The organism is Pseudomonas sp. FBCC-B1667 (assembly GCF_059133255.1).
The window spans coordinates 4592464-4707806 of the sequence record NZ_CP101437.1 but is presented as its reverse complement, the minus strand read 5'-3'; the positions used below and the strand labels follow the sequence as shown (position 1 = coordinate 4707806).

General features: G+C 59.1%; 93 protein-coding genes, 2 tRNA genes, 3 rRNA genes and 1 pseudogene (2 of these 99 only partly in view). 47 read left to right on the top strand and 52 right to left on the bottom strand.

The features are described 5' to 3' along the window. A protein-coding gene (locus NL116_RS21625; RefSeq protein WP_494373959.1) for a winged helix-turn-helix domain-containing protein crosses the window boundary here: on the top strand, positions 1 to 1004 show its 3' portion. Its footprint begins 226 nt before the window's first position; only the last 1004 of its 1230 coding nucleotides appear in the window; its start codon lies off the left edge, out of view; its stop codon occupies positions 1002 to 1004. An 88-nt stretch (positions 1005 to 1092) separates the two neighbouring features. On the opposite strand, the gene NL116_RS21620 is transcribed toward NL116_RS21625, so the two are convergent. After that, positions 1093 to 2439, bottom strand: a complete 1347-nt coding sequence (locus NL116_RS21620) for a class II 3-deoxy-7-phosphoheptulonate synthase (protein ID WP_494373958.1) — start codon at positions 2437 to 2439, stop codon at positions 1093 to 1095. 162 nt (positions 2440 to 2601) lie between these two features. On the opposite strand from NL116_RS21620, the gene NL116_RS21615 reads away from it, so the two are divergent. Further along, positions 2602 to 3357 (top strand): spermidine synthase, encoded by a 756-nt coding sequence (locus NL116_RS21615; RefSeq protein ID WP_123432631.1) that lies wholly within the window; start codon positions 2602 to 2604, stop codon positions 3355 to 3357. Between the two features lie 136 nt (positions 3358 to 3493). Here NL116_RS21615 and NL116_RS21610 read toward each other — a convergent pair whose 3' ends face one another. Then, complete coding sequence (locus NL116_RS21610; RefSeq protein WP_494373957.1) at positions 3494 to 4285, bottom strand: crotonase/enoyl-CoA hydratase family protein; 792 nt, start codon at positions 4283 to 4285, stop codon at positions 3494 to 3496. Positions 4286 to 4706: 421 nt separating this feature from the next. On the opposite strand from NL116_RS21610, the gene NL116_RS21605 reads away from it, so the two are divergent. Then, positions 4707 to 6380 carry a DEAD/DEAH box helicase gene (locus tag NL116_RS21605; RefSeq protein ID WP_007943712.1) on the top strand — a complete coding sequence of 558 codons (1674 nt, stop codon included), beginning with the start codon at positions 4707 to 4709 and terminating at the stop codon, positions 6378 to 6380. 93 nt (positions 6381 to 6473) lie between these two features. Here NL116_RS21605 and NL116_RS21600 read toward each other — a convergent pair whose 3' ends face one another. Then, the gene (locus tag NL116_RS21600; protein WP_494373956.1) at positions 6474 to 7241 is read right to left on the bottom strand and encodes a DODA-type extradiol aromatic ring-opening family dioxygenase; all 768 of its coding nucleotides are present in this window, start codon (positions 7239 to 7241) and stop codon (positions 6474 to 6476) included. A 103-nt stretch (positions 7242 to 7344) separates the two neighbouring features. Between NL116_RS21600 and NL116_RS21595 the strand changes: the two genes are divergently transcribed. Beyond that, entirely contained in the window at positions 7345 to 8001 is a 657-nt protein-coding gene (locus NL116_RS21595; RefSeq protein WP_494373955.1) for a thiopurine S-methyltransferase, read from the top strand. 101 nt (positions 8002 to 8102) lie between these two features. Here NL116_RS21595 and htpX read toward each other — a convergent pair whose 3' ends face one another. Both htpX and NL116_RS21585 read right to left on the bottom strand, forming a co-directional pair. After that, complete coding sequence (gene htpX, locus NL116_RS21590; RefSeq protein WP_027925729.1) at positions 8103 to 8993, bottom strand: protease HtpX; 891 nt, start codon at positions 8991 to 8993, stop codon at positions 8103 to 8105. Between the two features lie 319 nt (positions 8994 to 9312). Continuing rightward, positions 9313 to 10524 carry a pyridoxal phosphate-dependent aminotransferase gene (locus tag NL116_RS21585; protein ID WP_027925730.1) on the bottom strand — a complete coding sequence of 404 codons (1212 nt, stop codon included), beginning with the start codon at positions 10522 to 10524 and terminating at the stop codon, positions 9313 to 9315. A gap of 226 nt (positions 10525 to 10750) precedes the next feature. Here NL116_RS21585 and msrB point away from each other — a divergent pair, with 226 nt between their 5' ends. The 3 genes from msrB (at position 10751) to NL116_RS21570 (ending at position 12210) form a co-directional block, all read left to right on the top strand. Beyond that, positions 10751 to 11146, top strand: coding sequence for a peptide-methionine (R)-S-oxide reductase MsrB (gene msrB / locus NL116_RS21580; RefSeq protein ID WP_494373954.1), 396 nt, complete (start codon positions 10751 to 10753; stop codon positions 11144 to 11146). Positions 11147 to 11266: 120 nt separating this feature from the next. Continuing rightward, on the top strand, positions 11267 to 11752 hold the full coding sequence (locus NL116_RS21575) for a glutathione peroxidase (protein ID WP_494373953.1): 486 nt from the start codon (positions 11267 to 11269) through the stop codon (positions 11750 to 11752). Further along, a complete protein-coding gene (locus NL116_RS21570) occupies positions 11749 to 12210 on the top strand; it encodes a MarR family winged helix-turn-helix transcriptional regulator (protein ID WP_494373952.1) in 462 nt (153 codons plus the stop codon). Before NL116_RS21575 ends, NL116_RS21570 begins: the two co-directional genes overlap by 4 nt. Here the strand turns inward: NL116_RS21570 and NL116_RS21565 are convergent. Then, positions 12194 to 14515, bottom strand: coding sequence for a hybrid sensor histidine kinase/response regulator (locus NL116_RS21565; RefSeq protein ID WP_494378110.1), 2322 nt, complete (start codon positions 14513 to 14515; stop codon positions 12194 to 12196). The two genes, NL116_RS21570 and NL116_RS21565, sit on opposite strands and share 17 nt — an antisense overlap. 165 nt (positions 14516 to 14680) lie before the next feature. Here NL116_RS21565 and NL116_RS21560 point away from each other — a divergent pair, with 165 nt between their 5' ends. Both NL116_RS21560 and NL116_RS21555 read left to right on the top strand, forming a co-directional pair. Then, positions 14681 to 15571 (top strand): ATP-binding protein, encoded by an 891-nt coding sequence (locus NL116_RS21560; protein ID WP_494373951.1) that lies wholly within the window; start codon positions 14681 to 14683, stop codon positions 15569 to 15571. Next, positions 15568 to 16050 carry a GAF domain-containing protein gene (locus NL116_RS21555; protein ID WP_494373950.1) on the top strand — a complete coding sequence of 161 codons (483 nt, stop codon included), beginning with the start codon at positions 15568 to 15570 and terminating at the stop codon, positions 16048 to 16050. The genes NL116_RS21560 and NL116_RS21555 overlap by 4 nt, the downstream gene beginning before the upstream one ends. Here the strand turns inward: NL116_RS21555 and NL116_RS21550 are convergent, their stop codons facing one another. The 8 genes from NL116_RS21550 to NL116_RS21515 all read right to left on the bottom strand — a co-directional run bounded on the left by NL116_RS21550 (position 16051) and on the right by NL116_RS21515 (position 27427). After that, positions 16051 to 18999 (bottom strand): HD domain-containing phosphohydrolase, encoded by a 2949-nt coding sequence (locus NL116_RS21550; RefSeq protein WP_494373949.1) that lies wholly within the window; start codon positions 18997 to 18999, stop codon positions 16051 to 16053. Between the two features lie 49 nt (positions 19000 to 19048). After that, positions 19049 to 22684, bottom strand: coding sequence for a transporter substrate-binding domain-containing protein (locus NL116_RS21545; protein WP_494373948.1), 3636 nt, complete (start codon positions 22682 to 22684; stop codon positions 19049 to 19051). Between the two features lie 8 nt (positions 22685 to 22692). Then, positions 22693 to 23319: a response regulator transcription factor gene (locus NL116_RS21540; protein ID WP_027925739.1), complete on the bottom strand. Its 627-nt coding sequence runs from the start codon at positions 23317 to 23319 to the stop codon at positions 22693 to 22695. A gap of 408 nt (positions 23320 to 23727) precedes the next feature. Further along, positions 23728 to 25056 (bottom strand): deoxyguanosinetriphosphate triphosphohydrolase, encoded by a 1329-nt coding sequence (locus NL116_RS21535; protein ID WP_027925740.1) that lies wholly within the window; start codon positions 25054 to 25056, stop codon positions 23728 to 23730. A gap of 35 nt (positions 25057 to 25091) precedes the next feature. Continuing rightward, complete coding sequence (locus NL116_RS21530) at positions 25092 to 26255, bottom strand: EAL domain-containing protein (RefSeq protein WP_494373947.1); 1164 nt, start codon at positions 26253 to 26255, stop codon at positions 25092 to 25094. A gap of 128 nt (positions 26256 to 26383) precedes the next feature. Then, positions 26384 to 26725 (bottom strand): hypothetical protein, encoded by a 342-nt coding sequence (locus tag NL116_RS21525; RefSeq protein ID WP_494373946.1) that lies wholly within the window; start codon positions 26723 to 26725, stop codon positions 26384 to 26386. After that, entirely contained in the window at positions 26722 to 27111 is a 390-nt protein-coding gene (locus tag NL116_RS21520; protein ID WP_027925743.1) for a phage holin family protein, read from the bottom strand. The genes NL116_RS21525 and NL116_RS21520 overlap by 4 nt, the downstream gene beginning before the upstream one ends. 1 nt (position 27112) lies before the next feature. Then, positions 27113 to 27427 (bottom strand): ElaB/YgaM/YqjD family protein, encoded by a 315-nt coding sequence (locus NL116_RS21515; protein WP_494373945.1) that lies wholly within the window; start codon positions 27425 to 27427, stop codon positions 27113 to 27115. A gap of 307 nt (positions 27428 to 27734) precedes the next feature. Here NL116_RS21515 and NL116_RS21510 point away from each other — a divergent pair, with 307 nt between their 5' ends. Continuing rightward, positions 27735 to 28943, top strand: coding sequence for an ammonium transporter (locus NL116_RS21510; RefSeq protein ID WP_494373944.1), 1209 nt, complete (start codon positions 27735 to 27737; stop codon positions 28941 to 28943). 1 nt (position 28944) lies between these two features. Here the strand turns inward: NL116_RS21510 and NL116_RS21505 are convergent, their stop codons facing one another. Continuing rightward, positions 28945 to 30657, bottom strand: coding sequence for a cation:proton antiporter (locus NL116_RS21505; protein WP_494373943.1), 1713 nt, complete (start codon positions 30655 to 30657; stop codon positions 28945 to 28947). Positions 30658 to 30866: 209 nt separating this feature from the next. Here NL116_RS21505 and NL116_RS21500 point away from each other — a divergent pair, with 209 nt between their 5' ends. From NL116_RS21500 to NL116_RS21490, 3 genes are all read left to right on the top strand, one after another. Further along, positions 30867 to 31103: a glutaredoxin family protein gene (locus tag NL116_RS21500; RefSeq protein ID WP_494373942.1), complete on the top strand. Its 237-nt coding sequence runs from the start codon at positions 30867 to 30869 to the stop codon at positions 31101 to 31103. Positions 31104 to 31272: 169 nt separating this feature from the next. Next, complete coding sequence (locus tag NL116_RS21495; RefSeq protein WP_027925747.1) at positions 31273 to 31590, top strand: transcriptional regulator; 318 nt, start codon at positions 31273 to 31275, stop codon at positions 31588 to 31590. Between the two features lie 71 nt (positions 31591 to 31661). Further along, on the top strand, positions 31662 to 32552 hold the full coding sequence (locus tag NL116_RS21490; protein ID WP_494373941.1) for a pseudouridine synthase: 891 nt from the start codon (positions 31662 to 31664) through the stop codon (positions 32550 to 32552). Between the two features lie 67 nt (positions 32553 to 32619). Here NL116_RS21490 and NL116_RS21485 read toward each other — a convergent pair whose 3' ends face one another. Together NL116_RS21485 and mobA are read right to left on the bottom strand one after the other, a co-directional pair. Further along, positions 32620 to 32841 (bottom strand): YgdI/YgdR family lipoprotein, encoded by a 222-nt coding sequence (locus NL116_RS21485; protein WP_027925749.1) that lies wholly within the window; start codon positions 32839 to 32841, stop codon positions 32620 to 32622. Between the two features lie 79 nt (positions 32842 to 32920). Beyond that, positions 32921 to 33520 carry a molybdenum cofactor guanylyltransferase MobA gene (gene mobA / locus NL116_RS21480; protein WP_494373940.1) on the bottom strand — a complete coding sequence of 200 codons (600 nt, stop codon included), beginning with the start codon at positions 33518 to 33520 and terminating at the stop codon, positions 32921 to 32923. An 81-nt stretch (positions 33521 to 33601) separates the two neighbouring features. Here mobA and moaB point away from each other — a divergent pair, with 81 nt between their 5' ends. Together moaB and NL116_RS21470 are read left to right on the top strand one after the other, a co-directional pair. Beyond that, positions 33602 to 34141 (top strand): molybdenum cofactor biosynthesis protein B, encoded by a 540-nt coding sequence (moaB, locus tag NL116_RS21475; protein WP_494373939.1) that lies wholly within the window; start codon positions 33602 to 33604, stop codon positions 34139 to 34141. Beyond that, positions 34125 to 35351, top strand: a complete 1227-nt coding sequence (locus NL116_RS21470; protein WP_494373938.1) for a molybdopterin molybdotransferase MoeA — start codon at positions 34125 to 34127, stop codon at positions 35349 to 35351. The genes moaB and NL116_RS21470 overlap by 17 nt, the downstream gene beginning before the upstream one ends. A 62-nt stretch (positions 35352 to 35413) precedes the next feature. On the opposite strand, the gene NL116_RS21465 is transcribed toward NL116_RS21470, so the two are convergent. Further along, the gene (locus tag NL116_RS21465; protein WP_494373937.1) at positions 35414 to 35722 is read right to left on the bottom strand and encodes a hypothetical protein; all 309 of its coding nucleotides are present in this window, start codon (positions 35720 to 35722) and stop codon (positions 35414 to 35416) included. 318 nt (positions 35723 to 36040) lie between these two features. On the opposite strand from NL116_RS21465, the gene yegS reads away from it, so the two are divergent. Next, the gene (gene yegS / locus NL116_RS21460) at positions 36041 to 36958 is read left to right on the top strand and encodes a lipid kinase YegS (RefSeq protein ID WP_494373936.1); all 918 of its coding nucleotides are present in this window, start codon (positions 36041 to 36043) and stop codon (positions 36956 to 36958) included. Here yegS and NL116_RS21455 read toward each other — a convergent pair. The 3 genes from NL116_RS21455 to NL116_RS21445 form a co-directional block, all read right to left on the bottom strand. Then, positions 36942 to 37601, bottom strand: coding sequence for a response regulator (locus tag NL116_RS21455; RefSeq protein WP_494373935.1), 660 nt, complete (start codon positions 37599 to 37601; stop codon positions 36942 to 36944). The two genes, yegS and NL116_RS21455, sit on opposite strands and share 17 nt — an antisense overlap. After that, complete coding sequence (locus tag NL116_RS21450) at positions 37598 to 38491, bottom strand: sensor histidine kinase (RefSeq protein ID WP_494378109.1); 894 nt, start codon at positions 38489 to 38491, stop codon at positions 37598 to 37600. The genes NL116_RS21455 and NL116_RS21450 overlap by 4 nt, the downstream gene beginning before the upstream one ends. A gap of 414 nt (positions 38492 to 38905) precedes the next feature. Continuing rightward, complete coding sequence (locus NL116_RS21445; RefSeq protein WP_494373934.1) at positions 38906 to 39376, bottom strand: hypothetical protein; 471 nt, start codon at positions 39374 to 39376, stop codon at positions 38906 to 38908. Positions 39377 to 39837: 461 nt separating this feature from the next. Here NL116_RS21445 and NL116_RS21440 point away from each other — a divergent pair, with 461 nt between their 5' ends. Continuing rightward, positions 39838 to 40773 (top strand): chemotaxis protein CheV, encoded by a 936-nt coding sequence (locus NL116_RS21440; protein ID WP_494373933.1) that lies wholly within the window; start codon positions 39838 to 39840, stop codon positions 40771 to 40773. A 92-nt stretch (positions 40774 to 40865) separates the two neighbouring features. After that, complete coding sequence (locus tag NL116_RS21435; RefSeq protein WP_494373932.1) at positions 40866 to 41672, top strand: MOSC domain-containing protein; 807 nt, start codon at positions 40866 to 40868, stop codon at positions 41670 to 41672. A gap of 70 nt (positions 41673 to 41742) precedes the next feature. Here NL116_RS21435 and ppnP read toward each other — a convergent pair whose 3' ends face one another. The 8 genes from ppnP to NL116_RS21395 form a co-directional block, all read right to left on the bottom strand. Next, entirely contained in the window at positions 41743 to 42027 is a 285-nt protein-coding gene (ppnP, locus tag NL116_RS21430) for a pyrimidine/purine nucleoside phosphorylase (protein ID WP_494373931.1), read from the bottom strand. Positions 42028 to 42096: 69 nt separating this feature from the next. Then, positions 42097 to 42639 (bottom strand): 3'-5' exonuclease, encoded by a 543-nt coding sequence (locus tag NL116_RS21425; protein ID WP_494373930.1) that lies wholly within the window; start codon positions 42637 to 42639, stop codon positions 42097 to 42099. Positions 42640 to 42710: 71 nt separating this feature from the next. Beyond that, on the bottom strand, positions 42711 to 44672 hold the full coding sequence (locus NL116_RS21420) for an acetyl/propionyl/methylcrotonyl-CoA carboxylase subunit alpha (RefSeq protein ID WP_494373929.1): 1962 nt from the start codon (positions 44670 to 44672) through the stop codon (positions 42711 to 42713). A gap of 109 nt (positions 44673 to 44781) precedes the next feature. After that, a complete protein-coding gene (locus NL116_RS21415) occupies positions 44782 to 45579 on the bottom strand; it encodes an enoyl-CoA hydratase/isomerase family protein (RefSeq protein WP_494373928.1) in 798 nt (265 codons plus the stop codon). Continuing rightward, positions 45576 to 46733, bottom strand: a complete 1158-nt coding sequence (gene atuD, locus NL116_RS21410) for a citronellyl-CoA dehydrogenase (RefSeq protein ID WP_483841231.1) — start codon at positions 46731 to 46733, stop codon at positions 45576 to 45578. The genes NL116_RS21415 and atuD overlap by 4 nt, the downstream gene beginning before the upstream one ends. 25 nt (positions 46734 to 46758) lie before the next feature. Beyond that, complete coding sequence (gene atuC / locus NL116_RS21405) at positions 46759 to 48375, bottom strand: geranyl-CoA carboxylase subunit beta (RefSeq protein WP_494373927.1); 1617 nt, start codon at positions 48373 to 48375, stop codon at positions 46759 to 46761. A gap of 3 nt (positions 48376 to 48378) precedes the next feature. Continuing rightward, positions 48379 to 49248 (bottom strand): SDR family oxidoreductase, encoded by an 870-nt coding sequence (locus NL116_RS21400; RefSeq protein WP_494373926.1) that lies wholly within the window; start codon positions 49246 to 49248, stop codon positions 48379 to 48381. Between the two features lie 12 nt (positions 49249 to 49260). Then, positions 49261 to 51051 carry an acyclic terpene utilization AtuA family protein gene (locus tag NL116_RS21395; RefSeq protein ID WP_494378108.1) on the bottom strand — a complete coding sequence of 597 codons (1791 nt, stop codon included), beginning with the start codon at positions 51049 to 51051 and terminating at the stop codon, positions 49261 to 49263. Between the two features lie 191 nt (positions 51052 to 51242). Here NL116_RS21395 and NL116_RS21390 point away from each other — a divergent pair, with 191 nt between their 5' ends. From NL116_RS21390 to NL116_RS21380, 3 genes are all read left to right on the top strand, one after another. Further along, positions 51243 to 51869, top strand: a complete 627-nt coding sequence (locus NL116_RS21390) for a TetR/AcrR family transcriptional regulator (protein WP_494373925.1) — start codon at positions 51243 to 51245, stop codon at positions 51867 to 51869. A gap of 92 nt (positions 51870 to 51961) precedes the next feature. Continuing rightward, on the top strand, positions 51962 to 52756 hold the full coding sequence (locus tag NL116_RS21385) for a substrate-binding periplasmic protein (protein WP_494373924.1): 795 nt from the start codon (positions 51962 to 51964) through the stop codon (positions 52754 to 52756). Between the two features lie 94 nt (positions 52757 to 52850). Continuing rightward, entirely contained in the window at positions 52851 to 53864 is a 1014-nt protein-coding gene (locus NL116_RS21380; protein WP_494373923.1) for a GNAT family N-acetyltransferase, read from the top strand. Between the two features lie 155 nt (positions 53865 to 54019). Here the strand turns inward: NL116_RS21380 and NL116_RS21375 are convergent, their stop codons facing one another. After that, positions 54020 to 54568: an RNA polymerase factor sigma-70 gene (locus tag NL116_RS21375; protein ID WP_494373922.1), complete on the bottom strand. Its 549-nt coding sequence runs from the start codon at positions 54566 to 54568 to the stop codon at positions 54020 to 54022. Between the two features lie 381 nt (positions 54569 to 54949). Here NL116_RS21375 and NL116_RS21370 point away from each other — a divergent pair, with 381 nt between their 5' ends. Both NL116_RS21370 and NL116_RS21365 read left to right on the top strand, forming a co-directional pair. Then, positions 54950 to 67933, top strand: a complete 12984-nt coding sequence (locus NL116_RS21370) for a non-ribosomal peptide synthetase (protein ID WP_494373921.1) — start codon at positions 54950 to 54952, stop codon at positions 67931 to 67933. A gap of 129 nt (positions 67934 to 68062) precedes the next feature. Continuing rightward, positions 68063 to 68887 carry an alpha/beta fold hydrolase gene (locus NL116_RS21365; RefSeq protein ID WP_494373920.1) on the top strand — a complete coding sequence of 275 codons (825 nt, stop codon included), beginning with the start codon at positions 68063 to 68065 and terminating at the stop codon, positions 68885 to 68887. Between the two features lie 116 nt (positions 68888 to 69003). Here the strand turns inward: NL116_RS21365 and dsbG are convergent, their stop codons facing one another. The 5 genes from dsbG to NL116_RS21340 all read right to left on the bottom strand — a co-directional run bounded on the left by dsbG (position 69004) and on the right by NL116_RS21340 (position 74072). Further along, complete coding sequence (dsbG, locus tag NL116_RS21360) at positions 69004 to 69774, bottom strand: thiol:disulfide interchange protein DsbG (protein WP_494373919.1); 771 nt, start codon at positions 69772 to 69774, stop codon at positions 69004 to 69006. After that, positions 69750 to 70616 carry a prolipoprotein diacylglyceryl transferase family protein gene (locus NL116_RS21355; RefSeq protein ID WP_494373918.1) on the bottom strand — a complete coding sequence of 289 codons (867 nt, stop codon included), beginning with the start codon at positions 70614 to 70616 and terminating at the stop codon, positions 69750 to 69752. Before NL116_RS21355 ends, dsbG begins: the two co-directional genes overlap by 25 nt. Then, the gene (gene dsbD, locus NL116_RS21350) at positions 70616 to 72352 is read right to left on the bottom strand and encodes a protein-disulfide reductase DsbD (protein ID WP_494373917.1); all 1737 of its coding nucleotides are present in this window, start codon (positions 72350 to 72352) and stop codon (positions 70616 to 70618) included. The genes NL116_RS21355 and dsbD overlap by 1 nt, the downstream gene beginning before the upstream one ends. A gap of 117 nt (positions 72353 to 72469) precedes the next feature. After that, positions 72470 to 73246, bottom strand: coding sequence for a hypothetical protein (locus NL116_RS21345; RefSeq protein WP_494373916.1), 777 nt, complete (start codon positions 73244 to 73246; stop codon positions 72470 to 72472). 130 nt (positions 73247 to 73376) lie between these two features. Next, positions 73377 to 74072: a hypothetical protein gene (locus NL116_RS21340; RefSeq protein ID WP_494373915.1), complete on the bottom strand. Its 696-nt coding sequence runs from the start codon at positions 74070 to 74072 to the stop codon at positions 73377 to 73379. Between the two features lie 266 nt (positions 74073 to 74338). On the opposite strand from NL116_RS21340, the gene NL116_RS21335 reads away from it, so the two are divergent. The 5 genes from NL116_RS21335 (at position 74339) to NL116_RS21315 (ending at position 78717) form a co-directional block, all read left to right on the top strand. Continuing rightward, positions 74339 to 75019, top strand: coding sequence for a response regulator (locus tag NL116_RS21335; RefSeq protein ID WP_494373914.1), 681 nt, complete (start codon positions 74339 to 74341; stop codon positions 75017 to 75019). Next, complete coding sequence (locus NL116_RS21330; protein WP_123432585.1) at positions 75016 to 76341, top strand: ATP-binding protein; 1326 nt, start codon at positions 75016 to 75018, stop codon at positions 76339 to 76341. Before NL116_RS21335 ends, NL116_RS21330 begins: the two co-directional genes overlap by 4 nt. Before the next feature lie 114 nt (positions 76342 to 76455). Next, positions 76456 to 76938, top strand: a complete 483-nt coding sequence (locus NL116_RS21325; RefSeq protein ID WP_494373913.1) for a GNAT family N-acetyltransferase — start codon at positions 76456 to 76458, stop codon at positions 76936 to 76938. Between the two features lie 56 nt (positions 76939 to 76994). Beyond that, entirely contained in the window at positions 76995 to 78407 is a 1413-nt protein-coding gene (locus tag NL116_RS21320; protein WP_494373912.1) for an aspartate aminotransferase family protein, read from the top strand. A gap of 82 nt (positions 78408 to 78489) precedes the next feature. Beyond that, complete coding sequence (locus NL116_RS21315; protein WP_494373911.1) at positions 78490 to 78717, top strand: MbtH family protein; 228 nt, start codon at positions 78490 to 78492, stop codon at positions 78715 to 78717. 62 nt (positions 78718 to 78779) lie between these two features. On the opposite strand, the gene NL116_RS21310 is transcribed toward NL116_RS21315, so the two are convergent. The 11 genes and pseudogenes from NL116_RS21310 to NL116_RS21260 form a co-directional block, all read right to left on the bottom strand. Then, a complete protein-coding gene (locus NL116_RS21310; RefSeq protein ID WP_494373910.1) occupies positions 78780 to 79682 on the bottom strand; it encodes a metal ABC transporter substrate-binding protein in 903 nt (300 codons plus the stop codon). After that, positions 79683 to 80582: a metal ABC transporter permease gene (locus NL116_RS21305; protein ID WP_494373909.1), complete on the bottom strand. Its 900-nt coding sequence runs from the start codon at positions 80580 to 80582 to the stop codon at positions 79683 to 79685. Beyond that, a complete protein-coding gene (locus tag NL116_RS21300; protein ID WP_494373908.1) occupies positions 80582 to 81325 on the bottom strand; it encodes a metal ABC transporter ATP-binding protein in 744 nt (247 codons plus the stop codon). Before NL116_RS21300 ends, NL116_RS21305 begins: the two co-directional genes overlap by 1 nt. Then, entirely contained in the window at positions 81322 to 82239 is a 918-nt protein-coding gene (locus tag NL116_RS21295; protein WP_494373907.1) for a metal ABC transporter substrate-binding protein, read from the bottom strand. Before NL116_RS21295 ends, NL116_RS21300 begins: the two co-directional genes overlap by 4 nt. Before the next feature lie 35 nt (positions 82240 to 82274). Then, positions 82275 to 82847 (bottom strand): DUF6162 family protein, encoded by a 573-nt coding sequence (locus NL116_RS21290; protein WP_494373906.1) that lies wholly within the window; start codon positions 82845 to 82847, stop codon positions 82275 to 82277. Continuing rightward, a complete protein-coding gene (locus NL116_RS21285) occupies positions 82844 to 83173 on the bottom strand; it encodes a hypothetical protein (RefSeq protein ID WP_494373905.1) in 330 nt (109 codons plus the stop codon). The genes NL116_RS21290 and NL116_RS21285 overlap by 4 nt, the downstream gene beginning before the upstream one ends. Then, entirely contained in the window at positions 83170 to 83712 is a 543-nt protein-coding gene (locus NL116_RS21280) for a PA2404 family protein (protein ID WP_494373904.1), read from the bottom strand. Before NL116_RS21280 ends, NL116_RS21285 begins: the two co-directional genes overlap by 4 nt. Further along, positions 83709 to 84887 carry a PepSY-associated TM helix domain-containing protein gene (locus NL116_RS21275; RefSeq protein ID WP_494373903.1) on the bottom strand — a complete coding sequence of 393 codons (1179 nt, stop codon included), beginning with the start codon at positions 84885 to 84887 and terminating at the stop codon, positions 83709 to 83711. Before NL116_RS21275 ends, NL116_RS21280 begins: the two co-directional genes overlap by 4 nt. A gap of 255 nt (positions 84888 to 85142) precedes the next feature. Further along, complete coding sequence (locus tag NL116_RS21270) at positions 85143 to 85601, bottom strand: VOC family protein (protein WP_494373902.1); 459 nt, start codon at positions 85599 to 85601, stop codon at positions 85143 to 85145. Positions 85602 to 85859: 258 nt separating this feature from the next. Then, a complete protein-coding gene (locus NL116_RS21265) occupies positions 85860 to 86963 on the bottom strand; it encodes a sigma-54 interaction domain-containing protein (protein ID WP_494373901.1) in 1104 nt (367 codons plus the stop codon). Between the two features lie 24 nt (positions 86964 to 86987). Continuing rightward, positions 86988 to 87098, bottom strand: a pseudogene (locus NL116_RS21260) (acyl-CoA dehydrogenase family protein); the annotation flags it as partial. A 401-nt stretch (positions 87099 to 87499) separates the two neighbouring features. Between NL116_RS21260 and NL116_RS21255 the strand changes: the two are divergent. The 4 genes from NL116_RS21255 (at position 87500) to NL116_RS21240 (ending at position 91721) form a co-directional block, all read left to right on the top strand. Continuing rightward, positions 87500 to 87769 (top strand): hypothetical protein, encoded by a 270-nt coding sequence (locus tag NL116_RS21255; protein WP_027925793.1) that lies wholly within the window; start codon positions 87500 to 87502, stop codon positions 87767 to 87769. A gap of 102 nt (positions 87770 to 87871) precedes the next feature. Further along, complete coding sequence (locus NL116_RS21250; RefSeq protein ID WP_494373900.1) at positions 87872 to 88486, top strand: LysE family translocator; 615 nt, start codon at positions 87872 to 87874, stop codon at positions 88484 to 88486. A gap of 204 nt (positions 88487 to 88690) precedes the next feature. Next, positions 88691 to 89848 carry a cysteine desulfurase family protein gene (locus tag NL116_RS21245; RefSeq protein ID WP_494373899.1) on the top strand — a complete coding sequence of 386 codons (1158 nt, stop codon included), beginning with the start codon at positions 88691 to 88693 and terminating at the stop codon, positions 89846 to 89848. 64 nt (positions 89849 to 89912) lie between these two features. After that, the gene (locus NL116_RS21240) at positions 89913 to 91721 is read left to right on the top strand and encodes an aminopeptidase P family protein (protein WP_494373898.1); all 1809 of its coding nucleotides are present in this window, start codon (positions 89913 to 89915) and stop codon (positions 91719 to 91721) included. Here the strand turns inward: NL116_RS21240 and NL116_RS21235 are convergent. Next, positions 91714 to 92622, bottom strand: coding sequence for a LysR family transcriptional regulator (locus tag NL116_RS21235; RefSeq protein WP_494373897.1), 909 nt, complete (start codon positions 92620 to 92622; stop codon positions 91714 to 91716). The two genes, NL116_RS21240 and NL116_RS21235, sit on opposite strands and share 8 nt — an antisense overlap. A gap of 117 nt (positions 92623 to 92739) precedes the next feature. Between NL116_RS21235 and NL116_RS21230 the strand changes: the two genes are divergently transcribed. Next, positions 92740 to 93738 carry a zinc-dependent alcohol dehydrogenase family protein gene (locus NL116_RS21230; RefSeq protein WP_494373896.1) on the top strand — a complete coding sequence of 333 codons (999 nt, stop codon included), beginning with the start codon at positions 92740 to 92742 and terminating at the stop codon, positions 93736 to 93738. Here NL116_RS21230 and NL116_RS21225 read toward each other — a convergent pair. After that, the gene (locus NL116_RS21225; protein WP_494373895.1) at positions 93735 to 94325 is read right to left on the bottom strand and encodes a 2-hydroxychromene-2-carboxylate isomerase; all 591 of its coding nucleotides are present in this window, start codon (positions 94323 to 94325) and stop codon (positions 93735 to 93737) included. The genes NL116_RS21230 and NL116_RS21225 overlap by 4 nt on opposite strands. A gap of 36 nt (positions 94326 to 94361) precedes the next feature. Continuing rightward, positions 94362 to 95090 (bottom strand): SDR family oxidoreductase, encoded by a 729-nt coding sequence (locus NL116_RS21220; RefSeq protein WP_494373894.1) that lies wholly within the window; start codon positions 95088 to 95090, stop codon positions 94362 to 94364. Positions 95091 to 95182: 92 nt separating this feature from the next. Here NL116_RS21220 and NL116_RS21215 point away from each other — a divergent pair, with 92 nt between their 5' ends. After that, positions 95183 to 95755, top strand: a complete 573-nt coding sequence (locus NL116_RS21215; protein ID WP_494373893.1) for a TetR/AcrR family transcriptional regulator — start codon at positions 95183 to 95185, stop codon at positions 95753 to 95755. On the opposite strand, the gene NL116_RS21210 is transcribed toward NL116_RS21215, so the two are convergent. Both NL116_RS21210 and rhtA read right to left on the bottom strand, forming a co-directional pair. Then, complete coding sequence (locus tag NL116_RS21210) at positions 95742 to 96023, bottom strand: hypothetical protein (protein ID WP_494373892.1); 282 nt, start codon at positions 96021 to 96023, stop codon at positions 95742 to 95744. The genes NL116_RS21215 and NL116_RS21210 overlap by 14 nt on opposite strands. Before the next feature lie 168 nt (positions 96024 to 96191). Continuing rightward, positions 96192 to 97079 carry a threonine/homoserine exporter RhtA gene (rhtA, locus tag NL116_RS21205; protein ID WP_494378107.1) on the bottom strand — a complete coding sequence of 296 codons (888 nt, stop codon included), beginning with the start codon at positions 97077 to 97079 and terminating at the stop codon, positions 96192 to 96194. 625 nt (positions 97080 to 97704) lie between these two features. Here rhtA and NL116_RS21200 point away from each other — a divergent pair. The 10 genes from NL116_RS21200 to qhpG all read left to right on the top strand — a co-directional run bounded on the left by NL116_RS21200 (position 97705) and on the right by qhpG (position 110816). Next, a 16S ribosomal RNA gene (locus tag NL116_RS21200) occupies positions 97705 to 99241 on the top strand. Positions 99242 to 99403: 162 nt separating this feature from the next. Then, a tRNA-Ile gene (locus NL116_RS21195) sits at positions 99404 to 99480 on the top strand. Between the two features lie 30 nt (positions 99481 to 99510). Continuing rightward, positions 99511 to 99586: transfer RNA gene (locus NL116_RS21190), tRNA-Ala, on the top strand. Between the two features lie 249 nt (positions 99587 to 99835). Continuing rightward, positions 99836 to 102727 (top strand): 23S ribosomal RNA (locus tag NL116_RS21185). Positions 102728 to 102884: 157 nt separating this feature from the next. Further along, a 5S ribosomal RNA gene (gene rrf / locus NL116_RS21180) occupies positions 102885 to 103000 on the top strand. The 16S, 23S and 5S rRNA genes sit together here with 2 tRNA genes alongside, the layout of an rRNA operon. 228 nt (positions 103001 to 103228) lie before the next feature. Then, positions 103229 to 105121 (top strand): penicillin-binding protein 2, encoded by a 1893-nt coding sequence (mrdA, locus tag NL116_RS21175; protein WP_123432507.1) that lies wholly within the window; start codon positions 103229 to 103231, stop codon positions 105119 to 105121. Between the two features lie 119 nt (positions 105122 to 105240). Continuing rightward, complete coding sequence (locus NL116_RS21170) at positions 105241 to 107145, top strand: sigma-54-dependent Fis family transcriptional regulator (RefSeq protein ID WP_494373891.1); 1905 nt, start codon at positions 105241 to 105243, stop codon at positions 107143 to 107145. Then, positions 107145 to 108863 (top strand): ABC transporter ATP-binding protein, encoded by a 1719-nt coding sequence (locus NL116_RS21165; protein WP_494373890.1) that lies wholly within the window; start codon positions 107145 to 107147, stop codon positions 108861 to 108863. Before NL116_RS21170 ends, NL116_RS21165 begins: the two co-directional genes overlap by 1 nt. After that, positions 108853 to 109530, top strand: a complete 678-nt coding sequence (qhpE, locus tag NL116_RS21160) for a subtilisin-like serine protease QhpE (RefSeq protein ID WP_494373889.1) — start codon at positions 108853 to 108855, stop codon at positions 109528 to 109530. The genes NL116_RS21165 and qhpE overlap by 11 nt, the downstream gene beginning before the upstream one ends. Further along, complete coding sequence (gene qhpG / locus NL116_RS21155) at positions 109527 to 110816, top strand: flavin-dependent monooxygenase QhpG (protein WP_494373888.1); 1290 nt, start codon at positions 109527 to 109529, stop codon at positions 110814 to 110816. The genes qhpE and qhpG overlap by 4 nt, the downstream gene beginning before the upstream one ends. A gap of 122 nt (positions 110817 to 110938) precedes the next feature. On the opposite strand, the gene NL116_RS21150 is transcribed toward qhpG, so the two are convergent. After that, complete coding sequence (locus NL116_RS21150; protein ID WP_494373887.1) at positions 110939 to 112429, bottom strand: aldehyde dehydrogenase family protein; 1491 nt, start codon at positions 112427 to 112429, stop codon at positions 110939 to 110941. A 274-nt stretch (positions 112430 to 112703) separates the two neighbouring features. Between NL116_RS21150 and NL116_RS21145 the strand changes: the two genes are divergently transcribed. The 3 genes from NL116_RS21145 to peaB form a co-directional block, all read left to right on the top strand. Next, positions 112704 to 112958, top strand: coding sequence for a DUF1652 domain-containing protein (locus tag NL116_RS21145; protein WP_494373886.1), 255 nt, complete (start codon positions 112704 to 112706; stop codon positions 112956 to 112958). Positions 112959 to 113237: 279 nt separating this feature from the next. Next, positions 113238 to 114818, top strand: coding sequence for a quinohemoprotein amine dehydrogenase subunit alpha (peaA, locus tag NL116_RS21140; protein WP_494373885.1), 1581 nt, complete (start codon positions 113238 to 113240; stop codon positions 114816 to 114818). A gap of 81 nt (positions 114819 to 114899) precedes the next feature. Next, positions 114900 to 115343 carry the beginning of a quinohemoprotein amine dehydrogenase maturation protein gene (gene peaB / locus NL116_RS21135; RefSeq protein WP_494373884.1) on the top strand. The gene runs 987 nt beyond the window's last position, so the window shows 444 of its 1431 coding nt (coding positions 1-444); the start codon lies at positions 114900 to 114902; its stop codon lies off the right edge, out of view.

The window sequence follows — 115343 nt, the reverse complement described above, 5'->3', positions numbered from 1 at the left end:
AGGCTGCCTGGAGTCAGGGCCGACGTCGCACGCTATTTGAATATTGGGGGCACGAAGCCTCGTTGTTGCCATTGTCGATGTATCCCCTGATGCGTTGGCGCATGCAGCGCGCTACGCGTGGCGAAGGCATTTATCAGCAACTGGCGCGTTTCGGACGTGAACAACAGGACACGATTCGCCGGGTGCTGGCCTCGGTCGAAGCACTCGGCGCGCTGGGTGCCGGAAGCCTGTCGACCCGTGAGGAGCGTGCCGGGCCGTGGTGGGACTGGAGCGCGGAAAAGCATGCGCTGGAATGGTTGTTTGCCGCCGGTGAAGTGACGGTGGCGGGGCGTCGTGGGTTTGAACGACTTTATGATTTGCCGGAGCGGGTGATTCCTTCGGCCATTTTGCAGCATCCGGAACTCAGTGAAGCCGAGGCTCAGCGCGGGCTGTTATTGCATGCGGCGACGGCGTTGGGTGTCGGCACGGAAAAGGATCTGCGAGATTATTTTCGCTTGAACCCGGCAGACAGTCGTCCGCGTCTGGCGGAACTGGTCGAGGCCGGCGAGTTGCTGAGCTGCGAAGTGCAGGGCTGGCGGCAACCGGCGTATTGCCTGCCCGAGCCGAAAGTGCCGCGCAAGGTCGAGGCCAGTGCGCTGCTTTCACCGTTTGATTCGCTGATCTGGGAACGCAGCCGTACCGAGCGGTTGTTTGATTTCCGCTATCGGCTGGAGATTTACACGCCGCAGGACAAGCGGGTTTATGGGTATTACGTGTTGCCGTTTTTGCACAACGAACGGATTGCCGCGCGAGTGGATCTGCGGGCGGAACGGGCGCTGGGGCGGTTGGCGGTGCACGCCGTGCATGAAGAACAGCCGGGGCTGGATGATCAAGGGGTGCAGGCGTTGGCGGTCAATTTGCGGCGGATGGCGGACTGGCTGGGGCTTGAGCGGGTGCAGTTGAATTGTCAGCGGGTGAGTGCCGGCAGGTTGAGAGTGGCATTGGCACAGATCGATGGTTTCTGAGCGGGCCCCTTCGCGAGCAGCCTCGTTCCCACTTTGGATCACCTAAACCCTGTGGGAGCGAGCCTGCTCGCCAATGAAGCGGCGCGGTTTAGCGCCGAACTTGCTTCAGCGTCTCAGCAATCAAAAACGCCAACTCCAGCGACTGATCAGCATTCATCCGCGGATCGCAATGGGTGTGATACCGATCCGACAACCCATCTTCCGTAATTGGCCGCGCCCCACCAATGCATTCGGTCACGTTCTGCCCGGTCATCTCGATATGGATACCGCCGGCATAACTGCCCTCCGCCTGATGAACCTGGAAGAACTGCTTCACCTCGCCAAGGATCTGCGCGAAGTCGCGGGTCTTGTAGCCGCTGCTGGCCTTGATGGTGTTGCCGTGCATCGGGTCGGAACTCCACAGCACCTGCTTGCCTTCGCGCTGCACGGCGCGGATCAGCGCCGGCAAATGATCGCCGACCTTGTTCGCGCCCATCCGCGCGATCAGGTTCAGGCGACCGGGATCGTTGTCCGGGTTCAGCACGTCTATCAGGCGAATCAAATCTTCAGGGTTCATGCTCGGGCCGACTTTGACCCCGATCGGGTTGTTCACGCCACGCAGGAATTCGACGTGTGCGCCGTCGAGTTGGCGGGTACGGTCGCCGATCCACAGCATGTGCGCCGAGCAATCGTAGTAATCGTTGGTCAGGCTGTCGCGACGTACGAAGGCTTCTTCGTAGTTCAGCAGCAGCGCTTCGTGGGCGGTGAAGAAACTGGTTTCGCGCAACTGCGGTGAGGTGTCCATGCCGCAGGCGCGCATGAACGCCAGAGTTTCATCGATGCGGTCGGCCAGGTGGCTGTATTTTTCCGCCAGCGCCGAGTTGGCGATGAAGTCCAGATTCCACTTGTGTACTTGATGCAGGTCGGCAAACCCGCCTTGGGCGAATGCGCGCAGCAAGTTCAGGGTGGCGGTGGACTGGTGGTAAGACTGGAGCAGGCGTTCCGGGTCCGGCACGCGGCTTTTCTCGTCGAAACCGATGCCGTTGACGATGTCGCCACGGTAGGCGGGCAGGGTTACGCCCTCGATGGTTTCGTCGTTGGCCGAGCGCGGCTTGGCAAACTGACCGGCCATGCGCCCGACCTTGACCACCGGGCAACCGGCGGCAAAGGTCATGACGATCGCCATTTGCAGCAAAACTTTGAAAGTGTCGCGGATCTTCGCGGCGGAGAACTCGGCAAAGCTCTCGGCGCAATCGCCACCTTGCAACAGGAACGCGCGCCCCTGGGTCACTTCGGCAAACTGACGTCGCAACTCCCGGGCCTCACCGGCAAACACCAGCGGCGGATAGCTGGCCAGGGTTTGCTCGACCTGCCGCAAATGCGCGGCGTCGGGGTATTGAGGTTGTTGCTGGATCGGCAAGGCGCGCCAGCTGTCAGGGCTCCAGGGTTGGCTCATCACGTTCTCTAGTGTTTTACGCTCGGACGGTCATGTTATCAGCAATTAGTGCGTGACCTGTTCCCGTTGCTTCGCGGACAATCGCGCCTTTGCCGCGCCCCCTCGCGGTTTTATTGCGCTGCTGTTTATCACAGGCCGGCGCGGCAGCAATCAGGAGACGAAATGACTGAGGAGCGCGTCGAGCATCTGCTCGCCGAGGTACAGGATGAGTTCGGCGTGATACGCGTGCTGGAAGTCGCCGACTACCGTTTTCTGGAGTTCGGCGATGCTATCGAGCAGAGCTGCGTCTTCACCGCTGATCCAAGCTGGCTCGAGTACGACTACACCCGGGCGATGCTGATCGGTGCGCTGTGCCACGAGCAGCCCGAAAGCGCGCTGTTTCTGGGGCTTGGCGCGGGGACGCTGACCCAGGCTTGCCTGAAGTTCCTGCCACTGGAGGATGTCGAAGCGATTGAGTTGCGCCCGGACGTCCCGCGCCTGGCCATTGAATACCTGGGGCTGGATGACGACCCTCGGTTGTATATCCGTGTCGGTGATGCGCTGGAATTGCTCGATACCGCTGAGCCGGCGGACCTGATTTTCGTCGACCTCTATACCGATGTCGGGCCGGGTGTCGGGCATCTGGCGTGGAGCTTTCTGGAAAACTGTCAAAAGCGCTTGAATCCGGGTGGCTGGCTGGTGATCAACCAATGGGCCACCGATGATGGCAAACCGTTGGGCGCGGCGTTGTTGCGCGGGCTTTATCACCGGCATTACTGGGAGCTGCCGGTGAAGGAGGGCAATGTGATTTTGATCGTGCCTTCGGAGCTGGATCAGGAGTTGGACATGGACGGTTTGGTCGCAAGGGCCGAAGGGCTGGCGCCGCGATTGGGGTATTCGTTGCAGTCGTTGATCAAGGCGATTCGTCCGGCGACATAAGGGGTGTCTGTACGGCCTCATCGCGAGCAAGCTTGCTCCCACAGGGGATCTTTGTAATACACAGATATTGTGTTCACTGAAGATCCCTGTGCGAGCGAGCTTGCTCGCGATGACTTATTTCCAGTCAACGCATTCCTCAGACTCCTTTGAAGACGCCGGGCCGCTTCTCGACCATCGACCGCACACCCTCCTTGGCATCCTCACTCGCCAATAACTTCTTCACCAGTGGCGGCAATCCCTGCGCCGCGGCGGTTTCGCCCTCATAACGCGCCTGCCGCGCCGACATCAGCGTCGCCTGCACCCCCAAAGGCGCTTGCCGGGCAATCCGTTCCGCCAACTCAATCGCCCGTGGCAGCAGATCTTCGCTGGCCATGACTTCCTGCACCAGACCCAAATGCAGCGCGTCATGCGCATCAAACTCATCCCCGGTGAGCAGCCAGCGCATGGCATTGCCCCAGCCAGCCACTTGATGCAGACGCAATGTCGCGCCGCCAAACGGGAAAATCCCGCGCTGCACTTCTTTCTGGGCGAACCGGGTGTTGCTGGCGCACAGGTTGATGTCAGCGGCCAGCATCAACTCGATGCCGATGGTCAGGCAGTAGCCCTGCGCGGCAATAATCACCGGTTTGCTGACACGGGGGCCGGCAAAAACACCCCAGGGATCACAGCCACCGTGCGGTGCGTGCCAGCCTTCGGCCAAGGCGGCGCTGGCGCTGACCAAGTCCAGCCCTGCGGTGAAATGCTCGCCATGGCCGAACACCACTGCGACCCGTGCGTCGTTGTCGGCTTCGAATTCGCCATAGGCCATGCTCAGTTCGTTGAGCAACTCAAGGTCGAAGGCGTTGCGCTTGGCCACCCGATCCAGGCCGATCATCAGGACATGACCGTGTCGTTCGCGGGTTACGCGGCTGCTAGCGGGCTGATTCATGGAGCAATTCCTCGGGCGGGAAGGGTGTGTCAGACCGCAGGTTTGCCTGCTAACGATGAACCGTTTTAGCGCTATCGCCAGCAGGGCCGGGCCTTTGAAAAATAGACCGTTGCACGATTATCCGCAAAGCCTGTGACATAACGGTGTATCCGTCAGTTTTTCAACAAATAATGCTCCCTTTTTGGGCGAATTCCGGTATAGTGCGCGCCGGCCTTTAACCGGGCCGCGTTTAGGTAGCGCAATTCCCCGAAGTCAGCTTCGGCTGCACGTCCGCACAGCGGACTCTCCCTTGACGAATCTTTTTCATTCATTCGTTTTCGCAAATCCCCGCCGACAAAGCAGCCAGGGCGACTCTTGAGTCTTACACGGCATGCGCAGCTTTGGAGCATGGGTCTTTGCGGATGCACTTAGAGGCAGACCCATGACCCAGGAAACCGGCGGCTTCGCCGCTTTTAATCTTAATCCGAATATCCTTGCAGCCGTCATTGCGACTGGCTACGAAGAGCCTTCGGCTATTCAGCAGCAATCGATCCCGATCATCATGGCCGGCCACGACATGATTGGCCAAGCGCAAACCGGTACCGGTAAAACCGCCGCGTTCGCCCTGCCAATCCTGCATCGCATCGATCCTGCCAAGCGCGAGCCGCAAGCCCTGATCCTGGCGCCAACCCGTGAGTTGGCGCTGCAAGTAGCAACCGCTTTCGAAACCTACGCCAAGCAAATGCCGGGCGTTACCGTTGTGGCCGTTTACGGCGGCGCCCCTATGGGTCCACAACTGAAAGCAATCCGTAATGGCGCACAGATCGTTGTCGCCACTCCGGGCCGTCTGTGCGACCACCTGCGTCGTGACGAAAAAGTCCTGGCTACCGTGAACCACCTGGTTCTCGACGAAGCAGACGAAATGCTCAAACTGGGTTTCATGGACGACCTCGAAGTCATCTTCAAGGCACTGCCTGCAACCCGTCAGACCGTATTGTTCTCGGCCACCCTGCCGCAGTCGATCCGTGCCATTGCCGAACGCCATCTGCGCGATCCGCAACACGTGAAGATCCAGACCAAGACTCAGACCGTTACCGCGATCGAACAGGCTCACCTGTTGGTTCACGCTGACCAGAAGACCTCGGCTGTATTGAGCCTGCTGGAAGTGGAAGATTTCGACGCCCTGATCATGTTCGTGCGCACCAAGCAAGCGACCCTGGACCTGGCCAGTGCCCTGGAAGCCAAAGGCTACAAAGCCGCTGCGCTGAACGGTGACATTGCTCAGAACCAACGTGAGCGTGTGATCGAATCCCTCAAGGATGGCCGTCTGGACATCGTTGTGGCGACCGACGTTGCTGCTCGTGGCCTGGACGTTCCGCGCATCACTCACGTGTTCAACGTTGACATGCCGTACGATCCGGAATCCTACGTTCACCGTATCGGCCGTACCGGCCGTGCCGGTCGCGAAGGTCGTGCACTGCTGCTGGTGACTCCACGTGAGCGCCGCATGCTGCAGGTGATCGAGCGTGTAACCGGTCAAAAGGTTGCCGAAGTTCGCCTTCCGGACGCCCAGGCCGTTCTCGATGCCCGCATCAAGAAACTGACCAACAGCCTGTCGCCGCTGGTGGCTGATGCCGAATCGACCCACGGTGATCTGCTGGATCGTCTGACTGCCGACATCGGTTGCACTCCACGTGCACTGGCCGCTGCTCTGCTGCGCAAGGCAACCAACGCTCAGGCGTTGACCCTGGCTGCGATCGAGAAAGAACGTCCACTGGTGCCGAACAACGCACCGCGTGGCGATCGTCCAGAGCGTACCGGTGATCGTCCGGACCGTGGTGATCGTGAGCGTCGTGCTCCGGTTCCATTGGCTGAAGGTCGTGCTCGTTGCCGTACCGCGCTGGGTGCGCGTGACGGTATCGCTGCCAAGAACCTGCTGGGCGCTATCCTGAATGAAGGCGGTTTGGCTCGTGAAGCCATCGGCCGCATCCAGGTACGTGACAGCTTCAGCCTCGTCGAACTGCCGGAAGATGGTCTGGAGAAGTTGCTGACCAAACTGAAGGACACTCGCGTTGCTGGCAAGCAGCTGAAGCTGCGTCGCTACCGCGAAGATTAATCCGCCCTTGGGCTGATTGATCGAACATAAAAAATCCCCGACTGGTTCGGGGATTTTTTTTGCCTGTTGTTTGTGCCTGACTCGGTCAACCCGTCAACCAAAACGATAAATGTCCATGCCCAACGCGCCCATGGTGAAACCCTGATGCGTAATGCTGAACTCACCCCCAGCCCCGCGAGCAAAGAACAAAGGCAACAGATGCTCATCGCTAGGGTGATTGCGTACAGCATTGGGCGCTTGCTGCCGATAATCGTGCAGGGCTGCTTCATCGCCGGCCGCGAGTTTCTCGATCATCCAGTCGCGGAATGATTTGGCCCAAGGCTCGACGCTTTCCGGGCCTGCCTGCCAATCCAGTTCACGCAGGTTGTGCGTGATGCTGCCAGAGCCGATCAACAGCACGCCGTGCTCACGCAGGCGGGCCAAGGCATGGCCGACGCGAGTTTGCAGCGCAGGGCCGCCATGCGTGGGCAGCGAGACCTGCACAATGGGGATATCGGCCTGCGGATACATCAACGTCAAAGGCACCCAGACACCGTGGTCGAACGGGCGCTTGGCATCGATGCGTGCTGGCAGATCGGCTGTCTTCAGTAACTCGATAACCTCCGCCGCCAATTGGGGATTGCCGGGTGCCGGGTACTGAACGTCGAACAACGCCTGCGCAAAGCCGCCGAAGTCGTGCCAGGTTTCCGGTTGGGGATTGCCGCTGACCAGCAGCTCATTGCTTTCCCAGTGCGCCGATACAATCACGATGGCTTTGGGTTTCGGCAATTCGGCGGCCAATCGGGCGAGCGCCGGCCCGCTGGCCCCCGGTTCCAGTGCCAACATAGGCGAGCCATGGGATATGTACAGGCTGGGGAACATGAAAGAGCTCCTGAGGGGTAAGATGGCGTCATCTTCAGTCAGATCATTGATCTAAATCTAATATAAGTTTTAGGGTCTTTTGATCGAATTTTCGGGATTAATTATGCAGCCGGAGTTTTGGCACAAGCGGTGGACGACGAATCAGATCGGCTTTCACTTGCCGGAAGTGAATCCTAATCTGCAACGGTACTGGCCGCAGCTGGGCCTGGAAGAGGGCTCACGCGTCCTGGTGCCGCTATGCGGGAAAAGCCTGGACCTGCTGTGGCTGGCGAAATGCGGTCATGAGGTGTTGGGCGTCGAGCTGTCGGAAAAAGCGGTGGAAGACTTTTTCCACGAGCATCAATTTGACCCGGGTGTCAGCGATCAAGGCCCTTTCAAGGTCTATCGGGCCGGCTCGATCGAGATCTGGGCTGGTGATTTCTTCGCGTTGACCGCCGGCGATGTCGCCGACTGCAGCGCACTGTACGACCGCGCTGCGTTGATAGCCTTGCCATCGAAGATGCGCGAGCAATACGCCGCGCACCTTACGCGGATTTTGCCGAAGGAGTCGCGAGGGTTGCTGATTACCCTGGACTATGACCAGGCGCAAATGGAAGGCCCGCCCTTTGCTGTGCTGGATGATGAAGTGCAGCGGTTATTCGGTGGCTCGTGGGCGCTGAAGATTCTGGAAGATCAGGATGTTCTGAGTTCGAGCGGGAAATTCATCGAGGCGGGGGTTACTCGGCTTGAGGAGCGGGTGTATCAGGTTTCCAGTCGGTAACGTGTGTTGAGGTTTGCTGGCCCCTTCGCGAGCACCGCATTGACCAGACAAATAAAAAAGGCCCGCATCACCTGCGGGCCTTCTTGTTGGGTGCTTGACGATCAGCGCTGAAGTCGATGCAGCGCGTTGATGCGTTCTTCCAGCGGCGGGTGGCTCATGAACATCCGTGCGAACCCTTGCTTGATGCCACCGTTGATGCCAAAGGCGTTCAGGGTGTCCGGCATGTGTACCGGCAGGCCTTGTTCGGCGCGCAGGCGTTGCAGAGCGCCGATCATCGCGGCAGTACCAGCCAGGCGTGCACCCGCTTCGTCGGCACGGAATTCACGCTTGCGCGAGAACCACATGACGATGGAGCTGGCCAGAATGCCCAGGACCAGTTCGGCGAAGATGGTTGCCACATAGTAGGCAATCCCCTGACCTTCTTCGTTTTTGAAGATCACCTTGTCGACAAAGTTGCCGATGATCCGCGCGAAAAACATCACGAAGGTGTTCACCACGCCCTGAATCAGCGCCAGGGTGACCATGTCGCCATTGGCCACGTGGCCAATTTCGTGGGCCAGAACGGCTTTCACTTCATCGGGCGAAAAACGCTCCAGCAAGCCCTGACTGACCGCGACCAGTGCGTCGTTCTTGTTCCAGCCCGTGGCGAACGCGTTGGCCTCGTAGGCCGGGAAAATCCCGACTTCAGGCATCTTGATCCCGGCTTCCCGGGACAGTTGCTCTACGGTTTGCAGCAGCCATTGCTCATGACGGGTGCGTGGCTGGGTGATGATCTGGGTGCTGGTGCTCATCTTCGCCATCCACTTGGAGATGAACAGCGAGAACAGCGAACCGGCAAAACCAAAGACCGCACAGAAAATCAGCAGCTGATTGAGGTTCAGATCAACCCCGTTGGCCGCCATGAACCCGTTGAAGCCGAAAAGGCTCAGGGTGATGCTGGCAATCAGCACGACCGCCAGGTTAGTGGCCAAAAACAGCAGGATGCGCATCATGGTTGTAGAAATCTCCTCGTGCTAAAGATGTAGCGTACTGCGGGGTATATAAGGTGCTGCACCGGGCTATTCAACCGGGTGACTATTTCAAACTGTGTCCTACGGCAACAGTCTAGCCGCTTGCAGGCCTTTTCCGATGCGGGCATGGGAAAAGTTTGACAGACAAAGCGTGGCGTAGGCCCCGCCGTTGTTAGGCGCGAGTACCCAACAAGTGACCAGGCATGACTTGAAACAAGGAAGTACGGCAGAACGCAGAGATGTGTTGCTGAATTAATCACCGCGCGACTTTCGCAACAAGCCGCACGGTGACGAACCCCTTTTACTGACGGTAGGATTTGAGGAAGCTACCGATCCGCCCGATGGCCATCTCCAGCTCATCCACGCGTGGCAGGGTCACCACGCGGAAGTGATCCGGCCAAGGCCAGTTGAAGGCTGTGCCCTGAACCACCAGCAGCTTCTCGGAGAGCAGCAGGTCGAGCACAAACTTCTCGTCGTTGTGGATAGGGCAGACTTTCGGATCGATCCGCGGGAACGCATACAGCGCGCCCATCGGCTTGACGCAGGTTACGCCCGGAATATCGTTGAGCAGTTCCCAGGTGCGATTGCGCTGTTCCAGCAAACGGCCCTGCGGCAATACCAGGTCATTGATGCTCTGATAGCCGCCCAGTGCGGTCTGGATTGCGTGCTGGCTCGGCACGTTGGCACACAGGCGCATGTTGGCCAGCATGTCGATGCCTTCAATGTAGCTCTGCGCGTGATGTTTCGGGCCGGAGATGGCGATCCAGCCGGAACGGAATCCGGCCACGCGGTAGGACTTGGACAGACCGTTGAAGGTCAGGCACAGCAGGTCCGGGGCCAGGGACGCGGTGCAAATGTGCACGGCGTCGTCGTACAGAATCTTGTCGTAGATCTCATCCGAGAACACCACCAGGTTGTGCTGGCGCGCCAGTTCTAGCATGCCCAGCAGCACTTCTTTGGAATACACCGCACCGGTCGGGTTGTTCGGGTTGATGATCACCAGCGCCTTGGTGTTCGGGGTGATCTTGGCCTTGATGTCGGCCAGGTCCGGCCACCAGTTGGCTTGTTCGTCACACAGGTAATGCACAGGGTTGCCGCCGGACAGGCTGACCGCAGCCGTCCACAGCGGATAGTCCGGGGCAGGCACCAGCACTTCGTCGCCATTGTTGAGCAGGGCCTGCATCGACATCACGATCAGCTCGGAAACGCCGTTGCCCAGATAGATGTCTTCAATGCCGACACCTTCAACCTGCTTCTGCTGGTAATACTGCATCACGGCCTTGCGCGCGCTGAACAGGCCTTTGGAATCGCTATAGCCCTGGGCGGTCGGCAGGTTGCGGATCACGTCCTGGAGGATTTCGTCCGGCGCTTCGAAACCAAAAGGCGCCGGGTTGCCGATGTTCAGCTTGAGGATGCGATGACCTTCCTCTTCCAGGCGTTTGGCGTGCTTGAGCACTGGGCCGCGTATGTCGTAGCAGACGTTGGCGAGCTTGTTCGATTTGCTGACCTGCATGGCGATGTGTTCCCGAAAATGAACGATCCAGGCGGTGTATGAACTACCGTACTGGGAATCCTGCGTCTTCACACAGGCCTGACGCCTTGAGATGCAGCACTCATAAATCCGTTTGAATGCGCGTGGTCTGGCTGCCAGACTGGCGTTTGACGAGGCGCAATCATACGTGCCACCCGATCCGTGGAAAAGGTACAGATCGGGCTTTTTCAGTTGCTGAGGTGTGATGATGGAAAAGTTGGAAAAAACCCTGGAAGAATGGAAAGCGATGCTTGATCCGGAGCAGTACAACGTTTGCCGGCTCAAGGGCACCGAACGACCGTTTTCCGGCAAATACAACGGCACCAAGACTGACGGTGTCTACCACTGCATCTGCTGCAACGAGCCACTGTTCGACTCCAAGACAAAATTTGACTCTGGCTGTGGCTGGCCGAGCTTCTACGCGCCGATCGGCGACAGCGCCATGGTCGAGATCCGTGACGTCAGCCACGGCATGATCCGTACCGAAGTGGTCTGCGCCACATGCGATGCACACCTGGGGCACGTGTTCCCGGACGGCCCGCCACCAACCGGCCTGCGTTATTGCATCAACTCGGTGTGCCTGGATCTGGTGCCGCGCGAATAATGTGAGCCCGGCGGGAGCATGGCTTGCGGGTATTCTCGCGCTCCCATTGATTTATTAAATTGCACACAATTCAATTGCTCGCTATGTTTGTTTCATCTTCTTTCAACAAGAGTGCAAGTCATGACCGACAACCTGCTGAGCATCCCGTGCACCACCATCAAGGGGGAGCAAAAGACCTTGGCCGATTACGCCGGCAAGGCCGTACTCGTGGTCAATACCGCCAGCAAGTGCGGCTTCACCCCTCAATACAAAGGTCTGGAAGAGTTGTGGCAGACCTACAAGGACCAAGGGCTGGTGGTGCTCGGCTTTCCGTGCAACCAGTTCGGCAAGCAGGAACCCGGCAATGAAGGCGCCATTTCCGAATTTTGCGAATTGAATTTCGGTGTCAGCTTCCCACTGTTCAAGAAGATCGACGTCAACGGTGCCGGCGCGCATCCATTGTTCGTTCAGTTGAAAAAACGCGCCCCGGGCGTGCTGGGTTCGCAGGGCATCAAGTGGAACTTCACCAAGTTCCTGATTGGCAAGGACGGCCAGTTGGTCAAGCGCTTCGCCCCAGCGACCAAACCGCAGGACCTGAGCCGCGAGATTGAAGCCCTGCTCAAATGAACAGCCTGTCAGTCGATTCGCTGAAGCTCGACAGCCAGCTCTGCTTCAAGCTGTACGCCGCTTCTCGGGCGGTGATTCGAGCCTACAAGCCGATGCTCGACCAACTCGGCCTGACCTACCCGCAATACCTGGCCATGCTGGTGTTGTGGGAATGGCAGGAGGCCGCCCCCGAGCAACCGACGGTCAAGGCGCTGGGCGAACGCCTGGCACTGGATTCCGGCACCCTGACGCCATTGCTCAAGCGACTTGAGCAACTGCAACTGGTTCAGCGTCAGCGGTCGGCGCGCGATGAGCGCGAGGTGCACCTCAGCCTGTCACCGGCCGGCAAGGCGTTACATGATCGGGTCGGTCCGCTCAAGGCGCGTCTGTTGTGCGACAGCGGGGTAGATCTGGATCGCCTGAACGATCTGCGCGATGGCCTCGATCATTTGCTGGGCCAGATCAAGGCACTGTCGTAGTCGGAACCCATAGATCAAGCAGCGCGGCCAGTTCTTCGCGGCGGAAGGGTTTGGCCAGGTAGTCGCTCATGCCCGCCGCGCGGCAGCGTTCGCGTTCCTCGGACATGGCATTGGCAGTCAGCGCGACGATGGGCAACTGCGGCCAGCGTCCGCTGCGTCGGATTTGCCGACTGGCTTCGTAGCCGTCCATCACCGGCATGTTGCAGTCCATCAGCACCAGGTCGAAGTCGCTTTGCTCCAGTTGATCCAGCGCTTCGGCCCCGTGTGCGGCGACAATGACCTCGCAGCCGAGTTTGCCGAGCATGCCCTTGGCGACCAACTGATTGACCGGGTTGTCCTCGACCAGCAATACCCGCCCGCGGCGCTGGTGGGGAAGGGCTTCGATCCGCGCGCCATTGATCATTGTGGTTTCTGGCTGCAATACCCGCCGCAACGTCTGGTACAGCGCATTGCGCGCCAGCGGTCGTGCCTGCTGCTGCAAGGGGGCGAGGGCGCTCACCTGTTCGGTGGGCATGAAATTGCCATAAGCGGTCACTAGCAGAATCGGCGCGTCAAGGGTGGGACGCAGGCCAAACAGGCATTCGGGGCAGTCGGTGATCAAAACGTCAGGTTCAAGCCCGAGCAGCAAGTCATCGATGGAGCGCTGTTGATAATCGAGTCCCCACGCCGGTAGCAGGGTTTTCAGCAGTTCGGCCAGACCGCTGCTGGCAGCGGTGATCGCAAGCACCTTGCCGGACAGCGGTGCCGGGGACACAGCTCGGGTGTGGGCGGGCAGCGGCAGATCGGCGCAGAACTGGCTGCCGAAACCGATTTCCGAACTGATCGTCAGACGTCCCTGCATGGCTTCGCAGAGGTTGTAGGTGAGGGCCAGGCCTAGCCCCGTGCCGCCAAATTGCCGGGTAATGCCGGCACCGGCCTGGGTAAACGGTTGGAAAATCTTGACCTGAGCATCGTGAGCGATCCCGATACCGGTGTCGCAGACCTCGATTCTGACACCCTCTTCGAGCGCAGACAGGCGTAAGTCGACACGACCGAAACGGGTGAATTTGAGCGCATTGGACAACAGGTTGCTGACGATCTGCCGCACCCGGGTTGGATCCCCCAGCACCAGCGCCGGAAATCGTGGATCGATCAGGCACGTCAATTCCACGCTCGGCGCCGCATTCTGGGAAAGCAGGTTGGCGGTGTCTTCAACCAGCGCGCCAAGGTCGAACGGAATGTGTTCGAGCTCCAGTTGCCCTGCATCGAATTTGGACAGGTCGAGAATATCGTTGAGCAGTTCCACCAGCACTTTGCCCGAGTCATGGGCGATCGACAGTTGTTGCTGCTGCTCGGCAGTCAGCGGGCCGTCCAGTGACAGCGCGATCATTCCCAACAGGCCGTTGAGGGGCGTGCGGATTTCATGACTCATGTTGGCCAGAAACACCGAGCGTGCTTCGGCCATCTCGATGGCGGTGGTGCGCGCGACTTCCAGTTCCTGATTGGATTGGCTGAGCCTGGCGTTGATCGCCTTGAGTTCGGCCGTGCGTGCAGAAACGATGTTTTCCAGTTGACTGAGGTAGTCGGTCAGGCGGTTTTCAGCGTTGCGACGTTGCTGGATTTCGGTGGCGATGTTGTCGAATTGTTGATTCGCGACTTTGACCAGCACACCTATTTCATCGTTTTCATGCCCCGCCGGGTATTCCAGCCATGTCGGCTCCGCACTGCGCGGATCGCGGCCGCTGAGTTCACGGATGACCCGCACCAGGGGTTTGGTCAGCATTACGTAGAACAGCGCCAGCAGAATGCCTGTCAGGATCAGGCTTCGGGCGAAGCCGTTGAGCAATGTCACTTCGGCCCGGCGCAGGAACCGGCTGCCGAAGGCGTAGGTGTCGACCTCCAGTTGCAAGGTCCCGAGCGATTCGTTGGGCAGGTGATCGAGAAACAGACGGTCTTCGAACTGCCGATTTGCGCCGAACAGGAAGTCGCTGATGGCTCGATAGCCACTTTGCGCGCCAGGGCGTTTGACGCTGGCCAGCACGGTATTGTTGTTGTCGGTGAGTGTCGCGCTGAAGATCGCCGGTGAGCGCACCAGGCCCATGGTCAGTTCCTGGGCGAGTTCTGCGTCGATGTTGTAGGCGATGCGAGAGGCAGGGTTGTGGCTGATTTCCAGCAAAGACAGTATTTCTCGGTTGATGGAGGCGTCTTCGCTGGCATAATCGATGCCTATTTGCAGCAGGCTGAGCAGCGTGCCCAGAATGAAACCAACCAGCACAGTCAGCCTGGCTTGCTTGTATGACAGCCGGTGGGTGAATTTGATGTCCATGGGGTGTTGAACCACTTCCGTTTCCTTTCGCTGCTCAAGCATAGTCGATCATGCATGCATTCCGATGTTCTCGCGAACCCCTGAGCAGGGGTGAACCGGGTACCGAACGCTGTGTATTCGCCGCTGTATCGCCATCATCACTGTGAACGTGCCCGAGGAGAAGACGTGGACGCTCGATTGAATGCTTTTCTTGAACGCGCCGATGCTGTTTTGGCCCGTATCGAGCCGCTGCTGCCTGCACCTCGGCAAACCATCGACTGGAACCAATGCCTGGCCGCGCGCTGGCAACGCGAGGGGCGCAACGGTTTTCTGCTGCCGCTGCACGTCAGCCTCGACATGCGCCTGTCCGACCTGATCGGCGTCGACCGGCAGCTGGAGCAACTGGGGCGAAATACCCAACAGTTCCTCGACGGCATGCCGGCCAACCACGCGTTGCTCTGGGGCTCGCGCGGTACCGGGAAATCGTCGCTGGTGCGGGCCTTGCTGGCCGAACACGCCCAGGCTGGTTTGCGCCTGATCGAGATCGAGCGCGATCACCTGGCGGACTTGCCGCGCGTGGTCGAACAAATCGCCAGGTTGCCGCAGCGCTTTGTGCTGTTCTGCGATGACCTGTCGTTCGAGGCGGGCGAGGGTGATTATCGCGTACTCAAGAGCGTGCTCGACGGCTCCCTCGAACAAGCGCCGGATAATGTTCTGCTGTACGCCACGTCCAACCGCCGTCACTTGGTGCCGGAAAAGGAAAGCGATAACGAAAACTGGAAACGCGTCGACGGTGAGCTGCACCCAAGCGAAGCGGTGGAAGACAAGATCGCGCTGTCGGACCGCTTTGGCCTTTGGCTGTCGTTTTATCCGTTTACTCAGGAACATTTCCTCAACGTCGTCGAACACTGGATCGGTCAACTGGCCGACAAGGCTGGCCTTGAGTGGCAGCGTGATGAAGAACTGGACATCCTCGCCGTGCGTTGGGCCGGCGGCCGAGGCAATCGCAATGGACGTTGCGCGTATCAATTTGCCCGCTATTGGGTCGGGCTCAAGCTGTTGGAGCACAAAGCATGATTGATTTACAGAAGAGCGGCCAAGGGCTGGATGGTTACGGCATGTTGTGGGCGCAGCTGGAATCGTTGCTGGCGGACGAGCGTGATTTCATTGCCAACGCTGCACAGTTCTCGGCCTTCCTGTTTAACCAGCTCGATGACTTGAACTGGGCCGGTTTCTACCTCAATCGCAACGAAGAACTGGTGCTCGGTCCGTTCCAGGGGCAGATCGCCTGCGTGCGGATTCCATTTGGTCGCGGTGTGTGCGGGACGGCAGCGTCGACCTTGCAGACTCAATTGGTTGAAGACGTGCACGCCTTTCCCGGACATATCGCTTGCGACAGCGCATCCAACAGTGAACTGGTTGTGCCGCTGGTCAAGGACGGTCGACTGATCGGGGTACTCGACCTCGACAGCCCGAAACTGGCGCGGTTTACCGTTGAAGATCAGGCTGGTATCGAGCGCCTGGCGGCGATTTTCCTGCGCCTGACCGATTGCTGATCAGGCACTCAAGCCTGCCTTGAACAGCAGGCTGGTCGGGTCGACGGCATCAATTTGCTGTGGATCGAGGAATCGTTCTGCGTACTGCAGATAAATGCCTGCCTGGATGAACAGCCTGAACAGCTCCGGGTCGATGTGGGCGTCTCGGCACATGTTGGCCATGATGCCCAAGGCCTCGCTCAAGGTTTTGGCTTTCTTGTACGGGCGATCGGCAGCGGTCAGCGCTTCGAAAATATCGGCAATCGCCATCATGCGCGCCGGCAGGCTCATCTCTTCGCGCTTCAACTGTTTGGGATAACCGGTGCCGTCCATTTTTTCGTGATGGCCGCCGGCAATCTCCGCGACGTTGGCGAGGTGGCTGGGGAAGGGCAGGCGGCTGAGCATCAGGATCGTCTGCACCATGTGGTGATTGATGATGTAGCGCTCTTCGCGAGTTAGCGTACCTCGGGTAATGCTCAGGTTGTAGAGCTCGCCCCGGTTGTACTTGTAGCGCGGTACGTCGAGTTTGAAACCCCACGGATTGTCAGCCGGGATCAGTTCATTTTCAGCACGTTCGAACAGGTGCTCGGGCTTGTCCGCCAGCAACGGCTCGCTGACCGGCAGCGTCGGCGCAGGCGTTCGTTCCTGGCGGCGATTCTCTTCCCATGAAACTCCGAGCCTATCATCCAGGGTTCGGGTCCAGGTACGTTGAGCAATGCCCCGCAAGCGTTGCAGGTCGGCTTCGGCCATGACCTCACCGCCCAGATTGCAGCGGGCAATGAACGCGAAATCATCGTCCAGCCCCGCCAGATTGGCGTTACGCAATTCGGCCAGGTGACGTTCGTCAGCGCCATGGGCGATGGCCTGCCAATAATCGATCCAGGCATCGCGCTTGAGCACTTCGAAACGCATGCGGATTTCGTGGATGCGGTCGTTCAGGGTTTCAAGTTTAGTGGCTTTGTCGACCACATATTCCGGGGTAGTGACTTTGCCGCAGTCGTGCAGCCACGCCGCGATGTGCAAGGCTTCCCACTCGTCTTCCGTGGGGTGATAGCCGCTGAAGGCCGGCTCCTGACTGTCGGCGGCTGCCTGGGCAAGCATCAGCGTCAATTCCGGCACCCTCTGACAATGCCCGCCGGTGTAAGGGCTTTTGGCATCGATGGCGCCAGCCAGCAATTGAATGAAAGAGTCCAGCAGTTGTTTCTGCCGGGCTTGCAAACGCTGGCTTTCAATGCTCACCGCCGCCGCGCCAGACACCGCCTGGAGAAAAGCGATGCGGTCTGGACGCAGCTTTTCCAGATCGCTCTGTGCGCCGCTGTCGGCCAGCAAGAGGACCAGCAGGCCGACGGTTTCGTTATGCCGATTGTGCAGGCGGATTCCGATCAGGTGAACCCGTGGGCATTTCAGCGCCAGCAGCACCTGTTGCAGATCGGCTGCGTTTTCGAAGCCCAGGCTGGCGACCACATTGTCGGCGTTGGACAACTGCTGCATCCACTGAGGGCTCTGTGAGTCCTGGAGTTCGTAGCCTTGAATACCGAACGTCGGCAACGCCTGGGAGGTGTCGTTGATCACCAGGCCATGGGGCTCCATGCGGGCGCCCTCCTGCTCACGCAGGTAAATCAGGCCCGCCTGGGCCTGTCCGATCTTCACGGTTTCAAACAGCACACGTTGCAGCAACGGTGCGAAACGCGTCTCGGCGCTCAGGCTGTCGGATATCTGGAAAAAGCTCGCCAAGGTGTCCTTCATGCGCGTCATCGACACGCGCAGCTGGTCGACTTCCAGCACGGGCGAGCGTCGGCTGACGGGAAATTTGAAGTTGAAACTGCGGATCGCATCGGCTTCCTGCACCAGTGCGCGCAAGGGTTTGACCAGAACCCTGGAGGTGAGCCATCCCACCGGCAGGCACAACAACAACGTTGCCAGCGTGATCAGCGCCCCTTGCCAGCGCATGCGATAGGCATCGACCAGTAATTCATCTTCGGGGACCAATAGCGCCAGCTGCAATCCTTGCGGGCCGCCTTCATGCATGCTGCTGCGGGCCACAATCCATTCGCGACCGGCGACGTCCAGGCGATTCCCCTCGGGCGGATGAGTGAGCAGGGCACCCAGTGCCGGATTCAGATCGGCCGCCTTGATCAGGCGCGCGGTCTGGTCGTCGACGATCAGACGGCTGCTGTCGGGATAGGCAACAGCATTGCCCTCGGCATCGAACAGCACGATTTCGGTATGGGGCGTCACCACATGTTTGGCCAGCGTCGCCGACAGTTCGACGAGGGTCAGGTCGGCGCCCATCACCGCGTTTTCGCCGCTGCGCCGAGCTAGCGTCGTCCCGACATGGTGAGTGGAGAAAAAGACATAAGGTTCGGTGGTGATCTGGCCTTCATCGCTGCGAGCCCTGGTAAACCAGGCACGAGTGCGCGGATCGTAGGTTTCTTCAGGGTTATCCTGGCGGCGGACGAGCGCCAGGTTTTGATCGAAAAACAAAGACTGGGAGCGCGCCTTCCCGGCACCGGAGGGGTGTTCGATGCTCCAGACCTGATAGGCCGCCGTGTCCGGAGCATTGGTGAGCGTTTTCAGCGCTGGGGTGCGCAGGGGGCGCACCATGAAAAAGTCGCCATTGCCGTATCCCAGGTACAGCGAGGCCAGGTTGGGGTTGTCTTTGAGCGACTGGCTAAAGGGTTTCAGCAGCGCGAGCCGTTGCTCCAGCGCGGGCGCTTCGGTCGCCGGGTTGTCCACCAGCAAGCTCAGCAGGTGTCGAATCGGTTCATAAGTGTCCTGAAGGTCCAGCCGCACATCCTGTTCGATGCGATTGAACAGTTTTTCACTGCTGGACAGGATTATCTGCGTGGTTTGCCGGTAATTGAAAAGGCCCAGTACCACGCCCGTGAGCAGCAGCAGGAAGGTAAACATCACGCTGATATGGACGTGCAGCGGAAACCTGCGTTGATCGGGGCGCAGTGGGTTGGGCATTACTGGTCGCTCCATGGTGGTTAACACACTGCTCAGCGTCCAAGCATAGTTAAGGCTCCATCATCCTGCTTCTGTCGTTGTGGCCTATTTGCTGTTGCAAGGCGTGCTCCAGCTCGAGCATGGCGTGCTTGATGGCTTGGGTGCAGTCGGCCACGTTTTCGGGGAGGAACGCTTCATGGCAGGCGCTTTCGAGCGCCTCGCAGCTGTCGATCAATCGACTCGCCTGGACGATACGTGCCGCCCCCTTGATTTTGTGAGCGAGGTCGAGGAATGACTGGCGGTCTTTGCTCTGTGACAAATCAAGTAATTCCTGACGGTCCAGACGATTGCTGTTCAGCACTTCGAGCAACAGACGTTGATCCAGCTTTGGATTGCCGCCGGTGAGCAGTCGCAGCCCTACGAGGCTGAACGCGGGGTCGCGGGCAATCGGTTTGACGCGCTCGATCCACAGACTCAAAGCCGTCAGGCTGAGGGGCTTGAACAGACAGTCGTCCATTCCCGCGTGTTTGCACCGTTGTATTTCTTCCGGTTGTGCGTTGGCGGTGAAGCCCAGCAGGGTGCACGCCGCGCGCGACTGTTGCGGTTCATGTTGGCGAATCAGTCGGGCCAGTTCGTAGCCATTCATGACCGGCATGTTGCAATCGACAATCACCAGATCGAACAGTCCGTGCTTCCATGCCTCGAATCCGGTTTCGCCATCCATTTCAGCGCGGTGGTGGTGCCCCAAGAACTCGAGTTGCTGGCACATGAGCAAGCGATTGGCCGGGTGATCGTCGACCACCAGGACGTTTAACGGAGTTGAGCTCGGTTGAACCGGTGCTTCGGCGATTATCGGTAGCGGTTCTGGCGGCAATGTCACCAGGTGCAGCGTTATCTCGACCTGCGTGCCGGCACCGGGTTTGCTGCGCAATTGCAGACTGCCGCCCATCATTTCGCACAGGGTACGGCTGATCACCAGGCCCAGCCCGGCGCCTCCCCGGGGCGACTGCGGGCTGTGGCTCGCCTGGGCGAATGGTTCGAACAAACGCTGTTGGTCCTGCTTGCTGATGCCAATTCCGCTGTCCTGAACCTGCACGCGCAAGATGACCCGGTCGGGCTCGTCCGTGGCTTGCCACTCCACCACAATCCGCACCTGACCCTGTTCGGTAAACTTGATGGCGTTGCTGATCAGGTTGGACAGCACCTGCTTGAAGCGCATCGGGTCCAACAGCACATCGTTTGGCGGGCTCAAGTCCAGCAACAGGCGCAGGTTTTTCTGCCGGGCCAGACCGTCGAAAATCCTGACCACCGACGTCACCGTTTCACCGAGGTTGACGCGTTCCGGGTTCAGGCTCAGGTGCCCGGATTCGATGCGTGCTATATCGAGAATGTCCCCGATCAGTTCCAGCAGGTCTTTCGCCGAGTGGTAGGCTACGTCGATGGCGGATCGGTCCGGGTGAGCCAGTTCGATACGTTTGAGGGTCAGCTCCAACATGCCGATGATTGCATTCATCGGGGTGCGAATCTCATGGCTCATAGTCGCCAGAAAAGTGCTTTTGGCTCTGTTCGCTTCGTCGGCGCGTTCCTTGGCCGCTCTAAGGTCATCGAACAGTTGTCGCCGTTCGCTGATGTCGATCCAGCCGCCGATGATGCCTTGTACTTCACCCCTGGAATTCCGGTACGGCAGCACCCAGTGATAAATCGTCAACTGGCGACTGCCGATTCGCAGCGTACGGTCGAGAATCAACGGCGTGCCTTCGTTCACCACGCGCTGATAGTCAGCCTCAAACTCCTGTGCCTCGAACGCATTGCTCACGTTGCCTTGAATGCCGCTTTTGCCGATCACCTCTTCGTACTTTGCGCTGAAGACCTCCAGGTAACTGTCGTTGCAACTTTGCAGCACCCCTTGGCGGTCCCGTACGTAGATCGGATGCGGTGTGCCGTTGACCAGAGAACGCATGAACTCAAGCTGGTCATTCAGCGCGAGCTCGGCCGCCTGACGCTGTTTGATCTGTCGACGCATGTAAGCATTCCAGGCCACAGAGATCAGCAATAACACGCCAACCCCAATGACCCCCTGATAGAACAGCCGGTGATAGTTGCGCCAGGTGTTTTGCGACGTCGAGGAGTAACCTCGCCAGCGACTGTTGATAATGCCCAGCTCTTGCGGAGTAATGCTCAGCAATGCCTTGTCGAGGATGGCGCTCAGTTCCTTGGCATCACGCCCTGTCGCCAGGGAGAACGCAGCCTGTTGCGTGCCAACGGTGGAACTGATCTGAAGTGTCTGTTCGAAGACTCTGGATGAGATGAAGTAGTTGGCGATCACCAGCGAGGTTACGGAGCCTTCAGCCTTGCCCTCTGCCACCCGTTGCACGGCACTGAAAGTGTCCGGGGTTTCGATCAGAGTGAGGTTCGGGTACTCGCGACGCAGGTAATCCACCATCGGATTACCCTGAGCAATCGTCAGGCGTTTACCCGAAAACTGCGTGAGGTCGTTCGGACTGCCGGTCACTTTGCGGGTCAGCAGGACAAAAGAGTTTTCCAGATAAGGACGGCTGAAATTCAACAGCATTTCACGGTGCGCGCTGGGCAGCAGGGCGGCAATCAGATCGGCCTGAGTCTGAATGATGCGCTCGATCATCTCTTCATCGCTTCGGCTGCGATGGATCTCGAAGCGCAAACCGGTGCGCAATCTGATCAGTTCGAGCAGATCGGCAGCGACACCCCGAAAGTTGCCGTCGTTATCAAAAAACGTCAGCGGCGCAAACGCCTCATTGACCACCACGCGAACCACCGGATGTTGCGCCAACCAGCGTTCTTCGCGAGTAGTAAGTTGCAGTTTGTGATCGGTGAGAAGAATGTCACTGCCTGCACTCCAGCGTTTGGCGATATCCTCCCGCTCATGGGTGGGCGTGGCTTTCAGTATCGTGTTGATGATCCCAAGCAGTTCCGGGTTGTTACGGTGCACGGCAAAACTGAAGCCGTGAACTTCGTGTTTACCGAAGTTGGCCATCCGGACGTTGTTCAGGTAACCCTTGTTGATCAGGTAGTGGGTTGAAATGGTGTCACCGAGAAAGACATCAGCCTGATCGAACGCGACCGCGTTTATTGCATTCTGGTAAGACGGGTAAACCGTGATGATCGCCTTTGGATACAGGGATTTGACTTCTTCCATCGGTAGATAGTGGTACACCATGCTCAACCGCAATCCGGCCAGTCCATCGGACAGGGATCGGGTTTCTCCTTCCCGCGTCACCAGGACCGGTTGATCCGCGGCATAAGGTGTCGTCAGCACAATGTCGGCGTTACGTGCCTCAAAGCCGTTAGCGCTGCCCAGCATGTCGACCTCGCCGTTTTCCAGCGCGTCAATGGCATCTTCTCGGGATGTGTAGCGCTGAACCTTGACTGGCAGGCCGGTCGCTTTACCCAGTATGCCCGCGTAATCGGCGGTGAACCCTTCATAGTCGCTGCCGCTGCTGGTCAGGTCGAAGGGCGGATAATCGGGGGCTGAGGTGCCCAGAATCAATTCACGTTTGTTTGTGATCCATTGTCGCTGTGATGTATCCAGTTGTACTTCCATGTGCCCGACCATTGAGCGACTGAGCAGGGAGAAATGTTCGCTGGCGGAGTATGTCGCAGACACTGAGGTGCTCAGGCTTAAGCCTGCGGTAATCAGTATCAGATAATCCTTTAAACGACTGGGCATCCGGTCTCTCACACTAAGGCGTTGCGTTTTGCCATATCGATAAGTTCAACCAGTGATTTGGCTTTGAGTTTTTGCATCAAGCGCTTTTTATAGGTGCTGACGGTCTTGTTGCTCAGGAACATGCCCTTGGCAATTTCCTTGTTGGTGCGGCCTTGTGCAAACAGTTGCAATACCATCAATTCCCGATCATTGACTGACTTGAAGAGTTCAAGGTCGGCGTATCGCGTGTCATCGCTACGGACGGGGTTCAGCGCCTGGCTGGGAAAATAGTTGTAGCCTGAGAGCACCGCTTTGATTGCACTCACCAGTTCACTGAGGTCTTCCTGTTTGCAGACATATCCCGACGCGCCGGACTGCATGCAGCGAATACCGAACAAGGTTGGGCACTGGGCCGTTAAAACCAGGGTTTTTAACGGCGTACACATGGCATTAAAACGGGATAGCACTTCCAGTCCATCCAGCTTGGGAATGCTGATGTCGAGAATAACCAGGTCTGGCATGCATTCGCGAACCATCTGCATGGCGTCGACCCCGTTATCCGTTTCGCCGACGACTTTATAACCCTCATGTTCGAGCAACATTCGGACGGCAAGACGGATAACGGGGTGATCGTCGACAATAAAAACGGAGTTCATAATCAGATCCCATGCGAGCTCAAATAAAGCGCGCACCTTAGCTCAGATAGTTCAGGGGGCGCATGAACTGACAGGTCGATAGCAGTGATATAGGACAATTCCTACAACTGAAGAAGAATAGGACTACGTTCCAGTTCGGTTTTGAATGAGGATCAATAGAGGTGTTGTAGGGGGCAAGTTGATTGTTGAGTGATAGTTTTTTAGGAGGAAGTCAGGGTCAATTAGTTTATAAAGTCTGATTGTTTCAATCGTTTTATTAAGTAACGAGGCAACGGTAGACCTTGATGCCCGGCAGTTTATGAGTTTATCCGGTTTCGCCGGATGTCAGACTACTTGAATGTATTGTCTGATCATTCCAGCCCCCGACCCGCGTTCGGACAATCTGAACAGCAGGTCGGGTCGGATGCGTCAGCGGCTTGAGCGACCGGTCATTTCCAGGGCCATTTCACTGGCATAGCTGTCGGTCATGCCGGCGATGAAGTCGATCATGCGCAGGAATGAAGTGTGCAGAGGCCCGCGAGGATCGGGTGCATTGTTGCCCAGCAAGTCCAAGATGCGGCGACTTTTGAACGACGGCGTCCGACCGTTGTGTTGTTCCAGTGCCGCGCCGCAGAAAGCGTTCAGTAGAATCTCCAGCGTGGTATAGGCGCCGATTTCATGCAGTGTTTTGCGCTTGTCCTGAAAGATTTTTTTTCTGGCCATGTCTTTGGCGTTCAAGACACAGCGCTTGGCAGGGCCATGCATGTGCTCCACCAAATCGCCGGGCAGTGTACCGGCCAGCAGGGCATCTTGTTGTTCGACGAAGGCCCGGGCCGCTGCATTGGTCAGGTGTTCGATGGCTTTGCCCCGCAAGATGGCCAGTTTGCGTCGGCGCGAATCCAGCGGACCCAGTTGACGATAGGTTTCCGGCAGATCGTCACCCACCAGATTGAGCAGCAAGGACTCGACTTCGGCGTACTCCAGCAACTCCATTTCCAGGCCGTCTTCCAAGTCGATGAGCGCGTAGCAGATGTCATCGGCCGCTTCCATCAGATAAACCAATGGATGGCGTGCCCAGCGTTGTTCCTCCAGTTGTGGCAGGCCGAGTTTATGAGCGATCTGCTCGAGCAGCGGCAGTTCGCTCTGATAACAGCCGAACTTGTGCTTCTTGTACCCCAGCGAATCAGCGTGCTTCGCCGTCCAGGGATACTTCAGGTACGTGCCCAGCGTGGCGTAAGTCAGCCGTGTGCCACCGTCGAACTGGTGGTATTCCAATTGAGTGAGAACGCGGAAGCCTTGGGCATTGCCTTCAAAATTCAGGAAGTCATTACGTTCAACTTCGCTCATGTCGTCCAGCCAGCCGCGGCCCGCGGCCTGTTGGAACCAGTGACGGATGGCGTCTTCGCCGGAGTGGCCGAAGGGTGGATTGCCGATGTCATGGGCCAGGCAGGCCGACTGCACCACCATCCCCAAGTCACTGGGTTCGCACCAGTCTGGCAAAGCGCTGCGGATGGTTTCACCGACGCGCATGCCCAACGAGCGCCCGACGCAACTGACTTCCAGCGAGTGGGTCAGGCGCGTGTGGATGTGATCGTTACTGGTGACCGGATGGACTTGGGTCTTGCGTCCCAGCCGGCGAAAGGCACCTGAGAAAATAATGCGGTCATGGTCTTTGTGGAAAGGACTGCGGCCGAGTTCTTCCGGGCTGTGCAGCGGTTTTCCGAGGCGTTCGCGGGTAAGCAGGGTTTGCCAATCCAAGGCTGGTCTCTCCGTCAAATGACTGATGCCTTAGCCTAGAGCCCGACGGCGTCGATGTCGATGAGCAGCAGTCGCTCACCATTGTCGAAAAACTGCCCGGCGGTGAGACAGTACTGATTGCTGGTGGCATCGCGGTAAGTGCTCGACAGCGTGAGCCGACGCTCGTCCCAACCCTCTGCCAGCAAGTGATAGAAATACGGACGCCATGACCAGTTGTGGCCCAGGTAACGGTTGTCCGACGCCCAACCGTTGTTTCGCCATTCAAGGTTGGGCGTCAGTTGCGTTCCGTGGCGATCGCATTGATAGAAACGCAACAACCAGGGGAATGCGTCCATGTGGGGCAGGGCGCTGAGTGGAGCGTGGGCCTGAGCCCATGCCTGCAATAGGGACATCAGTTCGCCGAGTTGCTGGCGCATGACCATCAGTCGACCGCGTTCAGCCAGTTTCTGTTGAACATAGCGTTGACGCAGTTGCGCGAAGCGCTCGACAAACGCGTCAGCGGCAAAGAACTCGGCTTGCGCCCTGGCAAACAGAAAACCCTGCACATACCGGGAGCCGCACTCCAGGGCAAAACTTAATTGAGCTTCTGTTTCCACCCCTTCGGTGATGATCCAGCAACCGGTTTTTTCGGCCATCTGTGCCAGTGCCTTCACCACATCGCTGCTTGGACCGCCCAATGCCGCCGCCTGGAACAAGCGCATGTCGAGTTTGAGAATGTCCGGTTGCAGGGCCAGTACGCGATCGAGTTGAGAATACCCTGCGCCGAAATCATCAATGGCGATTCGTGCGCCAGCCTCTCGGTAGCGCGCCACGACGTCAGCCAGGCGCTGAATGTCGCCGCCCAGTTCAGTGATTTCGAAGACGATACGTTGCGGGTCGACGTTGTGCCTGCAAAGTTGTTTGAGGCTTGGCAACGCTTGATTCGGTCGCAGCCGATTGATCCAGCGCGGGGAAATGTTCAGGCTTAGAAACCAGTCCGAGGGCGCTTCATGCAAGCGACTCAGCGCGTTGTCGCGGATCTGGCGATCCAGACGCCGCAGCGCGATGGCCGGTGTTCTCGGGTCAGCAAACAGCGGACCTACCGACGCCAGTTGACCGTCGGCTTGTTGCAGTCGGCCCAAAGCCTCGACGCCGGCGATACGGCCGGTGGCGGTATCGATGAAGGGTTGAAAGCAGGCGAGCGGTTGCCCGTCGATCACGAGGCCTCCTTGGTTAGGGTCTTGTTTTTGGATAACGCCTGTTTACCGGGTAGGCATGCAGGGTTGAACCCCTCGATAGAGAGGTTCATTCCGCTGGTAGTGCAAGAATGCAGCCAGATAGTGGCGATTTAGTCTTTGCGCGAATTGCTTTGCAGAACCAGCTTGATCAAGGGCCCCAGGCTGGTGCCCAGACGAATCAGGCGAGTCAGGCTACTGGTGCCGCCGTTGCGCGTACTCTTGCCGGTCAGAAAGCCGAGCAAAGTGACGGCCGCCACGCCCCAGAGCGGGGCGTGCTTGATGCCAAAACCGTCCTGCAGGTCTTGCTTCATTCCGCGAATTCGCTGCAAGGGCTGCAGCAGTTCCCGGGATTCGAGGCGGATTTCCTGACGATGCATTTCCATGCGCAGGCGAATCAGCGCCTTGCGCATTTCCGCGCGCGAGCTGTTATTGGGCAGTTGAGGCAGGCTCATGGCAGCAGGCGCTCCCGATCGTTGGCCAATTCTTCCAGGGTGCCATGGAAGGGCGAGGACTCATCGAAGACCGCTGCTTTCAAGCGCAATCCACAGAAAATCGCGGCAAGGGTATAGAAGACGCAGAGCCCGATGATGGCGGCCAGGCGATAGGTGTCCCAAAAAACAATCAACACCAGGGTCGACAACCCCACCAGCAATAGCAATGCAAAGACCAGTGCCAGGCCTGCAAAAAGCAGCAGGCTTACAGTGCGCGCTTTTTGTTCCTGCAACTCGATGCCGAACAGTTCGACATGGCTGTGCAACAGTCCGAGAAACGCAGCGCCCAGGCGCCGCGATGAAGCGCTTGTGCCCGTCGCCGACGAGCCGGATTCGCCGATAGACATATCAGCGCCGAGAAGCCAGCAGGCCAATGAGGAAGCCTACCCCGGCGGCGATCCCGACCGATTGCCATGGGTTGGCCTGCACGTAATCTTCCGTCGCGGTGACGGCGGCCTGACCGCGTTCGCGTAACGAGTCTTCGGTCAGCTTCAGGGTTTCCCGGGCACGCAACAGACTGTCGTGGATCTGGTTGCGCAGCTCATCCGCCTGATCGCCCGCCAGGGTCGCGGTGTGCTCCAGCAACCGTTCGGTGTCGCTGACGAGGGACTGAAAATCGTTCATCAGGATTTCTTGAGCAGTCTTTGCCTTGATGCTGGCCATGGGTAGATCTCCGTAAAGGGCTTCTGATGGGTTCGAGTATGAGCCTTGCGCGAAGGTTCAGTACAAATGACTGGTACAACTTTTGCTGTGTCGTGGTGCGTTTGCCGGCGCCGATGCGCTGTTGCCGGGCATGATTTCAAAAAAGTCTCGATTCAAACAATAAAAACTCGCGCGACGACTTCGCTCTGATGCGCCAAAGCGGTTCATGGAGATCAGTCATTCGATCCACAGAAGCTGCAACTTGGTGCGTCGATGCTTTGCGCGAACTGCTTTGGTGCTTTTTTTCAGTCTTAAGGTCTGCCAATCCATGGAAAATCTGCAAAGCGCTGTCGACAGTCTGGTCCACAGCTCCAATACATTGTTCATCCTTATTGGCGCCGTCATGGTGTTGGCCATGCACGCCGGTTTCGCCTTTCTTGAGGTTGGCACGGTTCGGCAAAAGAACCAGGTCAACGCCTTGTCGAAGATTCTCAGCGACTTCGCCATTTCGACTTTGGCCTACTTCTTTATAGGCTATTGGATTTCCTACGGAGTGACGTTCCTGCAACCGGCGGCAGTGATCAATGCCGACCATGGTTATGGATTGGTGAAATTCTTTTTCCTGCTGACCTTTGCAGCCGCCATCCCGGCGATCATTTCCGGCGGTATTGCCGAGCGTGCCCGGTTCGTCCCGCAATTGTGCGCGACTGCGCTGATCGTGGCGTTCATCTATCCCTTTTTCGAAGGGATGATCTGGAACGGTAATTATGGTTTGCAGGCCTGGTTGCTGGCGCGATTCGGCGCCAGCTTCCATGACTTTGCCGGTTCTGTGGTGGTGCATGCCATGGGCGGCTGGCTGGCCCTTGCGGCGGTGTTGTTGCTCGGGCCGCGACAAGGACGCTATCGCGACGGACGCCTGGTGGCATTTGCTCCGTCGAGCATTCCCTTTCTTGCCTTGGGTTCGTGGATCCTGATTGTTGGCTGGTTTGGCTTCAACGTCATGAGCGCCCAGACCCTGCAAGGCGTGAGCGGACTGGTGGCGGTGAACTCGTTGATGGCCATGGTCGGTGGCACCGTGGCGGCACTGATTGTCGGGCGCAACGACCCCGGCTTTCTGCACAACGGCCCCTTGGCCGGGCTTGTGGCCATTTGCGCCGGCTCCGACCTGATGCACCCGGTGGGCGCATTGGTAACCGGCGCCATCGCCGGGGCACTGTTTGTCTGGTGCTTTACCGCGGCGCAGGGCAAATGGCGTATCGACGATGTGCTGGGGGTGTGGCCTTTGCACGGTCTGTGTGGCGTGTGGGGCGGGATTGCGTGCGGCATTTTTGGCCAGACCACCTTGGGCGGCTTGGGTGGGGTGAGTCTGATCAGCCAGTTGATTGGCACCTCGCTGGGGGTCGTCGTGGCGCTGGCCGGTGGTTTTACGGTGTATGGAACGATCAAGGCGTTTCATGGATTGCGCTTGAGCCAGGAAGAGGAGTACTACGGCGCGGATTTGTCGGTGCATAAGATCGGCGCCGTCAGTCAGGACTGAATCAATTTTCTGCATCTTCAGCTCCGGGATAAAAATCGTGGAGCATCCGATAGCGATCATGCCGGATCTGATCGGCCCGCTCCTGTACCTGATGGGCGGGCAGTCCCAGCATGATCAGTGCATGGGAGGCGAGCATCAGGCTGGACTCCAGCAACTCGGGTACGACTTCGTTGGCACCGGCTTCTTTGAGTTCGGCCAGTTGGCTGTCATCGCGGGTACGAACCAGAATAGGCACTTTTGAATTGATCCGGCGAGCCTCCTTGAGGATCTCCAGCGCGATGTCAGGTTGGTCCACGGCGATCACCAGCAACCTGGCGCGCGCCAGTCCGACGGCAAGCAGTAATTCACCTCGACGCGAGTCTCCATAGTGCACGCTGCTTTCGCTGACGGCCGCTTCCTCGACCCTGACCGGATCGTGGTCCAGCGCAATGTAAGGTTGTTGCTGATGAGTCAGGCAGCGCCCGATGGACTGGCCGACGCGCCCGTAACCACAGATGACCACATGCTTGTCCAGATCTGCGTTCAGCGCGCTGATCTCTTCAAGTTGTGCCTCCTTGTTGGATTTGCGATGCAGACGATTTGCGATAGACGGGGCCGCGCGCAGCAGCAGTGGCGTGACCAGCATCGAACAGAACGTCGCAGCCAGCAGCATGCCGCCGAGTTGCGCGGGCATCAGGTCGCTTTGCTGCATCTGCGCCATCAGTGCAAAGCAGAACTCACCTCCCTGAGCCAATGCCAGTCCACTGCGCCAGGCGGTTTCGCTATCGCTGCCACGCCATTTGACCAGTAGCGCCACCACGGTGCCCTTGATCAGCAGCAATCCCAGGGTCAGACCAAGAATCAGCAGCGTGTGGCTGGCGAACAGATTCAAGTCGATCAGCATGCCGATGGTGACGAAGAACAACCCGAGCAGAATGTCTCGAAACGGGCGGATATCGGCCTCGACCTGATGTCGGTAATGACTTTCACCCAGCAACATGCCAGCGAGAAACGCGCCCAGGGCAGGGGAAAGACCCAGTAAATGAGTCAGCCAGGCGGTCAGCAGGACAATCACCAGCGCCAGCAATACGAAAAGTTCGGCGGAACGAGCAGCGGCGACTTCATGGAACAGTCTTGGCAACAACCAGCGACTGGCCAATAGCAACCCGCCGAACAAGACCACGGTTTTTATCAGGGTTAGGGGCAGCGCCCAATACCAGGCCTGATCACTGTTGCCGGCGAACACGGGCACAAGCGTCAACAGCAAGACGGCCACCACGTCCTGGAACAGCAAAACGGCAATAGCATTCTGGCCATGACTGCTGAAAATTTCGCCAAGGCTGGTCAGCTCCTTGCTGACGATGGCCGTGGACGATAGAGCCAGCCCCGCGCCCAGCAACAGCGCGGGAGTGACCGGCATCCCGAACAACATCAGCAAAACACCCAACAACAGCCCGCAGGCCAGCACTTGCAAACTGCCAAGACCGAACACCACATGTCGCAGTGCGATCATTTTCGTCAGGGAAAACTCAAGACCGAGGGAGAACAGCAGGAACACTACACCCAGCTCGGCAAGGTGTGGTAACCCTTCGCTCTCATCTACCCAATTGAACGCGGTCGGGCCAATCATTAGCCCCACGCACAGGTAGCCGAGGACCGGGGGCAATCGCAGGCGCTGGAACAACGCTATGACCACTAGAGAGGAAACGAGAATAATCAAGAGATTGGCAAACACAAAAAGCTCCGCTGACAGACGCTGGCTACTCAAGCGTAGAAGCAAAAAAAACGTGAGCATTGCTCAAATGGCACAAACGACGACTGATTTGCGTCAGGGTTATTCAGCCATCATGGCGATTCATGAGGCCGGGCAGAACATTCGACGGCTCGACGGCTTTTCAGGGCAGGCCTAGAATAGTTACTTAACTTTTTTTCGGTTGAGCGCTCATGCCTCCTGAATGTCAGCTGTTCAGCACCCTGGGGTGCCATCTCTGTGAAGTGGCCGAAGCCGAGCTGATGCCGTTGGTTGAGCACGGTCTGCTGGTCGAGCTGGTAGATATTGCTGATGATGAAACCTGGTTCGCCGCCTACAGTCTGCGCATTCCGGTCCTGCGACGAGTTGATACCGGCGCGGAACTCGGTTGGCCATTCAGTGCCGACGAGGTGGTGGCGTTCTTGCGTTAAGCGGTTTTTGTGCTGGCGATGGTCCCGTCTGTCGAACTTTGCGACTGATCCCCTTGGCTTAACCGATGCTCTTCGGATACTGTATGCGCATACAGTTATTCGTAGTGCTGCTTACCGTCCCCGGTTTCCGGAGGGGCGGAGGCAGTTCCAGGCGTGAGAGGGATGAATCGTGGTCAATGTCGAACAATTGAAGAACAGCGTAAACCGGATGTCGGTCGATGTTGTGCGCGAGGCTGTCCTCGAATTGCGTCTGGACGGTCTGGTGACGGAAGGAAAAACGCCTTTTAACAAACTGCATTTCAACACCTGTTTTGCCGAGATCGAAGCGCTGTTTCAGCGTGCGGGTTACCACCGGCAGCTGGATGTCGTGGGCTATCAGGGGTTGTTGTACGCACTTTACGACCCGGCTCGCTGGGAAGCCGTCGATGTGTTGCGCTGGCTCAAGGAATTCACCGAAGCAGCAGCGCGCACGCAGATTCCCGCATGAGGATTCTCTGCTAGGTTCGACCCGGCCACTGTTGGATAATGCCGCCCTGTATTGAGGGTCAGAGCGTTCGTATGTCCACTTCATCTTTTTCTGCCGCACACAACCAGGCCAGCACACTCTACTTGCCGCCGGGTTCGTGGCTGACCGTTATCGATTGCCTGTGCGAGCATTTCAGCGCTATCGGTCGTGAACAATGGCTGGACAGGGTGGCCCGCGGTCGCGTGCTCGACGGGCACGGAATGCCGATCGCGCTGGATCTGCCGTACAAGGAAGGGCTGCGGATTCATTATTTCCGTGAGGTTGCGGACGAAAAGCCGATCCCGGTGGTCGAGTCGATCCTCTATGCCGATGAGCATCTGGTGGTCGCTGACAAACCGCATTTTTTGCCGGTAACTCCGGCAGGCGAGTACGTTGAACAAACATTACTGAGAAGATTGATCCGTCGTCTGGATAACCCACACCTGGTGCCGTTGCATCGCATTGACCGGCATACCGCGGGGCTAGTGCTGTTTTCCGCCAACCCGCAGAGCCGATCTGCGTATCAGTCGTTGTTTCCGACACGGCAGATTGAAAAATACTACGAGGCAATTGCTCCTGCATTGCCTGATCTGACCTTTCCATTGGTGCATAAAAGCCGGCTCATCGATGGCGAGCCGTTTTTCCGCATGCAGGAAGGTCCGGGTATCAGCAATACCGAGACAGCAGTCGATGTTCGGGAAAAGAACGGTCATCTCTGGCGGTATGCGCTTCACCCGGTGACGGGCAAGAAACATCAATTGCGCGTGCACATGACGGCGCTGGGCGCCAGTATCTGTAACGACCCGTTTTACCCGCAGGTGCTCAAGGGCGTTGAAGATGACTATGCCAATCCGCTGAAACTGCTCGCGCAGGGATTGCGGTTTGTGGATCCGGTCACCGGCCAGGAAAGAGCGTTTGAAAGCACTCTCACCTTGCAGTGGTGAAAAAATCCCGGCCACGAAAAAGCCCGCGTCAAGCGGGCTTTGTCTTATCTGGCAGGTGCAGTAACGATTACAACTCTTTAACGGTACGAACCTGATCCTTGTTGATGCGTGTTTCCTTGCCATCCAGCTGTTCGAATTCGTAGAAGCCCGATTTTTCATCGTACTTTGGCGAGTCGACTGCCTGGATTTCACGGCCGTCATTCAAGGTGATCACTGTCGGCGATGCGCAGCCCGCCAAGGTCGCGAGGCCTGCTGCGAGCATGAGAGTGGCGAGGGTCCGATGGGTCATGAGTGTTTCTCCGAATAAAAATTCTTTTGGTTACTGAGCTTGTAGACGTACACAACGCACGCAAGTTCCTTGGCTAGTGTCATTCTGACACGGTATGCGCGCGTAACAATTCCGGGGTGTTTAGGTTGGCCAGTCGAGGGTCGTCGTCTGCGCATTGCAGGGCGGTTGCCTCCAGTTTGCGCATGATGCGCCCAGGGCTGCGTTCACCTTCATTCCATGCCGTGTCGAATGCGGCGCAGAGTGCTACAGGGATAACGCACAGCAACGGTTCCCAATGTGCGCCTTGGCGCAGCATCAGCGGTTTGTCCGGATGCTGGCTGGCGGTTTCGCGCATGCTGTGGAGCAGGGCGGCATTGATGCGGGGGACGTCGCACGGCAATACCAGCAGAAGAGGATGGCGGGCGGCCTTGAGCCCTGCGCGAATTCCGGCGAGGGGGCCAGGGAAATCGCCCTCGTCGTCATGGACCAACTGATCAGCGTAAGGCGCGTATTTTTCCATGTTTCTGTTGCACGAGATGATCAAGTCATCGCTCAGGTCGCGGGTCTTGTCATGCAGGTGCGCGATCAGCGGCTTGCCGTGCCATTCCAGTAAACCCTTGTCCTGACCGCCCATGCGTTGGCCGCGACCGCCTGCCAGGAGCAGAATGGAGCAGGGTGGCAATGCCGGGTTCGAGGTCATGGCAGGTCTCCATGGAGGCGCTGAAAAAGTGAAGCGCTGTGATATAACACCGAGCTGTTTTTCCTACAACTGGACGAGCCTATGAAAGCCAAGGCCGATGTACCTTTCGCGCCGCTTAACATTGCGGTGCTGACAGTCAGTGATACCCGAACCCTGGAAACCGATACGTCAGGCCAGGTTTTTGTCGACCGCTTGAGCGCTGCTGGCCACAACCTGGCCGCTCGGGTGTTGCTTAAAGATGATCTCTACAAAATCCGCGCGCAAGTCGCTCACTGGATTGCCGATGAGGTGGTGCAGGTGGTTCTGATCACTGGCGGTACCGGGTTTACCGGGCGCGACAGCACACCAGAGGCGGTGAGTTGTCTGTTGGACAAGCAGGTCGATGGTTTTGGTGAGTTATTCCGGCAGATTTCTGTTGCTGACATCGGCACCTCGACCGTCCAGTCCCGGGCGTTGGCCGGTTTGGCCAACGGTACGCTGGTCTGCTGCTTGCCAGGATCGACCAATGCCGTGCGCACTGGCTGGGATGGCATTCTCGCCGAACAACTGGATTCACGGCACCGCCCCTGCAATTTCGTGGCTCATTTGAAGCAGGCAGCACCCTGTGAATCCCGTGGGTAAGCCAGGTAAAACCGGCAGCCTGATGCCGGTCGAGGTGGCGCTGGCGCGTCTGCTGGAGATGGCAGAGGCCTCTTCTATTCGCGAGCGTGAACGTTTGCCGCTGGCGCAGGTTCAGGGGCGCGTTCTCGCCGATGACCTGGTGTCGACCCTTGATCTGCCGCCTTGGCCAAACAGCGCTATGGACGGCTACGCCCTGTGTATCGCTGATTGGACGGGCGAGCCGTTGGTGGTCAGCCAGAAGATATTTGCAGGTCAGGCACCTGAGCCGATGAAGCCAGGTACGTGTGCTCGAATCTTTACCGGTGCACCTGTGCCCGCGGGCGCCGACTGTGTCGAGATGCAGGAAAATGCCGAGGTTCAGGCGGATGATCGAGTATGTTTCATCGAGCCCATGACCCCTGGTCAAAACATCCGACCACAAGGTCAGGAGACAACGGTGGGCGAGCTGGTTTTGCCGGCCGGTACGCGCCTTGGAGCAATCGAACAGGGTTTGGCGGCATCGCTGGGCTGCGCAGAACTGGACGTTGTTCGCAAAGTGCGTGTTGCGGTTCTTTCAACTGGAGATGAATTGGTTGAGCCAGGCCAAGCCTTGGGTCCGGGACAAATCTACAACAGCAATCGCGTGTTGCTGTGCAGTTGGTTACTACGCCTGGGTTGTGAAGTCGTCGATGCCGGTATTCTTCCAGATGATCTGGAGACCACTCGTGCTCGCCTGGGTGAGTTGAAGGATGTTGATCTGATCCTCTCTACGGGCGGAGTGTCGGTGGGCGAAGCCGATTTCCTCGGCATGGCCTTGCGCGAAGCGGGCGAGTTGACGCTTTGGAAACTCGCTATCAAACCTGGCAAGCCGCTGACCTTCGGGTATTTTCGCGGGGTGCCCGTGATTGGTTTGCCCGGCAACCCGGCGTCGACGCTGGTCACTTTTGCGTTGTTGGCAAGGCCCTACCTTTTGCGCCGTCAGGGTGTAAAAAAGGTTGAACCACTGAAGTTTCAGGTGCCGGCCGGGTTCGTCTGGCCGAAGGCTGGCAATCGACGAGAGTACTTGCGTGGACGCCTGGAGAATGGTCGGGCGATCATTTACAAAAATCAGAGCTCCGGCGTACTTCGCAGTGCAGCCTGGGCTGATGGCCTGGTTGAAGTGTTGGAAGATCGCACGTTGATCGAGGGTGATTATGTAGTGTTCATTCCTCTGAGCGAAGTTCTGAACTGACGCATGGAGCGCAGTTGCCGCAAGCCCGGGAAAGCGCCGGGTCTTGCGTGTCTGACTAACGCTTAACGAACCAGAAGTGTCACGACCTGATCAAAGCGGCTGTTGGCAACCCAACCCAACAGGCCGAGGACGACCGCTGCTCCGCCTGCTGAATAGGCAAGTCTGTGTTTGATGGATTTGACGTCATTGCGCACTTCATCCATGTCTCTTCGGATGTATTTCAGATGAGTCTCCAGTTCAATGACGCGAGGTTCCATGTCAACTCCTGCGGCGGGTTTTACGTTGTTGTTGAATTCAGCCTGATGATTGGCGCGATTTTCCGAGAACGGCTTTACCGGAGAGGGGGGCAACTTGATGTCATGAGTTTGCATGGAGAAAGACGCTCCTTGCATCCATACCCTTCGAATAGCCGAAGCTCATATAATTTGCATTTGTAACCTTTGGTGCGGGTCCACTCATTGCTTGCACATCCCTGTGTAGTTGCTTTTGGTGACGGATAGCCGCCGAAATCAAGGTGAACCATTCGCCCTGGCGGGTCAATTAAGCCGATTCCTTATATAACGTAAGAAAATATCCCGAGCTGTAGGACTGCAGCCTGCACGCCTCAAAAAATCTCAACATCGTGCGACCTTTATAGGGGGCTGTGAGGTCAACATCTCCTGAATGAATTCCAATCAGGAGCTACAACAATGAGTGAGCGCAAGGCGCTGTTGATTCTGCATGGCAAGCAGGCACTCAACGAAGAGGTCCGCGCGGCCGTCGAAGGCAAGCGCACGCAGGGGTGGACACTGGCCGTCCGGCTGACCTGGGAAGCGGGGGACGCGCAGCGATTAGTGGAAGAAGCGCTGAGCGCCGGCTACACGCAACTGATTGCCGGTGGCGGCGATGGCACGTTGCGCGATATCGCCGAAGCCCTGGCGGCGCACCCGAATCAGGCCAGCCTCGTCTTGATGCCATTGGGCACGGCCAATGATTTTGCTCGCGCGGCTGGAGTGCCTCTGGCGCCAGCGCTGGCACTGGATCTTCTGGAAGTTGCCCCACACGCTATCGATCTGGGAGAAGTAGGAGGGCAGGTCTTTCTGAACATGGCCACGGGCGGTTTCGGCAGTCAGGTCACGGCCAATACGTCGGAAGATTTGAAAAACGTCCTCGGCGGCGCCGCGTATCTGTTTACCGGCTTATCTCGCTTCAGCGAGTTGCATGCGGCTTATGGTGAGTTGCAGGGGCCGGACTTTCATTGGCGCGGCGAGCTGTTGGCGCTCGGGATCGGCAATGGTCGGCAGGCGGGAGGTGGGCATGCGCTATGTCCGGAGGCGCTGGCTGACGATGGTCTGCTGGATATCAGTATTTTACCGGCGCCGCAGGAAGTGGTCGGTACCTTGAAAAGCCTGCTAACCGATGGCTTTGGCATCGACAACATGTTTGTACGCGCTCGTTTGCCTTGGGTCGAGATCAAGGCTTCGGAAGGTCTGCACATAAACCTTGATGGCGAACCTCTTGAGGGCGACAACTTGCGTTTTACGGCGCGTGCCGGGGTATTGCGCGTGCATTTGCCAGAGAATTCACCGCTGCTGAGTGCATCGCGGCCAGCTAATCGTCCAGGCTGATAATTTGCTCGCGTACGGCAAACAGGACAAGGCCGGCGACATCGTAGATCTGCAGGCGCTTCATGATCTGCGAGCGGTGCGTTTCAACGGTCTTGATACTGAGGCCCAGGCCATTGGCGATTTCCCGGGTTGATTTTCCGCGAACAATCAGTCGCAGGATTTCCAGTTGCCGTGCCGTCAGGTTATGGGAATCGTGCGTTTCCAGAGGCTGTTTCTGGTTCCGGATCAGCGCCTGATTGATGACCGTGTGGGCGATGGCGGGGCTGAGGTAGCGTTCGTTGTTGCGCAGGGCATCCAGCGCATGTTCCAGCTCCGTGGCCGTGGTGTCCTTAAGCAAATAGCCATGAGCGCCGGACTCTAGTGCTTGCATGATGAGCGCGGGGTCGGTGTGCATCGACAGGATCAGCACCTTGCTTTTCGGGCGCACCCGCTTGAGGCGCTGCAAGGCTTCAAGACCGCTGGTCTCCTTCATGGATAGATCCAGAAGAACAATGTCAGGAGCCAGTTTCTCAACCATGTCGAGCAGCTGCGAGCCGTCATTGGCCTCGCCAACTACTGCATAGCCGGGAATATCCAGCACCAGGGCGCGTACGCCTGCCCTGATCAGCGAGTGGTCGTCCACCAGAAGTAAATTACAAGTCAATGCAAAACCTTATTCGTACTGGCCCGTTCGAGCGCGCGCGGCGCCCAGGGGAAGAGTGCTTCGATTTGCGTGCCTTTACCCGGCTCGCTGGTCACGGCCAGGGTTCCGCCCAGCAGATCGATCCGTTCCCGCATCCCGGCCATCCCGCGCTGGCCCTCTCGACCGGGATCAACCGCGGGTGCGAAACCCTGGCCGTCGTCGTTGATCAATAGTGTCAGGCCTTGGGGCATGCGTTGCAGTCGCACCAGAAGATTTTTCGCTCCAGCGTGACGCAACATATTGGTCACTGCTTCCTGAACGATTCGAAAGGCTGCCACCGCCATTTCTTCCGGTACACCGGTCAACCGTTGATGGCATTCCAGGCTCCAGTGCACAGAGGTGTTGGCGAGGGTTTTGAGCAGATGCGCACGCAGACTGGCTTCCAGCCCAAGACTCGCCAACTGCCTGGGATTAAGGATGGCCGAGACGTCACGAACCTTGGTCAGGGTTTCTTCCAATGTGTCGCAGAGTACCGAGCACTGGCCCTGCATTTCATCAGGCATCCGACGTTTGAGCCATTCACTTTGCAGTTTTGCAGCGGTCAGCAGCTGGCCAATATCGTCGTGCAATTCTCTACTCAGGCGATGGCGTTCATTTTCCTGAACTTCCAACAGGCGGTCCGCCAGTTCTTGCGGTTCAAATTTTATCGACTGACTCGAGAGGCGGTACTGGACCCAGACGCTGGCCAGTGCCGCGATATTGACCGCCAATAAACTCAGTGCAAGGGGGGTGGAGAGACCGAAGACCAGCAGGCTGCCAAGTGCCGAACAGGCGCACAGCAATAGCGTGAGCCGCCGAGCGTTTTTCTGAGAAGGTGGCCATGAGGTGACTGACTTGAGGCTGGCGTACATAGCGGATGGAGCCAATGAATGTTCGCTGCGGGCAGACCGGCCATAGTGGCTGACGGGTCTCTGTCTGAAATAGTGTCTCGTCCTGAGCACAGTGGGCTTTCAGTAGTCGAACTACAGCCTTTATCGGGCGGCACTGATCTGAAGCCACTTTGCCATTAATTGGCGTCAACTAATGGTCGGCATAATAGCACTTAAGAGACCGTTGGTCGCGTTTGCCAGCGGTGGCCATAGAGTCAGGAAATAACGCCGTGGATGGATAGGCTCTCTATCGAAAAGTTCTATGGAAGGGGGAAGTAACGATTAATTTCGAGTTGTCGCGCAAAGGTATGAAGTATTCAATTACGACAGAAGCCTCTCATTTTATAGAGCAGCGACATGGCTATAAGAATACTCACTGTTAAGTTGACTGACTGATCAAGCCTGCCGTTCCGAATAGGAGACGAGCGTAAACGGTTTGGAATTGGCCGGTAACTGGAAATGACTTTGCCCGACCTGCAGCGCAAAGGCTTCGATCAGGGACGTCTGTTCGCTGTTATCCAGGCTAAGCTGCCCGGTGGTCTGATCGATGAGTTCAAGTTGCCAGGCCATCAATGTAAAGCAATCCTTCAAAGCGCCCAACGCTTGCTCATGCAGGTCGATGTGGGTGTGGGCGAGGTTCAGCAAACCGTGAATATGCAGGGAAAATTCCGACACGGCTTCCAGCGCCAGAGCATCGGCCCGGCTCGCCAGCTTGAGCAGGCTGCTGAGCATGCAATCGATTGCGTCCTTGTCATTGCTGATCAATTGCAGATGGCTCAGGCACTCCTCAGATTTGGCCAGGAGGGTTTCCGCTTCGACCAGAAACTCCGGTAAACGCTGAGCCCACTGCTTCGGTTTGTTCGGCATGCTTATCTCCACAACGTCATGGCAAATGAGGGGATGTCGCGTATGTCGATGAGGACGTTCAACGTCCCGACGTTGCCATGCCGGCATGAGATCGCGCTCCCGCAGGCCTGAGCGAAGGCTTGGGAACTCGAGAGGGTGGATGGCCACTTACCTGCGATCGCACACAAAAGCCTGACTCCGTTCATGCAATGAGAATGGCGTCACATTAATGGCTATTGGATATCGCGAATATCAGGTTGGGCCTGATTGTTACTAGGGGAATCCCTTACGCTGGGGAACTTAACGTGTAAACCGTAGTCGCGCGACAGGCAGTAAAGCAGATGGATCGCAGAGGCAGTAAACCATGATGTTAATGTGACATCAATGATCGATCGTCGCATTTTGTCTCAGGGTCAAGATTTGGCAACAACAGCCGATAACCCTCTTTAGTGAATTAATCAGAACAAGCCCAGGAGTCATTAATGGCCGGCATTCTCGACACGGTAGACCAACGCACGCAACTGGTGGGTGAGAATCGCCTGGAAATTCTCATGTTTCGCCTGGCCGGCCGGCAACTGTTTGCGATCAACGTCTTCAAAGTGCAGGAAGTGCTGCAACTGCCCAAGCTGACCCTGATGCCCCAGCGCCATCCATTCGTCTGCGGCGTGGTCAATTTGCGCGGCCAGACGTTGCCGGTGATCGACCTGTCCCAAGCCATTGGCATGCGTCCGCTGATCCCGAGCCCGACCAGCACGATCATCGTCACCGAGTACAATCGCTCGGTGCAGGCGTTCCTGGTTGGCGGTGTCGACCGCATCGTCAACATGAACTGGGAAGCCATTCTGCCGCCGCCGAGCAGCGCCGGTCGCCAGCATTACCTCACGGCGATCAGCAAGGTCGATGATCAGTTGGTGGAAATCATCGACGTCGAGAAAGTCCTGGCCGAAATCGTGCCGTACAACGCCAAGGTCTCGCGCGAAAAACTCGACGATCCGGTACTGGAACGCGCCCGTGGCCGTGAAGTGCTGTTGGTGGATGACTCCAATGTCGCGCTGTCGCAATTGCGCGACACCCTGGGCCAGTTGGGTGTGAAAATGCACATTGCCAGCGATGGTCTGAAGGCGCTGAACATGCTCAAGGCCTGGGCGGATACGGGCGTGTCCATGACGGACAAGCTGTTGATGGTGTTCACCGACGCAGAAATGCCGGAAATGGACGGCTATCGCCTGACCACCGAAATCCGCAATGACCCCAGATTGCGCGGCCTCTATGTGGTCCTGCACACCTCCCTGTCGGGCAGCTTCAACGACTCGATGGTGAAGAAAGTCGGCTGCGACAACTTCCTCTCCAAATTCCAGCCGGACAAACTCGTCGACGTGGTGCGCCAGCGCCTGATGCTCGACGAAGTTCCGGCCTGACGACGGTGCGGCTGGCTGGCAGTCATGTCAGCCTTTGATTCGGTGACAAAGCTCGTATAGGGTGGCCTCTTTTGACCATCAGGGAGCTGGCTATGTTGCGTCTGAGCGCGCTTTACCGTTATCCGTTGAAATCCGGCAAGGGCGAATCCTTGCCACAAGTCGGCCTCGACAAACTGGGCCTGGACGGTGATCGACGCTGGATGCTGGTGGATGAGGCGAGCGGACGCTTCCTGACTCAGCGGGCGGTGGCATCTTTGAGCCAACTGTCGGCATTGTGGAATGCTGATGGCGGCTTGACCCTCAACGCCCCGGGCCGCTCGCCGATCGACATCGCGTTGCCTTCCAGTAACGCTGAACTGCGTGGCGTCACCCTATGGCGCGACTCCTTGCGCGTGCCGGATGCCGGTGACGAGGCGGGCGCCTGGGTCAGTGAGTTCGTTGGTAAACCGACCCGTCTGGTGCAGGTTCCCCTTGATCGAGCGCGCATGACCGAGGCCGGTTACGGCAAGGACGATGATCAGGTGGCGTTCGCCGATGGTTATCCATTGTTGCTGATCGGGCAGGCGTCACTGCAAGATTTGTCGCAAAAGGTCGGACGGCCCCTGGAAATGCTGCGCTTTCGACCGAACCTGGTGATCGAGGGCAGCGAAGCCTATGCCGAAGACAGCTGGAAGCGTATTCGCATCGGCGATGTCGAGTTCCGGGTGGTCAAGTCCTGCTCACGCTGCATTCTGACCACCATCGATCCGCAAACCGGTGAGCGCAGCGATGATCGGGAGCCACTGGCCACGTTGCAGAAATACCGTGCCGAGGCCGACGGCGCGATGTTTGGACAGAACCTCGTCAACGACAGCAATGGTTGTCTTGAAGTCGGGATGCCGGTGACGATCCTCGAATAAAAGGCAGTGAATAAAAAATGCCCGTGTCCAAAGACACGGGCATTTTTTTATCGCTATGAAAACCCGGGATTTAGCCGCGGTATTCACACAGGTAAGCGGTGTCGACGGCCACTTTCAGTTGAAACTTGCTGTTGGCAGGCACGTTGAACTGGCTGCCGGCCGCGAAGGTTTCCCAGTCGTTGTTGTCAGGCAGTTTGACGGTCAGGGCGCCGCTGACCACGTGCATGATTTCACGTTGGCTGGTGCCGAATTCGTATTCGCCCGGAGCCATGACGCCAATAGTCGCAGGACCTTCAGCGGTGCCAAAGGCGATCGACTTGACGGTGCCGTCGAAGTACTCGTTGACTTTAAACATGGGCGATTCCTCGAAAAGGGCTAAAAAGGGCCGGCCAGTATGCACAAGGCCTTGAGCGCCGTCACCACTCTAGGTGGGCAGAGTCAGCGGTAATAAGCGAGCTGTATTGCGCGCATCTTCCAGCGCCCGGTGTTGCTGCCCGTTGAATTGCATGCCCGCCAGTTGCAAGGCGCCATTAAGCCCCAGCGGGCGCTCCAGGCGCCGGGCCTTGGCAAAGCGCTGCTTGAGGTTCATGTGTGGCACCCGGCTCAAGGCGCTGTCGAGTTGCAAGCGCTCCCATTCCTGAACCAACTGTTTGCGATCGTAGTCGCCCCAGCTCGCCCAACCCTCCAGTCGTGAGTGGTGCTGGCCAAGCCAACGCTCGAAGGCCGGCCAAACCTCGGTCAGCGGTTGCGCGGTATCGATATTGCCTTGGGTGATGTGCGTCAGCTCCCGGCAAAACGGTGTCAGCAAGGGCCGACGCAACGGCCGCACGAAACGCTGGAAGTGATCCAGCTCGCGACCTTTGCGGTCCACCAGGGTGGCACCGATTTCGATGATTTCCATTTCAGTGACTGGCCAGCCACCTTCATCGGTGGTGGCTTCCAGATCTATCACCAGCCAGTGAGGCATCGCAGGTTTCCTGGTATCCGCGTCCTGATAGGGCTTGAGCGTAGCCAAACCCGGCGGATCCGCCTAGCGGCTTATTCGACCTCCAACAGAATCTGACGATTTTTGACCTGATCGCCGACCTGAACCTGCAAGCGTTTGAGCACGCCGTCGATGCCCGACTTGAGCGGATGCTCCATTTTCATGGCTTCGAGCACCACCAATAGCTGACCTTTGCTAACGATGCTGCCCTCACTGACCAGTACGTCGACGATGGCGCCGTCCATCGGTGCCTTGAGCGTGCCGGAGCTGGCGCTGGCTTGGCTATTGACCGCAGCCTGGGTCCGATCCAGCAGTTTCAAACTGCCGGGGCGGGCGAACAGCCACAGCTGCCCGGCCTTGAGTCGATAGGCATGACGCTGGCGGATGCCGTCGATTTGTAGCGTTGCCCAGAGTCCGTCGCACCGGATGATCTTCAACTCAAGCAACTGCCCGGCGACTTGAATCCGAAACGACCGGTCAGGCATGGCGTTCAGTTCCACCGCCCAGTCCTGATCATTCAGACCGACGCGATAATGCAAGGGCACGCTGGCATTGTTGCGCCAGCCGGCCAGTGGTGCCGGGTGAACCTGGGCCGACGCTTGATAGAACAGCGTCGCTGCGATGGCCAGTTCAGCAACGCTCGGGACATGCGCCTGCAAGCACGGGTCGTCAGCGAAGCAGGTCGGGATGAACCCGGTGCTGAAATCGCCGCTGATGAACTGCGGGTGTTGCAGCAGACCGGCAAGCAGGCGCTGATTGCTTTGTACACCCAGCAATACGCTGTCCTGCACCGCGCGCAGCAACTTGCGCCGAGCCTCTTCGCGGGTTGCTCCGTGGGCGATGATTTTGCCCAGCATCGGGTCATAGAACGGGCTGATGTGCTGGCCTTCGATCAGGCCATAATCAATCCGCACACCGTTGTGCGACGCCGGTTCCCACGCCGTGACTTGACCGGTCTGCGGTAGAAAGTCTTGAGCGGGATCTTCGGCGTACAACCGCACTTCCATGGCATGCCCGTTGAGCTGAACCTGCTCCTGTCGCAACGGCAGCGGTTGCCCTTCGGCGACGAGTAATTGCCAGGCCACCAGGTCCAGCCCGGTGATCAGTTCGGTCACCGGGTGTTCCACTTGCAGCCGGGTGTTCATCTCCAGAAAGTAAAACTGCCCCCGCGCATCCAGCAGAAATTCCACCGTGCCGGCGCCGACGTAATTCACCGCTCGGCCGGCCTTGAGCGCGGCCTCGCCCATGGCCTGACGCAATTCGCTGGTCATCACCGGGCAGGGCGCTTCTTCGATGACTTTTTGATGACGGCGCTGGATCGAACAGTCGCGTTCGCCGAGGTAGATCAGGTTGCCGAGCTGATCGCCGAACAGCTGGATTTCGACATGACGCGGGTCGATCAACGCTTGTTCGAGGATCAGTTCGTCGCTGCCAAAACCATGCTGTGCTTCGGAGCGTGCAGTGCGCAGTTGTTCCAGTAACTGGCTGGCATCCTGCACCAGGCGCATGCCACGTCCGCCCCCACCGGCACTGGCCTTGATCATCAGTGGGTAACCAATGCGTTCGGCCTCGCGACTCAGGGTTGCGTCGTCCTGTTCGGCGCCTTGATAGCCCTTAACGCAGGGTACACCGGCGTCGATCATGGCGATTTTCGACAAGCGTTTGCTGCCCATCAGTTCAATGGCTTCGGGGCTGGGGCCGATGAAGGTGATGCCAGCGTCGCGGCAGGCAAGGGCGAAGCCGGCGTTTTCCGAGAGGAAACCGTAGCCGGGGTGGATCGCGTCGGCACCGGTGCGCCGGGCGGCATCGATGATGGCCGGGATGTTCAGGTAAGACTGTTGCACCGGGGCCGGGCCGATGTTGACGGCCTCGTCGGCTATTTGCACGTGCAGGGCGTCGGCGTCGACGTCGCTGAAGATGGCGACGGTGCGATAGCCCAGGGCCTGGGCGGTGCGCTGGATACGGCAGGCGATTTCACCGCGGTTGGCGATCAGGATTTTTCTGAGTCCGGGCATGAAGGCTTTCCTTGATATTTGCGGTGGATGTGATGGCCTCTTCGCGAGCAAGCCCGCTCCCACATTTGAATTGCGTTCGAATGTGGGAGCGGGTTTACTCGCGAAGCTTTTAGGTGGCCCACCCCGGTTTTCTTTTTTGCACAAAAGCCATGGTCCCTTCGATGCCTTCCGCCCCCGTCACCGCTTCGCTAAACCACTGCGCCGCGTCATCCAGCAGCGCATCCGACGGTTGCCCGGCACTTGCCAGCAAGAGTTTTTTAGTCGTTGCATTCGCCCCCGGCGCACAACACAGCACATGGGCGAGGATTTCATCGAGGCGTTCAGCCAGCGCTTGCGCATCATGTTCGACAAAGTGCACCAGGCCCATCCGCCGAGCCTGTGTACCATCGAAACGCGCGGCGGTCAGCGCCAGGCGCCGGGCCTGGGTCAGGCCGATGCGCTGGACCACAAACGGGGCGATTTGCGCGGGCAGCAATCCAAGGCTGGTTTCCGGCAAACCGAACTGCGCCAGGTGATCGGCCAGGGCGACGTCACTAACACACGCCAGACCCAAGCCACCGCCCAACACCGCGCCTTGCAGCACCGTAATCACCACTTGAGGCGCGTGTTGCACCTCTTGCAGCAGCGCGCCGAACGCCCGGTTCAACTCGCGATAGGCGTTTGGGCCTTGGGCGCGTGCGTTGGCCATGTCCTTGATGTCGCCACCGGCACAGAAATGTCCGCCGGCACCGCCGATCACCAAGGCCCGAACCGTACGATCATCACGCACCGCCGCAAGGACCGCGCGCAGTTCGGCGACCATGTGCAGACTCATGGCATTGCGACTTTCCGGGCGATTGAGGGTGATGTGCAGCACGCCGTTATGTGACTCCAACAGCAGCGTCTGGCAATCGGGCAAGGTGCTCATTTCTTTTTCCCCGGCAGAATACCCATGAGTTTGCAGATGATCCCCAGCATGATTTCATCGGCGCCACCGCCAATCGACACCAGCCGCACGTCGCGGTAAGCGCGGGCCACCGGGTTGTCCCACATGAAGCCCATGCCGCCCCAATATTGCAGGCAGCTGTCGCTGACTTCCCGGCCCAGGCGCCCGGCCTTGAGCTTGGCCATGGAGGCCAGGCGGGTGACGTCCTGGCCTTTGATGTATTGCTCGGTGGCCTGATAGACCAGCGCCCGCAGGCATTCGATTTCGGTTTGCAGCTCCGCCAGACGGAAGTGGATCACTTGATTGTCGATCAGCGCATTGCCGAAGGTTTTGCGTTCCTTGCAGTACTCGATGGTGCTGTCGACGCAATACTCCAGGCCCTTGATCATGTTTGCCGCGCCAAACAGGCGTTCCTCCTGGAATTGCAGCATTTGCATCATGAACCCGGCGCCTTCATGGCCGATGCGATTGCGCTGCGGCACACGCACATTGTCGAAAAACACCTGGGCAGTTTCCGAACTGCGCATGCCGAGCTTGTCCAGATGCGAACTGAGGCTGATGCCGGGCGTGTTCATCGGCACCATGATCAGCGATTTGTTGATGTGCGGTTTGTCGTCTGACGTGTTGGCCAGCAGGCAGATGAAATCAGCGCTGGGCGAGTTGGTGATCCACATCTTGCTGCCGTTGATCACGTAATCGTCGCCGTCCTTGCGGGCGGTGGTTTTCAAACCGGCGACGTCGGAGCCGGCACCGACTTCGGAAACACCGATGCAGCCGACCTGTTCGCCGGTAATGGCCGGGCGCAGGAATTCTTCACGCAGCTCATCGGAGCCGAAACGGGCGAGGGCGGGTGTACACATGTCGGTCTGCACGCCGATGGACATCGGAATACCGCCGCAATGGATGGTCCCGAACTCTTCGGCCGCGACAATCGAATAACTGTAGTCCAGCCCCATACCACCGAATTTTTCCGGTTTGGAAATTCCCAGCAGGCCGAGGTCACCGGCCTTGCGGAAGATCTCGTGGATGGGGAAACGCCCGGCCTTTTCCCATTCCTCGACGTGGGGGTTGATCTCGTGATCGACGAACTGGCGGACGGTGCGGCGCAGTGCTTCGTGTTCCTGGGTGAAGATCATTTTTATTGTTCTCCTAAAGGCCGGTCTAGAACCTGGCGACGCCAAAACTGTTGGTTTGCAGCGGCCGCACCTCGGCCTCGTGACAGATATCCAGCAAGTATCCGAGCAATGTCCGCGTGTCTCGCGGATCAATCAGCCCGTCGTCCCACAGGTTCGCGCTGCCGTATAGGGCGGTGGACTGGCTGTCGAGTTTCTGCGCGGTGACCTGTTCCAGCATGTCGAGCATTTTCGGGTCTGGCACCAGACCGTCCTTGAGTTGTTTGGCCTCGGTGACGATGCGCAGCACCTTGCCGGCCTGGGCGCCGCCCATCACAGCCGTGCGGCTGTTGGGCCAAACGAAGATGAAACGCGGGTCGAGGCCTCGCCCACACATGGCGTAGTTGCCGGCGCCATAGGAGCCGCCGACGACAATCGTCAGTTTCGGCACCCGAGCGTTTGCCACCGCTTGAATCATCTTCGCGCCGTGCTTGATCACGCCTTGCTGTTCCGATTCGGTGCCGACCATGAACCCGGTGGTGTTGTGGAAAAACAGCAGCGGCGTCTGGCTCTGGTCGCAGAGCTGGATGAATTGCGCAGCCTTGCTCGCCCCCTTGGGCGTGATCGGGCCATTGTTGCCGATGAAACCGCAGGCACGCCCCTGGATTTTCAGGTGGCCGCAAACAGTCTGCTGATCGAACTCAGCCTTGAATTCGAGACAGTTCGAACCGTCGGCAATGCGGGCGATGATCTCGCGCACGTCATAAGGTTTTTTCGGGTCGTCCGGGATCAGGCCCAGCAATTCGTCGATGGGGTAGAGCGGTTCTTCCCAGTGACGTTCGGGGCGCCAGGGCAATTGATCGTTCCAGGGCAACAGGCTGACAATCTCGCGCACCTGGCGCACGCCGTCAGCATCATGCTCGGCCAGGTACTCGGCGGTGCCGGCAGTCTGCGCATGCATCTCGGCGCCACCGAGTTCTTCGTCGGTGGCGACTTCACCGGTCGCTGCCTTGAGCAGTGGCGGGCCGGCGAGAAACAGCTTGGCCTTGCCGCGCACGACCACCACGTAATCCGACAATCCCGGCTGATAAGCGCCGCCGGCAGTGGCCGAGCCATGCACCACGGTAATCTGCGGCAGGCCCATCGCCGACATCCGCGCCTGATTGGCAAAGCTGCGCGCGCCTTCGACGAAAATGTCCGCGGCGTAATTCAGGTTGGCGCCACCGCTTTCGGCCAGGGTGATCACCGGCAGTTTGTTCTCCATGGCGATCTGTTGCAGGCGCAGGGACTTTTTCAGTCCGCTGGGGGAAATGGTCCCGCCCTTGATCGCGCTGTTGTTCGCCACTACCAGCACGCGCACGCCAGACACGTATCCGATCCCGGCGATCAAACCACCGCCGGCTGCGCTGCCGTCCTTGTCGTCGTGCAGCTTGTAGCCGGCCAGGCTCGCCAGTTCGAGGAACGGCGCGCCGGGGTCGAGCAGCAGGTTCAGGCGTTCACGCGGCAGCAGTTGGCCGCGCTTGTCGAATTTCGGCTTGGCCTCGGCCGCCTTGTTCAGCAGGTTCTGTTCGAGCTGGCGCACGTGTTCGATCACGGCCAGCATCGCGTCGCGGTTCTGGGCGAACTGCGCGCTGAACGGGTCGACTTGCGATTGAATCACCGGCATGGCTTATTCCTTGTCCTTGAGCACTTCTGGCAAATACGCTCGGTGAAAACCGTTGTACGACTCGCTGTTCGTCGCTTTGTGGATCGGCCAAGCGCGTCCGCCGAGGCTGGCGGCACCGTCGATGCGCAAGGTGCTGCCACTGACAAACGCCGCTGCCGGGCTGAGCAGGAACACAATCGCCGCGCTGACTTCCGATTCGGTGCCGATGCGCTTCAGTGGCACGTGTTCGCGCAAGGTGGGGATCACTGCTTTGAACGCGCCTTCGTAGGTGTCCATGCCACTGGACGCCACCCACCCCGGCGCTACCGCGTTGACCCGCACCCCGGCGTAACCCCATTCGAAGGCGGCGGTCTTGGTGAGGTTATCCATACCCGCGCGCGCCGCGCCTGAATGGCCCATGCCGGGCATGCCGCCCCACATGTCGGCGAGCATGTTGACGATGGCGCCGCCATGCTTGCTCATGGATTGATTGAACACTTCCCGGGCCATCAGGAAACCGCCCACCAGGTTGGTGCGGACCACGGTTTCGAAACCTTTCTGATTGATGGAGGCCAGCGGCGAAGGGAACTGTCCGCCGGCGTTGTTGACCAGTCCGTGGATCGGGCCGTGTTTACGGATCAACTCGCTGACCAGGTGCTTGACCGCTTCTTCCTCGCGAATATCGCACGCGGCCCAATCCGCCTTGCCGCCGTCTTCGGCAATCTCCGCGGCGACGGCTTTCAACTTGTCGGCCTTGCGCCCGACCAGCAGCACATGCGCGCCGAGGGCCGCCAGTTCATGCGCGGTGCAACGGCCGATGCCACTGCCGCCACCGGTGACAAGAATGGTTTGTCCCGCAAACAAGTCGGCTTTGAAAATCGAATCGTAAGCCATGGCGGCAATCCTCTAATTGACCTGGTCGGCGATGCGCTGAGGCACCGGAATCTGGATCTCCAGCAGCTGCTGGGCGAAGGCTTTGCCTTGCGGGTCGATCCGCAGGCTGGCCACGCCACCGCCGCCGAGGGCGTTTTCCAGTAGAAAATTCAGGCTGTGGGTGCCGGGCAAATACCAGCGCTCCACGCGCCCGTAAACGGGGTCGAGGACGTGGCTCATCCAGTCGACGATGACCTCCGGCGTCAGCGCTTCGGCAATCCAGGGTAGGTATTCGGGCTCGCGGGCCATGACGCCGATGTTGCTGTGATTGCCCTTGTCGCCAGAGCGGGCGACCGCGAGTTTGATCAGCGCCACGCTGGCGTCGGCGCGGTCGGTGGGCTTCGGTGGGTCAAACGGGACAGACAAGTTATCCGGGTCGAGTACATCGACGGCAGGCAGGGCGCAAGGGTGGCGCAGGCCATTGAATTCAATGTCCAGCGTGCAGGCGGTTTTGTCGATAAGGAAGGAGAACAGCCGGATCAGCGGATACACCGTTGGCCGCCCACCGACGATCCCGGTCAGCCCCGGCGCCATGCCCGTTGCGGCCTGGGCTATTTCCCGGGAGAACAGGATCAAGGCCTGTTTGCTCGGGTGACGCACCGCGAGTTTGATCACCACTTCGCGGCTGTCCGTGCGCTGGCCGTGGGGCCCATAGGTCGCCTCGCTGCCGAGCAGTTCGATGTTCACTTCGCTGTAGGGCGCCCAACCGCGCTGGCGGAACATGTCCGAGGTCTTGTTAATGATTGCTTCGCTGACCCGATGCGCCTTGTCCACCGCATCGATGCCGACGATCAGGCAACTGGCGGTGCAGCGGAACCCGTCCGGGTACGTCGCGCTGACCTTGTACTGATCGGTCGGCGGCAATCCCTTGGCGCCGTGCACCTGAACCGCGTTTTTGCCTTGTTGCTGAAGTTTGACCTGAGTGAAATCGCAGACCACATCTGGCAGCAGGTAAGCCTGTGGATCGCCGATTTCATAGAGCATCTGTTCGCCGACGGTCAGTGGCGTGACCAGGCCGCCGGAGCCTTCCGGTTTGCTGACGATGAACTGGCTGTCGGCGCCGACTTCGACGATGGGAAAGCCGATGTGTTCGTAGTCGGGCACGTCGCGCCAGTCGGTGAAATTGCCGCCGGTGCATTGGGCGCCGCATTCGATGATGTGGCCGGCCAGCGCGGCTTGGGCGAGTTTGTCGTAGTCGTGCCAGGACCAGCCGAATTCATGCACCAGTGCCGCGCTGACCACGGCGCTGTCGACCACACGCCCGGTGATGACGATGTCCGCGCCCAGCCGAAGCGCCTCGACGATGCCCGGCGCGCCAAGGTAAGCGTTGGTCGATACGCAAAAGGGTGGCAGTGGCGCGCCGTTGAACATTTCATGAAGGCCAAGACTGCTCAGCTGTTTGAATTGCGGTTGCAGGTCATCGCCCAGCAACACGGCGATTTTCAGCGCGACACCGGCCTTGTCGCAGGCGGCTTGCAGGGCGGCGGCGCAGGCGAGCGGGTTGACTCCGCCAGCGTTGCTGATGACGCGGATGTTCTGCCCCGCGAGTTGTCCCAGCAATGGGCTGAGGACTTCAATGAAGTCGCCTGCATAGCCGGCCTGCGGGTCTTTGATCCGTGCGCCGGCCATGATCGACATCGTGATCTCGGCCAGATAGTCGAACACCAGGTAGTCCAGACGCCCACCCTCCACCAGTTGCGCAGCGGCGGTTGAGGTGTCACCCCAAAAGGCGCTGGCGCAGCCAATGCGAATCGTTTTAGGCACAGTCAACTGCATAGCCACCTCCCAGTGAAGTGAGTCGAGACTACCAAGCAAGCGCTTGGTTTGTAAACGCCTGAACTATCTTCTGCCCGAGCGCTTGCTTGGTTGCCCTCGCCAGCTTAAATTGCCCGCGCAACCCCGTTGTTTTAGGCGGCGAGCGGCGTATTTGATTGATCGACTGTAGGAGAGAACGGGTGGACGAGCAAAAAGCCCTGAGGGTCATGCGCGAATTGGTCGACAACGGCCAATTGACCGACCCGGACAGCGCCCGCGGCAAACTGCTGCAAGTGGCGGCTCACCTGTTCCGCAACAAAGGCTATGAACGCACCACGGTGCGCGATCTGGCGGGCGCCGTGGGCATTCAGTCAGGCAGCATTTTCCATCACTTCAAAAGCAAGGACGAAATCCTTCGCGCCGTGATGGAAGAGACCATCCGCTACAACACGGCGTTGATGCGGGCGGCCCTGGCCGAGTCCAGCAATGTCCGGGAGCGAGTGCTGGCGCTGATTCGTTGCGAATTGCAGTCGATCATGGGCGGCAGCGGCGAGGCCATGGCGGTGCTGGTGTATGAATGGCGCTCGTTGTCCGAAGACGGGCAGGCGCGGGTATTGGCGCTGCGTGATATTTATGAAGAACTCTGGCTGCAAGTTTTGGGCGAAGCCAAGGATGCGGGTTTCATTCGCGGCGATGTGTTCATCACACGTCGTTTCCTCACGGGCGCGTTGTCCTGGACCACCACCTGGTTTCGCGCTGAGGGCAGCATGAGTCTCGATCAATTGGCCGAGGAAGCCCTCATTCTCGTACTGGAAGAAAAACAATAAGGTTGTGCCAATCTGAGGAAACTGGCTAAGTGGCCGAAACCGCCTAGCTTGAATGCATTGATGCGTATTTTTTTGGGGAGTGGGTTGTTTTGATGTCTTCGCCAATCAGGACGGCTTCGCGGCTTTTGCTGGCGTCGCTTGCGGCGCTCTGGGTATTGCCGTCCCAGGCTGCGCAACTGGTGCGAGTGGGCGCGGCGCATTTTCCGCCCTATACCATTCGCCCGGAATCCGGTGTCGACACCGGCCTGCTGCCTCAGCTGGTCGAGGCGTTGAATCGTGAGCAAAGCGATTATCAGTTTATCCTCGTGCCCACTTCCATTCCCCGGCGCTTCGGTGATTTCAAGCAGGGCCGGGTCGACATGGCCATTTTCGAAAACCCGGATTGGGGCTGGCAGGACATCCCCCACACCAGCGTCGACATGGGGCTTGAAGACGCCGAGATTTTCGTCGCGCAACGCCTGCCGGATCGACAGCAGAACTACTTTGTCGACCTCATGGGCAAGCGGCTGGCCCTGTTCAGCGGCTATCACTACGAGTTCGCCAACTTCAATGCCGACCCGAAATTCCTGGCGCAAAACTACAACGCGACGCTGACTTATTCCCACGACAGCAACTTGTTGATGGTGCTGCGTGGTCGGGCCGACATTGCCTTGGTGACGCGCTCGTATTTGAGCGATTACCTGCTGCGTAACGAGAAAGTCGCCGATCAACTGCTGGTGTCCCAGCGCATCGATCAGGTCTATCACCACTACGCCATCCTGCGTCCCTCTGCGCCCATCACGGGGGAAGCGTTCGGCAAATTGCTGCAAGGCTTGCGCGACAACGGCCAGATGCTGAAGATTTTCGATCCGTACAAAATCGCCGTGGTGCCGGTGCCGCGAACCTGATATCGCGCAGCAGTATTTACACCGTTTTCTTAAATTCCCGACCCCGGCTCACGTCACATCGTTGAACTGTTGACGATTGACGTGAGCCCGACCCATGCCCGATTTGAATGATTTGAATGCGCTGGCCTTGCCTTCCGGAGGGCCGCTTGTAGCCGATGAAACCGAAAACCGCCTGCACCTCAGCCTGCGCGGCCAGCCGTTGATCCAGCTGCGCCTGACCCGGGAACCCGAGTTAGAGGTGCAGGTGGAAGAATATGTTGGCCAACCGCTCGAACAAGGCATCTGGACGGCGTGTTATTGGCTGTTTGCCCGTGATCCCGCTTGCCAACGCCTGAACTGGCAACTCGATAAAGTCCCCACCGATGCGCTGCTCAGCGGATTACTGATTGCCACTGAAATCGCTGGCCAGTACCACTGCTTGCGCACCCTGTTCTGGCAAATACCTCGGCCATGGCTGGGTGAATCGATGGTCGTCAGTTACCCGCAGCATAGGGTCATCAGCAACGGCAAGCGCCATCCGCTTCGCCCACAGAAGCCGCAAGGCGAAGTCTACCGGCGCTTTGATGCGCGACTCGGTGCCTGGATTTCCCTGCGCACGGTGGACATTGAATTGGACCTGGAGCGTTTCAATCGCTGGCAGAACAGCCCGCGCGTGGCGAGTTTCTGGCAGGAGGAGGGCAGTCTCGAGCAACATCGCGACTACCTGGAAAAACTGGCGGCGGACCCGCACACGCTGACCCTGATCGGTAGTTTCGATGATCAGCCGTTTGCCTACTTCGAAGCGTATTGGGCCAAGGAAGACCGCATCGCGCCGTTCTATGACGTCGATGATTACGACCGTGGCATCCACATGCTGGTGGGTGAAGAAAACCACCGGGGGCCTTACAAAGTGGCGAGCTGGTTATCGGCGCTGGTGCATTACCTGTTTCTCGACGATCCGCGCACGCAGCGGGTGGTGGCCGAGCCTCGAGCGGATAACGCGAAGATGATCGGGTATATGCAGGGGCAGGGGTTTTACTGCGAGAAGGAATTCGACTTCCCGCACAAGCGCGCGGCGTTGATGGTGGTGGGGCGGGAGCGGTTTTTTGATCGGTGCCGGTTGGCTTGATGCTTAGGGTTGAGGACCTTTATCGGTCTTGAGACAGCCATCGCGAGCAGGCTCACTCCTACATTGATCTTAGGGTGAACACACTCTTCGTGATCACTGGAGATCTATTGTAGGAGTGAGCCTGCTCGCGATGGGGGCAGCACAGAATCCGGATTTTAACGACGAGCAAAGGTATCCGCCCGACTCCCCGATACCTTGCGGCAGTGCACCAGCGCATCACGAATCATGAAGTTCACCAGGGTCGGCGATACGCCGAGTTCCTTGGCGATGTCCTTTTGCGGCACCCCGTGCAGACGGTACATCTCGAAGGCGTAGCGGGTGCGGCTCGGCAACTCCGTCAGCGCATCGGCAATGTGCTCAAGGGTGGAAAAATTGATGTGCGAGGTTTCGGGTGAAGCGCCGTGGATCACCACGTTCAGACCTTCCTCTTCAGGCCCGGAATATTTCTGCTCCAGCGCCTGCTTGCGGTAGTGGTCGATCGCCAGATTTCGCACGATCTGGAACAGGTAGCTGAGCTGAGCCTTGAACGAGGAAGTGATCGCCGGTGCTGATTGCAGCCTGAAAAAAGCATCCTGCACCACGTCTTCAGCACGTGACCTGCAACCGGTAATGCGAGCTGCAATCTTGACCAGAATCAGTCGATTGTCGACGAAGGCCTGGAGTAGCGGTGAATCGCACCTGCTTGTGGATACTTGTTCCGTCATGGAAATCACCCTGCTGCCAATAGGTTGGTGGGACGGCACGAAACCTGCGCCGTCCGACACGTCGAGCGACAAATTAGGATGAATGATAATGATTGTCAATTGAGAAAGAGAATTAATGCGCCTCGTTTGTGCGCAGTGAGAACTGCCGCACGCCGACGCTCTCGCTTGCATTACCCCTCCCCGCTGGCTCTCCGGCCTGTCGACTAATTATTGGCGGACGTCATCCGTTCTCATTGGTGAAAGGCGCCGGGCAAATCCCGGCCGCAGACGCATTCCCAAGGCCTTGCGCGGTCGGCGAAGACCGCGTCCTGCACGCTTTCCGATGGGCGTGACGCCAGAAAACCGATTCCACTTGCAAGCCGAAATCAGGCAGGAAACCTCATGACCGACGCGTTCGAACTCCCAAGCACACTGGTCCAGTCCCTACGGCGCCGTGCGGCCCTGACGCCGGATCAGGTGGCCTTGCGTTTTCTTGCCGACACCCCGGATCAGACTGTAGTCCTCAGCTATCGCGAACTGGATCAGCGTGCCCGAAGCATTGCCGGTGCGTTGCAAGCCGAGACGGAATTTGGCGATCGCGCGGTGCTGTTGTTTCCCAGTGGCCCGGATTACGTCGCCGCGTTTTTTGGCTGCCTGTATGCAGGGGTGATTGCGGTGCCGGCTTATCCACCGGAGTCGGCCAAACGTCATCATCAGGAACGCCTGCTGTCGATCATCAGCGATGCAGAGCCGCGCTTGCTGTTGACCAGCACCGATCTGCGAGACGCGTTGCAGCAGATCGAAGGTGCGCCACCGCTGTTCTGCGTCGACACCCTCGACACGGTATTGGCGGATCGCTGGGTCGAACCGAGCCTCGAAGACAATCACATCGCCTTCCTGCAATACACCTCCGGTTCCACCGCTTTGCCCAAGGGCGTGCAAGTCAGCCACGGCAATCTGGTGGCCAACGAATTGCTGATTCGCCACGGCTTTGGCATTGATTTGAACCCTGACGACGTGATCGTCAGCTGGCTGCCGCTGTACCACGACATGGGCTTGATCGGCGGTCTGTTGCAGCCGATTTTCAGCGGCGTGCCGTGCGTGTTGATGTCGCCGGCGTACTTCCTCGGTCGACCGCTGCGCTGGCTGGAAGCGATCAGCGAGTACGGCGGGACCATCAGCGGCGGGCCGGATTTTGCCTATCGGCTCTGCAGCGAACGGGTCAGCGAATCAGCTCTTGAGCGGCTGGACTTGAGCGGCTGGCGTGTGGCGTACTCCGGTTCTGAGCCGATTCGTCTCGACACCCTGGAGCGCTTCGCCGAAACATTCGTCTCGTGCGGCTTTACCCCGGACAGTTTCATGGCGTCCTACGGCTTGGCCGAAGCGACGCTGTTCGTGGCCGGCAGCCCTCGTGGTCAGGGTATTGGCAACCTGCGCGTGGACGATCAAGCCCTGACACAAAACCGCGCGGAGTCGGGCGAGGGCAGCGCGATCATGAGTTGTGGTATCAGCCAACCGGATCACGCGGTGCTGATTGTCGATCCGGCCGCGCTTACTGAACTGGCCGATAACGCTGTCGGTGAAGTCTGGGCCACCGGGCCGAGCATCGCCCTCGGCTATTGGCGCAACCCCGAGGCCAGCGCCAAGACGTTCGTCCAGCACAACGGCCAGACCTGGTTGCGCACTGGCGACCTGGGCTTTATGCGCGACGGCGAACTGTTTATCACCGGGCGCCTGAAGGACCTGCTGATCGTTCGCGGGCACAACCTCTATCCACAAGACATCGAGCAAACCATCGAGCGTGAAGTGGACGTGGTGCGCAAAGGTCGCGTCGCAGCATTCGCGGTCAACATCGACGGCCAGGAAGGCATTGGGGTCGCCGCCGAAATCAGCCGCAGCGTGCAGAAAATGCTGCCACCCGACGCGCTGATCAAAGCCATCCGCCAAGCGGTCGCCGAGGCGTATCAAGAAGCGCCAAACGTCGTGGTGCTGCTCAATCCGGGCGCGCTGCCCAAGACGTCGAGCGGCAAATTGCAACGCTCGGCGTGCCGCAATCGCCTGGCAGACGGCAGCCTCGACAGCTATGCGCTGTTTCCGTCAGCGGTCGCCAAGCGTGAAGCAAATGCCGAGTCCGGTTCTGGGTTGCAAACCCTGATCGGCCAGATCTGGTGCGAACAACTGCAGGTCAAACAGATCCATGCCGACGACCATTTCTTCCTGCTCGGCGGCAACTCCATCGCTGCCACCCAAGTGATTGCGCGTCTGCGTGAAGCAATCGGCCTGGAGCTGAACCTGCGCCTGTTGTTCGAAGCGCCGACCCTCGGCGCATTCGCCAGCATTGTGGCTCAGCAACAACAGGGTGGCGGCCTGGCCCAAGGCGCGATCACCCCGTTGTCGCGCACTGATGCCATGCCGCAATCCCTGGCGCAAAACCGCCTGTGGATTACCTGGCAACTCGACCCGCACAGCAGCGCCTACAACATTCCCGGTGCGTTGCGCTTGCGCGGCGAACTGGATGAAGACGCGTTGCGCGCCAGTTTCCTGCAACTGATCGAGCGCCACGAATCACTACGCACGCGGTTCTTCGAGCGTGATGGCATGGCGCTGCAACAGGTGGATGCGGGCGTCGGGTTCAACCTGCAATTGATCGACATCAGCGATCTGCCAGCCGGCGAGCGTGAAGCCCGCGCCGCGCACATTCGTGAGGACGAGGCGCGCACCCACTTTGATCTGGAGAAAGGCCCGCTGCTGTGGGTGACGCTGGTGCGCCTCGATGATGAAGATCACCAGTTGCTGGTGACGATGCACCACATCATCGCCGACGGTTGGTCGCTGAACGTATTGATCGACGAGTTCTCGCGCCTGTACGCCGCTGCATCCCTGGGCCAAACAGCAACGCTTCCCGCCTTGCCGACCCAGTACGCCGACTACGGCAGCTGGCAGCGCCAATGGCTGGCGCAAGGAGAGGGTGCGCGCCAACTGGCTTACTGGAAGGCGCAGTTGGGCGATGAGCATCCGACGCTCAATCTGGCCACCGACCACCCGCGTTCGGCACAGCACGCTCACAGCGCGGCACGTCATTGCCTCAAGCTGGACGCGACGTTGAGCGAGGCCATTCGCCGGACCGCACTGGCGCATGATTCGACCTCGTTCATGCTGCTGCTCGCGGCGTTCCAGAGCCTGTTGCACCGCTACAGCGGCCAACGCGACATCCGCATCGGCGTGCCGAATGCCAACCGTCCACGCCTTGAAACACAGGGGCTGATCGGCTTCCTCATCAACACCCAGGTGCTGCGTGCCGAAGTGGATTCGCGACAGCCTTTTGTTGAACTCTTGGCGCAAACCCGCCAGCACGCATTAGGCGCCCAGGCGCATCAGGACCTGCCGTTCGAACAACTGCTCGAAGCGTTCCCGCACGCCCGCGAACAAGGCCTGTTCCAGGTCATGTTCAATCACCAGCAACGGGACTTGGGCGCACTGCGCCGCCTGCCGGGATTGCTTGTCGAAGAGTTGCCGTGGCACAGCCGCGAAGCCAAGTTCGACCTGCAACTGCACAGCGAGGAAGACCCAAAGGGTCACCTCAGCCTGTCCTTCGACTACGCCAGCGAACTGTTTGACGAGGCGACCGTCGCCCGTCTGGCCGAACACTTCAGCAACCTGTTGCGCGCCATTTGTGAACACCCCAACACGGCCATCGGCGATCTGCCGCTGTTGACAACGCGCGAGCACGCTCAGCAAATAGCCTGGAGCTCGGCGCCTTGCACGCCGGCCAGCCAATGGCTGCCGCAACGGCTCAACGAGCAGGCGAAACTGACACCGCAACGCACCGCTCTGCTGTGGGACGGTGGCGCCATGGACTTCGCCGATTTGCACGCCCGGGCCAACCGCCTCGCGCATTACCTGCGGGACAAAGGTGTCGGCCCGGACGTATGCGTGGCCATCGCTGCGCAGCGGTCGCCGCAATTGCTGGTCGGCCTGCTGGCGATCATCAAGGCCGGTGGCGCTTATGTGCCGCTGGACCCGGACTACCCGGCTGACCGCCTGGCCTGCATGCTCAGCGACAGCGGCGTCGAATTGCTGCTGACCCAGACCGGGTTGCTTGATCGTCTGCCGGCCACCGAGGGTGTCAGCGTGATTGCCATGGACGCGCTCAACCTCGACGGTTGGCCGAGCCACGCGCCGGGCCTGCACTTGCACGGCGACAACCTCGCCTACGTGATCTACACCTCGGGCTCCACCGGTCAGCCGAAGGGCGTCGGCAACACTCACTCCGCGCTGGCCGAGCGTCTGCAATGGATGCAAGACACCTATCGCCTGAACGACACCGACGTGCTGATGCAAAAGGCACCGATCAGCTTTGACGTGTCGGTGTGGGAGTGCTTCTGGCCGCTGATCACCGGCGCCCGTTTGCTGATGGCCGGGCCCGGTGAACACCGCGATCCGCATCGCATTGCGCAGTTGGTTCAGCAATACGGCGTGACCACGCTGCACTTCGTACCGCCGCTGCTTTCGTTGTTCATCGACGAACCGCTCACCGCTAAGTGCACCAGCCTGCGCCGCATCTTCTCCGGTGGCGAAGCCTTGCCGGCCGAACTGCGCAATCGTGTGCTGGAACAATTGCCCGCCGTGCAACTGCACAACCGGTATGGCCCGACCGAGACCGCGATCAACGTCACCCACTGGCAATGCACCACGGCCGATGGCGAGTGTTCTCCGATTGGCCGTCCGTTGGGCAACGTCATCTGCCGCGTGCTCGACAGCGACCTCAACCCTGTACCGGTTGGCGTACCCGGCGAATTGTGCATCAGCGGCATTGGGCTGGCGCGTGGTTATCTGGGGCGTCCGGGCCTCACCGCCGAACGCTTTATCGTTGATTCGCTGGGCGAGCAGGGCGCACGTCTGTACCGCACTGGCGACCGTGCGCGCTGGACCGCCGACGGGGTGATCGAGTACCTCGGCCGTCTCGATCAGCAGTTCAAATTGCGCGGCTTTCGTGTCGAACCGCAAGAGATTGAAGCGCGGTTGCTGGTGCAGGAGGGCGTTGCACAAGCCGTGGTGATGGTGCGCGAGACGGCAGTCGGCGGGCAGTTGATCGGCTACTACACCGCCACACAAACCAGCGAAACCGAAGACGCCCAGACCTCACGCCTGATCACCGCGCTGATGGCCGAGCTGCCGGAATACATGGTTCCGGCGCAGTTGATGCGTCTGCAGCTGATGCCCCTGAGCCCCAGCGGCAAGCTCGACCGTCGCGCCTTGCCCGAGCCGCAATGGCAAATGCGTGAACATGCCGAACCGGTCACTGCGCTGCAACAACAGATTGCCGGCATCTGGTGCGAAGTGCTGGGCCAGACGCAAATCGGTCTGCGCGACGACTTTTTCGCCCTCGGCGGTCACTCGTTGCTGGCCACTCAAATCATTTCCCGCACTCGCCAGGCCTGCGACGTCGAATTGCCGTTGCGTGCGTTGTTCGAGAACAGTGAACTGGGTGCGTTTGCCGAACAGGTTCGGCTGATTCAAGTCAGCGGCATTACCAACAAACAGCCACCGATAGAAAAAGTCGACCGCAGCCAACCCGTACCATTGTCCTATTCCCAGCAACGCATGTGGTTCCTCTGGCAAATGGAGCCGGACAGCCCGGCGTACAACGTCGGTGGCATGGCGCGGTTGCGTGGCGTGCTCGATGTCGGGCGTTTCGAAGCGGCGCTGCAAGCGCTGATCATGCGCCACGAAACCCTGCGCACCACGTTCCCGAGCGTCGACGGCGTGGCTCGGCAACAGGTGCATGGGCAACCCGGAATGCGCATGGACAGGAAGGATTTTTCCGCACTGGCGGACGATGTCCGCGAGCAACGCGTCCAGCAACTGGCTGACGACGAGGCGCATACACCGTTCGATCTGGAAACCGGCCCGCTGCTGCGTGCCTGCCTGGTCAAGACCGCCGAGCACGAACATTACCTGGTGCTGACCCTGCACCACATCGTCACCGAAGGTTGGGCAATGGATATCTTCGCCCGGGAACTGAGCGCGCTCTACGAAGCCTTCGTTGATCACTGCGAATCACCGCTGGCGCCGCTGCCGGTGCAATACCTCGATTACAGCGAGTGGCAACGGCAGTGGCTGGAGTCCGGCGAACGTCAGCGCCAACTCGACTACTGGACTGTGCAACTCGGCCGTGAACATCCGCTGCTGGAACTGCCGACGGACCGTCCGCGTCCGGCAGTACAAAGCCACCGAGGTGAGCTGTTCCGATTCGATTTGAGCGATGACCTGGCGGCACGCGTTCGCGCCTTCAACGCGCAACACGGTCTGACCCTGTTCATGACCATGACCGCCGCACTGGCCGTGCTGCTTTACCGCTACAGCGGCCAGACGGACCTGCGCATCGGTGCGCCGGTGGCCAACCGGATTCGCCCGGAAAGCGAAGGGCTGATCGGTGCGTTCCTCAACACCCAAGTGCTGCGTTGCCAACTCGACGGGCAGATGTCCGTCGGTGAATTGTTCGAGCAGGTGCGCCACGCCGTGATCGAAGGCCAGTCCCATCAGGACCTGCCGTTTGATCACTTAGTAGAAGCGTTGCAGCCACCGCGCAGCGCCGCGCACAACCCGCTGTTCCAGGTCATGTGCAACGTGCAGCGCTGGGAATTCCAGCAGAGCCGCACCCTGGCCGGCATGACCGTCGAGTACCTGGCCAACGATGCGCGGGCGACCAAGTTCGACCTCAACCTGGAAGTCACCGACCTCGATCATCGCCTCGGTTGCTGCCTGACCTACAGCACTGATCTATTCGATGAACCGCGCATCGCGCGCATGGCCGGGCATTGGCGCAATCTGCTGGACGCGTTGCTGACCGATCCGAAGCAGCGCCTCAGTGAACTGCCTTTGCTGGACGCCCGCGAACAGCAAGCATTGCTCGATAGCCTTGGCGTCGAGCCGGGCGAGCATCGCCTCGACCAGTGCATTCATCATCTGTTCAGCGAGCAGGCGCTGGTCCGCAAAGACGCGCCGGCCCTGACCTTTGCCGGGCAGACCCTGAGTTATGCCGAACTCGACAGCCGTGCCAATCAACTGGCCTGGATGCTTCGCGAGCGTGGCGTTGGCCCGCAGGTGCGCGTCGGCCTGGCGCTTGAGCGGTCGCTGGAGATGGTCATCGGCTTGCTGGCGATCCTCAAGGCCGGTGGCGCGTATGTGCCGCTGGACTTGGAATATCCGCTGGACCGTTTGCACTACATGATCGAAGACAGCGGCATCGGCGTGTTGCTCAGCGATGCGGCGATGTTTGAAGCGCTGGGTGAGTTGCCGACAACGGTGGCGCGCTGGTGCCTGGAAGAAGACACGGCCGGGTTGGTCAATTACCCGGCCACCGAGCTGCCGTTTATCAGCCTGCCGCAACATCAGGCGTACCTGATTTACACCTCCGGTTCCACCGGCCAACCGAAAGGCGTGGTGGTGTCTCACGGTGAAATTGCCATGCACTGCCAGGCGGTAATCGAACGCTTCGGCATGCGCCCGGACGATTGCGAGCTGCATTTTTATTCGATCAACTTCGATGCGGCGACCGAGCGTTTGCTGGTGCCGTTGCTGTGCGGTGCGCAAGTGGTGTTGCGTGCGCAGGGGCAGTGGGATGCGCAGGAAATCTGCGAGCTGATTCGTCAGCATTCGATCAACGTCCTCGGCTTCACACCGAGCTACGGCAGCCAGTTGGCGCAATGGCTGGCGACCCAGGGCGACACCCTGCCGGTGCGCATGTGCATCACTGGCGGCGAGGCGCTGACCGGTGAACACTTGTCACGCATTCGTGCGGCGTTCAAACCGAGCCTGTTTTTCAATGCTTACGGCCCGACCGAAACCGTGGTCATGCCGCTGGCCAGTCTTGCGCCCGAACAGTTGGAAGAAGGCTTGGGCAGTGTGCCGATTGGCAGCGTGATCGGCGCGCGGCTGGCTTACATTCTCGACGCGGATCTGGCCCTTGTGCCCCAAGGCGCGACCGGCGAGTTGTACGTCGGCGGCGCCGGTCTGGCGCAGGGGTATCATCAGCGTCCGGGCATGACCGCCGAACGCTTTGTCGCCGATCCGTTTACCGACGATGGCGCACGCCTGTACCGCACCGGCGACCTCGTGCGTCAGCGTACCGACGGGTTGGTGGAGTACCTCGGACGCATCGACCATCAAGTGAAGATTCGCGGTTTCCGCATCGAGTTGGGCGAGATCGAAACGCGTCTGCTGGAACACGCGTCGATCCGTGAAGCCGTGGTGCTGGCCCTCGACGCACCGAGCGGCAAGCAACTGGTGGGTTATCTGGTCACCGAGGTCGCCGGGCAGGACGAAGCGCAACAATCCGCACTGCGTGAAACCCTCAAGTCGCACCTCAAATCTCAACTGCCGGATTACATGGTGCCCGTGCACCTGATCCTGTTGCCCAGCATGCCGCTGACCGCCAACGGCAAACTGGACCGCCGCGCATTGCCGGCACCGGACCCGGAGCTGAACCGTCAGCAGTTCGTTGCGCCGAGCAATGCACTTGAACTGACCCTGGCCGCGATCTGGTGCGAAGTGTTGAACGTCGCGCAGGTTGGTCTCAACGACAACTTCTTCGAACTGGGCGGCGATTCGATTCTGTCGATCCAGGTGGTCAGTCGGGCGCGGCAAAAGGGCATCCATTTCAGCCCGCGTGACCTGTTCCAGCACCAGACTGTGCAGACGCTGGCCGCAGTGGCAACTCGCACTGAACAGGTCAGCGCCGAGCAAGGCTTGCTCACGGGTGAATCGCGTCTGACGCCGATTCAGCACTGGTTCTTCGACACCGACATCCCTGAGCGCCAACACTGGAATCAGGCGTTGCTGCTGGAGCCGACCGTGACGCTGCAGCCTCATCGTCTTGAGCAAGCGCTGCTGGCGGTGATCGAACAGCACGACGCCTTGCGCCTGCGCTTCAGCCAAACCGATGCGCAATGGCGCGCCGGGCACCAACCGCTGTCCGACGTCCCCGTGCTGTGGCACGTCCGTGTTTCGTCGATGGGCAAATGCACCGCGCTGTTCGCCGATGCCCAGCGCAGCCTTGATCTTGAAGCAGGGCCGCTGCTGCGTGCGTTACTGGTCGATGGACCCGAGGGACACCAACGGCTGTTCATCGCCATTCACCACCTGGTGGTCGACGGTGTTTCATGGCGCGTGCTGCTGGATGATCTGCAAACGGTTTACCGGCAACTGGACGCGCAACAATCGGTCCACCTGCCGGCGAAAACCAGTGCGTTCAAGGATTGGGCGGCGCGCTTGCAGGCGTACGCCGGCAGTGAATCCCTGCGCGAAGAACTGAGCTGGTGGCAGGCGCAACTGGCCGGCCCAAGCGTTGAATTCCCTTGCCAGCGTCCTCAGGGCGGCGAGCAGAATCGTCATGCACACACCGTCAGCGTGCGCCTTGATAGCGAGCGCACCCGGCAATTGCTGCAACGGGCGCCGAGCGCTTACCGCACGCAGGTCAACGACCTGCTGCTGACGGCACTGGCCCGCGTGCTGTGCCGCTGGAGCGGCGACGAATCGACGCTGATTCAATTGGAAGGTCACGGCCGCGAAACCCTGTTCGACGAGATCGACCTGACCCGCACCGTGGGTTGGTTCACCAGCGCCTATCCGCTACGGCTGACCCCGCTGGACGGGCAGGGCGAATCGATCAAGGCGATCAAGGAACAACTGCGCGCCGTGCCACATAAAGGTCTGGGGTATGGCGTGCTGCGTTATCTGGCCGACGACCTGTGCCGCCAGTCCATGGCCGCGCTACCGGCAGCACCGATCACCTTCAACTACCTCGGTCAGTTCGACCAGAGCTTTGGCGCGGATGCCTTGTTCCGTCCGCTCGACGAAGCGGTCGGCGCCGCCCACGATCCGCACGCGCCGCTGCCCAATGAGCTGAGCCTCGACAGTCAGGTCTACGGTGGTGAACTGGTGCTGCGCTGGACCTTCAGCGCCGAACGCCATGATCCCGAAACCATCTCCAGCCTGGCAGACGCTTACGTCAGTGAACTGCGCAGCTTGATCGAACATTGCCTGCAAGATGAGGCGGGCGGCCTGACACCGTCGGACTTCCCGCTGGCGAAACTGACGCAGGCGCAACTCGATGCCTTGCCGGTTTCGGCGGCCGTGATCGAAGACGTCTACCCGCTGACCCCGATGCAGGAAGGCATGCTGCTGCACACCTTGCTGGAGCCAGGCACCGGGCTCTATTACATGCAGGACCGCTACCGCATCAACAGTGAACTCGACCCGCAGCGTTTCGCCCAGGCCTGGCAAGCGGTGATCGCTCGTCACGAAGCCCTGCGCGCGTCATTCTGCTGGAACGTCGGCGAAGACATGCTTCAGGTTATCCATAAGCCAGGCAGCACGCCGATCGAGTACCTCGACTGGAGCGCGATGGCTGAAGCCGAGCAGGAACCGACGTTGCAGGCCCTGCTGAAAAGCGAGCGCGAGGCCGGGTTCGATCTGCTCAATCAGGCCCCGTTCCACTTGCGCTTGATCAAGGTCGGCGCGGCGCGGTATTGGTTCATGATGAGCAACCACCACATCCTCATTGATGCCTGGTGCCGGTCGCTATTGATGAACGATTTCTTCGAGATCTACACCGCCCTCGGCGAAGGCCGCGAGGCGCAACTGGCCGTGCCACCGCGTTACCGCGACTACATCGGCTGGCTTCAACGCCAGAGCCTGGACGAAGCGCGGCAGTGGTGGAAAACCCACCTGCGCGGTTTCGAACGGACCACGCCGATCCCGAGTGACCGACCGTTCCTGCGCGAACACGCCGGCGACAGTGGCGGCATGGTCGTCGGCGACTGCTACACCCGGCTCGATGCCCGTGACGGTGCACAATTGCGTGAACTGGCGCAGGCGCATCAACTGACCATCAACACTTTCGCCCAAGCGGCATGGGCGCTGGTGCTGCGCCGCTTGAGCGGTGATCGCGACGTGCTGTTCGGTGTCACCGTGGCCGGGCGCCCGGTGGACATGCCGCAGATGCAGCGCACGGTGGGGCTGTTCATCAACAGCATCGCGCTGCGGGTGAAAATGCCCGAAGACGATCAGCGTTGCAGCGTTCGCCAATGGCTCAGTGGTTTGCTCGACAGCAACATGCAACTGCGCGAGTACGAATATTTGCCACTGGTGAGTATTCAGGAACACAGTGAACTGCCCAAGGGGCAGCCGCTGTTCGACAGCCTGTTCGTGTTCGAAAACGCCCCGGTGGAAGTGTCGGTGCTGGACCGTGCGCAAAGCCTCAACGCGACCTCGGACTCGGGCCGCACCCACACCAACTTCCCGCTGACGGCGGTATGTTATCCGGGCGATGACCTCGGCTTGCACCTGTCTTACGACCAGCGCTTTTTCGATGAGTCGACCATCGAGCGCATGCTCGGCGAGTTCAAGCGTTTGCTGCTGGCGCTGGTCGAACGGTTCCATGGCGACATGGCTGAATTGCCGCTGCTGGGGGCCGAGGAACAGGTTTTCCTGATCCACGGATGCAACCAGAGCGAACACGATTACCCGCTGGAACAAAGCTATGTCGCGCTGTTCGAAGCGCAAGTCGCTCGGCACCCGCAGCGGATCGTCGCGAGTTGTCTGGATCAGCAATACAGCTACGTCGAGTTGAATCAGCGCAGCAACCGCCTCGGTCACGCCCTGATCGCTGCGGGTGTCGGGCTGGATCAGCCGGTGGCGTTGTTGGCCGAACGTGACCTCGATCTGCTCGGCATGATCATCGGTAGCTTCAAGGCCGGTGCCGGTTACCTGCCGTTGGATCCGGGCCTGCCGAGCCAGCGTTTGAGCCGGATCATCGATCTGAGTCGCACGCCGTTGCTGGTGTGCACTCGGGCCTGTCGCGAACAAGCGGTCGCACTGCTGGAGGAGTGCGGTTGCGCCCGGCGACCCAAGTTGCTGGTCTGGGAAGAAGTGCAGGCGAGCACTGTTTCGGTGGCCAATCCGGGCCGCTACAGCGGGCCGGATAACCTTGCCTACGTGATCTACACCTCGGGCTCCACCGGTTTGCCCAAAGGCGTGATGGTCGAGCAGCGCGGCATGCTCAATAACCAGTTGAGCAAGGTGCCGTACCTTAACCTCAGTGATGCCGACGTGATCGCCCAGACCGCTTCGCAAAGCTTCGATATTTCGGTCTGGCAGTTCCTCGCTGCGCCATTGTTCGGTGCGCGAGTGGACATCGTGCCGAACACCATCGCCCATGATCCACAGGGGCTGTTGGCGCATGTTTCGGCGCAAGGCATCACCGTGCTGGAAAGCGTGCCGTCGCTGATCCAGGGCATGCTCGCCCAAGAGCGCATGAGGCTCGACGGTCTGCGCTGGATGCTGCCGACCGGTGAAGCGATGCCACCGGAACTGGCGCACCAATGGCTGTTGCGCTACCCGGAGATCGGCTTGGTGAATGCCTATGGCCCGGCCGAATGCTCGGACGACGTGGCGTTCTTCCGCGTCGACCTGGCCTCGACGCGCGGCAGCTATTTGCCGATTGGTACACCGACCGACAACAACCGTTTGTACCTGCTCGATGGCGCGCTGGAACTGGTGCCGTTGGGCGCGGTGGGCGAGTTGTGCGTGGCCGGCACCGGCGTGGGGCGGGGCTATGTGAGTGATCCGTTGCGTACGGCGCAGGTGTTTGTGCCGAACCCGTTCGGGGCGCCGGGGGACCGGTTGTACCGCACTGGCGACCTGGCCCGTCGTCGCTGTGACGGGGTGCTGGAGTACGTCGGGCGCATCGACCATCAAGTGAAGATTCGCGGTTACCGCATCGAACTGGGGGAAATCGAAGCGCGCCTGCACGAACAACCCGAGGTCCGCGAAGCAGCGGTGGGGGTGCAGGAAGGCGTGAATGGCAAGCATCTGGTCGGCTATCTGGTGGCAGCTGATTCGGGCCTCAATCCCACCGAGCGACTGGAGCGGATCAAACAGCGCCTGCGCGCCGAGCTGCCGGACTACATGGTGCCGTTGCACTGGTTGTGGCTGGACCGCCTGCCGCTCAATGCCAACGGCAAACTTGATCGCAAGGCGCTCCCGGCGCTGGTGATCGGCCAGTTGCAGAGTCAGGACTACCTGGCGCCGCGCAATGACCTGGAGCAGACACTGGCGGACATTTGGGCTGAAGTGTTGAACGTCGGGAAGGTCGGTGTGCGTGACAACTTCTTCGAGCTCGGTGGACATTCGTTGCTGGCGACGCAGATTGCGTCGCGGGTGCAGAAAACGCTGCAACGGGATGTGCCGCTGCGGGCGATGTTCGAGTGCAGCACGGTGGCGGAGTTGGCTGAGTACATTGATGGGCTGGCGGCGAATGACATCACCGAGGAGAAGGTGGATCGGCTGAATGACTTGATGGCGGAGTTGGAGGGGTTCTGATTCTTTAGCGCCTTTACCGGCCCCATCGCGAGCAGGCTCGCGAAGGGGCCATTCCAGGCGATGACCAGTTGACTGCGGACCCACGGCAGCACAGTCTCCCCACTCCAGTTTTCACCCAGGAACCCGTCAATGCCCTTCGCAACGATTGATGGTCAAACCCTCCATTACCTTGATCAAGGCACCGGCCCCGTGGTGCTGCTGGCCGGCAGCTACCTGTGGGACCAGGCCATGTGGGCCCCGCAGATTGCCGCCCTGTCACCGCACTACCGGGTTGTCGCCTTGGACCTGTGGGGCCACGGCGAATCCGGTCCTATGCCCGAAGGCACGCGATCGCTGGACGACATTGCGCGCCAGGCGTTGGCGTTGCTCGATCATCTGGACATCGATCGTGTCACGCTGGTCGGTCTGTCTGTCGGAGGCATGTGGGGCACTCGGCTGGCACTGTCAGCACCCCAGAGAATCAACGGCCTGGTGCTGATGGACACCTACCTCGGGGTCGAGCCGGAACCGACTCGCCAGTACTATTTTTCGTTGTTCAAACAGATTGAGGACACTGGCGTGATCTCGGCGGCTTTGCTCGACATCGTGGTGCCAATCTTTTTCCGTCCGGGCATTGATCCCCAGTCGGCGCTGTATCAGGCGTTTCGCGCAAAGCTGGCTGCGCTGCCGCCGCAGCGTCTGCGTGAAAGCGTGGTGCCGATGGGGCGGATTACGTTTGCGCGGGATGATCTGTTGCCGCGCCTGGGGGCGTTGAATCCTGAAACCACGCTAGTGATGTGTGGCGATCAGGACAAGCCGCGGCCGCCGTCGGAAGCGAAGGAAATGGCTGAGCTGATCGGGTGCCCGTCTGTGCTGGTGCCGGAGGCGGGGCATATCTCCAGTCTTGAGAATCCCGGGTTCGTCACTGAGGCGCTGCTGAAGTTTTTGGCAGAGAGAACCTGCAAGACCGTGTAATCGTTCTTCGCGAGCAAACCCGGTCCCACTTTTGTCCTGTGTACACAGGTTAAATGGGGGGGCGGGGCTTGCTCGCGAAGGCGTCGGTGAGTTCACCAGAGCGCCTTCGGGAATAACTACTTAGGCCCCAGAATCTTCGTCAACTTGTCCGGCGAAGGCGCGCCTTGCTGCTGTTGCAGCTCACCCTTGTCATCCATATAGAAAATCGCCGGAGTCGCCTGCAACTCCAGGTCTTCCATCAACTGCATGTTCGCCGCCAGTTTCAGCTGAATCGCCGGCGGCACGTCCTTCAGAGCCTTCAGCGAACTCTCCTTGCCGGACTTCTCATGTTCTTCAAGCGCTTTGCTCGGGTCCTTGGCCGCCAACAATGCCGCCGATTTGCCTGGGCTGTCTTCGCGAATGATTCCGACCATGATATGGCGCAATTGCACCTTGCCGGACTTCACCCATGGCCGCGCCTGTTCCCAGAACAGGTTGCAGTAAGGGCAGTTCGGATCGCTGAACAGGTACACAACACGCGGGGCATCTTTTTTGCCGTCGCCGATCCAGTTACTGGCTTCCATTTTTCCCCAGACTTCTTTGGACATTGGCGCGTAGACCAGTTTCTGCAACGGCGCCGCGGACAGGTCATTGCCGTCGGCATCGTAGAGGTTGCCAAGCAACACATGCTTGCCATCCGGGGTCAGGTACAGCGCCATGCCGCGGTTCTGGTATTGCGCCGCGTAACCGCGCAAGCCGTCGGGGGCATCGAACTGGCCGACGATTTTCGCGCCCTTGGCTTCGATCTTCTTGATCGCTTCGGGCAGTTCGTCGGCGGCCTGCACCGACGGCAAGTGCAGCAGGGCGGCGCCCAGGGTCAGCGTCAGCAGGTGGCGGAGGCGGGGCATGGCAGTTTCCTTGAAGAAGTGGACGGTGCGGCAGAAGAAGGACTGTCGAAGTTTTCCAGGGCCCGGGCCAGGCTGGCTTCAGAGAGTTCGCCCAAATGACTGCCCAGCAGGCGACCGTCATTGCTATAGAACAGCGTAGTCGGCAAAGCCATGGAACCCACGGCCTGACCCAGACGACCGCCGCCATCAAACAGCACGTTGGTCAGGCTCAGGCCTTGGGTTTCGAGAAATGTGGCGACGCTTTGCATGCTTTCGGCCTGATTCACGAACAGGAACGTCAGGTCCGGGCGGTGTTGCTGGGCGTTTTCCAGTACTGGCATTTCGCGACGGCACGGCGGGCACCAGGTGGCCCAGAGGTTGATCACCAGGGGGCCGCCTTTGTAATCGGCCAGTTGCACGGTTTCACCGGCGGCATTGCGCAAGCTGATTTCCGGCAGGCGCGTGCCTTGCTCGTAAATGCTCAGGGAGAAGGTTGCCAGCAGCCAGAACGCCAGGCCGCCGCCCACGCCGAACCCCAGGGGACGGCGCAACCCTGGCCGACGCCAGCCGCGATACAGCGTGGCGAGCAACAGCACAATCACCCCCGGCCAGGCCAGGAAACCACCGTCGCGCAGGTCGATGATTTGCCACGGATCGTTGCGATAGTGCGTCCAGTAAACCACCACGAAACTGAGCCGCGCCGCCAGCATGCCCACCAGGAACAAGCTGAACAACGCCGACTCGGGGTTCTCGCCACCCCGTTTGGCCACCCGCCAGCCGACCAGCGTCGCCAGTACCAAGGCACTGATCAGCAGCAAATGGTTAAGCGCGATGGCAAAGGTGCCGAGGGTAAAGGTCAGCATTAACGGGCGTCTCGGGTAGTGGTCCAGCGTTGCAGGAAGGTGTCGGCATCGACCTCGCCGGTGATGCGCTGGCTGCGACGCTCTTCGCCGTCGGCGCCGATCCACAGAAAACTCGGTGGCCCCGGCACTTTATAACGGCCGAGCAGTGCGCGGCTGGCGGCATTGTCGGCGGTGACGTCCAGCCGGAGCAAGCGCACATCGCTCAACGCTTCCATCACCTGGGGTTTGCCGAACACCTGTTTTTCCATGACCTTGCACGACACACACCAGTCGGCGTAGTAGTCCAGCAGCACCCATTGGCCCTGGGCCTGGGCGGCGTCCAGTTCCTGTTGCAGCGCTTGCGGACTGTTGATCGTGGTGAACGCTTCATGGCCGGTCGGGCGAGCGGCGTTACCGGAAGAAGCTGAGGCGCTATAGACCTGCAACGGTTTGAGCAAATCATCACTGCCCCCGGCGGCGCCGATCATCAGCAGACCGCCCCACATCCCTAGCAACAGCGCACTGGCGCCGAACAGATGGGCGACGCGGCCGAAACCTTCCGACTGTTTCCAGGCACTGTAGGCGGCGATCAGCAGCAACGCACCGCACAAACCGATCCACAGCGATTCATCCAGCACCGGACGCAACATCAGCAACGCGGTGGCGAGGAACAGGAAACCGAAGATGCCTTTGAGCAGGTTCATCCAGGCGCCGGGTTTGGGCAGGAAGCGGTTACCGATGGTCACCAGCAGCAGCAGTGGCACCCCGATGCCTATGCCCATGGCAAACAGAATCAAGCCGCCATGCAACGCATTACCGCTTTGCGCGATGTAGAGCAGGGCGCCGGCCAAGGGGGCGGTCATGCACGGACCCACCAGCAAACCGGACAAGGCGCCCAGCGCACCGGCGCCGAGCAGGCTACCGCCACGTTGATTGCGCGATACGTTTTCCAGACGGTCGCGAACCGCCACCGGTAGTTGCAACTCGAAGAACCCGAACATCGGCAACGCCAGCAGTACAAACACTGCTGCGAAACTGCCCAGTAGCCAGGGGTTTTGCAGCAACGCTTGCAGGTTCGCGCCGAGTAACGCGGCCAATACACCCATCGCCGCATACACCAGCGCCATGCTCACCACGTAGCTTCCCGACAGGGCGAACCCGCGTCTGGAGGTGGCGCCGCTGCCCACAATCAAACCGGCCAGGATCGGCAACATCGGCAATGAGCAAGGGGTGAATGCCAACAGGAGCCCCAAACCGAAAAACACCAGCAAGCTCCAGCCCAGCGCCCGTTGTTGCAGGCCGCTGGCCAAGGCTTGATCCGGTGCCTGGTTGGCGACAATCGGTGCGACACCACCCAAATCCACGAGCTGGGTCTGTGGCGGATAGCACAAACCAGCATCGGCGCAGCCCTGGAAGCCCACCTTTATTTGACCGGTAGCACCGGCCGGGATCTTGAGTTCCAGACCCTGACGGTAAACCTGTTGTTCGCCAAAGAACTCGTCACTGTGCGCTTCGCCTTTCGGCAATTCGGGATGCTGATCAGCAGCTAAATCATCGAATTTCAGGCGCTTTTGATAAAGGTAATAACCGTCTTTGATCTGCCAATAGAGTTGTGTCTCACCCGATTCAAGGCGTTCGGAGGTGAAAACGAACGCTTTTTCCACCGGCAGGAATTCAGGTTTGGTTTCGAACGGATTGGTCCCTGCCTGGGCCATGCCCGAGATCAAGAGGACAAAAAATAAAAACAGACGACGCATGGGTAAGCCTTATCCCTGTACAAGTGAGGTGCACAATGGGAGTCGGCGATTAACCAATGATTAACCGCCGCTGGACTGTCCACGATGTCGCTCATGGACCGTAATCAGCTCCCATCCTCAATGGCGCAACAGCCCTGGCCAAGACCCTTCGTTCACCGAATGTGGGCCAGACTCCAGAGTGTTTTTCGCAATGTTGTATATCAGGTATTGATTGTTAGTCAGAAAAACATAGTAATAATTGTCGGCAAACGTACGATCTTTCTGCACCCCGGTAATAATTCGGTCTTTGTAGGCGGCCAGACCTGGCCAAGTGATCTCTGTAATAGGGTCGAGTCTTAGGGTTTGAATAGGTGTTGCCACCGGATTAAAGAGGTTGTCGTCATATTTGTCTTCCAGATAGTCGATTTGAGGGTTTTGAGGCGTCTCATCCCAGTCCAGATAAAGCGAGTTTCCGTCGTTCAAAATAAATCGAAACAATGAGCTGCGATTTACTTGCCACCACGTGCCAGTAATAATCCGGTCAAAGTAAGGAAGTAGCAATTTCCATTTTGTCTCATTCACCGGCCTGGCGTGTATGACGTTGTCAGTGTCTTGATTGTAGGCGCAGACCATCGGGATATCCTGTTCGTAGTAAAACAGCCAGAGGATATCAAGATCAGAATGGTCCATGGGGCGGTCAAGCGTTAACGCCGTGGTCGTAAATCCAAATCGCAGGTTTCTTACATGGCCTTCGAATGTCGACCACCTTCCTTTAACAGCCTTCGGGTATCCATCCGCGACTTTGTTGTCGTCAATATCAAAGCGGGAGTAAGTGTTGGTGTTTGTGTAGAAGAAATAGAATTTATCCTTTCCTGAACGCCAATCGATGGCGACTAGATTTTCAAGTGCTGGCATGTGATGAGTCCTTTCAATGAATATGGGGCGTACACATAGTGAATACGCATTGGGCAGTGCCATGTCTCTGCACAAACGCGGCCCATCATGGGTAACTTGATTCATGACGGGCAGTGCCTGGCTCTACGTCTCAGCCCCGCAAGAGTCCGGGCCAATTGTTGTGATCGATTTTTACAGGACCCGTCTCCGCCTTGTTGTTCTTGAGGTTGTACCTGATGTATTCGTTGTTCGTGAGAAAAATATAGTAGTAGGTGTCGATAAGAGGGGCGTCGTTTTGCACCGCCGTTATAATTCGATCTTTATACTGTGAAAGTCCGGGCCACGAGTCAGGTGTTATTGGCAGTCGTGCAGTTGTATTTTTTGAATAGTTAAAAATGAGGTAGTGCCCATCATTCATCAGGAATCGAAATGTATTTATTGGTGCATGAAGATCCCACCACGTGCCGGCAACTATTCTATCAAAGTAAGGAAGCAAGGAGCTCCATAGGGAATTTTCAACGCGATAGTTTCCGACAGGCTTGTCTAGGTCCTGGTCATACTTGCAGACCATCGGTGTATCACCGCCGTAATAAAATAGCCAGAGGATATCATCGCCTCCGCCCCAGGCGCCGCCCAGTGCAGGGGCAGTGAATCCGAAACGCAGGTTTTTGAGCTGAGCATGTACGGCTCCCCAGTTGTCGGATGTAATGTGGGCAGGATAACCGTCTTCAACCGTGTTTGAGTCAATATCGAACCGTGAGTATTGATGGGTGTCTTTGAAGAAGAAATAGATTTTGTCTTTTCCGGCGCGCCAATCAACGGCCACAAAATTCTTCAGCGTTTGCATGATCTGATTCCTTTCAGTTAGTTGGGGTTGTTTGTCTTGAAGCTTGAGGTGTACTGAGTGCGGTGCGGGGTTAGATTACTTAGTTTTGTTTGGGGCTTAGAGTGATTTGTTGTCGCTATGTGTTTCTGTCTGAGGCGGATAACTTGCCTGCTTCTGACTGTGGTAAAACTGCCTGAATGTCGGGCTGTTCGTCAGCCATTACTGTTGCCATAATTGCGCCTTAATCCTCACCTGTTTGACTCGCGTTTTTACTCCTGGGAGCGCCCATGCACGTACTGGTTTGTGAAGACGATGAGCTGATCGCCAGCGGCATTGTTGCTGGCCTCACCGCACAGGGCCTGACGGTCGAGCACGTCGCCACGGCGTCGTCTGCGCGCGCGATGCTCAAGGTGGCTGAGTTCGACGTCATGGTGCTCGACCTCGGCCTTCCCGACGAGGACGGTCTGAAGTTGTTGCAGCAACTGCGTCACAACGGCCTGGAGATTCCGGTGCTGATTCTCACCGCGCGTGATTCAGTGACGGATCGGGTCGATGGCTTGCAAGCCGGCGCCGATGATTACCTGCTCAAACCGTTCGATCTGCGCGAACTGGCTGCGCGTCTGCATACCTTGCTGCGCCGGGTGGCGGGGCGCAGCGTCAACCTGATCGAACATGGTGCCTTGACGTACGACCCTAGCAGCCGCGAAACCGTGCTTGGCGGTCAACCGGTGGATCTGTCGCGTCGCGAGCAGGCATTGTTGCAGGCCTTGCTGCATAACCGGGGACGTGTGCTCTCCACCGAGCAACTCAAGGACAGCGTCTACGGTTTCAACGACGAACTGGAAAGTAACGCCCTCAACGTGCACATCCATCATCTGCGGCGCAAACTGGGTAACGGCATCGTCGAAACCGTGCGCGGCCTGGGCTATCGCCTGGGGCCGGCTGATGGCGGAGATTCCTCGAAGTGATGAGCCTGCGTTTGCGCCTGAGTCTGACCCTCGGCGCTGCTTTTGCTTTGATCTGGGCGCTGGCGGCGGCCTGGATGCTCAGCGACCTGCGTAATCAAATGATGTTTTCCCTCGACCAGCGACTGGTGGCTTCTGCGCGCATGGTCGCCGGCCTGATGGAACAATTGCCCGCGTTGCCGACCAAGGGCGAGGGCACCCATTTTAGCGCTGAACAATTGAATATCCCCGGTGGCATGGCCTGTCAGGTCAGTTCGTTGCGCGGCGAAATCCTCGCCCGCAGCCACACCGATCCGCAGCAAACCCTGGAAGCCGAGAAAATGGGCTTTCACGACCAAATGATCGACGGCGCACCTTGGCGCAGTTTCACCCTGGCGCGCGGTGATCTGCGCATCACCACCGCCGACCGGCAAATCGAGCGCGAGGCGCTGAACATGTCGATCCTGCTGGCCGCATCGGTGCCGGTGGGTGTGGCGTTGCTCGGTTGTCTGTGCCTGCTGTGGCTGGGCATCGGCCAAGGGCTGGCGCCGCTCAACCGGATGCGCGACGCGCTGATGCGGCGCAGCGCCGATTCCCTCGAGCCGTTGCAGATCCAGCCGTTGCCCAGCGAACTGCAACCGCTGCTGGACACGCAGAATCAGCTGTTCCAGCGCATCGGCAAGACCATCGAGCGCGAACGACGTCTGACCGGTGATGCGGCACACGAGCTGCGCAGTCCGTTGACCGCGATCAAGACCCACCTGCAAGTGGCGCGCATGACCGACGGCGCGGCGCGGGATCAATCCCTGGCCCGCGCCGAAGAAGGCGCCGACCGCATGCACCGGACCCTTGAACAACTGCTGTTGCTCGCGCGGGTCGAGGGCAGTCTGTCCTTCGATGACGGCGTCCAGTGCAGCGCTGAACAAGTGGCGAAACTGGCGATTCAGGACGCCGCCAGCGGGGATCGGCAACGCATCAAGCTGCAGATGCCGAACACGTTCTCCAGTGCGCCGGTGCAAATGCCCGCCGTGTTGTCGATTGCCGCATTGCGCAACCTGCTGGACAACGCCTTGCGCCATACCCCTGGCGATGGCGCCGTTGAGTTGAGCCTGGAAACCACCGGCAATCGTGCGCGCTTTTTGGTTCGCGACCATGGGCCGGGGATTGCCGAAGACGATCTGCAACACCTGACCCAACGTTTCTGGCGCAATGGCCAGAGCACCGGTTGCGGGTTGGGGCTGGCGATTGTCCAGGCGATTGTCCAGCGTTGTGGCTGTACGTTGCGGTTTGACAGTCGACCGGATGGGTTGCGGGTCGAGCTGACCATGCCCCTGCAAACGATCTAACCCACAGGGGATTGATGTGGCACACCAAATGTAACGTCTCTCCATTAGTCACCCGCGCCCCGGAGCGCTATCGTCCTCGGCAGCTTTTTCTCAATGGATTGAGGTAACAGCGCCATGGAAGCAACGGTTCACATCTGCAAGGCAACCTCCGCCGACGCGGGCATCATCAGTCGTATCGTCGAGCGCTCCATTCGGGTGGGGTGCGCGCTGGATCACCGCAATGACCTGCGCACCGTCGCCACCTGGGTCCGGAATAAAACCATCGAACACGTCCAGCCCTGGCTGACTGACCAGCGGTTGTACCTCAATATCGCCCTGTTGCACGACAAACCGGTGGGCGTCGCGATGGCTGCCATCAGCGGCAAGGTCGCGTTCTGTTACGTGCAACCGGAATGGTTCCGCCGCGGTGTCGGGCAGACGCTGGTGCGCGACCTTGAAGGCTGGTTGATCTATCACGGTGTGCAGCAAGCACGACTCAACAGCACCCGAACCGGCGAAGCCTTTTACCGGCATCTGGGTTACCAGGCATGCGCTGAAACCTTCTCGGTGGCGGGGCTTCAGGCGGTTCCCATGCACAAAGCATTGTCGACGGTCTAAATCCTTGAGCCCCTGATGCGTTTCCAGAACAGGAATCTGTATTGAAGGGTCGAGAAATGTCAGTCGCTACCAGTCTTATCGAAGATCAGCCGGCCCGGATTGTCCCGACGCCTGCCGAAATGCTGTACCAGTTCAATGAATCGCCGCTGCTGGCCCGTCAAAACCGGCAGGAATCCAATGCGCGCAGCTACCCGCGGCGTATTCCCCTGGCGCTGAAACGCGCCAAGGGTATCTATGTCGAGGACGTCGAAGGTCGCCATTTCATCGACTGCCTGGCCGGTGCCGGGACGCTGGCGCTGGGGCACAACCATCCGGTGGTGATCGAAGCGATCCAGCAAGTGCTGAGCGATGAACTGCCGCTGCACACCCTGGACCTGACCACGCCGGTCAAGGACCAGTTTGTCCAGGACCTGTTCGGCCTGTTGCCGCCAGCACTGGCTGCCGAGGCGAAGATCCAGTTCTGTGGCCCGACCGGCACCGACGCGGTGGAAGCCGCGTTGAAACTGGTGCGCACCGCCACCGGACGCAGCACCGTGTTGTCGTTTCAGGGCGGTTATCACGGCATGAGCCAAGGCGCATTGAGCCTGATGGGCAGCCTGGGGCCGAAGAAGCCCCTGGGTGCTTTGCTCAGCAGCGGTGTGCAGTTCATGCCGTATCCCTACGATTACCGTTGCCCGTTCGGCCTCGGTGGGGCGCAGGGCGTGCAGGTCAATCTGCGCTACCTGGAAAACCTGCTGAATGATCCCGAGGCCGGTGTTCAGTTACCAGCCGCGGTGATTGTCGAAGTGGTACAGGGCGAAGGCGGCGTGATCCCGGCAGATCTCGACTGGCTTCGCGGTGTGCGTCGTATCACCGAAAAGGCTGGCGTGGCGCTGATCGTCGATGAAATCCAGAGCGGATTCGCCCGCACCGGCAAGATGTTTGCCTTTGAACACGCCGGGATCATTCCGGACGTGGTGGTGATGTCCAAAGCCATCGGCGGCAGCCTGCCGCTGGCGGTGGTGGTTTACCGCGACTGGCTCGACACTTGGCTGCCGGGCGCGCATGCCGGGACGTTCCGTGGCAATCAGATGGCCATGGCCGCCGGTTCTGCGGTGATGCGTTACCTGATCGAACACAAGGTGTGCGAGCACGCGGCCGTCATGGGTGAACGCTTGAGCGAACACCTGCGCATCCTGCAGCGGGACTTCCCGCACATGGGCGACATTCGCGGTCGTGGCTTGATGCTCGGCGTCGAACTGGTCGACCCGAGCGGTGCGACGGACGCTCAGGGCCATCCGCCGATAGGTGCTTCACTGGCACCGCTGGTGCAGCGCGAATGCCTCAAACGCGGGTTGATTCTCGAACTGGGTGGCCGTCATGGCGGCGTGATGCGCTTCCTGCCGCCGCTGGTGATCACGGCGGCTGAAATCGATCAGGTGGCCGGGATCTTCGGCCGGGCCATGGCCGCTGCCACCGCCAGTCTCTAAATTTTCAGTCGCTCTGAACGTTCTTTCTACATAACGGTTGTGCACGCCGCGCAGCCCACCCTACAGCGAAGGAGAAACGCCCATGACTTCAGTATTCGACCGCGAGGACATCCTCTTTCAGGTCGTGGTCAACCACGAAGAGCAATACTCGATCTGGCCTGACTACAAAGCCGTGCCGGAAGGCTGGCGCACCGTCGGCAAGAGCGGTTTGAAGAAGGAATGCCTGGCTTATATTGAAGAAACCTGGACCGACATGCGTCCGCTGAGTTTGCGTCGCAAGATGGAAGAGCAGGCGGCGCTGGCTCACTGATTGACTGCATGAAAAAAGCCCGCTGAACCGAGAAGGTCAGCGGGCTTTTTCATGTCCGGAGGTTACGCTCCGTTCAACCCCTTGATCACCCTATCCACATTCCCTTCCAGCTCTGCCACCGGATCCGCCGCATCCATACTCAACACCACCAACCGGCTACCGGCCGCGGCAATCGCCGCTTTAACCGCGTCCGAAGGCTGCCGATGATGCAACACCACCGCCACCTCATTGTCCTTCAGCGTCGCGCCCAATTGCTTGAGTGCTTCAGGCGTCCACTCGGCATCCGGTCGCGGATCGACTCTGATCAGCTCCAGATTGAGCCCGCCAATCAAATAACCAAAGTGATCGCTGAGGCTCATCACACTGAGAGTGTCAGCACTGGCCAGCCGCGCTTCGCTGTCGGCGCTGAGTTTGAGCAAACGCTGTTTCAGCGCCGCCAGGTTAGCCTCGATCGCAGGTTTGGCTTTTGGCGCCAGGCGCACCAGGTCTGCGGCCATCACGTCCGCCATCCGCCCCATGTTGTTGCTGGACAACCACGGCTGGCTGTTCAAACCCTCAACCTTGTTATCCGGCTGCACGGCGATGCCGGGCAGGGCGCCGTCCACTGGGCGCGCCGCGTCGACTTCAACGATGCGAATGTTGCTGTGCCGTGAGATCGGATACAACGGATCATCCGCCCACAGAGAACGCAGGCCGATCACCGCATCGGCGTCGGTCGCCAGTTTGGCGAGCGCCGGGGCGCCACGGCCGGTGAAGTAAGCGGTCTGACGACTGCCGGGCAAGTTCGCCGGTGCGGCACGTTCAAGGTTGACGTCAGTGCCTTTGAGCAAGACTTCACCCAAGCCGTAAGTGATCGGCAAGGACGCCAGCACGTGCAGCGGTTTGGCGGCGTCCGCCGCAAACGAAGTGTTGACCAGCCCGCAGAGCGCCACGGTCAGGGTCAGTTGACGCAGAGAATAAGACATTTATCCGAGATTCCCTTTGAGGCTGGGGACGACACCGCGCGCAATGGCGGACAAGGCGAAGGCGATACCGGCCACCAGAATGATCGCGGCGCCGGACGGGATCGGCAGATCAAAAACAATCGGTGCGAGAATCCCGCACAGCGTGCTGACCGTGGCGATCAGCACCGAGCACCAGAAGAAGCCCTTCAGTGATTGACTGAGCAAGCGTGCGGCGGCTGCCGGAATCACCAACAGCGCGCCGACCAGAATTGCGCCGATGACCTTCACCGCAGCCACGGTGATCAGTGTCACCAGAATCACAAACAGGTAATCCAGGGTCTTCACCGCCACCCCACGCACCGCCGCCAATTGCGGGTTGAAACTGGCCAACATGATGCGGTTGTACAACGGCAAGGCCAGCGCCATGACCAGCGAACCGACGATGGCCAGGACCGCCAGGTCATTGCCGTTGACGGTCAACACGGAACCGAACAACACGTTCTCCAGAATGTGCACGTTAATCTTGCCCGCGAGCATCAGCAGCAGGCTCGCGCCCAAAGCCAACGACACCGACAGGAACACGCCGATCAAGGTGTCCGGCGCCAGGCCGGTGCGGTTGCGCAGGTAATTGAGCAAAATGCCGAACAGCAAACAGTAACCGAACAGGCTGCCATAAGGCCCGGTGTAAGGTTCGCCGAGCAGGATGCCGACGGCCACGCCGGTCAGTGCCGCGTGACCCACCGCTTCGGAGAAAAACGCGAAGCGCTTGACCACCACCAGCGTGCCCAAACCACCCAGCACCGGGCCGATCAACAGGCCGGCGAGCAGCGCGTTGACCACAAACCCATAGGCCAGTGCTTCGGGCAAGTAACCCGAAGTCGCCCAGCCCTGAATCATCAAACGGAAGGCTTCATAACTCATCACGCATCGCTCCGTGGATGGGTGGAGAACAGGGTCAGCAGGCGCTCCGGGGTCAGTGCCTGTTTCGGTGTGGCATCGAACAACACCCGGCGATTGAGCCCGGTGACCCAATCCGCCAGACGCCCGACGGCTTCCAGATCGTGCTCGATCCACAGCACGGTGATACCGCTTTGGCGCCAGTCGCCAAGCAGCCGTTCGAACACCTGAATGCCGGCTTCATCCAGCGCCGACATCGGTTCGTCGAGCACCAGCAATTGCGGTGCGGGGATCAGTCCTTGAGCGAGCAACACCCGTTGACGTTCTCCGCCGGACAACGCCCCCATGCGCCGTTTGCGTTTGTCCTGCATGCCGACCCGCTCAAGCGCTTCACCTATCGCGACGGCGTAATGCTTGCTCAAACCGAGGAACGCCGGGCGCCGCTGACACATGGCAGCCATGAAATCGTCGACGGTCAGGGGCAGGCCGCGATCAAACTCCAGGGCTTGCGGCACGTAGCCGATGGTCCCCGGTGTGCCGGGCCATTGCAGGCTTAAACGACCCTGATGCGGCATCTGCCCAAGCAGGGTCTTGACCAGCGAACTCTTGCCACCGCCGTTGGGGCCGACCAGCGCATGCACGCTGCCGGTCGAGACTTGAAAGGTCACGTTGTCGAGGATGGTGGTGCGGCCGAGTGTCAGGCTGACGTCGGCGAAATCCAGGGTCGGGCCGGTGCTTTGGACCGAGAGGTTTTCTTGAGCGGTCATTGGCCCGACTCCTGTATCGCCCGGACCACGGTGTTGAGGTTGCCGGTCATTTCCATTTCGTATTTGTCGGTGGTGTATTCGCCATAGGAAATGTGCGAGAGCGGGTACAGCTTTACCCCGGATTCACGCTGAATGGTCTCGACGTAAGTGGAGGGGAAATCCATCTCCGAGAAGATCACTTTCACGTCCAGTTCGCGCAGTTGGTCGATGGTTTTTTTCAACTGGCTCGGGCTTGGTTCGATGCCGTGGGCGGGTTCAACCACGGCGGTGACTTCGAGGCCGAATTCACGCAGCAGGTAATCGTAAGCCGCATGAACGGTGGCCACGCGCAGTTCGGCGTTGGGCGCCTGGGTCAGTTTCGCCAAGGCATCGGCGCGCATCTGCCGCAGACGTTTGCCGTAGACGCGGGCGTTTTGCGTGTAGGTCTTGGCGTTGGCCGGATCAAGCTTGCCCAGTTCCCGGGCAATGTTGTTGACCTGGGCAATCGAGGCGCTGATCGACAGGAACGTATGCGGGTTGACCACCTTGCCTGCGCCACGTGCGGCCACACCGGTGGCGGCCAGCAGCGGCACGTTTTCGTTGGCTTCGATCACCGGGATGTTCGGGGTTTCGCTGGCGGCAATCATGCGGTCGGCGAAGTCGTCATGTCCGACGCCATTGAGCACGATCACGTCCAGTGCGCTGATGCGCTTGATGTCCTCGGCGCGGGGCTCGTAGGCGTGCGGATTGAACCCGGCCGGAATCAGCGGCACCACATCGGCCTTGTCGCCGACGATGTTGGCGACGTAGCTGTAATAAGGGTGCAGGGTGATGCCGATGCGCAGGCGTTTGGCGTCGTCGGCATGGGCCAGTGGGGTCAGCAGGCAGGCCAGCAAGCCTACCGATAGCAGGCGCAGGAAAGATGAAATAGGCATGGGAAAGCAGTCTTCTCTCGGATCAAGGCGAGGGTTCAGTGCCGATGCTGGCGGGTCACACCGGCATCGAATTGCGCGACGATCAGTTGCCAGTCGGCGCTTTCGAGGGCGGCGTCCGTCAGGTCGGTCGGGGCTTTGAGGTTGGCGGTGCGGTTCAGCCAGATGTCCGGTGCCTCGTCGCCAGCGGTCAGGCGCATCAAAAACGAACCGGCCACGGCGGGTGCCTGGCTCTGGCCGAAGTAGGCCTTGGCGTCCAGCAATTGCCATTGATGGGCGCCACGGCTGACGGAGCTGGCGTCCTGGGCGAAGGGTGCAAAACCTTGCCTGGCGAGGGCTTCTGGTGTCGGCAGGGTTTGCTGTTCCTGTTGCAGCAGGTGAATCTCGTCCAGCGTCACCCGCAGGTCGGCATAGATCCCTTGCTCGGACGCGCTCAAGTCGCGGCGGGCATCCAGTTGATGGCTGCCGACGCTGCTCACGGCCTGGGATTCGTGGCGCCAGGCAACCACCGAACCGGCGACCGCCAGAATCATCAGGCACAACAACAGCACATAAAGGGTTTCATGGCCGGCACCGGCCGGACGGACGACGTGTGTGGTGGGCGTACTCATGGGGTTTCGATGTCCGCTTGGTCGATCTCGACGACGTGGCCAGGACCGGCGTCGAACAGCACATAAAATTCCGCGCCGGGTTTCTTGAAGGTCAATGTGGAATCGGCGCCGAGCTTGCCCGGCACCAGAATGGTTTCGTCGTAGCCGATCACGTCCAGGGTCACGCCCGGCGCGCCACTGCCGTCGGAGAAACCGCCGGTGCATTTGATCTGTTCGGCATCGACGGCTTTGCACTCGCACATCGGGTTGTGCGCCAGCGCGCTGGCGCTGAAACCGGCGCAGAGCACCAGCAACGCGATTTGAAGTGGGCGAAAAATACTGATCATGGTTTGCCTCCTTGTTGGGTCAGCCACGCGACGGTGGCCGGCGATGCCTGACTCAGGGGCAGGGCGGCCTGATGCATCGTGCCGTCCCAGCCTTCCATGGTGATCCACAGTTCGGCGTCAACCTTGGTCTTTTCCGGTATTGGCACCATGGCGCCCATGCGGTGCGGCGTGCCGAAGAAAATCACCCCGGCAGCACGCAGGCTGCGTGGTTTTCCGATGCGCAGGTAAGTCGCCTTGACCTGATCGCGGCAGCGCTCGCACAGCGCGGCGGTGAAGTTTTTCATGTGGCCCGCTGGACCATCGAGTGTCGGGGCTTCGTTGCGCAGCTCAGCCAGACGCAGGCTCCAGGGGCCGACCTGGACTTCCCCGATTTCCCGCTCACCCAGCCCGGTATCGCCGCGAAACAGCGCCGCGTCAGCGAAGTATTTGGGCATGAACCCCAGCGGCACCAACAACAGCAGGACGTTGATATGGAAGCGCCATTTGAGCCAGAAGCGGCGCAGCGTCGAGTCCGGAATTTGCTTGGCGTGCGCGTTCATCGGCTGACCTCCGTCGCGGCGTGCACCCGTGGCTGTTTGTGGCTGCGCTTGAGGGCGTTGGCTGTGGCGAGGGCGGTGCGTTTGGTCCAGATCAGCAGGCCGCTGAGGACCATCATGCTCAGGATCAAGCCGAAGAAGAACCAGACAAGCTTGATCCAGATCCCGCCGAAATCACCGGTGTGCAAGGGGCGCATGGACTCGGTCACCAGCTCCAGTCCGGTGCGATCCGACAGCAGGCGCGTGGCGGCGACGTCGCCGGTGTACGGGTTGATGTCGGCCGTCTGGTACATCAGCGGATACCAACTGCGCCCGCCCACCGAGAGGTAGCTGTAGGCGTTGGCGGGCAGGCTGACGAAGCTGTCTTCCAGACCGGGAATGCGTTTCTTGGCCTGGGCAATCGCGGTTTCGAGGCTGATCGTCGGTGCGGGTGCGCCATCGCTGGTCACCGGCACATTCTCACGCGGCACCACCAAGGCCACTGGCGCGGTGGAAATCGAGACCTGGTTATCGAACATGAACGCCTGAATCAGGAACCAGGTGCTGGTAACGGAAATCACCGCTATGAACCAGATCGACCAGATACCGCTGAGGCGATGAAAATCGCCCCAGAAAATCCGCGCGCCATGACGAATGCGCAGGGTCGGTCGGAAAAAACCTTTCCAGAATTTTTTATAGACCACCAGCCCGGTGACCAACGAGGCCAGCAACGGCAGGCTCAAGAAGGACACCAGGTACCAGCCCCAGCTGTAGCCATTGGTGAACGGCACCAGCCACCAGCCGTGCAACGCGCGGGTAAACGCCTTGAAATCGAAGGCCGGTGCGGTGCCCTGAATGACGCCGCTGTACGGGTTGACGTACACCGTTACCGAGCGGCCGTCGGGGTAGCTGACGCTGACGTCGAGGGCGAAGTGCGATTCATCGGGGCGGCTGATGGATTCGACCAGCGTGTCCGGCTCGGCCTGTTTGATTGCCGCGATGATCTGGTCGTAGCTGAGCAACGGCGCATCGTCCGACGGCTGGCTGGCGCGCATTTGCGGGTTGGCCAGCCAGACGATTTCCTGACTGATCACCGCCAATGTGCCGGTGACACAGACAATCAGCACAAAAAACCAGATCGGCAATGCCAGCCAGCTATGGACCAGAAACCAGCGTTTGGAACGGGATTTCTTCGACATGATTAAAGGTCTTGTATCGATGAGAGAACCTCTGCTGCGGGCTTCCCAGCGATGAGGTCCATGAAAAGGCCGGCGGTGGCTGTTGCGTGCGCTCGCCGACTGCATCTCTATAAGACGGATGAGGGACAGAAATCCCGAAGGGGGAGATGAAAGTAAATGTTTCTTATTGCCAGATAGCTGTTACTGGCTGTGGTTATTGCGGTGTTGAGAATGGCCCTTTCGCTTGCGAAGGGGCCAGAAGTGGCGACAAAGCTCTCAACCCTGCTGAAACATGTCCTTCGCCCGCTGTTCAATCTGCGCTTGAGTCAGGTCTTCCTTGCGCGTGGCCAGGAACCACAAATGCCCATACGGATCCTTCAACGTCCCGGAGCGGTCGCCATAAAACTGATCCTTGACCTCGGACACCACTGTGCCGCCCGCATCAATCGCCTGTTTATAAGACTTGTCCACGTCCGTCACATACAGATGCAGGCCAACTGAGGGCGACTTCTCCGGGTTGCTCAACGGCCCCTGATCGCACGGTGTACCAAGCATGATGGGGCAGTCGCCGATCCTCAGTTCGGCATGCCCGACACCGCCATCAGGCATGGCCAGACGCATGACTTCGATGGCGCCAAACGCCTTCTTGTAAAACTCGATCGCTTCGGCCGCTTTTTGAATACCCAGATACGGGGTGATGCTGTGATAACCCTCTGGAATGGGTTTGACACTCATGATGAATCTCCCTGTTTGTTGTTGTGAATGGAAAGTGTCCTGCGTTGATTTCCGGCCGATTAAATATAGGTCAGCGTCGTGTTGGCAGCCGAGCACCCGACGAGCAGCCACACTGTTCAGCCATCAACAGCGCACCCGAACGCGACCGCACGCGCCAGGTCTCCGCCCCATCAGGCGATGACCGTGACGTTCGGCTCGTTCCAGGAGCTGCACAGCCTGGCGCTCGGCCACGACTGCGCTGCACTGCCGCTTGGTGGGTTAAATCGACAACTGCATCACCCGCTCGCCTTGGACATTCTCCATCACCCGGCGTTTGTTCACGGCCAGTTCGCCAATCTTGATTAGCCGCGTGCGCGTCACATTGCGGCTCAGGCCCAGCAGGGCGGCGGTGTGCACCTGGTTGTAATGGCAGAAGCGATAAGCCGCGCGCAACAAAGCGTCTTCGATTTTTTCATGCAGCGCGCCGGCCTGTTCTGCGAAGAGTTTTTGAAAGGCTCGATCCAGCAGGGCTTCCGGGGAATCGTCGACGCGGGTGTGGTAATCGTCCTGGCGCTCGATGCGCATGTTGGACAGGCGCAGGTCATCGCGTTCGATCACGCCGTTGCGGCAGATCAGCAGGGTATGGTGGATGACGTTTTCCAGTTCGCGGATGTTGCCCGGCCAACTGTAGCTGCGCAGTTTCAATTCGGCTTCTTTGCTGAGAGTGATGCTGCCGTAGCTGAGGCGCCGGCTATAGGTGTCGACGAAATGTCGTGTCAGCGGCAGGATGTCGCCGGGCCGTTCGCGCAAGGGGCTCAGCTCCAGACTGACCACGTCGAGGCGGTAATAAAGGTCTTCGCGAAAATGCCCGGCGTTAATGGCTTTTTCCAGTTGTACGTTGGTCGCGGCCAATACACGCACGTCGATTGGAATGCTTTTGCGCGAGCCGAGCCGAACCACTTCGCGCTCCTGCAACACGCGCAGCAGCTTGACCTGAATGGCCATCGGCAAATCGCCGATTTCATCGAGGAACAACGTGCCGCCATCGGCCTCCTCGAACCAGCCAGCCTTGGCGCTCAACGCGCCGGTGAACGCGCCTTTTTCGTGACCGAACAGTTCGGCTTCGACCAGGGATTCGGAGAAGGCGCCGCAGTTCACCGCCACAAACGGCCGATTACGCCGTGCGCTGAGGTTGTGGATGTGCCGCGCAACCAGCTCCTTTCCAGTACCGGTTTCACCGATGATAAGCACGCTGGCTTCACTGGGCGCGACTTGCTGCAGGTGGGCAAGCAAGGCCTGGGATTTCGGGTCTTCGAATACCTGCGCTGTGGCGCGGATCGAGGTGGCCAACGCGGGCGAGGGCGCTAAGGTCAGCAGTTGCATGGGGTTCGCTCCATGAAGAGAAGGTCAGGAATAGAAAGTCGGAACGGACAGGGCCTGATTCAGTGCCCAGTCACCCAGCTCATGAAGTTTGTCATCCACCGGATCGTGCAGGGTTTGCGTGCACAGGGTGCGCCATGGCGGTCGAGTCGCCGGGACAGTTGCTCGGGGAGCAGTGAGTAGTTCTTGGGTTGGGCAAGAGCTGTACCAATCCTTCGGGCCCCTGTTTACAGGGGCTGTGTGCATGTTTCCTGGCCGACGTTGTACGGTTTTCGGTGCTGTGTGCGGGATGGCGCTTGCCGGGCAAACAGTTGTTCCGGCAACAGTTCATGACGCGATGGCGTTGTTATAAAGGCTGTTTTATATGTCGTAAAAGACATTAAACAAATATTTATAGATCTTTAAGGAATATAAGGTCGTCGGGATCTCGTGAGTGTTTGTCAAAGTCGATAGCCACTATTGAGAGCGTTGATTTCTGCCCGTGAAACCGCGCGAGTAGCCTGTGCTCATTCCCCGAACCCAGATGCAGGACGCCAAAAATGAAACCTCTAATCGCCACTTTTCTGCTGCTCGCGGTCTCTGTGCTTGCCGGTTGTGCCAGTCATGTTTCTCCGGAATTGCGGCCTTACACCGCCGAAGAATCCAAGGAATTGGCACTAGAGGATTTGAACCGTCGTGGTCTGTCTTTTGAGGAATATCACGCGAAAAAAGCGGCCTTGCTCGGTCAACCGCAAAAGTCGTTCAGCTTCGATAAACAGGGGGAGATGAACGCCGAACGTGCCGTGCAGCTTCACGGTCGTCCAAGCTGATGGAAAACTGTACCGATCGAAGTTTCACCTAACTGTCCATGGGTTTCCCGCACGGCGTGCGATAGGGTCGTGACACTTGCCTGACCTTGATGGACTGCCGCCATGACGCTTTCACTCGATCTGCTGATGGGCTTCGCCCTGTTTGCACTTGTCACCTCGATAACGCCTGGCCCCAACAACACGATGTTGCTGGCATCGGGCGTAAACTTCGGCTTCAACCGCACCATCCCTCACATGCTGGGCATCACTTGCGGCTTCTTTGTCTTGGTGGTCGCCGTCGGTTTCGGCCTCGGCGCCGTGTTTCAAACGTACCCATTGCTCTACACCGTGCTGCGCTACGTCGGCGCGGCGTATTTGCTGTATCTGGCATGGAAAATTGCCCATTCAGGTCCGGTCTCCGAGAACGAGCAGGGCGAAGGCAAACCCATCACTTACTTGGGCGCAGCAGCGTTTCAATGGGTCAATCCCAAGGCGTGGATCATGGCTATCGGTGCCATCAGCACCTACACGCCAATGCAGGGCTATTTCACCAACGTGATCGTCATCGCTGCAGTGTTTGCCGTGATTAACCTGCCGAGCGTCGGTGTATGGGCCGGTTGCGGTACGCTGTTACGCAATGTGTTGAAGGATCGCCGCTGGTTGCGCCTGTTCAATTGGGGCATGGCGGCGTTGCTGGTGGCTTCGATGTATCCGTTACTTCTTGAAAGCTTTAGCTGACGCATTGCTTCAACCGGTTGCCCGATGCCTGTTAAGCTCGACTTCAGGAGCGTTCCTACGCACTTTTAAATGAAGTTGTTCTTCTTTAACGGCTTCCGATCAGGTATTTCTAACGTGCTGAAATATCGGCGCAGCTCACAAGGCTGCGCCTCGACGTTTCCGTCATGAGCTTCCTGATCCCGGAACACGCTCTGCGAGTCTTTTATGAATATACGTCCGTTGTATTTCGATTACGCCGCCACCACGCCGGTGGATGAGCGGGTCATCAAGGTCATGGTCGAGTGTCTGGGGCTCACCGGCAATTTCGGTAACCCGGCGTCCAGTTCCCATGCCTATGGCCAGCAAGCCCGACAGTCGGTCGAGCACGCCCGGCAGCAAGTCGCCGAACTGGTCGGCGCACAGGCTGCGCAGATTGTCTGGACCTCCGGCGCCACCGAATCCAACAACCTCGCGCTCAAGGGCGTGGCGCAGGCTCGCGGTGTCAGCGGCGGGCACATCATTACCAGCCAGATCGAACACAAGGCGATTCTCGACACCGCGAAGCAATTGCAGGACGCCGGCGTTGCTGTGACGTACTTGGTGCCTGACGCCGAAGGGTTGATCACGGCGCAAGCGGTCAGCGAAGCGATGCGCGAAGACACCTTCTTGGTGTCGCTGATGCTGGTCAACAACGAACTCGGCACAGTCAACGATATCGCCGCCATCGGCGACATCGTGCGTGCACGTGATGCGTTGTTTCATGTCGACGCCGCTCAGGGCGCGGGCAAAGTGGCCATCGATCTGGCCCGCCTGGCGGTGGACCTGATGTCGTTTTCCGCGCACAAGATCTACGGCCCCAAAGGCATCGGTGCGCTGTACGTCGGCCCTCGCGCGCAGCAGCGCCTGCAGGCACAGATTCACGGCGGTGGTCATGAAGGCGGGTTACGCTCCGGCACCCTGGCGACTCATCAGATTGCAGCCATGGGCGCAGCTTTCGCCTTGGCCGCCGGTGTGTTCGACGAAGAGAAAGCCACGATCCTGCGCTTGCGCGAACGAATGCTTGCGCCGTTGCTGAGCCTTCCTGGTGTTCGCCTCAATGGCAGCCCGGCCCAGCGCATTCCCCATACCCTGAGCCTGACGTTCAGCGAAGGTGCGTTCAATTCGGCGGCGTTGAGCCAGTCGATCGCTTTTTCTGCGACCTCAGCCTGCAACTCCGCCAGCAACGTTCCATCCCATGTGCTCCTGGCCCTGGGGCATGACGCCCACTCGGCGAGCCGCACGATTCGCTTGAGTCTCGGCCGGTTCACCACCGAACAAGATATCGACCAAGCGGTAGAACTGATCAAAGCGGCCTGCGCCAGTGCCCCGGCATTCTGGCAGTAGTGCCTTAAAGCGCCGACTCAGATCGGCACTCAACAATAAGCTGAAGTGATTAGCAGGAGACACGATGAGTACGCAGCCTTCGATCAATGGATCGGTGCCACAGCGCCTGGCGCAAACCCGCGAACTGATGAGCCGCGAAGGCATTCATGCCCTGCTGGTGCCGTCGGCCGATCCGCACCTGTCGGAATATTTGCCGGGTTACTGGCAGGGACGGCAGTGGCTATCGGGCTTCCATGGCTCGGTCGGCACGCTGATCGTGACCCCGGATTTTGCCGGCGTCTGGGCCGACAGCCGTTATTGGGAGCAAGCGACCAAGGAACTCAAGGGAAGCGGCATCGAACTGGTCAAGCTGCAACCGGGTCAACCTGGCCCATTGGATTGGCTGGCCGAGCAAACCCCTGAAGGCGGCGTCGTCGCGGTGGACGGTGCGGTGATGGCCGTGGCGTCGGCGCGTACGCTGGGTGGCAAACTCCAAGAGCGCGGCGCTCGCCTGCGTACCGACATCGATCTGTTGAGCGAAGTCTGGAGCGATCGCCCGACATTGCCAAATGAACCGATCTATCAGCATCTGCCACCGCAGGCGACGGTCAGCCGGGGCGAAAAACTGGCGAAGCTGCGCGAAGTGCTGAAGGATCGTGGCGCTGACTGGCATTTTGTCGCGACCCTCGATGACATCGCCTGGTTGTTCAACCTGCGCGGTGGCGACGTGTCGTTCAACCCGGTGTTCGTGTCCTTCGCGTTGATCAATCAGGAGCAGGCCACCCTGTTCGTCGCCCTGAGCAAAGTCGACGCTGAACTGCGTTCGGCGCTCGAACAAGATGGCGTGACCCTGCGCGATTACAGCGAAGTGGCTGCGGCCTTGCGCGCCGTGCCGAGCGGCTCGAGCCTGCAAGTCGATCCGGCGCGTGTTACCGCCGGTCTGCTGGATAACCTCGACAGCGGCGTAAAACTGGTCGAAGGCCTGAACCCGACCACGCTCGCCAAGTCGCAGAAAAGCCTGGCCGATGCAGAGCATATTCGTCAGGCCATGGAACAGGACGGCGCGGCGCTGTGCGAATTCTTCACTTGGCTGGACTCGGCCTTGGGGCGTGAGCGCATCACCGAATTGACCATCGACGAACACTTGACCGCCGCGCGTACCCGACGTCCCGGCTACGTGTCGCTGAGCTTCAACACCATTGCCGCGTTCAATGCCAATGGCGCGATGCCGCACTACCACGCGACCGAGGAAGAACACGCGGTGATCGAGGGCGACGGTCTGTTGCTGATCGACTCCGGCGGTCAATACCTGGGGGGCACCACCGACATCACGCGAATGGTGCCGGTCGGCACGCCAACGGACGAGCAGAAGCGCGATTGCACGCGCGTGCTCAAAGGCGTGATCGCGCTGTCCCGTGCGCAATTCCCTCGGGGAATTCTGTCACCATTGCTCGACGCCATTGCTCGCGCGCCGATCTGGGCTGAAAGCGTTGACTACGGTCACGGCACCGGCCATGGCGTTGGCTACTTCCTCAACGTTCACGAAGGCCCGCAGGTTATTGCCTATCAGGCTGCGGCGGCTCCGCAAACCGCAATGCAACCGGGCATGATCACGTCCATCGAACCGGGCACTTATCGTCCGGGCCGTTGGGGCGTGCGTATTGAGAACCTGGTGTTGAACCGTGAGGCGGGCTCCAGCGAATTTGGTGAATTCCTCAAGTTCGAAACCCTTACTTTGTGCCCGATCGACACGCGTTGCCTGGAACCGTCGCTGCTGACGCAGGAAGAGAAGCAGTGGTTCAACGCCTACCACGCCGAAGTGCGCGAGCGCTTGAGCCCGTTGCTCGATGGCGCAGCCCTTGAGTGGTTGAATACCCGCACCGCGGCTATTTGACGGGTTGAAGTTCAGGCGCTTGTTCGAGCGCCTGACTCATGTAGTCCACGAAAGCTTTGACCCTGGCGGATTGGCGACGGTTCGCCGGGGACACGGCGTGAATCGGCAGCGACTGAGCAGTGTAGTCTTGCAAAATAGCCTGCACGCGGCCGGCCTTCAAATCCTCGCTGAATAGCCACACCGGCGACAGCGCAATGCCCAATCCCGCTAGCACCATCTCGCGAATAGCCTCGGAGCTGTTGCTTTGCGCATTTCCTCTGATACGCACTTCGTGGCGTTGTTTGCCTCTTTCGTAATTCCATAGGTTCTGACTGCTCAGCAAATTGAATTGCAGGCAATTGTGCGCGCCGAGTTCTTCCGGGCTGTGGGGCAGGCCGTGTTGCTTGAGGTAATCAGGCGTTGCAACCGTTACCCGGTGGGTGGTGCCGATGTGGCGCGCGATCAGGCCACTGTCGGTTAACTCGCCGATTCTGAACGTCACGTCCAGTCCTTCACTGACCAGATCCTGATTTTGATCGCTGAGTTGCAGGTCAATCTGAATCTGAGGGTGCGTTTTGAGAAACTCAGGGACCCTCGGTGCAATGTGCAAACGCCCGAAACTCACGGATGAACCGATTTTCAGGTGGCCAGCCACGGATTCGCGTCCCGACCGGAAACTCTCTTCCGCTGCGTCCACGGCTGCGAGGATTTGTCGGCATTCGTTGTAGTACCGCTGGCCTTCATCGGTCAGGGTCAGTTGACGAGTGCTGCGGGTAATCAGCTTGGCGCCCAGTCTGGTTTCCAGCGCCCTTAACAGTTTGCTGATAGTCGGCTGGCTGGTCTGCATCTCCCGGGCAACGGCCGAGAAGCTGCCACGTTCGACGACCCGGACGAAAGTAGCCATTGCGTTGAGTGTGTCCACGGGGGGGGCTCATTGATGCCGTATGGGCATGATCACTATAGCGATATGGCGTCTTATCGGCATGAGTGAACTGGATGAAGATAAGTCTGACATTCACTTCTTACGGGAATTAGAGAAATGACTGACTCACTTGAAATGCGCGCTCTGATTGTTGATTCGGCCAATGGGCCTTTGCGCTTGGTTTCCATGCCGCGGCCTGTGCCGGGAACGGGTCAGGTGTTGGTGAGGATCAAGGCGAGCGGGGTTAACCCGCTGGATACGAAGATTCGTGCGGGACAGGCAGCCCATGCGCGTCAGCCATTGCCGGCGATGTTAGGCATGGATCTCGCGGGGATTATTGAGGCAGTAGGAGAGAGTGTCAGCGGATGGTTACCGGGTGATGAGGTTTATGCGATGGCGACCGGAATTGGTGGTGCGCAGGGCTCTCTCGCGGAGTTCGCGGTGATTGATTCGCGGCTTCTGGCGTACAAACCGAAAAATCTGAGCATGCGCGAGGCCGCAGGATTGCCCTTGGTATTGATCACAGCGTGGGAAGGGCTGGTTGATCGGGCGCGGGTTCGGGCCGGACAGAAAGTGCTGATTCACGGTGGCGCGGGTGGTGTCGGGCACGTGGCTGTGCAAGTTGCCCGGGCTTTCGGTGCAGAAGTTTTCGCGACAGGTTCGGCGGGTCATAAGGGGACTATTGAAAGCTTCGGTGCAACGTTCATCGATTATCGTATGTCTTCGGTGGAGGACTATGTGGCCGAGTTCACTTCGGGAGAGGGTTTCGATGTTGTCTATGACACGGTGGGCGGTGGGGTGTTGGATGATTCATTCAAAGCAGTTCGGGTTTATGCAGGGCATGTGGTGAGCTGTCTGGGCTGGGGGCAACATAGCCTTGCACCGTTGTCGTTTCGTGGGGCGACCTACTCCGGGGTGTTTACGCTGTTGCCGCTGTTGACTGGCAAGGGGTGTGAGCATCACGGGCAGATTCTTCAGGATTCGACGCGGCTGATTGAGGCGGGTCAGTTGAAACCGTTGCTCGATCCTCGGCCGTTCACGCTGGAAACTGCCGAGGCCGCTCATGAATTAATCGTTGCGGGAGGTGCACAGGGGCGGTTGGTAGTCGAGATTTAACTCAGGGCTTCAACCACGAAGTCCAGCCGATCCTGGCCGAAGAACAACTGATTGCCGACGAACATGCTCGGTGCGCCGAATACACCGCGCTGTATGGCTGTCTCGGTATTGTCCTTGAGGGCGGCTTTGACCTCTTCGTCGGCGGTCAGGGCGAGCACCTCATTGGGGTCAAAGCCGTTTTGTGTCAACACGGCGGCGACAGTCGCCGGATCATCGAGGCTGCGGCCGTCGACCCAGAGCGCGGTGAACAGGCAGTCGATAAACGCCAGGAAGTGTTCGGGATGACGCAACTGCATCCCGGTCACGGCGCGCATGAGCATCAAGGTGTTGATGGGGAAATGCGGATTGAATTTCAGTGGCACTCCATAGCGTTTTGCATAGCGGTCGAGATCTTGAAACATGTAGCGGCCCTTGGCCGGAATGACTGCAGGCGAAGCGTTACCGGTGGCCTTGAAGACGCCACCCAGCAACATGGGCATGTAAATCAGCTGGCTGCCGGTTCGCTCACAGATTTTGGGCAGTTGGGTATAGGCCAGGTAGGTGGCCGGGCTGCCGAGGTCGAAAAAGAACTCCACGGTTTTGCTCATCGTCGGTGCGCTCTGTTTATTGTTATAGGGGACGGCTTACCAGCGTTCGCTCCAGGGCCGTAAATCCAGCTCGAACGTCCAGGCGTCCCGTGGCTGGCTGTGCAGGTACCAATAGTTCTCGGCGATGTGCTCAGGGTTGAGAATGCCGTCCTCATCCTTGGTCGCGTACTTTTCCGGGAAGCTTTCACGGATGAAGTCGGTATCGATAGCGCCGTCGACGACGACGTGAGCAACGTGGATATTCATAGGGCCGAGTTCACGCGCCATGCTTTGGGCCAAGGCTCGAATGCCGTGCTTGGCTCCAGCGAATGCTGCGAATCCCGCGGCACCGCGCATGCCAGCGGTGGCTCCAGTGAACAGGATAGTGCCTCGTTGACGCTTGGCCATGCGCTTGGCGACTTCACGGGCATTGAGAAAACCTGAAAAACAGGCCATTTCCCAAATCTTGAAATATTTGCGGGCCGTTTCTTCAAGAATGCTGCAGGGCACATTCGCGCCGATATTGAACACAAACGCTTCGATGGGGCCGATCTCACTTTCGATCTGCTCGACTAACGCAATCACCTTTTCTTCCTTGCGCGCATCGCAGGCAAAACCGTAGGCGTCACCGCCGTTGGCTTTGATGGCGTCGACCAGCGGCTGCAGTTTGTCCGCGCTGCGTCGGGTGACGCAGGCGACGTAGCCTTCCTGGGCAAAACGCTTGGCAATGGCGCCGCCGGTAGCATCACCGGCACCGATAACCAGTACGACCTTCTTGTTATTCATGGGTTGATCCCTTTGCTAAACGATCGTTAACTAAACGAACGTTATGCTACGATTTGGCACGCGTCAAGATGATCAATCATGAGGAGAGGGCAATGCGCTACTCGGCCAGTCACAAATTGGAAACCAAAGAGAGGCTGCTGGAAAGCAGTGCGGTGTCAGCCAAGAAGTCTGGTTTTTCCACGGTCGGTGTCGACGGTCTGATGAAGGCGATCGGCTTGAGCGGCGGGGCCTTCTACAGCCATTTTTCGTCGAAAGATGAACTGTTCGCCTCAATTGTCGAGCGTGAACTGTGTCAAAGCCTGGAACGATTAAGCGCCGATCAGGGGCGCGAAAAGCTTGATCGATGCCTCAAGCATTACCTGAGCATGGCACATGTCGAGCATCCGGAATCCGGCTGCGCGTTACCCGCGTTGGGTGCGGAGATTGCTCGTTCGGATGTAATGGTTCGCCAGCAGGCGGAGCGCTGGATTTGTCGGCTACAGGAAAGTTGGGCACGCATTCTGGAGAGCGACAGTCTGGCGTGGGCCATTTTGTCGCAATGCATTGGTGCTTTGGTGGTCGCGCGGATGCTGGCGACGCCAGACATCCAGCGTAATGTGTTGAAGTCCAGCTACGATGAGATCGGCCGCCAGATTGCCGGGCGGCAGCAACCTACTTGCAAATGACGATCATGCTGCGGCTGGTGTAGCCGGCAGGGTTGAGGCCGAACGGATAATCACCTGGTTCTTCCACCGCGTCCCCCGACTTGGCGATGACCTTGTACCCCTTGGGTGCGCACGAGTTGGCGGCGCTGGTGTAGCACTTGTCCCACGAGGATGAGAGTCCTGAACAGTTGATATGCAGCCCTTTCTTGCCATGCTTGACTGATGTTTGCGATGTCGCCGCGCAGCCCGCAACTGCAAGTACGGCGATCAATATCAAAATTCGTTTCATTGCTGTCCTTATAGCGTTCCCGGATCTTGTGCCCGGGTCTGGCTGCATTCGCTTTCGCTGAAGCGTTCTGATGTCCCTATTCTGAAAAAATCCATGTATGGCACTGGGTTGCGGGCCTAAACATGGCCTAATTGAGCGGCAATTACCAGACCTGCGTCAAATCCTGTATCAATCTGCCGCAACCGCTGGCTTGGCACTGCTGCCCATGGTCATGGTCGCCCCGACGGAAGCCAGAATGATGCAAAAGATAGCCATCCACTGTGACAGTGAAAGGTATTCGTGGAGGAACAACAGGCCTGACAATGCGCCAATTGCAGGTTCGATGCTCATTAATGTGCCGAACGTGCGCGCAGGCATTCGGGTGAGCGCGACCATCTCCAGCGTGTAGGGCAGGGCGGTGGACAGAATGGCTACGCCGATGGCCACGGGGATCAGCGACGGTGTCAGTAGCGCTGCACCGGCATGGACGATGCCGATAGGGGCTACGAACAATGCAGCAATCATCACGCCCAGCGCAGCGGTCTGCACACCATTGTCGGCGCCGGCCTTTTGCCCGAAAAGAATGTACAGCGCCCAGCAAACGCCTGCGCCCAAAGCATAGCCAGCTCCTACAAGGTCAATCCCGGTACTTGTCGCACCTGTCGGGATCAAGAGCAGCAAGCCGATAGCCGCGAGTGCTATCCACAAAAAGTCGATCGCTCGGCGCGAGGCATAGATGGCCACCGCCAGCGGTCCGGTGAATTCCAGAGCTACGGCAATGCCCAGGGGGACTGTGCGTAACGACATATAGAAGAGGAAGTTCATGCCGCCCAGCGCCATGCCATAGATGATGACGGTGCGCAGGGATTTGGCGGTGAGCTTCGCCCGCCATGGCCGAAGCATAAGCAGCATGATCACGCTGGCGAAAATCAGGCGCAGGGTGGTGGTTCCTTGGGCGCCGATAACAGGGAACATGCTTTTGGCCAGAGACGCTCCGGACTGGATCGAGGCCATGGCTATTATTAGCAGACCTACCGAGAACAAGGTGGAGGCAAGGCTGCGGGGTTGATCATTCATTGCGTGGCATCGTCCGAAATTGGAATCGAGAGTATTGTTGTTCTGCTGTTGGGCAATATAGTGCGCATTCGTGGCGGTTGCGTCTATATATAGCAGTGATTTTGGATTGTTCGATAGAAAACCCAAATCAAAGCTTGACGGCAGATTCTGTATGTCTATAATTCGCCCCACTTCCGGCGCAGTCGAAACGGAAAACTCCTTGATAAACAAAGAGTTAAGAAGTTTTCGGCAGTGAGTGGCTTCAGTTCATCGAAGTCCGAAAGGAGTTGAAAAAGAGGTGTTGACAGCAGCGTGTAACGCTGTAGAATTCGCCTCCCGCTACCGAGTGATCGGAAGCGCAAGTGGTTGAAGTTGTTAGAGATTTCCAAGCGAAACTTTGAAAACTTCTGAAAATAACCGCTTGACAGCAACAGAGGCTGCTGTAGAATGCGCGCCTCGGTTGAGACGAAAGATCTTAACCAACCGCTCTTTAACAACTGAATCAAGCAATTCGTGTGGGTGCTTGTGGAGTCAGACTGATAGTCAACAAGATTATCAGCATCACAAGTTACTCCGCGAGAAATCAAAGATGTAACCAACGATTGCTGAGCCAAGTTTAGGGTTTCTTAAAAACCCAAAGATGTTTGAACTGAAGAGTTTGATCATGGCTCAGATTGAACGCTGGCGGCAGGCCTAACACATGCAAGTCGAGCGGTAGAGAGAAGCTTGCTTCTCTTGAGAGCGGCGGACGGGTGAGTAATGCCTAGGAATCTGCCTGGTAGTGGGGGATAACGCTCGGAAACGGACGCTAATACCGCATACGTCCTACGGGAGAAAGCAGGGGACCTTCGGGCCTTGCGCTATCAGATGAGCCTAGGTCGGATTAGCTAGTTGGTGAGGTAATGGCTCACCAAGGCGACGATCCGTAACTGGTCTGAGAGGATGATCAGTCACACTGGAACTGAGACACGGTCCAGACTCCTACGGGAGGCAGCAGTGGGGAATATTGGACAATGGGCGAAAGCCTGATCCAGCCATGCCGCGTGTGTGAAGAAGGTCTTCGGATTGTAAAGCACTTTAAGTTGGGAGGAAGGGCATTAACCTAATACGTTGGTGTCTTGACGTTACCGACAGAATAAGCACCGGCTAACTCTGTGCCAGCAGCCGCGGTAATACAGAGGGTGCAAGCGTTAATCGGAATTACTGGGCGTAAAGCGCGCGTAGGTGGTTCGTTAAGTTGGATGTGAAATCCCCGGGCTCAACCTGGGAACTGCATTCAAAACTGACGAGCTAGAGTATGGTAGAGGGTGGTGGAATTTCCTGTGTAGCGGTGAAATGCGTAGATATAGGAAGGAACACCAGTGGCGAAGGCGACCACCTGGACTGATACTGACACTGAGGTGCGAAAGCGTGGGGAGCAAACAGGATTAGATACCCTGGTAGTCCACGCCGTAAACGATGTCAACTAGCCGTTGGGAGCCTTGAGCTCTTAGTGGCGCAGCTAACGCATTAAGTTGACCGCCTGGGGAGTACGGCCGCAAGGTTAAAACTCAAATGAATTGACGGGGGCCCGCACAAGCGGTGGAGCATGTGGTTTAATTCGAAGCAACGCGAAGAACCTTACCAGGCCTTGACATCCAATGAACTTTCCAGAGATGGATGGGTGCCTTCGGGAACATTGAGACAGGTGCTGCATGGCTGTCGTCAGCTCGTGTCGTGAGATGTTGGGTTAAGTCCCGTAACGAGCGCAACCCTTGTCCTTAGTTACCAGCACGTTATGGTGGGCACTCTAAGGAGACTGCCGGTGACAAACCGGAGGAAGGTGGGGATGACGTCAAGTCATCATGGCCCTTACGGCCTGGGCTACACACGTGCTACAATGGTCGGTACAGAGGGTTGCCAAGCCGCGAGGTGGAGCTAATCCCAGAAAACCGATCGTAGTCCGGATCGCAGTCTGCAACTCGACTGCGTGAAGTCGGAATCGCTAGTAATCGCGAATCAGAATGTCGCGGTGAATACGTTCCCGGGCCTTGTACACACCGCCCGTCACACCATGGGAGTGGGTTGCACCAGAAGTAGCTAGTCTAACCTTCGGGAGGACGGTTACCACGGTGTGATTCATGACTGGGGTGAAGTCGTAACAAGGTAGCCGTAGGGGAACCTGCGGCTGGATCACCTCCTTAATCGACGACATCAGCTGCTCCATAAGTTCCCACACGAATTGCTTGATTCATTGAAGAAGACGAAAGAAGCAGCCTGTATCGGTTTGTAGCTGAGTTGGTTAGAGCGTACCCCATGCTTTGTGGTTAAGAGCAGGGTGAGGTCGGCCTTAGTAGCTCGAAATTGGGTCTGTAGCTCAGTTGGTTAGAGCGCACCCCTGATAAGGGTGAGGTCGGCAGTTCGAATCTGCCCAGACCCACCAATTTTGTGTGGGAAACGCCTGTAGAAATACGGGGCCATAGCTCAGCTGGGAGAGCGCCTGCCTTGCACGCAGGAGGTCAACGGTTCGATCCCGTTTGGCTCCACCACTACTGCTTCTGTTTGTATAAAGCTTAGAAATGAGCATTCCATCGTTGAGATGGTGAATGTTGATTTCTAGTCTTTGACTAGTTCGTTCTTTAAAAATTTGGGTATGTGATAGAAAGATAGACTGAACGTTACTTTCACTGGTAACGGATCAGGCTAAGGTAAAATTTGTGAGTTGCTCTTAATTGAGTATTATCGAATTTTCGGCGAATGTCGTCTTCACAGTATAACCAGATTGCTTGGGGTTATATGGTCAAGTGAAGAAGCGCATACGGTGGATGCCTTGGCAGTCAGAGGCGATGAAAGACGTGGTAGCCTGCGAAAAGCTTCGGGGAGTCGGCAAACAGACTTTGATCCGGAGATGTCTGAATGGGGGAACCCAGCCATCATAAGATGGTTATCTTAAGCTGAATACATAGGCTTAAGAGGCGAACCAGGGGAACTGAAACATCTAAGTACCCTGAGGAAAAGAAATCAACCGAGATTCCCTTAGTAGTGGCGAGCGAACGGGGACTAGCCCTTAAGTGGCTTTGAGATTAGCGGAACGCTCTGGAAAGTGCGGCCATAGTGGGTGATAGCCCTGTACGCGAAAATCTCTTGGTCATGAAATCGAGTAGGACGGAGCACGAGAAACTTTGTCTGAATATGGGGGGACCATCCTCCAAGGCTAAATACTACTGACTGACCGATAGTGAACTAGTACCGTGAGGGAAAGGCGAAAAGAACCCCGGAGAGGGGAGTGAAATAGATCCTGAAACCGTATGCGTACAAGCAGTGGGAGCCCACTTTGTTGGGTGACTGCGTACCTTTTGTATAATGGGTCAGCGACTTATTTTCAGTGGCGAGCTTAACCGAATAGGGGAGGCGTAGCGAAAGCGAGTCTTAATAGGGCGTCTAGTCGCTGGGAATAGACCCGAAACCGGGCGATCTATCCATGGGCAGGTTGAAGGTTGGGTAACACTAACTGGAGGACCGAACCGACTACCGTTGAAAAGTTAGCGGATGACCTGTGGATCGGAGTGAAAGGCTAATCAAGCTCGGAGATAGCTGGTTCTCCTCGAAAGCTATTTAGGTAGCGCCTCATGTATCACTGTAGGGGGTAGAGCACTGTTTCGGCTAGGGGGTCATCCCGACTTACCAAACCGATGCAAACTCCGAATACCTACAAGTGCCGAGCATGGGAGACACACGGCGGGTGCTAACGTCCGTCGTGAAAAGGGAAACAACCCAGACCGTCAGCTAAGGTCCCAAAGTTATGGTTAAGTGGGAAACGATGTGGGAAGGCTTAGACAGCTAGGAGGTTGGCTTAGAAGCAGCCACCCTTTAAAGAAAGCGTAATAGCTCACTAGTCGAGTCGGCCTGCGCGGAAGATGTAACGGGGCTCAAACCATACACCGAAGCTACGGGTATCACTTAGGTGATGCGGTAGAGGAGCGTTCTGTAAGCCTGTGAAGGTGAGTTGAGAAGCTTGCTGGAGGTATCAGAAGTGCGAATGCTGACATGAGTAACGACAATGGGTGTGAAAAACACCCACGCCGAAAGACCAAGGTTTCCTGCGCAACGTTAATCGACGCAGGGTTAGTCGGTCCCTAAGGCGAGGCTGAAAAGCGTAGTCGATGGAAAACAGGTTAATATTCCTGTACTTCTGGTTATTGCGATGGAGGGACGGAGAAGGCTAGGCCAGCTTGGCGTTGGTTGTCCAAGTTTAAGGTGGTAGGCTGGAATCTTAGGTAAATCCGGGATTCTAAGGCCGAGAGCTGATGACGAGTGTACTTTTAGTACACGAAGTGGTTGATGCCATGCTTCCAAGAAAAGCTTCTAAGCTTCAGGTAACCAGGAACCGTACCCCAAACCGACACAGGTGGTTGGGTAGAGAATACCAAGGCGCTTGAGAGAACTCGGGTGAAGGAACTAGGCAAAATGGCACCGTAACTTCGGGAGAAGGTGCGCCGGTGAGGGTGAAGCATTTACTGCGTAAGCCCATGCCGGTCGAAGATACCAGGCCGCTGCGACTGTTTATTAAAAACACAGCACTCTGCAAACACGAAAGTGGACGTATAGGGTGTGACGCCTGCCCGGTGCCGGAAGGTTAATTGATGGGGTTAGCTAACGCGAAGCTCTTGATCGAAGCCCCGGTAAACGGCGGCCGTAACTATAACGGTCCTAAGGTAGCGAAATTCCTTGTCGGGTAAGTTCCGACCTGCACGAATGGCGTAACGATGGCGGCGCTGTCTCCACCCGAGACTCAGTGAAATTGAAATCGCTGTGAAGATGCAGTGTATCCGCGGCTAGACGGAAAGACCCCGTGAACCTTTACTATAGCTTTGCACTGGACTTTGAATTTGCTTGTGTAGGATAGGTGGGAGGCTTTGAAGCGTGGACGCCAGTTCGCGTGGAGCCAACCTTGAAATACCACCCTGGCAACTTTGAGGTTCTAACTCAGGTCCGTTATCCGGATCGAGGACAGTGTATGGTGGGTAGTTTGACTGGGGCGGTCTCCTCCTAAAGAGTAACGGAGGAGTACGAAGGTGCGCTCAGACCGGTCGGAAATCGGTCGTAGAGTATAAAGGCAAAAGCGCGCTTGACTGCGAGACAGACACGTCGAGCAGGTACGAAAGTAGGTCTTAGTGATCCGGTGGTTCTGTATGGAAGGGCCATCGCTCAACGGATAAAAGGTACTCCGGGGATAACAGGCTGATACCGCCCAAGAGTTCATATCGACGGCGGTGTTTGGCACCTCGATGTCGGCTCATCACATCCTGGGGCTGAAGCCGGTCCCAAGGGTATGGCTGTTCGCCATTTAAAGTGGTACGCGAGCTGGGTTTAGAACGTCGTGAGACAGTTCGGTCCCTATCTGCCGTGGACGTTTGAGATTTGAGAGGGGCTGCTCCTAGTACGAGAGGACCGGAGTGGACGAACCTCTGGTGTTCCGGTTGTCACGCCAGTGGCATTGCCGGGTAGCTATGTTCGGAATAGATAACCGCTGAAAGCATCTAAGCGGGAAACTAGCCTCAAGATGAGATCTCACTGGGACCTTGAGTCCCCTGAAGGGCCGTCGAAGACTACGACGTTGATAGGTTGGGTGTGTAAGCGCTGTGAGGCGTTGAGCTAACCAATACTAATTGCCCGTGAGGCTTGACCATATAACACCCAAGCAATTTGACTACTCGAAAGAGCATCAGATTGCGGTGTGTGAAGACGAAATGAACCGAAAGTTCGACGCTCACAAAACACCGAAAGCTGTCACATACCCAATTTGCTGAAGCGAGGCCAACTGGTCACGACTCAGTACCCGAATTTCTTGACGACCATAGAGCATTGGAACCACCTGATCCCATCCCGAACTCAGCAGTGAAACGATGCATCGCCGATGGTAGTGTGGGGTTTCCCCATGTGAGAGTAGGTCATCGTCAAGATTGAATTCCGAAACCCCTATCTGCGTATGCAGGTAGGGGTTTTGTTTTGCCTGCAGAAAAGTGCCAGAAAACTCCGTCGACCGTCATTTTGGCCTTCAAGGGCAACCGTTAGAGGAAATCGCACTAAAGCGACCGGTCAGTTTTTGGTATGGTGCAGCTCGTTTTTTAACGGACTGATTTCAAGCCTACGGATCGGCACCCGTCTTTAGTCAAAGAGTTGCTGCAGAAATGCCCGAACCGATCCCGATCAAGGACCACGAAAAAGAGACAAGCCTCGTCAATAAAAGACTGATGGCATGCGGTTTGTTCGTCGTCGCTATTACCTGCGCGCTGGTGGTGCGCATGTATGTCCTGCAGGTGGTCGAATTCGATTATCACTCGACCATTTCCGAAAACAATCGTGTCCACGTACTGCCAATCACCCCCACCCGTGGGTTGATCTACGACCGCAATGGCGTGGTCCTGGCGGACAACCGTCCCAGCTTCAACCTGACCATCACCCGCGAACGCGCTTCCGATGTCAAAGAAGAGCTGGATGAGGTGGTCAATCTCCTGCACCTGCCGACAGAAGATCGAACGTTGTTCGACAAGGCCATGAAGCAGGCCCGTCATCCGTTCGTGCCGGTGACCCTGTTCTATGAACTGAGCGAAGAGCAAATCGCAGTCCTGGCGGTCAACGAGTTCCGGCTGCCGGGAATCGATGTCGAGCCTCAGTTCGTACGCCACTATCCGATGGGCGCGCACTTCGCGCATTCCATCGGCTACGTGGGTCGCATCAACGAGAAAGAATCCAAAGCCCTGGACAACGTGGAATACCGCGGCACTCAATCCATCGGCAAAACCGGCATCGAAAAATTCTACGAATCTGAGCTGCATGGCCATGTCGGTTACGAAGAAGTCGAAACCAATGCCCAAGGCCGCGTGCTGCGCGTGCTCAAGCACACCGATCCGGTCCCCGGTAAAAACATTGTCCTGAGCCTGGACGTCAAACTGCAGGAAGCCGCCGAAGAAGCCTTGGGTGATCGTCGAGGTTCCGTCGTTGCACTCGACCCGTCGACCGGTGAAGTGTTGGCCATGGTCAGCAAGCCAAGTTTCGACCCGAACCTGTTCGTCACCGGGATCAGCTTCAAGGAGTACGCTGCGCTGCACGACTCCATCGACCGTCCGCTGTTCAACCGCGTGCTGCGCGGCCTCTACGCACCGGGATCGACCATCAAGCCCGAGGTGGCCATCGCCGGCCTCGATGCCGGCGTCGTCACCCCACAGACCCGAGTCTTTGATCCGGGTTACTACCAGCTCCCGGACTTCGATCACAAATACCGTAACTGGAACCACAGCGGCGACGGTTGGGTGGACATGGATGCCGCGATCATGCGCTCCAACGACACTTACTTCTACGACCTGGCCCACAAGCTGGGCATCGATCGCCTGCACGACTACATGGCGATGTTCGGTCTCGGCGAGAAGGTCTCGCTGGACATGTTCGAAGAGTCTGCCGGTTTGATGCCCTCCCAAGCCTGGAAGCGCGCCACGCGTCGTCAGGCCTGGTTTCCTGGCGAGACGGTGATCCTCGGCATCGGCCAGGGCTACATGCAGGTCACGCCGCTGCAGTTGGCCCAGGCCACCGCACTGATCGCTAATAAGGGTGTGTGGAATCGACCGCACCTGGCCAAGACCGTGGATGGCGTCGCACCGGTAGATGAGCATCCGATGCCTAACATTCTGCTCAAGAATCCGCATGACTGGGAACAGGTCAACCACGGCATGCAGATGGTGATGCACGATGCTCGCGGGATCGCCCGGGCGGCCGCGCTCGGGGCTCAATACCGGATTGCCGGCAAGAGTGGCACCGCGCAAGTTGTCGCGATCAAGCAGGGCGAGCGCTACAACCGGGCGAAAACCCTGGAGCGTAACCGCGACAACGCCTTGTTCGTCGGCTTCGCTCCGGCTGAGCACCCGAAGATCGTCATCTCGGTGATGATCGAAAACGGCGAGGCCGGTGGCCGCGTCGCCGGTCCTGTGGTGCGGCAGATCATGGACGCTTGGCTACTTGATCAGGACGGTCACTTGAAGCCGCAGTACGCTGCCCCGAGCAAAGCGCCAGGCGATCCGCACGTGTAAGCCGCTAATGCGTAAACACAAGCGCCATAAGGCACTTGCCATCGCCCTGACGTTAACGTAAAGATTGCGGCAGGGCGCTGATTTTAAAAAGCGCAGGGCGGACCGATTCGGAGCGCTTGATGACGCTAATAAAAACAACACCACCGAAACTGCACCGCGAAGCCCGGCTGGCCCGGGAAAAACTCCATCTGGAGGGCGAAGTCCCCGATGGCGTTTTGCGCGCGGAAATCGATGCGTCCTGGCGGCGCAGCCTCAGTCATGGCGTGCACTTCAATGGCAAGCACGAACTGGCGCTGGAATCGAGCGCCAGCCTCGACGTGCTGCTGGCAAGCAACCGACTGCTGATCGACGCGGCTTTGCCGGCGATTGATTACCTGGCCGAACGCCAAGGCAAGGAAGGCTTGATCATCCTTGCGAACTCCGACGCCACCATCCTCGCCGTCGAAGGACGCGCCGACCGCCTCAAAGGCAGCGGCCTGCAAGACATCACCTTGGGCGCTTGCTGGAGCGAAGCCGTTCGTGGCACCAACGCGCTGGGCACGGCACTGGTCGAAGCCCGGCCGACGATGATCGATTGCGGCGAACATTACCTCGATCGCCTGACCGATTTTTCCTGCACCTCGGTGCCGATCCACTGCCCTCAGGGTGATATTCTCGGTGTGCTTGACCTGACCCGTGAAGGCCCGCTCGGCCGCGTTCACGACAGCACTGCGTTGCTGGCGATGGCAGTCAGCCAGATTGAAAGTCGCGTGTTCAACGCCAGCTATCCGAACGAAATTGTGCTGGCCTTCCACAGCCGGCGCCAGTACCTCGAATCGCCTTGGCAAGGGTTGCTGGCGGTGAGCCTTGGCGGTCAGATCCTCGCGGTCAGTGCCCAGGCCTGTCAGTTGCTCCACGCCGAACGCTCGGCGCTGATCGGTCGCCGTTGCGAAGAATTCCTCGGTGTCGATGGCCTGCAACTTTTATCGCGTTTGCACCAGGGCGGTGTCGGCAGTCTGCAAACCGCCAAGGGCGAGTTTTTCTACAAAACCCTGCGCGCGCCGCAGCGGTCAATCAACGTCAGCACGCCACCGCGCACGACCGCCAAAACCACGAAACCCCAGCCAGACCTTGAGTCCCTGGCCGGCAGCAACGTGCGTTATGCCCGCGCCCTGCGCATGGCCCGACAAGGCCTGGCCAATGAGTTGCCGGTGTTGCTGCTTGGGGAAACCGGCACCGGTAAAGAAGTCATTGCCCGCGCCCTGCACATGGCCGGAACCCGTTGCGACAAACCGTTCATCGCGGTGAACTGCGCGGCCATTCCCGAGGGGCTGATCGAGTCGGAACTGTTCGGCTACCGTGAAGGCGCCTTCACCGGCTCCCGTCGTGGCGGCATGATCGGTCGTCTGCAGCAGGCCCACGGCGGCACCTTGTTCCTCGATGAAATCGGCGACATGCCGCTGGCCTTGCAAGCGCGTTTGCTGCGGGTGCTGCAAGACCGCAAAGTCGCGCCACTGGGTGCAGGTGAGGAGCAGGACATCGACGTTGCGTTGATCTGCGCCACGCACCGCGACCTCAAGCGTCTTGTAGAAGAAAAACACTTCCGCGAAGACCTGTTCTACCGGGTCAACGGCATCAGCGTGATGCTCCCGGCCCTGCGCGAGCGCGAAGATTTCAGTGCGTTGGTTGGGCAATTGCTGACCAGGCTCGACGCACCCACTGCCGTTCTGCATGACGACTTGAATCGCCTGCTTAGCGGCTACCACTGGCCGGGCAACATCCGCCAACTGGAGATGGTATTGCGCACCGCGCTGGCCATGCGTGAACCGGGGGAGAGCGTCCTCACCCTCGACCATTTGCCCGACAGCATGCTCGATGAACTGACCGCCACCGAACGGCCTCAGGCCGGCAGCATTCGTGAAAACGAACTGGAGCTGATTCGTCAGTCCCTGGACACGCACCAGGGCAACGTCTCGGCCGCCGCCGATGCGTTGGGCATCAGTCGCGCCACTCTGTATCGCAAGCTCAAACAGTTGCGCTCGTGATGCAGCGCTTGATCGTTCGGCTGATCGACAGCCAGAACCCCGAAGCCCTGCAAGCGGCATTGCGCTGGCTCTTCGGCTTCGTGCGTCCGCATCGTTTAGCCATCGCCGGGCTGCTCGGATTGTCGGTGTGTGCGTCGTTGCTGGTGTTGGTGCAACCCTGGCTGACCAAGTTGCTGATCGACGATGGTTTGCTGGCGCGCAACTTTCCAATGCTGGTGTTGATTGCCGGGTTGATGATCATTGCCGGGCTGCTCGGCACGGCGCTGTCGGGCGTCAATCGCTACTTGCACACGCGGTTGTCCGGGCGGATTCTGTTTGCCTTGCGCGATGATCTTTATCGGCATTTGCAGACGCTCTCGCCGAGCTTCTACGGTCAGCGGCGCATTGGCGACCTGATGTCACGCCTCGATGGTGACGTCGCGGAGATCCAGCGCTTTGCCGTGGACTCGCTGTTTTCAGCGGTATCGAGTGTGATCGGTCTGGTCTGCGCGGTGGCGATGCTATTGACGCTGTCCTGGAAACTCTCATTGTTGGCGCTGGTGTTGATTCCCCTCGACGTACTCTGGCTGCGCTGGATGCGGCGCAAGGTCGAGCGCGATGTGCGGCAATTGCGCGAGCGCTCGGCGGACATGTCCTCGTTCATGGTCGAGACGCTGCCTGTGATGAAATTCATCCAGTCGGCCGGCCAGCAACAGCGTGAAGCACGGCGTCTGGAAACCCTGGGCCACGGCTACATGAGCCAATTGCTACGCCTGCAAGTCACCGAATTTTTTACCCAGGCCGTCCCCGGCACGCTGACGTCTTTGTCCCGGGCCTGTGCGTTTTTGATCGGCGGCTACTGGGTGGTGCAGGGGACTTGGCAGTTGGGCGCCTTGATCGCGTTTTCTACCTATCTGGGCATGGCCGTCGGACCGGTTCAGAGCCTGCTCGGACTCTACGTCGCCATACAACGGATGACCGTCAGTCTTGGCCGCGTGATGGAGTTGCGCGGCGAAGAACCAACCGTGCTGACGCCAGTCCAGCCGCAACCCATGCCGACGTCAGGTGACCTGCGATTCGACAATGTGCACTTCAGCCATCCCGGTCGGCCGGCCACCTTGCGCGGTATCGAAGCGCGCATTCCCTACGGCTTGAAAGTTGCGCTCAGCGGCGGCTCCGGGGTTGGTAAATCAACCCTGATCGACTTGCTGCAACGCCATCATGATCCTCAGTCTGGCCGAGTGTTACTGGGGGAGGTCGACCTTCGGGCGCTTGACCTGTTCCAGTTGCGCCAGCGGATCGCCGTGGTCAGTCAGGACATCGTTTTGTTTCGCGGCAGCCTCGCCGACAACCTCGCTTACGCCGTACCGCACGCCAGTCGCGAGGCGATTGCCGAAGTCGCGCGGCTGGCGCAACTCGACAGCCTGATCGAGTCGTTGCCCGAAGGCCTCGACAGTCCGTTGGGTGAGCGCGGCCAGCAGCTGTCCGGCGGGCAGAAACAGCGCATCGCGATTGCCCGGGCGTTGTTGCAAGACCCACTGATTCTGGTTCTCGACGAAGCCACCTCAGCGGTGGATGAAACCACCGAGCGCGAGGTGATCGAGGCCATCGACCGTTTGTTTGCCGGACGAACCCGAATCCTGATCAGCCACCGCCCCTCGACCCTGGCCGATGCCGATCTGCGTTTTGAATTGCTCGACGGCGTGCTCACTTCAAAAACGGTGCTGCATGAAGCCTGAATTGCGCATCGGAGTGGTCGACAGTGGGCATTCGGCGGCGCAACGGGTGCAAGTCGTCGCGGGGCGGCGCTTCTCGTTGTTGGACGATGGACTGGCTGAAAGCGACTTGCGCGACGATCCGCTGGGCCACGGCAGCGCGGTGATTGAAGCCATCGGGCGGCGGGCTCCTGCGGCAGTGTTTTGCGTGGGCCAGGTGTTTGACCAGCGTGGCGTCACCAGCGCCTTGCAGATCGCCACGGCCATCAATTGGCTGGTGGCTCAGGATGTCCGGTTGATCAATCTGAGCCTCGGTTTGCGTCAGGATCGCAGCCTGTTGCGCGAAGCCTGCGCAACGGCGGTGGCACGCGGGGTTCTACTCTGCGCCTCCAGTCCGGCGCAAGGCGAGGGCGTGTTCCCGGCCAATTATCCGCAGGTCCTGCGCGTCACCGGCGACGCCCGTTGCGCCGAACAGGAATGGTCGTGGCTCAACAGCGCCCAAGCCGATTTCGCCGCGTGTGTGCATGGGACCTATCCAGGTCAGTCCGGCGCCAGTCTGGGGTGTGCGGCATTGAGTGGGCACATCGCCGCTTTTCTGGTTACACACCCTGAGGCGAGCAATGAGCGGGTGGTCGAATGGCTGCGCGAGCACGCGCGTTATCGCGGCCCTGAACGGCGCTTCGGGCCATGATTGTCATTCTCGGCGCCGGGCCAGCGGGGGCGGCGGTGGCCTTGGGGTTGCGGCGGCTCGGTTATCCCGTAACGCTGGTTAGCGAATGGCGCCGATTTGCCGCGTTGGAAGGTGTTTCGGTGCGGGTGCTGGAAGCCCTGCGCGGTGCGGGTCTGCATCAGGCGCTGGCGGAGGCGGCATTGCCTTCTCAACGAAAGGTATCGTGGAACGGTCAGCAGCATGCGCAGAACATTGAGTTCCTGTTGGACCGTCCCGTCTTCGACCGAGGCCTGCGCGAAGACCTGCGCCTGGCGGGCGTCGAGCTGATCGACGGTCGGGTGCTGACGGTTCAGACCGACGCTACGGGGCATCGAATCGAGTTCAACGGGCGTGAAACGCTGGTCGCAGACTTTCTGGTGGAAGCCCGAGGGCGGCAGGCGCCTGCGCTCGGCAAAGGCCTGAGAGGGCCCGAGACGGTCAGCCTGCTCAATCGCTGGCAGGCCACGCCGGGCAGCACCGCCAGCGCGGTTGAAAGCCTGGAGGATGGCTGGGCGTGGATGGCGCGGCGGGCTGACGGCCAGTGTTATTGGCAGTGGACGGTGGACGTGGCCAGCGCCGGGCTGCCGGGCAAGACGCAGTTGCTCGACTATTGCCGTCAGCGGCGCCAGGGCTCGAAGCTGGCTCAGGCTTTTTTCGGGGCCACGCCTGAAATCGACTTGCAACTGCATGCCCGCAGCAGCACTGCGATCCTCAGTCCGCAGGTGTGCGGCCACAACTGGATTCGGGTCGGGGATGCGGCGATGGCGGTGGATCCGCTGTCGGGCAACGGGATTTTTCAATCACTGTCTTCAGCGCTACAGGCGCCGGCCGTGATCAATACGTTGTTGCGAAAACCCGAGCGGACGGCCCTGGCCCAGCGCTTTCATCAGCAGCGGGTGGAGCAGCTGTTTTTACGCTTTGCACGAATCGGTCGCGACTTTTACGCCGATGAACAGCGTTGGCTGGATCAGCCATTCTGGCAAGCGCGGCGGCAGTGGCCGGATGCTGAGGCGGCCCATGCCGAGGCGGATTTTGCAGCGCTGAGGATTGAACGAGCACCGGTGTTGAACGAGGGTTTTGTCGATGAGGCCGAGGTGGTGATTACCACGGATCAGCCGTTGGGGATCTGGCATGTGCAAGGAGTCGAGGTGGCGCCGTTGGTGAGGCGGTTGCGCACTGAACCGGCTGAACAGGTGCTGGCGGGATTGACGGTGGAGCAGGGGCGGGTGGTTCGGGGGTGGTTGTTGGCCCAAGGTTTCAAACCTTGAGATTTGTAGTGGCCGGTCTGCCTCTTCGCGAGCAAGCCCGCTCCCACATTTGATTTGTGATCGACACAGAACCCATGTGGGAGCGGGCTTGCCCCCGAAGGCGGCCTAACAAACGCCGCAAATCACAGCTTGATCAACACCGACTTCAACTCGGTGTAATGCTCAATCGCCGCATACCCCATCTCGCGCCCAACCCCCGACATCTTGTACCCACCAAACGGCAACGCCGGGTCCAGGGCGCTGTGGCAGTTGACCCACACCGAACCCGATTTGATCCGCGGAATCATCCGGTGCACCGCCGCCAGATCATTCGACCAAATGCTCGCCCCGAGCCCATAAGGACTGTCATTGGCCATGCGCAACGCATCGGCTTCGTCATCGAACGGAATCGCCACCAGCACCGGACCAAAAATCTCTTCCTGCACCAGCGAATGGTTCTGGGCGACGTCGACAATCACGGTTGGCTTGACGAAAAAACCCGGGCCGAATTGCTCGCCACCGCAGGCGATGGTCGCGCCACTTTCCCGGCCCTTTTCAATGTACCCGTACACCCGTTCCTGCTGGCGCGCAGAAATCAACGGCCCCATCTCGACGCTCGGGTCGAGGCCGTTGCCGAGCTTCATGGCGTTCGCAATGCCGGCAATATCCGCCACCACATTGTCGAAATGCTTGCGCTGCACATACAGCCGCGAACCTGCGCAGCAGACCTGGCCCTGATTGAAGAAAATCGCGCTGGCGGCACCGGCGGCGGCGCTTGGCAGGTCGGCGTCGGCCATGACGATGGTCGGCGATTTTCCGCCCAGTTCCAAAGTCACGCGGGTCATGGAGTCCATGGCGATCTTGCCGATCTGCTTGCCCACGGCGGTCGAGCCGGTGAAGGTCAGCTTGTCCACCAGCGGGTTGTGCGTCAGCGCGGAACCGGCGGTGATGCCGGTGCCGGTGACCACGTTGAACACGCCTTCGGGGTAGCCTGCTTCCAGCACCAGTTCGGCGAGTTTCAGCGCGGTCAGCGGCGTTTCATCGGCGGGTTTGAGTACCACCGTGCAACCGGTGGCGAGGGCCGGGCCGAGTTTCCAGCAGGCCAGCAGCAGCGGGAAGTTCCAGGCGACGATGGCGCCGACCACGCCCACCGCTTCGCGACGGATGAAACTGTGGAATTGATCGTGGGGCATCAGCGGCAACGACACCTCAACGCTGGAACCTTCGATCTTGGTCGCCCAACCGGCCATGTAGCGCAGGAAATCGATGGCCAGTTGCACGTCCATCACCTGGGCCACCGCGGCGCTTTTACCGTTGTTCAGGCATTCCAGTTGCGCTAGCAGTTCAGCGTCGCGCTGCATCAGGTCGGCAAGTTTCCACAGTAGATTCTGCCGCTCGCGCGGGCGGGTGCGGGTCCAGGCCGAATCATCGAAGGCCTGACGGGCGGCCAGTACGGCGCGGTCGACATCCTCGGGCGTGGCCCGTGGCACCACGCACAACACTTCACCGGTGGCCGGGTTGTGCAGGGGCATGGTCTGGCCATCGGCGGCCTCGACCCAGTCGCCGCCGATCAACATGCGCGGGGCGCGCTGGATAAATGCGGTAGTGGCGGGAAGCACATTAGGGAGCGACATGGCGAAGCCTCTTATTGTTCGTGAGAACAGGGCTTTCGCAATGGCTGTGCCAAGTTGCTGCAAGGTCGGGCGAGCCTTTGGCTGGCCGGGTTTTGCCGGACGCAGAAGGAGGGCGGCAGTAGGATGATTTTCGCAAATTGCGACAGCCGCTGAGACGACGAGCAACCCGATTGCGACCTTGAGCGCCCCCGGGTCGGGGTCTAGAATTTTCAGGCTAGGTGGGTGAAAGACGGAACATTTCCCCGGCCACACATCTCGCGCGAGGGAGGTTGTGATGAACCTTTCAACCCTGGAGATTCAACGCATCATTGAACAGAGTTTTCTGCCTTCGGTATGCACTTGCAGCATGGCGCCGGATCAGTCGATGACGATTCGGGTCTGTGATTGCATGACCGGCAAAGTGGACCTGGTGGTGAGTCACGTTCCCGTCTGGGAGCTGGACACCGCCCATGCGATTGCGACGCTGGTGGTGCAGATGCAGCAAGAAATCAACGCACACAAAGGCGTCCACCCAACGTTCTTGAGTTGAACCGGCGTCGGCCGCACCACCGCGTTTGGTGCGGCCTGCGTCTCAGACTGCAACACCTGTCGCGATATTAGACGCAGGCGCTCTCCTTCAAAGGCCGTTCCAGGACCTTGATTGCACGCAACTAATTGATAAAAAACAACATCGGCAAGCTGGCACGCTCTGTGTATTGCTCATCGCAGACGTTTCTCTTGCCTCCGTCAGCGGTGCGCCGCCGGCGGCAGAAACCATAAAAACGATAAGCCACAACAATAAGAACGCACCGTGCGAGGTTCGACGTTGATGAAGAGAAAACTCCGATCAGGCCTGAGCGCCAGCCTGCTGGCCGTGGCCGCTTGCGTGGCGCTGCATTCGCCTGACAGCCTGGCAGCCCGCGACGCCCAGACCATCCTCAAGGAAACGTGTCAGGGCTGTCATACCCCTGAAGCCGGTAACGCCCTCAGCCGCATCAGCCACCAGCGCAAGACCCCGGAAGGCTGGCTGATGAGCATCGCCCGCATGCAAACCATGCACGGTTTGCAGATCAGCGATGACGACCGCCGGACCCTGGTCAAGTACCTGGCCGACACCCAGGGCCTGGCGCCGAGTGAGACCGATGGCGTGCGCTATGCGCTGGAACGTCGACTCAATACTGTCGAAAAATTCGACGTCCAGACCAGCCAGATGTGTGGCCGCTGCCACTCCGGGGCGCGGGTCGCCCTGCAACGGCGTCCGGCCCAGGAATGGGAACGGTTGGTGAACTTCCACCTCGGCCAATGGCCGTCCCTCGAATACCAGGCCCTGGCCCGCGACCGCGACTGGTTCGACATCGCCCGTAAAGACATGGTGCCGCTGTTGGCCAAGCGTTATCCACTGGACAATCCGGCCTGGAAAAAATGGCAGAGCACCGCGCCGAAAAGCGATGCACTGGTGGGGGACTGGAGTTTCAGCGGCCACTTGCCAGGCAAGGGTGAATTGGCCGGCGTGATGAGCGTCACCGCCGATGGCAGCGACACGTTCAAGGTCAGCGTCAAAGGCCAATATGCCGACGGCAGCCCGTTCAACGGCGACGGCAGCGCGATTCTCTACACCGGTTACGAATGGCGCGGCAACGTGAGCATCGACGGCGTTGCCATGCGCCAGGTGTTCGCCGCCCAAGGCAATGCCCTGCAGGGACGGATGTTCGAGGCCGAGCACGACGAGCGGGGGCTGGACTTCGTCGCCGCGAAGCAGGGCAGCAGTCGTTTGCTGGCGGTGCAGCCAAGTTATCTGAAGGCGGGTACCGAAACTGAAGTGACTCTGATCGGCAGCGGTCTCACCGGCAAGCCGAATTTCGGCAAAGGTGTGGAAGTGGTCGACATCGTCGAGCAAAGCCCTGAACGGATGAAGGTCAAACTCAAGGCCGCCGCCAACGCCCAACCGGGCGTCCGCGAGGTCACCGTGGGCACGCTGAAAGGCCCGAGCCTGTCGGTCTACAACAGCATCGCCGAAGTCAAAGTGGTGCCGGCGTTCTCGGTGGCGCGGATCGGCGAGGGCGGTGGTTCGACGCCGAAAGTCCAGGGTCGTTTCGACGCCGAAGCCTGGGGCAAGGGCGCTGACGGCAAGCCGTACCGCATCGGCGTGTTCCCGGCGCAGTGGAAGGTCGAGGCCTTCGATGACCGCGCCAAGGAAGACGAAGACGTCAAGTTCGCCGGCACCATGCAGGCTGACAGCGGCGTGTTCACACCGGGCGATGCCGGGCCGAACCCGCAACGCAAGATGTCCACCAACAATGCCGGCAACCTCAAGGTGATCGCCGCCGTCGACGATGCAGGGAAATCCCTGACCGGCGAAGGCCACATGATCGTCACCGTGCAACGCTGGAACAATCCACCCATTCCATAAGTTGGCTGATCCAAAAAGGCTACAGACACTTTTCGGAATGATCGCAGGCCCCGTAGAACGGGGTTTGCACAGGAGGTTGCAATGGGCGCTATTTTGAATCTGGTCGAACGGAACCTGCACGAAGTGCACGTCGATGCCGACCGCATGCTGTTTCACATCCCCAGCAGTTCACTGTTCGCCAGCGACGAGCTGACGGGCACCATCATCGATACCTTGCGCGGCCCCGGCTGTTCGTCGGACGACCTGATCCAGCGCTTGTCCTCACGGTTCAACGGTGAGGAAATCACCGAGACCCTGCGTGAGTTGATGTCCCTGGAACTGGTCAGCGACGGTTCGCCACTGACCCCGGACATCGGCACCAAACGGGTCGAGCGCACCGCAATCAATACTGTGGTGCTGAACGTCAACACTGGCTGCAACCTGAGCTGCACCTACTGCTACAAGGAAGACCTCGACAAGCCGTCGGCGGGCAAGAAAATGGACGTCGAAACGGCGGTTGCGTCGGTGGAAATGCTACTGCGCGAA

Bases quoted from the DNA above. Each gene is read 5' to 3' on its own strand.
- NL116_RS21620 (WP_494373958.1), bottom strand. From the start codon at position 2,439: ATGAGCCAACCCTGGAGCCCTGACAGCTGGCGCGCCTTGCCGATCCAG.
- NL116_RS21615 (WP_123432631.1), top strand. From the start codon at position 2,602: ATGACTGAGGAGCGCGTCGAGCATCTGCTCGCCGAGGTACAGGATGAG.
- NL116_RS21610 (WP_494373957.1), bottom strand. From the start codon at position 4,285: ATGAATCAGCCCGCTAGCAGCCGCGTAACCCGCGAACGACACGGTCAT.
- NL116_RS21605 (WP_007943712.1), top strand. From the start codon at position 4,707: ATGACCCAGGAAACCGGCGGCTTCGCCGCTTTTAATCTTAATCCGAAT.
- NL116_RS21600 (WP_494373956.1), bottom strand. From the start codon at position 7,241: ATGTTCCCCAGCCTGTACATATCCCATGGCTCGCCTATGTTGGCACTG.
- NL116_RS21595 (WP_494373955.1), top strand. From the start codon at position 7,345: ATGCAGCCGGAGTTTTGGCACAAGCGGTGGACGACGAATCAGATCGGC.
- htpX (WP_027925729.1), bottom strand. From the start codon at position 8,993: ATGATGCGCATCCTGCTGTTTTTGGCCACTAACCTGGCGGTCGTGCTG.
- NL116_RS21585 (WP_027925730.1), bottom strand. From the start codon at position 10,524: ATGCAGGTCAGCAAATCGAACAAGCTCGCCAACGTCTGCTACGACATA.
- msrB (WP_494373954.1), top strand. From the start codon at position 10,751: ATGGAAAAGTTGGAAAAAACCCTGGAAGAATGGAAAGCGATGCTTGAT.
- NL116_RS21575 (WP_494373953.1), top strand. From the start codon at position 11,267: ATGACCGACAACCTGCTGAGCATCCCGTGCACCACCATCAAGGGGGAG.
- NL116_RS21570 (WP_494373952.1), top strand. From the start codon at position 11,749: ATGAACAGCCTGTCAGTCGATTCGCTGAAGCTCGACAGCCAGCTCTGC.
- NL116_RS21565 (WP_494378110.1), bottom strand. From the start codon at position 14,515: ATGGACATCAAATTCACCCACCGGCTGTCATACAAGCAAGCCAGGCTG.
- NL116_RS21555 (WP_494373950.1), top strand. From the start codon at position 15,568: ATGATTGATTTACAGAAGAGCGGCCAAGGGCTGGATGGTTACGGCATG.
- NL116_RS21550 (WP_494373949.1), bottom strand. From the start codon at position 18,999: ATGCCCAACCCACTGCGCCCCGATCAACGCAGGTTTCCGCTGCACGTC.
- NL116_RS21545 (WP_494373948.1), bottom strand. From the start codon at position 22,684: ATGCCCAGTCGTTTAAAGGATTATCTGATACTGATTACCGCAGGCTTA.
- NL116_RS21540 (WP_027925739.1), bottom strand. From the start codon at position 23,319: ATGAACTCCGTTTTTATTGTCGACGATCACCCCGTTATCCGTCTTGCC.
- NL116_RS21525 (WP_494373946.1), bottom strand. From the start codon at position 26,725: ATGAGCCTGCCTCAACTGCCCAATAACAGCTCGCGCGCGGAAATGCGC.
- NL116_RS21520 (WP_027925743.1), bottom strand. From the start codon at position 27,111: ATGTCTATCGGCGAATCCGGCTCGTCGGCGACGGGCACAAGCGCTTCA.
- NL116_RS21515 (WP_494373945.1), bottom strand. From the start codon at position 27,427: ATGGCCAGCATCAAGGCAAAGACTGCTCAAGAAATCCTGATGAACGAT.
- NL116_RS21510 (WP_494373944.1), top strand. From the start codon at position 27,735: ATGGAAAATCTGCAAAGCGCTGTCGACAGTCTGGTCCACAGCTCCAAT.
- NL116_RS21500 (WP_494373942.1), top strand. From the start codon at position 30,867: ATGCCTCCTGAATGTCAGCTGTTCAGCACCCTGGGGTGCCATCTCTGT.
- NL116_RS21490 (WP_494373941.1), top strand. From the start codon at position 31,662: ATGTCCACTTCATCTTTTTCTGCCGCACACAACCAGGCCAGCACACTC.
- NL116_RS21485 (WP_027925749.1), bottom strand. From the start codon at position 32,841: ATGACCCATCGGACCCTCGCCACTCTCATGCTCGCAGCAGGCCTCGCG.
- mobA (WP_494373940.1), bottom strand. From the start codon at position 33,520: ATGACCTCGAACCCGGCATTGCCACCCTGCTCCATTCTGCTCCTGGCA.
- moaB (WP_494373939.1), top strand. From the start codon at position 33,602: ATGAAAGCCAAGGCCGATGTACCTTTCGCGCCGCTTAACATTGCGGTG.
- NL116_RS21465 (WP_494373937.1), bottom strand. From the start codon at position 35,722: ATGCAAACTCATGACATCAAGTTGCCCCCCTCTCCGGTAAAGCCGTTC.
- yegS (WP_494373936.1), top strand. From the start codon at position 36,041: ATGAGTGAGCGCAAGGCGCTGTTGATTCTGCATGGCAAGCAGGCACTC.
- NL116_RS21450 (WP_494378109.1), bottom strand. From the start codon at position 38,491: ATGTACGCCAGCCTCAAGTCAGTCACCTCATGGCCACCTTCTCAGAAA.
- NL116_RS21445 (WP_494373934.1), bottom strand. From the start codon at position 39,376: ATGCCGAACAAACCGAAGCAGTGGGCTCAGCGTTTACCGGAGTTTCTG.
- NL116_RS21440 (WP_494373933.1), top strand. From the start codon at position 39,838: ATGGCCGGCATTCTCGACACGGTAGACCAACGCACGCAACTGGTGGGT.
- NL116_RS21435 (WP_494373932.1), top strand. From the start codon at position 40,866: ATGTTGCGTCTGAGCGCGCTTTACCGTTATCCGTTGAAATCCGGCAAG.
- ppnP (WP_494373931.1), bottom strand. From the start codon at position 42,027: ATGTTTAAAGTCAACGAGTACTTCGACGGCACCGTCAAGTCGATCGCC.
- NL116_RS21425 (WP_494373930.1), bottom strand. From the start codon at position 42,639: ATGCCTCACTGGCTGGTGATAGATCTGGAAGCCACCACCGATGAAGGT.
- NL116_RS21420 (WP_494373929.1), bottom strand. From the start codon at position 44,672: ATGCCCGGACTCAGAAAAATCCTGATCGCCAACCGCGGTGAAATCGCC.
- NL116_RS21415 (WP_494373928.1), bottom strand. From the start codon at position 45,579: ATGAGCACCTTGCCCGATTGCCAGACGCTGCTGTTGGAGTCACATAAC.
- atuD (WP_483841231.1), bottom strand. From the start codon at position 46,733: ATGATCTTCACCCAGGAACACGAAGCACTGCGCCGCACCGTCCGCCAG.
- atuC (WP_494373927.1), bottom strand. From the start codon at position 48,375: ATGCCGGTGATTCAATCGCAAGTCGACCCGTTCAGCGCGCAGTTCGCC.
- NL116_RS21400 (WP_494373926.1), bottom strand. From the start codon at position 49,248: ATGGCTTACGATTCGATTTTCAAAGCCGACTTGTTTGCGGGACAAACC.
- NL116_RS21385 (WP_494373924.1), top strand. From the start codon at position 51,962: ATGTCTTCGCCAATCAGGACGGCTTCGCGGCTTTTGCTGGCGTCGCTT.
- NL116_RS21380 (WP_494373923.1), top strand. From the start codon at position 52,851: ATGCCCGATTTGAATGATTTGAATGCGCTGGCCTTGCCTTCCGGAGGG.
- NL116_RS21375 (WP_494373922.1), bottom strand. From the start codon at position 54,568: ATGACGGAACAAGTATCCACAAGCAGGTGCGATTCACCGCTACTCCAG.
- NL116_RS21370 (WP_494373921.1), top strand. From the start codon at position 54,950: ATGACCGACGCGTTCGAACTCCCAAGCACACTGGTCCAGTCCCTACGG.
- NL116_RS21365 (WP_494373920.1), top strand. From the start codon at position 68,063: ATGCCCTTCGCAACGATTGATGGTCAAACCCTCCATTACCTTGATCAA.
- dsbG (WP_494373919.1), bottom strand. From the start codon at position 69,774: ATGCCCCGCCTCCGCCACCTGCTGACGCTGACCCTGGGCGCCGCCCTG.
- NL116_RS21355 (WP_494373918.1), bottom strand. From the start codon at position 70,616: ATGCTGACCTTTACCCTCGGCACCTTTGCCATCGCGCTTAACCATTTG.
- dsbD (WP_494373917.1), bottom strand. From the start codon at position 72,352: ATGCGTCGTCTGTTTTTATTTTTTGTCCTCTTGATCTCGGGCATGGCC.
- NL116_RS21345 (WP_494373916.1), bottom strand. From the start codon at position 73,246: ATGCCAGCACTTGAAAATCTAGTCGCCATCGATTGGCGTTCAGGAAAG.
- NL116_RS21340 (WP_494373915.1), bottom strand. From the start codon at position 74,072: ATGCAAACGCTGAAGAATTTTGTGGCCGTTGATTGGCGCGCCGGAAAA.
- NL116_RS21335 (WP_494373914.1), top strand. From the start codon at position 74,339: ATGCACGTACTGGTTTGTGAAGACGATGAGCTGATCGCCAGCGGCATT.
- NL116_RS21325 (WP_494373913.1), top strand. From the start codon at position 76,456: ATGGAAGCAACGGTTCACATCTGCAAGGCAACCTCCGCCGACGCGGGC.
- NL116_RS21320 (WP_494373912.1), top strand. From the start codon at position 76,995: ATGTCAGTCGCTACCAGTCTTATCGAAGATCAGCCGGCCCGGATTGTC.
- NL116_RS21315 (WP_494373911.1), top strand. From the start codon at position 78,490: ATGACTTCAGTATTCGACCGCGAGGACATCCTCTTTCAGGTCGTGGTC.
- NL116_RS21310 (WP_494373910.1), bottom strand. From the start codon at position 79,682: ATGTCTTATTCTCTGCGTCAACTGACCCTGACCGTGGCGCTCTGCGGG.
- NL116_RS21305 (WP_494373909.1), bottom strand. From the start codon at position 80,582: ATGAGTTATGAAGCCTTCCGTTTGATGATTCAGGGCTGGGCGACTTCG.
- NL116_RS21300 (WP_494373908.1), bottom strand. From the start codon at position 81,325: ATGACCGCTCAAGAAAACCTCTCGGTCCAAAGCACCGGCCCGACCCTG.
- NL116_RS21295 (WP_494373907.1), bottom strand. From the start codon at position 82,239: ATGCCTATTTCATCTTTCCTGCGCCTGCTATCGGTAGGCTTGCTGGCC.
- NL116_RS21290 (WP_494373906.1), bottom strand. From the start codon at position 82,847: ATGAGTACGCCCACCACACACGTCGTCCGTCCGGCCGGTGCCGGCCAT.
- NL116_RS21285 (WP_494373905.1), bottom strand. From the start codon at position 83,173: ATGATCAGTATTTTTCGCCCACTTCAAATCGCGTTGCTGGTGCTCTGC.
- NL116_RS21280 (WP_494373904.1), bottom strand. From the start codon at position 83,712: ATGAACGCGCACGCCAAGCAAATTCCGGACTCGACGCTGCGCCGCTTC.
- NL116_RS21275 (WP_494373903.1), bottom strand. From the start codon at position 84,887: ATGTCGAAGAAATCCCGTTCCAAACGCTGGTTTCTGGTCCATAGCTGG.
- NL116_RS21270 (WP_494373902.1), bottom strand. From the start codon at position 85,601: ATGAGTGTCAAACCCATTCCAGAGGGTTATCACAGCATCACCCCGTAT.
- NL116_RS21265 (WP_494373901.1), bottom strand. From the start codon at position 86,963: ATGCAACTGCTGACCTTAGCGCCCTCGCCCGCGTTGGCCACCTCGATC.
- NL116_RS21255 (WP_027925793.1), top strand. From the start codon at position 87,500: ATGAAACCTCTAATCGCCACTTTTCTGCTGCTCGCGGTCTCTGTGCTT.
- NL116_RS21250 (WP_494373900.1), top strand. From the start codon at position 87,872: ATGACGCTTTCACTCGATCTGCTGATGGGCTTCGCCCTGTTTGCACTT.
- NL116_RS21245 (WP_494373899.1), top strand. From the start codon at position 88,691: ATGAATATACGTCCGTTGTATTTCGATTACGCCGCCACCACGCCGGTG.
- NL116_RS21240 (WP_494373898.1), top strand. From the start codon at position 89,913: ATGAGTACGCAGCCTTCGATCAATGGATCGGTGCCACAGCGCCTGGCG.
- NL116_RS21230 (WP_494373896.1), top strand. From the start codon at position 92,740: ATGACTGACTCACTTGAAATGCGCGCTCTGATTGTTGATTCGGCCAAT.
- NL116_RS21225 (WP_494373895.1), bottom strand. From the start codon at position 94,325: ATGAGCAAAACCGTGGAGTTCTTTTTCGACCTCGGCAGCCCGGCCACC.
- NL116_RS21220 (WP_494373894.1), bottom strand. From the start codon at position 95,090: ATGAATAACAAGAAGGTCGTACTGGTTATCGGTGCCGGTGATGCTACC.
- NL116_RS21215 (WP_494373893.1), top strand. From the start codon at position 95,183: ATGCGCTACTCGGCCAGTCACAAATTGGAAACCAAAGAGAGGCTGCTG.
- NL116_RS21210 (WP_494373892.1), bottom strand. From the start codon at position 96,023: ATGAAACGAATTTTGATATTGATCGCCGTACTTGCAGTTGCGGGCTGC.
- rhtA (WP_494378107.1), bottom strand. From the start codon at position 97,079: ATGAATGATCAACCCCGCAGCCTTGCCTCCACCTTGTTCTCGGTAGGT.
- mrdA (WP_123432507.1), top strand. From the start codon at position 103,229: ATGCCCGAACCGATCCCGATCAAGGACCACGAAAAAGAGACAAGCCTC.
- NL116_RS21170 (WP_494373891.1), top strand. From the start codon at position 105,241: ATGACGCTAATAAAAACAACACCACCGAAACTGCACCGCGAAGCCCGG.
- NL116_RS21165 (WP_494373890.1), top strand. From the start codon at position 107,145: ATGCAGCGCTTGATCGTTCGGCTGATCGACAGCCAGAACCCCGAAGCC.
- qhpE (WP_494373889.1), top strand. From the start codon at position 108,853: ATGAAGCCTGAATTGCGCATCGGAGTGGTCGACAGTGGGCATTCGGCG.
- qhpG (WP_494373888.1), top strand. From the start codon at position 109,527: ATGATTGTCATTCTCGGCGCCGGGCCAGCGGGGGCGGCGGTGGCCTTG.
- NL116_RS21150 (WP_494373887.1), bottom strand. From the start codon at position 112,429: ATGTCGCTCCCTAATGTGCTTCCCGCCACTACCGCATTTATCCAGCGC.
- NL116_RS21145 (WP_494373886.1), top strand. From the start codon at position 112,704: ATGAACCTTTCAACCCTGGAGATTCAACGCATCATTGAACAGAGTTTT.
- peaA (WP_494373885.1), top strand. From the start codon at position 113,238: ATGAAGAGAAAACTCCGATCAGGCCTGAGCGCCAGCCTGCTGGCCGTG.